Origin of the sequence: Peptoniphilus pacaensis (assembly GCF_900088125.1) — a bacterium.
GTDB classification, from domain to species: domain Bacteria; phylum Bacillota; class Clostridia; order Tissierellales; family Peptoniphilaceae; genus Aedoeadaptatus; species Aedoeadaptatus pacaensis.
This window is the reverse complement of record NZ_FLQT01000003.1, coordinates 1,322,709-1,438,051: the sequence shown is the minus strand read 5'-3', so window position 1 is coordinate 1,438,051 and position 115,343 is coordinate 1,322,709. Positions and strand designations below refer to the sequence as shown.

At 51.3% G+C, this 115,343-nt stretch carries 111 protein-coding genes and 1 other RNA gene (2 of these 112 cut by a window edge); 15 read left to right on the top strand and 97 right to left on the bottom strand.

What is annotated here, in order from left to right; genetic code table 11:
• The 4 genes in view from BN7444_RS06785 to BN7444_RS06770 are tightly spaced (at most 9 nt apart) and all read left to right on the top strand, a layout consistent with a single transcriptional unit that may run on beyond the window.
• Positions 1 to 209 carry the 3' portion of a thiamine-binding protein gene (locus tag BN7444_RS06785; protein ID WP_068457522.1) on the top strand. It extends 88 nt beyond the left edge of the window, so 209 of the gene's 297 nt are visible here — the last part of the coding sequence; the start codon falls outside the window, past its left edge; it ends in the stop codon at positions 207 to 209.
• Positions 184 to 948, top strand: a complete 765-nt coding sequence (locus BN7444_RS06780; protein WP_068457520.1) for an ABC transporter permease — start codon at positions 184 to 186, stop codon at positions 946 to 948. The genes BN7444_RS06785 and BN7444_RS06780 overlap by 26 nt, the downstream gene beginning before the upstream one ends.
• Positions 949 to 957: 9 nt before the next feature.
• Positions 958 to 1,944, top strand: a complete 987-nt coding sequence (locus BN7444_RS06775; RefSeq protein WP_068457518.1) for an ABC transporter substrate-binding protein — start codon at positions 958 to 960, stop codon at positions 1,942 to 1,944.
• Entirely contained in the window at positions 1,925 to 2,677 is a 753-nt protein-coding gene (locus BN7444_RS06770; RefSeq protein WP_068457517.1) for an ABC transporter ATP-binding protein, read from the top strand. Before BN7444_RS06775 ends, BN7444_RS06770 begins: the two co-directional genes overlap by 20 nt.
• A 131-nt stretch (positions 2,678 to 2,808) precedes the next feature.
• Here the strand turns inward: BN7444_RS06770 and BN7444_RS09165 are convergent, their stop codons facing one another.
• From BN7444_RS09165 to BN7444_RS06600, 34 genes are all read right to left on the bottom strand, one after another.
• Complete coding sequence (locus BN7444_RS09165; RefSeq protein WP_245654203.1) at positions 2,809 to 4,236, bottom strand: S-layer homology domain-containing protein; 1,428 nt, start codon at positions 4,234 to 4,236, stop codon at positions 2,809 to 2,811.
• A 480-nt stretch (positions 4,237 to 4,716) separates the two neighbouring features.
• Positions 4,717 to 6,054 (bottom strand): S-layer homology domain-containing protein, encoded by a 1,338-nt coding sequence (locus BN7444_RS06760; RefSeq protein ID WP_068457515.1) that lies wholly within the window; start codon positions 6,052 to 6,054, stop codon positions 4,717 to 4,719.
• Positions 6,055 to 6,138: 84 nt separating this feature from the next.
• Positions 6,139 to 7,083 (bottom strand): S-layer homology domain-containing protein, encoded by a 945-nt coding sequence (locus BN7444_RS06755; RefSeq protein ID WP_068457513.1) that lies wholly within the window; start codon positions 7,081 to 7,083, stop codon positions 6,139 to 6,141.
• Positions 7,084 to 7,085: 2 nt separating this feature from the next.
• A complete protein-coding gene (locus tag BN7444_RS06750; protein WP_068457511.1) occupies positions 7,086 to 8,234 on the bottom strand; it encodes a CapA family protein in 1,149 nt (382 codons plus the stop codon).
• 91 nt (positions 8,235 to 8,325) lie between these two features.
• Positions 8,326 to 8,652: RNase P RNA component class A (gene rnpB / locus BN7444_RS06745), an RNA gene on the bottom strand.
• A 19-nt stretch (positions 8,653 to 8,671) separates the two neighbouring features.
• Positions 8,672 to 9,433, bottom strand: a complete 762-nt coding sequence (locus tag BN7444_RS06740) for a Nif3-like dinuclear metal center hexameric protein (RefSeq protein WP_068457510.1) — start codon at positions 9,431 to 9,433, stop codon at positions 8,672 to 8,674.
• Positions 9,408 to 10,076 carry a class I SAM-dependent methyltransferase gene (locus tag BN7444_RS06735; protein ID WP_068457508.1) on the bottom strand — a complete coding sequence of 223 codons (669 nt, stop codon included), beginning with the start codon at positions 10,074 to 10,076 and terminating at the stop codon, positions 9,408 to 9,410. Before BN7444_RS06735 ends, BN7444_RS06740 begins: the two co-directional genes overlap by 26 nt.
• On the bottom strand, positions 10,073 to 11,188 hold the full coding sequence (rpoD, locus tag BN7444_RS06730) for an RNA polymerase sigma factor RpoD (protein ID WP_068457505.1): 1,116 nt from the start codon (positions 11,186 to 11,188) through the stop codon (positions 10,073 to 10,075). Before rpoD ends, BN7444_RS06735 begins: the two co-directional genes overlap by 4 nt.
• Entirely contained in the window at positions 11,185 to 12,957 is a 1,773-nt protein-coding gene (gene dnaG / locus BN7444_RS06725; protein WP_068457503.1) for a DNA primase, read from the bottom strand. Before dnaG ends, rpoD begins: the two co-directional genes overlap by 4 nt.
• A gap of 15 nt (positions 12,958 to 12,972) precedes the next feature.
• On the bottom strand, positions 12,973 to 13,998 hold the full coding sequence (locus tag BN7444_RS06720; protein ID WP_068457500.1) for a deoxyguanosinetriphosphate triphosphohydrolase: 1,026 nt from the start codon (positions 13,996 to 13,998) through the stop codon (positions 12,973 to 12,975).
• Positions 13,999 to 14,006: 8 nt separating this feature from the next.
• Entirely contained in the window at positions 14,007 to 14,837 is an 831-nt protein-coding gene (locus tag BN7444_RS06715; protein ID WP_068457498.1) for a pyruvate, water dikinase regulatory protein, read from the bottom strand.
• Positions 14,830 to 15,453, bottom strand: coding sequence for a transcriptional regulator CcpN (locus BN7444_RS06710; protein ID WP_068457497.1), 624 nt, complete (start codon positions 15,451 to 15,453; stop codon positions 14,830 to 14,832). The genes BN7444_RS06715 and BN7444_RS06710 overlap by 8 nt, the downstream gene beginning before the upstream one ends.
• A gap of 7 nt (positions 15,454 to 15,460) precedes the next feature.
• Positions 15,461 to 17,554, bottom strand: coding sequence for a glycine--tRNA ligase subunit beta (gene glyS / locus BN7444_RS06705; protein WP_068457494.1), 2,094 nt, complete (start codon positions 17,552 to 17,554; stop codon positions 15,461 to 15,463).
• Positions 17,547 to 18,434, bottom strand: coding sequence for a glycine--tRNA ligase subunit alpha (gene glyQ / locus BN7444_RS06700; RefSeq protein WP_068457492.1), 888 nt, complete (start codon positions 18,432 to 18,434; stop codon positions 17,547 to 17,549). Before glyQ ends, glyS begins: the two co-directional genes overlap by 8 nt.
• Positions 18,435 to 18,447: 13 nt before the next feature.
• Positions 18,448 to 19,158 carry a DNA repair protein RecO gene (recO, locus tag BN7444_RS06695; protein ID WP_135122050.1) on the bottom strand — a complete coding sequence of 237 codons (711 nt, stop codon included), beginning with the start codon at positions 19,156 to 19,158 and terminating at the stop codon, positions 18,448 to 18,450.
• Positions 19,139 to 20,035, bottom strand: coding sequence for a GTPase Era (gene era / locus BN7444_RS06690; protein WP_068457486.1), 897 nt, complete (start codon positions 20,033 to 20,035; stop codon positions 19,139 to 19,141). Before era ends, recO begins: the two co-directional genes overlap by 20 nt.
• Positions 20,028 to 20,444 carry a cytidine deaminase gene (locus tag BN7444_RS06685; protein WP_068457484.1) on the bottom strand — a complete coding sequence of 139 codons (417 nt, stop codon included), beginning with the start codon at positions 20,442 to 20,444 and terminating at the stop codon, positions 20,028 to 20,030. The genes era and BN7444_RS06685 overlap by 8 nt, the downstream gene beginning before the upstream one ends.
• A gap of 1 nt (position 20,445) precedes the next feature.
• Positions 20,446 to 21,150 (bottom strand): diacylglycerol kinase, encoded by a 705-nt coding sequence (locus BN7444_RS06680; protein WP_068457482.1) that lies wholly within the window; start codon positions 21,148 to 21,150, stop codon positions 20,446 to 20,448.
• Entirely contained in the window at positions 21,137 to 21,601 is a 465-nt protein-coding gene (gene ybeY, locus BN7444_RS06675) for an rRNA maturation RNase YbeY (RefSeq protein WP_068457481.1), read from the bottom strand. The genes BN7444_RS06680 and ybeY overlap by 14 nt, the downstream gene beginning before the upstream one ends.
• Positions 21,588 to 22,610, bottom strand: a complete 1,023-nt coding sequence (locus tag BN7444_RS06670) for a PhoH family protein (RefSeq protein WP_068457479.1) — start codon at positions 22,608 to 22,610, stop codon at positions 21,588 to 21,590. Before BN7444_RS06670 ends, ybeY begins: the two co-directional genes overlap by 14 nt.
• An 11-nt stretch (positions 22,611 to 22,621) precedes the next feature.
• A complete protein-coding gene (locus BN7444_RS06665) occupies positions 22,622 to 23,050 on the bottom strand; it encodes a hypothetical protein (RefSeq protein ID WP_068457478.1) in 429 nt (142 codons plus the stop codon).
• Positions 23,047 to 24,039, bottom strand: coding sequence for a flotillin-like protein FloA (gene floA / locus BN7444_RS06660; protein ID WP_068457476.1), 993 nt, complete (start codon positions 24,037 to 24,039; stop codon positions 23,047 to 23,049). The genes BN7444_RS06665 and floA overlap by 4 nt, the downstream gene beginning before the upstream one ends.
• An 85-nt stretch (positions 24,040 to 24,124) precedes the next feature.
• Positions 24,125 to 24,805, bottom strand: coding sequence for an NfeD family protein (locus tag BN7444_RS06655; protein ID WP_167627205.1), 681 nt, complete (start codon positions 24,803 to 24,805; stop codon positions 24,125 to 24,127).
• 82 nt (positions 24,806 to 24,887) lie between these two features.
• Entirely contained in the window at positions 24,888 to 25,331 is a 444-nt protein-coding gene (locus tag BN7444_RS06650) for a GatB/YqeY domain-containing protein (RefSeq protein ID WP_068457471.1), read from the bottom strand.
• 16 nt (positions 25,332 to 25,347) lie between these two features.
• Positions 25,348 to 25,527: a 30S ribosomal protein S21 gene (gene rpsU / locus BN7444_RS06645; protein WP_068367335.1), complete on the bottom strand. Its 180-nt coding sequence runs from the start codon at positions 25,525 to 25,527 to the stop codon at positions 25,348 to 25,350.
• A gap of 110 nt (positions 25,528 to 25,637) precedes the next feature.
• Positions 25,638 to 25,976, bottom strand: a complete 339-nt coding sequence (locus tag BN7444_RS06640) for a histidine triad nucleotide-binding protein (RefSeq protein ID WP_068457470.1) — start codon at positions 25,974 to 25,976, stop codon at positions 25,638 to 25,640.
• Complete coding sequence (mtaB, locus tag BN7444_RS06635; RefSeq protein ID WP_068457464.1) at positions 25,957 to 27,279, bottom strand: tRNA (N(6)-L-threonylcarbamoyladenosine(37)-C(2))-methylthiotransferase MtaB; 1,323 nt, start codon at positions 27,277 to 27,279, stop codon at positions 25,957 to 25,959. The genes BN7444_RS06640 and mtaB overlap by 20 nt, the downstream gene beginning before the upstream one ends.
• Complete coding sequence (locus BN7444_RS06630) at positions 27,266 to 28,000, bottom strand: RsmE family RNA methyltransferase (RefSeq protein ID WP_068457462.1); 735 nt, start codon at positions 27,998 to 28,000, stop codon at positions 27,266 to 27,268. Before BN7444_RS06630 ends, mtaB begins: the two co-directional genes overlap by 14 nt.
• Entirely contained in the window at positions 27,997 to 28,911 is a 915-nt protein-coding gene (gene prmA, locus BN7444_RS06625) for a 50S ribosomal protein L11 methyltransferase (RefSeq protein ID WP_068457460.1), read from the bottom strand. The genes BN7444_RS06630 and prmA overlap by 4 nt, the downstream gene beginning before the upstream one ends.
• Complete coding sequence (gene dnaJ, locus BN7444_RS06620) at positions 28,908 to 30,038, bottom strand: molecular chaperone DnaJ (protein WP_068458485.1); 1,131 nt, start codon at positions 30,036 to 30,038, stop codon at positions 28,908 to 28,910. The genes prmA and dnaJ overlap by 4 nt, the downstream gene beginning before the upstream one ends.
• Before the next feature lie 113 nt (positions 30,039 to 30,151).
• A complete protein-coding gene (gene dnaK / locus BN7444_RS06615) occupies positions 30,152 to 31,981 on the bottom strand; it encodes a molecular chaperone DnaK (RefSeq protein WP_068457458.1) in 1,830 nt (609 codons plus the stop codon).
• Between the two features lie 39 nt (positions 31,982 to 32,020).
• Positions 32,021 to 32,563 (bottom strand): nucleotide exchange factor GrpE, encoded by a 543-nt coding sequence (grpE, locus tag BN7444_RS06610; RefSeq protein ID WP_068457456.1) that lies wholly within the window; start codon positions 32,561 to 32,563, stop codon positions 32,021 to 32,023.
• An 8-nt stretch (positions 32,564 to 32,571) separates the two neighbouring features.
• Positions 32,572 to 33,594 carry a heat-inducible transcriptional repressor HrcA gene (gene hrcA / locus BN7444_RS06605; protein WP_068457454.1) on the bottom strand — a complete coding sequence of 341 codons (1,023 nt, stop codon included), beginning with the start codon at positions 33,592 to 33,594 and terminating at the stop codon, positions 32,572 to 32,574.
• A gap of 452 nt (positions 33,595 to 34,046) precedes the next feature.
• A complete protein-coding gene (locus BN7444_RS06600) occupies positions 34,047 to 34,322 on the bottom strand; it encodes a hypothetical protein (RefSeq protein ID WP_068457451.1) in 276 nt (91 codons plus the stop codon).
• Between the two features lie 244 nt (positions 34,323 to 34,566).
• Here BN7444_RS06600 and BN7444_RS09430 point away from each other — a divergent pair, with 244 nt between their 5' ends.
• Together BN7444_RS09430 and BN7444_RS09425 are read left to right on the top strand one after the other, a co-directional pair.
• On the top strand, positions 34,567 to 34,866 hold the full coding sequence (locus BN7444_RS09430; protein WP_068457449.1) for a recombinase family protein: 300 nt from the start codon (positions 34,567 to 34,569) through the stop codon (positions 34,864 to 34,866).
• Between the two features lie 26 nt (positions 34,867 to 34,892).
• On the top strand, positions 34,893 to 35,201 hold the full coding sequence (locus BN7444_RS09425) for a recombinase zinc beta ribbon domain-containing protein (protein ID WP_068457446.1): 309 nt from the start codon (positions 34,893 to 34,895) through the stop codon (positions 35,199 to 35,201).
• Here the strand turns inward: BN7444_RS09425 and BN7444_RS06585 are convergent.
• The 11 genes from BN7444_RS06585 to lepB form a co-directional block, all read right to left on the bottom strand.
• Positions 35,170 to 36,618, bottom strand: coding sequence for an ABC transporter ATP-binding protein (locus tag BN7444_RS06585; protein ID WP_068457443.1), 1,449 nt, complete (start codon positions 36,616 to 36,618; stop codon positions 35,170 to 35,172). The two genes, BN7444_RS09425 and BN7444_RS06585, sit on opposite strands and share 32 nt — an antisense overlap.
• A complete protein-coding gene (locus tag BN7444_RS06580) occupies positions 36,606 to 37,304 on the bottom strand; it encodes an energy-coupling factor transporter transmembrane component T family protein (RefSeq protein ID WP_068457440.1) in 699 nt (232 codons plus the stop codon). Before BN7444_RS06580 ends, BN7444_RS06585 begins: the two co-directional genes overlap by 13 nt.
• Positions 37,304 to 37,885 carry an MptD family putative ECF transporter S component gene (locus tag BN7444_RS06575; RefSeq protein ID WP_068457437.1) on the bottom strand — a complete coding sequence of 194 codons (582 nt, stop codon included), beginning with the start codon at positions 37,883 to 37,885 and terminating at the stop codon, positions 37,304 to 37,306. The genes BN7444_RS06580 and BN7444_RS06575 overlap by 1 nt, the downstream gene beginning before the upstream one ends.
• A 21-nt stretch (positions 37,886 to 37,906) precedes the next feature.
• Positions 37,907 to 39,637, bottom strand: coding sequence for an ABC transporter ATP-binding protein (locus tag BN7444_RS06570; RefSeq protein ID WP_068457435.1), 1,731 nt, complete (start codon positions 39,635 to 39,637; stop codon positions 37,907 to 37,909).
• A gap of 1 nt (position 39,638) precedes the next feature.
• Positions 39,639 to 41,384 carry an ABC transporter ATP-binding protein gene (locus BN7444_RS06565; RefSeq protein ID WP_068457432.1) on the bottom strand — a complete coding sequence of 582 codons (1,746 nt, stop codon included), beginning with the start codon at positions 41,382 to 41,384 and terminating at the stop codon, positions 39,639 to 39,641.
• Positions 41,385 to 41,458: 74 nt separating this feature from the next.
• Entirely contained in the window at positions 41,459 to 42,097 is a 639-nt protein-coding gene (locus tag BN7444_RS06560; protein WP_068457430.1) for a TetR/AcrR family transcriptional regulator, read from the bottom strand.
• A gap of 374 nt (positions 42,098 to 42,471) precedes the next feature.
• Positions 42,472 to 42,834 (bottom strand): hypothetical protein, encoded by a 363-nt coding sequence (locus BN7444_RS06555; RefSeq protein ID WP_068457421.1) that lies wholly within the window; start codon positions 42,832 to 42,834, stop codon positions 42,472 to 42,474.
• Positions 42,821 to 43,039 (bottom strand): CD1845 family protein, encoded by a 219-nt coding sequence (locus tag BN7444_RS09530; RefSeq protein ID WP_470381991.1) that lies wholly within the window; start codon positions 43,037 to 43,039, stop codon positions 42,821 to 42,823. Before BN7444_RS09530 ends, BN7444_RS06555 begins: the two co-directional genes overlap by 14 nt.
• A gap of 215 nt (positions 43,040 to 43,254) precedes the next feature.
• Positions 43,255 to 44,385: a radical SAM family heme chaperone HemW gene (gene hemW / locus BN7444_RS06550; protein WP_068457418.1), complete on the bottom strand. Its 1,131-nt coding sequence runs from the start codon at positions 44,383 to 44,385 to the stop codon at positions 43,255 to 43,257.
• A gap of 41 nt (positions 44,386 to 44,426) precedes the next feature.
• Positions 44,427 to 46,235: a translation elongation factor 4 gene (gene lepA, locus BN7444_RS06545; protein WP_068457416.1), complete on the bottom strand. Its 1,809-nt coding sequence runs from the start codon at positions 46,233 to 46,235 to the stop codon at positions 44,427 to 44,429.
• A 21-nt stretch (positions 46,236 to 46,256) separates the two neighbouring features.
• On the bottom strand, positions 46,257 to 46,760 hold the full coding sequence (gene lepB, locus BN7444_RS06540) for a signal peptidase I (protein ID WP_068457414.1): 504 nt from the start codon (positions 46,758 to 46,760) through the stop codon (positions 46,257 to 46,259).
• A 204-nt stretch (positions 46,761 to 46,964) separates the two neighbouring features.
• Between lepB and rpsT the strand changes: the two genes are divergently transcribed.
• Positions 46,965 to 47,228, top strand: coding sequence for a 30S ribosomal protein S20 (rpsT, locus tag BN7444_RS06535; RefSeq protein ID WP_068457412.1), 264 nt, complete (start codon positions 46,965 to 46,967; stop codon positions 47,226 to 47,228).
• 50 nt (positions 47,229 to 47,278) lie between these two features.
• On the opposite strand, the gene holA is transcribed toward rpsT, so the two are convergent.
• Both holA and BN7444_RS06525 read right to left on the bottom strand, forming a co-directional pair.
• On the bottom strand, positions 47,279 to 48,259 hold the full coding sequence (holA, locus tag BN7444_RS06530) for a DNA polymerase III subunit delta (RefSeq protein ID WP_082941301.1): 981 nt from the start codon (positions 48,257 to 48,259) through the stop codon (positions 47,279 to 47,281).
• The gene (locus BN7444_RS06525; protein ID WP_082941300.1) at positions 48,178 to 50,553 is read right to left on the bottom strand and encodes a DNA internalization-related competence protein ComEC/Rec2; all 2,376 of its coding nucleotides are present in this window, start codon (positions 50,551 to 50,553) and stop codon (positions 48,178 to 48,180) included. The genes holA and BN7444_RS06525 overlap by 82 nt, the downstream gene beginning before the upstream one ends.
• Positions 50,554 to 50,626: 73 nt before the next feature.
• On the opposite strand from BN7444_RS06525, the gene BN7444_RS06520 reads away from it, so the two are divergent.
• Positions 50,627 to 51,748, top strand: coding sequence for an alanyl-tRNA editing protein (locus BN7444_RS06520; protein ID WP_068457402.1), 1,122 nt, complete (start codon positions 50,627 to 50,629; stop codon positions 51,746 to 51,748).
• Positions 51,749 to 51,781: 33 nt separating this feature from the next.
• On the opposite strand, the gene thrB is transcribed toward BN7444_RS06520, so the two are convergent.
• The gene (gene thrB, locus BN7444_RS06515) at positions 51,782 to 52,648 is read right to left on the bottom strand and encodes a homoserine kinase (RefSeq protein ID WP_068457400.1); all 867 of its coding nucleotides are present in this window, start codon (positions 52,646 to 52,648) and stop codon (positions 51,782 to 51,784) included.
• Positions 52,641 to 54,077 carry a threonine synthase gene (thrC, locus tag BN7444_RS06510; RefSeq protein ID WP_068457392.1) on the bottom strand — a complete coding sequence of 479 codons (1,437 nt, stop codon included), beginning with the start codon at positions 54,075 to 54,077 and terminating at the stop codon, positions 52,641 to 52,643. The genes thrB and thrC overlap by 8 nt, the downstream gene beginning before the upstream one ends.
• 160 nt (positions 54,078 to 54,237) lie before the next feature.
• Between thrC and BN7444_RS09605 the strand changes: the two genes are divergently transcribed.
• Both BN7444_RS09605 and gltA read left to right on the top strand, forming a co-directional pair.
• Positions 54,238 to 55,089: a sulfide/dihydroorotate dehydrogenase-like FAD/NAD-binding protein gene (locus tag BN7444_RS09605; RefSeq protein WP_068457389.1), complete on the top strand. Its 852-nt coding sequence runs from the start codon at positions 54,238 to 54,240 to the stop codon at positions 55,087 to 55,089.
• Positions 55,089 to 56,471 carry an NADPH-dependent glutamate synthase gene (gltA, locus tag BN7444_RS09600; protein ID WP_068457387.1) on the top strand — a complete coding sequence of 461 codons (1,383 nt, stop codon included), beginning with the start codon at positions 55,089 to 55,091 and terminating at the stop codon, positions 56,469 to 56,471. The genes BN7444_RS09605 and gltA overlap by 1 nt, the downstream gene beginning before the upstream one ends.
• Positions 56,472 to 56,558: 87 nt before the next feature.
• On the opposite strand, the gene BN7444_RS06495 is transcribed toward gltA, so the two are convergent.
• Positions 56,559 to 57,698, bottom strand: coding sequence for a hypothetical protein (locus BN7444_RS06495; RefSeq protein ID WP_068457385.1), 1,140 nt, complete (start codon positions 57,696 to 57,698; stop codon positions 56,559 to 56,561).
• A 44-nt stretch (positions 57,699 to 57,742) separates the two neighbouring features.
• Here BN7444_RS06495 and BN7444_RS06490 point away from each other — a divergent pair, with 44 nt between their 5' ends.
• A complete protein-coding gene (locus BN7444_RS06490; RefSeq protein ID WP_068457383.1) occupies positions 57,743 to 58,528 on the top strand; it encodes a zinc dependent phospholipase C family protein in 786 nt (261 codons plus the stop codon).
• 31 nt (positions 58,529 to 58,559) lie between these two features.
• Here BN7444_RS06490 and BN7444_RS06485 read toward each other — a convergent pair whose 3' ends face one another.
• The 13 genes from BN7444_RS06485 to BN7444_RS06425 all read right to left on the bottom strand — a co-directional run bounded on the left by BN7444_RS06485 (position 58,560) and on the right by BN7444_RS06425 (position 74,564).
• A complete protein-coding gene (locus BN7444_RS06485) occupies positions 58,560 to 58,847 on the bottom strand; it encodes a hypothetical protein (RefSeq protein ID WP_068457381.1) in 288 nt (95 codons plus the stop codon).
• Between the two features lie 373 nt (positions 58,848 to 59,220).
• Positions 59,221 to 60,078, bottom strand: coding sequence for an ABC transporter ATP-binding protein (locus BN7444_RS06480; RefSeq protein ID WP_068457379.1), 858 nt, complete (start codon positions 60,076 to 60,078; stop codon positions 59,221 to 59,223).
• A gap of 12 nt (positions 60,079 to 60,090) precedes the next feature.
• Positions 60,091 to 61,188: a hypothetical protein gene (locus tag BN7444_RS06475; RefSeq protein WP_068457377.1), complete on the bottom strand. Its 1,098-nt coding sequence runs from the start codon at positions 61,186 to 61,188 to the stop codon at positions 60,091 to 60,093.
• On the bottom strand, positions 61,185 to 62,408 hold the full coding sequence (locus BN7444_RS06470) for a hypothetical protein (protein ID WP_068457374.1): 1,224 nt from the start codon (positions 62,406 to 62,408) through the stop codon (positions 61,185 to 61,187). The genes BN7444_RS06475 and BN7444_RS06470 overlap by 4 nt, the downstream gene beginning before the upstream one ends.
• Positions 62,409 to 62,482: 74 nt before the next feature.
• Positions 62,483 to 63,121, bottom strand: a complete 639-nt coding sequence (locus BN7444_RS06465) for a hypothetical protein (RefSeq protein ID WP_068457371.1) — start codon at positions 63,119 to 63,121, stop codon at positions 62,483 to 62,485.
• Between the two features lie 108 nt (positions 63,122 to 63,229).
• Positions 63,230 to 63,832 (bottom strand): response regulator transcription factor, encoded by a 603-nt coding sequence (locus tag BN7444_RS06460; protein ID WP_068457369.1) that lies wholly within the window; start codon positions 63,830 to 63,832, stop codon positions 63,230 to 63,232.
• A complete protein-coding gene (locus BN7444_RS09360; protein WP_068457367.1) occupies positions 63,804 to 65,366 on the bottom strand; it encodes a sensor histidine kinase in 1,563 nt (520 codons plus the stop codon). Before BN7444_RS09360 ends, BN7444_RS06460 begins: the two co-directional genes overlap by 29 nt.
• Before the next feature lie 300 nt (positions 65,367 to 65,666).
• A complete protein-coding gene (fusA, locus tag BN7444_RS06450; protein WP_068457364.1) occupies positions 65,667 to 67,724 on the bottom strand; it encodes an elongation factor G in 2,058 nt (685 codons plus the stop codon).
• Between the two features lie 176 nt (positions 67,725 to 67,900).
• Positions 67,901 to 68,878 carry a 1-aminocyclopropane-1-carboxylate deaminase/D-cysteine desulfhydrase gene (locus BN7444_RS06445; protein ID WP_068457361.1) on the bottom strand — a complete coding sequence of 326 codons (978 nt, stop codon included), beginning with the start codon at positions 68,876 to 68,878 and terminating at the stop codon, positions 67,901 to 67,903.
• An 8-nt stretch (positions 68,879 to 68,886) separates the two neighbouring features.
• Positions 68,887 to 69,489, bottom strand: coding sequence for a histidine phosphatase family protein (locus BN7444_RS06440; protein ID WP_068457357.1), 603 nt, complete (start codon positions 69,487 to 69,489; stop codon positions 68,887 to 68,889).
• A gap of 3 nt (positions 69,490 to 69,492) precedes the next feature.
• Positions 69,493 to 72,582, bottom strand: coding sequence for an isoleucine--tRNA ligase (gene ileS / locus BN7444_RS06435; protein ID WP_068457354.1), 3,090 nt, complete (start codon positions 72,580 to 72,582; stop codon positions 69,493 to 69,495).
• Between the two features lie 225 nt (positions 72,583 to 72,807).
• Positions 72,808 to 73,221, bottom strand: coding sequence for an RrF2 family transcriptional regulator (locus BN7444_RS06430; protein WP_068457351.1), 414 nt, complete (start codon positions 73,219 to 73,221; stop codon positions 72,808 to 72,810).
• A 53-nt stretch (positions 73,222 to 73,274) separates the two neighbouring features.
• Positions 73,275 to 74,564 (bottom strand): NAD(P)H-dependent oxidoreductase, encoded by a 1,290-nt coding sequence (locus BN7444_RS06425; RefSeq protein WP_068457349.1) that lies wholly within the window; start codon positions 74,562 to 74,564, stop codon positions 73,275 to 73,277.
• Between the two features lie 144 nt (positions 74,565 to 74,708).
• Here BN7444_RS06425 and BN7444_RS06420 point away from each other — a divergent pair, with 144 nt between their 5' ends.
• Complete coding sequence (locus tag BN7444_RS06420) at positions 74,709 to 77,582, top strand: insulinase family protein (protein WP_068457347.1); 2,874 nt, start codon at positions 74,709 to 74,711, stop codon at positions 77,580 to 77,582.
• 103 nt (positions 77,583 to 77,685) lie between these two features.
• Here BN7444_RS06420 and BN7444_RS06415 read toward each other — a convergent pair whose 3' ends face one another.
• From BN7444_RS06415 to BN7444_RS06295, 25 genes are all read right to left on the bottom strand, one after another.
• Positions 77,686 to 78,738 (bottom strand): methyltransferase domain-containing protein, encoded by a 1,053-nt coding sequence (locus tag BN7444_RS06415; RefSeq protein WP_068457345.1) that lies wholly within the window; start codon positions 78,736 to 78,738, stop codon positions 77,686 to 77,688.
• 11 nt (positions 78,739 to 78,749) lie between these two features.
• Positions 78,750 to 79,571 (bottom strand): MIP/aquaporin family protein, encoded by an 822-nt coding sequence (locus BN7444_RS06410; protein WP_082941299.1) that lies wholly within the window; start codon positions 79,569 to 79,571, stop codon positions 78,750 to 78,752.
• Positions 79,572 to 79,740: 169 nt separating this feature from the next.
• Entirely contained in the window at positions 79,741 to 81,645 is a 1,905-nt protein-coding gene (gene ftsH, locus BN7444_RS06405; RefSeq protein ID WP_068457343.1) for an ATP-dependent zinc metalloprotease FtsH, read from the bottom strand.
• Between the two features lie 53 nt (positions 81,646 to 81,698).
• A complete protein-coding gene (gene hpt, locus BN7444_RS06400) occupies positions 81,699 to 82,262 on the bottom strand; it encodes a hypoxanthine phosphoribosyltransferase (protein ID WP_218016015.1) in 564 nt (187 codons plus the stop codon).
• Complete coding sequence (gene tilS, locus BN7444_RS06395; protein WP_068457342.1) at positions 82,223 to 83,503, bottom strand: tRNA lysidine(34) synthetase TilS; 1,281 nt, start codon at positions 83,501 to 83,503, stop codon at positions 82,223 to 82,225. Before tilS ends, hpt begins: the two co-directional genes overlap by 40 nt.
• 48 nt (positions 83,504 to 83,551) lie before the next feature.
• Positions 83,552 to 83,962 carry a S1 RNA-binding domain-containing protein gene (locus BN7444_RS06390; protein WP_068457339.1) on the bottom strand — a complete coding sequence of 137 codons (411 nt, stop codon included), beginning with the start codon at positions 83,960 to 83,962 and terminating at the stop codon, positions 83,552 to 83,554.
• 3 nt (positions 83,963 to 83,965) lie between these two features.
• Positions 83,966 to 84,295, bottom strand: a complete 330-nt coding sequence (locus BN7444_RS06385; RefSeq protein WP_068457336.1) for an FtsB family cell division protein — start codon at positions 84,293 to 84,295, stop codon at positions 83,966 to 83,968.
• A 45-nt stretch (positions 84,296 to 84,340) separates the two neighbouring features.
• Positions 84,341 to 84,589, bottom strand: a complete 249-nt coding sequence (locus BN7444_RS06380) for a S4 domain-containing protein (protein WP_068457332.1) — start codon at positions 84,587 to 84,589, stop codon at positions 84,341 to 84,343.
• Between the two features lie 40 nt (positions 84,590 to 84,629).
• Positions 84,630 to 84,908, bottom strand: coding sequence for an HU family DNA-binding protein (locus BN7444_RS06375; RefSeq protein ID WP_068457330.1), 279 nt, complete (start codon positions 84,906 to 84,908; stop codon positions 84,630 to 84,632).
• 9 nt (positions 84,909 to 84,917) lie between these two features.
• A complete protein-coding gene (locus tag BN7444_RS06370; protein WP_068457327.1) occupies positions 84,918 to 86,201 on the bottom strand; it encodes a MazG nucleotide pyrophosphohydrolase domain-containing protein in 1,284 nt (427 codons plus the stop codon).
• Positions 86,202 to 86,380: 179 nt separating this feature from the next.
• Entirely contained in the window at positions 86,381 to 87,433 is a 1,053-nt protein-coding gene (locus BN7444_RS06365; RefSeq protein ID WP_068458479.1) for a peptidylprolyl isomerase, read from the bottom strand.
• Positions 87,434 to 87,483: 50 nt separating this feature from the next.
• On the bottom strand, positions 87,484 to 90,972 hold the full coding sequence (gene mfd, locus BN7444_RS06360; RefSeq protein ID WP_068457325.1) for a transcription-repair coupling factor: 3,489 nt from the start codon (positions 90,970 to 90,972) through the stop codon (positions 87,484 to 87,486).
• A 36-nt stretch (positions 90,973 to 91,008) separates the two neighbouring features.
• Complete coding sequence (gene pth, locus BN7444_RS06355; protein WP_068457322.1) at positions 91,009 to 91,569, bottom strand: aminoacyl-tRNA hydrolase; 561 nt, start codon at positions 91,567 to 91,569, stop codon at positions 91,009 to 91,011.
• Between the two features lies 1 nt (position 91,570).
• Positions 91,571 to 92,527 (bottom strand): ribose-phosphate diphosphokinase, encoded by a 957-nt coding sequence (locus tag BN7444_RS06350; protein WP_068457315.1) that lies wholly within the window; start codon positions 92,525 to 92,527, stop codon positions 91,571 to 91,573.
• Position 92,528: 1 nt separating this feature from the next.
• A complete protein-coding gene (glmU, locus tag BN7444_RS06345; RefSeq protein WP_068457312.1) occupies positions 92,529 to 93,902 on the bottom strand; it encodes a bifunctional UDP-N-acetylglucosamine diphosphorylase/glucosamine-1-phosphate N-acetyltransferase GlmU in 1,374 nt (457 codons plus the stop codon).
• A 123-nt stretch (positions 93,903 to 94,025) separates the two neighbouring features.
• The gene (locus tag BN7444_RS06340; RefSeq protein ID WP_068457309.1) at positions 94,026 to 95,105 is read right to left on the bottom strand and encodes a GTPase; all 1,080 of its coding nucleotides are present in this window, start codon (positions 95,103 to 95,105) and stop codon (positions 94,026 to 94,028) included.
• Position 95,106: 1 nt separating this feature from the next.
• Positions 95,107 to 96,522, bottom strand: coding sequence for a [FeFe] hydrogenase H-cluster radical SAM maturase HydG (hydG, locus tag BN7444_RS06335; RefSeq protein ID WP_068457306.1), 1,416 nt, complete (start codon positions 96,520 to 96,522; stop codon positions 95,107 to 95,109).
• A complete protein-coding gene (hydE, locus tag BN7444_RS06330) occupies positions 96,523 to 97,569 on the bottom strand; it encodes a [FeFe] hydrogenase H-cluster radical SAM maturase HydE (RefSeq protein WP_068457303.1) in 1,047 nt (348 codons plus the stop codon). It lies immediately after the preceding gene.
• Entirely contained in the window at positions 97,566 to 97,820 is a 255-nt protein-coding gene (locus BN7444_RS06325; RefSeq protein ID WP_068457301.1) for a TM1266 family iron-only hydrogenase system putative regulator, read from the bottom strand. Before BN7444_RS06325 ends, hydE begins: the two co-directional genes overlap by 4 nt.
• A 215-nt stretch (positions 97,821 to 98,035) precedes the next feature.
• Complete coding sequence (locus tag BN7444_RS06320) at positions 98,036 to 98,458, bottom strand: PPC domain-containing DNA-binding protein (RefSeq protein WP_068457298.1); 423 nt, start codon at positions 98,456 to 98,458, stop codon at positions 98,036 to 98,038.
• A gap of 8 nt (positions 98,459 to 98,466) precedes the next feature.
• A complete protein-coding gene (locus tag BN7444_RS06315; protein ID WP_068457295.1) occupies positions 98,467 to 99,405 on the bottom strand; it encodes an ABC transporter permease in 939 nt (312 codons plus the stop codon).
• Positions 99,398 to 100,510, bottom strand: a complete 1,113-nt coding sequence (locus BN7444_RS06310) for an ABC transporter permease (protein WP_068457292.1) — start codon at positions 100,508 to 100,510, stop codon at positions 99,398 to 99,400. Before BN7444_RS06310 ends, BN7444_RS06315 begins: the two co-directional genes overlap by 8 nt.
• Complete coding sequence (locus tag BN7444_RS06305; RefSeq protein WP_068457290.1) at positions 100,503 to 102,032, bottom strand: ABC transporter ATP-binding protein; 1,530 nt, start codon at positions 102,030 to 102,032, stop codon at positions 100,503 to 100,505. The genes BN7444_RS06310 and BN7444_RS06305 overlap by 8 nt, the downstream gene beginning before the upstream one ends.
• A gap of 103 nt (positions 102,033 to 102,135) precedes the next feature.
• Positions 102,136 to 103,230, bottom strand: coding sequence for a BMP family lipoprotein (locus BN7444_RS06300; RefSeq protein WP_068457287.1), 1,095 nt, complete (start codon positions 103,228 to 103,230; stop codon positions 102,136 to 102,138).
• A gap of 110 nt (positions 103,231 to 103,340) precedes the next feature.
• A complete protein-coding gene (locus BN7444_RS06295) occupies positions 103,341 to 104,369 on the bottom strand; it encodes a hypothetical protein (RefSeq protein WP_068457276.1) in 1,029 nt (342 codons plus the stop codon).
• 126 nt (positions 104,370 to 104,495) lie between these two features.
• On the opposite strand from BN7444_RS06295, the gene BN7444_RS06290 reads away from it, so the two are divergent.
• Complete coding sequence (locus BN7444_RS06290) at positions 104,496 to 104,957, top strand: hypothetical protein (protein WP_068457274.1); 462 nt, start codon at positions 104,496 to 104,498, stop codon at positions 104,955 to 104,957.
• A 69-nt stretch (positions 104,958 to 105,026) separates the two neighbouring features.
• Here the strand turns inward: BN7444_RS06290 and BN7444_RS06285 are convergent, their stop codons facing one another.
• The 9 genes from BN7444_RS06285 to BN7444_RS06245 form a co-directional block, all read right to left on the bottom strand.
• On the bottom strand, positions 105,027 to 106,214 hold the full coding sequence (locus BN7444_RS06285; RefSeq protein ID WP_068457271.1) for an NAD(P)/FAD-dependent oxidoreductase: 1,188 nt from the start codon (positions 106,212 to 106,214) through the stop codon (positions 105,027 to 105,029).
• A 28-nt stretch (positions 106,215 to 106,242) separates the two neighbouring features.
• Entirely contained in the window at positions 106,243 to 107,283 is a 1,041-nt protein-coding gene (locus tag BN7444_RS06280) for an ABC transporter substrate-binding protein (RefSeq protein ID WP_068457269.1), read from the bottom strand.
• A gap of 1 nt (position 107,284) precedes the next feature.
• Positions 107,285 to 108,064 carry an ABC transporter permease gene (locus tag BN7444_RS06275; protein WP_417875587.1) on the bottom strand — a complete coding sequence of 260 codons (780 nt, stop codon included), beginning with the start codon at positions 108,062 to 108,064 and terminating at the stop codon, positions 107,285 to 107,287.
• A complete protein-coding gene (locus BN7444_RS06270; RefSeq protein WP_068457266.1) occupies positions 108,054 to 108,887 on the bottom strand; it encodes an ABC transporter permease in 834 nt (277 codons plus the stop codon). The genes BN7444_RS06275 and BN7444_RS06270 overlap by 11 nt, the downstream gene beginning before the upstream one ends.
• Complete coding sequence (locus tag BN7444_RS06265; protein ID WP_068457264.1) at positions 108,884 to 109,921, bottom strand: ABC transporter ATP-binding protein; 1,038 nt, start codon at positions 109,919 to 109,921, stop codon at positions 108,884 to 108,886. The genes BN7444_RS06270 and BN7444_RS06265 overlap by 4 nt, the downstream gene beginning before the upstream one ends.
• Positions 109,922 to 109,931: 10 nt before the next feature.
• On the bottom strand, positions 109,932 to 110,471 hold the full coding sequence (locus BN7444_RS06260; RefSeq protein WP_068457262.1) for a helix-turn-helix domain-containing protein: 540 nt from the start codon (positions 110,469 to 110,471) through the stop codon (positions 109,932 to 109,934).
• 129 nt (positions 110,472 to 110,600) lie between these two features.
• The gene (locus BN7444_RS06255; RefSeq protein WP_167627204.1) at positions 110,601 to 111,530 is read right to left on the bottom strand and encodes a pseudouridine-5'-phosphate glycosidase; all 930 of its coding nucleotides are present in this window, start codon (positions 111,528 to 111,530) and stop codon (positions 110,601 to 110,603) included.
• On the bottom strand, positions 111,517 to 112,437 hold the full coding sequence (locus tag BN7444_RS06250; RefSeq protein WP_068457261.1) for a carbohydrate kinase family protein: 921 nt from the start codon (positions 112,435 to 112,437) through the stop codon (positions 111,517 to 111,519). Before BN7444_RS06250 ends, BN7444_RS06255 begins: the two co-directional genes overlap by 14 nt.
• A complete protein-coding gene (locus BN7444_RS06245; RefSeq protein ID WP_068457258.1) occupies positions 112,434 to 113,021 on the bottom strand; it encodes a thymidine kinase in 588 nt (195 codons plus the stop codon). The genes BN7444_RS06250 and BN7444_RS06245 overlap by 4 nt, the downstream gene beginning before the upstream one ends.
• 125 nt (positions 113,022 to 113,146) lie before the next feature.
• On the opposite strand from BN7444_RS06245, the gene BN7444_RS06240 reads away from it, so the two are divergent.
• Together BN7444_RS06240 and BN7444_RS06235 are read left to right on the top strand one after the other, a co-directional pair.
• On the top strand, positions 113,147 to 113,869 hold the full coding sequence (locus BN7444_RS06240; RefSeq protein ID WP_068457255.1) for an ABC transporter ATP-binding protein: 723 nt from the start codon (positions 113,147 to 113,149) through the stop codon (positions 113,867 to 113,869).
• Positions 113,856 to 115,343, top strand: partial view of a hypothetical protein gene (locus BN7444_RS06235; protein WP_068457252.1) — the 5' portion only. 111 nt of this gene lie beyond the right edge of the window; 1,488 of the gene's 1,599 nt are visible here — the first part of the coding sequence; the start codon lies at positions 113,856 to 113,858; its stop codon lies beyond the right edge, outside the window. Before BN7444_RS06240 ends, BN7444_RS06235 begins: the two co-directional genes overlap by 14 nt.

Sequence of the window (115,343 nt, the reverse complement as noted above, 5' to 3'; positions counted from 1 at the left end):
TCATCAAAGACAGCGGTTTAAAATATGTGGTCGCCCCCTTCGAAACCACCGTGGAAGGGGACTCCATGGACGAAATTATCGACCTGCTTCGCAAATGTGAAGCCAAGGTTATGGAAGAAGGCGCCAATTCCGTGTACTGCTACGTCAAGTTAAGTCACGGCAAGGAATCTATTTTAACCATCGATGAAAAAATCGGCAAATATCAGTAAACTCTTTCGGGGAAGCATTTTAATCATCGCTCTCCTCGTTCTGTGGCAGCTCTTGAGCACCTCGGGCCTGTTGCCCGGCTACCTGCTCCCCTCGCCGGTGCAGGTCATTAAGGCCTTTGTCCAAGACTTTCCTCTCTTGGTGGACCACTCGAAGGTCACCTTGGCCGAAGCGGCCCTCGGGCTTTTCTTCGGCATCGTCTCGGGCTTTCTCTGCGCCTTTTTAATGGATCGATCGCCCTTTTTCAAGGACGCCCTCTATCCCCTTTTGGTCCTGACGCAAACCGTGCCCACCGTGGCCATTGCGCCGCTCTTGGTTCTATGGATGGGCTACGGCATGACGCCGAAGGTGGTGCTCATCGTCATCGTCACTTTCTTTCCCATGGCGGTCAATCTCTACGAAGGCTTCGCCTCGGCGGATCCCGACGAAATGAAACTTTTGCGGGCCATGGGCGCGGAGAAGCGGGAAATTTTCACCTATGTGAAGCTTCCCAATGCCCTGGACGGCTTTTTCTCCGCCTTGAAAATCTCCGCCTCCTACTCCGTCGTGGGTGCGGTTATCGCCGAATGGCTCGGCGGCTTTCAAGGCCTCGGGGTCTATATGACCCGGGTGAAAAACGCCTACAGCTACGACCGCATGTTTGCCGTCATCTTTTTGATTTCATTTTTAAGCTTAATCCTCATGGGCCTGGTCAATCTCTTTCAACGAAAGGCCATGCCCTGGAAACAATTACATTCTTAGGAGACTGTTATGAAACGATTTTTACCCGTTCTTCTCGCCCTCTTTATGCTGGTCGGCTGCTCCAACGGCGCCGATAAGAAAGAGGACGGAGACAAGCAAAAAGTACGCCTGGTCCTGGACTGGACCCCGAACACGAATCACACGGGCATTTACGTAGCCAAGGAAAAAGGCTTTTTAGACGAAGCCGGCATCGATCTCGAAATCCTTCAACCGCCGGAAGGCGGCGCGGAAGGCCTCGTCGCCAATGGCGGCGGCGAATTGGGCATCTCTTTCCAAGACACCATTGCCGCATCCTGGGCCAAGGAAGATCCCCTTCCCGTCACTGCCGTGGCCGCTTTGGTGCAACACAATACCTCGGGTCTGTTAAGTTTGAAAGACAAGGGCATCGACTCCATGGGCAAGCTCCCCGGCCACACCTACGCCACCTGGAACATGCCCATCGAACAAGCCATGATTAAAACCATGGTGGAAGACGATGGCGGAGATTACTCCAAAGTCAATCTCATCCCCTCTAATGTCACCGACATCGTCGCCGCATTAAAAAGCAATGTGGACGCCGTGTGGGTCTACTACGGATGGGACGGCATTAAGACGAAGGTAGAAGGTCTCGAGACCAACTACATTCCCTTTATCGACTCCCACCCGGAATTCGATTACTACAGCCCCATTTTAATCGCCAACAACGACTTCTTAAAGAATGATCCTGACACGGCGAAAAAAGTCCTGGCCGCCATTTCCAAAGGCTATGAATACGCCGCCGAACATCCGGAAGAAGCCGCCGAAATCTTGTTAAAGGCATCGCCGGAACTGGATAAGAAATTGGTAGACGAAAGCCAAGCTTACCTTTCCAAACAATACATCGCCGATGCGAAACAGTTCGGCGTCATTGACAAGGATCGCTGGAACGCCTTCTACGGCTGGCTCTGGAAAAACAAATTAATCGATCGGGAAATCCCGGCAGATTTCGGTTTCAGCAATGACTACCTCCCTCAATAATCCGGTCTTAGTCGGCGAGGGCATCTGCCGCCGCTTCGGCGAAAAAACCGTACTGGATCACGTGAATCTTTCCATTCCACGGGGCAAGGTCGTGTCCCTTTTGGGCCAAAGCGGCAGCGGCAAGACCACCCTCTTTAATATTCTCGCGGGGCTGGATGTGCCAAATGAAGGCACGGTGCATCTCTTAGGCGAAGACGTCACCGGCGAGCCCGGCCACGTGGCCTATATGCTGCAAAAAGATTTGCTCCTTCACCACTTAAAGATCATCGACAATGTGTCTTTGCCCCTGCGCCTGGCGGGCAAGAGCAAAGAGGAAGCCCGGGCCGCAGCCGACGTCTATTTTAAGGAATTCGGCCTGGAAGGCACCCAGCACAGCTATCCCGGCGCATTGAGCGGCGGTATGGCACAGCGCGCGGCCTTTTTAAGGACCTTTCTCTTTTCAAAGGAGCTGGTGCTTCTGGACGAGCCCTTCTCCCGCTTAGACGCCATTACAAAGGCCTCCATGCAGGATTGGTACCTGGCCATCAAGGACAAATACGAACTCACCACCGTCCTCATTACCCACGACATCGACGAAGCCCTGCGCATGAGCGACGTGATTCACGTGCTGTCTCCGAAAAAGAAGACCATCGCCTACAGCTACAATATACCTGAGGGCGATCGCGAAGCCTTTCAACTGTCGAGAGAGTATTTGGACGCGAAGAAAGCTATTCAAAAAGCCATTATGGCATAGAGAAAAGCATCTGCCGAAAAGCAGATGCTTTTTTCATGGTCAAATGCGGTTTCCAAAAAGATAATTAAAAGAAAAGGGACGCAGCGAAGAGACTGCATCCTTTTTCAAAAGACAAGATTCTATGAGATTTTTTACTTCATAGCGGCCAAAGCATCAAGCATGGCTTGATAATTATTTGCCGCCAATAAGATTTGGGCATAAGCCCAGTGATTTTCACTGACGTCCTTAAAGGAATTGAATTTCGCTCTTATCTTCATTAAATCCTGTTTGCTCATGTTCCGGCCTGCATAGCTATTTAAAATCGTTACAGCTTCAGCTCTCGTAATGGCTCCGTCGGGTTTAAAGGTGCCGTCGGGATAGCCGACAATTCGACCGTTGCCAAAGGCTTGATTGATGGCAGCTTCAAAGGGATGGCCCTTTACATCGGCGAAAGGCGCGATGCGATCTGTCTTTTTGTCGATGCCTGCCAGGGCCCGGGCAAATTCGGCTCGCGTAATGGATTCGTTGGGACGGAAGTTTCCGTTTTGATCCGCCAACATCAAATCATTTTTCACCATGGCGTTAATCGCTTCGTTGTACCAACTGCTGTCCGTGTCCTTAAAATCAGGTTTGGCCTTGTTGCTCGTATCCAGACCCGCCAAAGAAGCGATCATAGACGCCGCTTCGGCGCGACTCATCTTTCCTTCGGAGCGGAAGCTATTATCGCCGTAGCCGAAAATAAATGCCTGATGCTTTACTTTCGGATCCACAGGCGTTCCCGGATTTTCCGCAGCCGTCACTGCAACCATATCCCCGTTTTCAAAATACGTGTCATTTGCAAATTTTACATAGACGATAGGTTTAATATATTTGGCATTTTCGGGTAGCTTCGTGATTTCGATTTCATAGCCGCCGGCTACTTGTTTTACCGTGTAATCATCCCGAGGCACTTCCTGCTTCTTATATTTCGGCGTCGCCGACGTGCTTGTATCCACCCTCGACGAGGGACTGCTTACTGCCTTGGGTTTCCCTTCTTCAAAATCCTTCTGTGTCACATAATTCAGCTTAAAGAAAGCTTCTTCATTCTCGCCGACCTTTCCGGCCCCTGCAAGATTCGACTGAATTTCAATCTTATTGTCCTTTAATGCCACATACTTTTTATTATTGTGGGGGTTGAGCTGATCTCGCTTCCCCAGTACCTTATAATTGACGAGAGCTTTTTTCGTATAATCCCTGAAGAGGCCGGACTTCTTTCCATTAACCTTTTTATAAGGGACGCTTTCAATAAATTTCAATTCCTCTTCCGTAATTTTTTCTTTGCCTAATAAAGTCTTCGCTTTTTCAACGGCGCCCTTGACTTCATCTTTCACGCCCGGCTGAAATTCAATGGAATCGCTGTCAAGAACCTTCTCTTCCACTGTTTGCATGTACCTTTGAAGTTCGGCCTTGGCCTGTCTAACCCTTTCGGCAAATTCCACATTGGTCTTGTCCGCTTTGGAATTTTTCTCTTTCGCTTGCTCGCGTTCAAGGCGACTTATACTTTGGTGCCCGACAAGCGCCGGCTTTTGATTCGCATCCATTGCCCTATTCGTTCCGGAGCCGGAGGCGGCATAGGAGGATCCCGGTAAAAATCCTGCAATTAAGGTAAAGCCTAAAAGGCATGAGACGAAACCGACAGACAATTTTCGCATTCCGTAACGAGGTCGTTGCTCTTTTTGTTTCATATTTTCTCCTTCATTATAAACTCCATGGCCCCTTTGTCCGCATCAAATCTATGTATTTTTCCATAGCAGACCTAATCCAAAGTTGTCATGAGCAAAGTGATCTTCTAATTCGAAATTATATCACGCTGATATTAATTATCAACTGTTGTTTTTATATTTCTTCTCTTTTCCTTTATTTTTGCTTTCTGCTGCCTTTTTATTCTTATGTTCTAGCTCATTTAAATTATTTCTTCCGCGCGGCTTTTTGAGGACTCTTTCAAAATAAAGAAAAAGCCTCTGCAGTCGTTTCCTACGCCTGCAGAGGCTTTTCTCATTTCTTTTTTCTGATTGTCCCGTTTAATTTAATTGATTTTTTAAACTCAACATCATTTGAGTGGCTTCTTCTCTGCTCGCCGTGCCCTTGGGGTCGAAGAGATTGCCGCCCTTGCCGTGCAAGATGCCGCGCTTCGTCAAGCTCGCCACGGCGGGACGGAAGAGGGGATGAATCTTCCCGCTGTCTTTGTAGGGCAGGCGGGCGTTGCCGTCGTCGTACTTCATGGCCACGTAAATAATTTTCGCCATCTCTTCCCGGCTCACCAACTTATCCGGGCGGAAGGTGCCGTCGCCGTAGCCGTCGATAAGGCCCGCTCCCTTGGCCGCGGCAATGGCCTTGGTGTAATAGGCATCGGGAGCCACGTCGTTAAAGCCCGTGACATTACTTTCCATGGGCAAATGCAGGGCCAGACTCATTAAAAGGGTAAATTCCCCGCGGCTCATGTGCTCCCGGCCTTGGAAGCTCGTCAGGCCCCGGTAAATGGCGGTGTTGATTCCCGCCCGCTCGGCCCTCGCCGGCACATGCTTGGCCCAGTCGGAGGTGGAGTAATCCCTCGTGGCGTAATTTAAAATCGCCATGGTGTCGTGGTAGCGAGCGTCTTTTCCCTTGGATCCCATGACCACGGAAATCAGATGGCGGCCTTTTTTCGTGTAAGTCGCCGTGAGGCACTGGCCGGAATAGGATGCCGTGCCCGTTTTAAAGCCGTTGATCCCGTTAAACTTGCGAAACTTTCGATAGAACAGATTGGTGGATCGATAGACCTCGTTTTTATACATGGTCTGATGCTTCGACGTGGTGTTTAATATCTCGGGGTAGTCGTGAATAATGGATCGGGTCAAGAGTGCCTGTGCCCGCGGCGTGACGCGGTTGGGCTTTAGGCCGTTGGCCTCGGTGTATTGGGCGTCGATACCGAGTAATCTCGCCTTTTCGTTCATGCGATCGGCGAAGCGCTCCTCGCTGCCGCCGCCCAGGTATTCCGCCATGGCGATGCCCATTTGATTATTGCTGCGAATTAAAAAGGGCTCGAAGAGATCCCCCAGCCGCTCCACTTCGTCGAAGGGCGTCTTATCCCATGGGGATTTGGTGCGGGCGTTGTCCGAAATGGGAATCACCGTGTCCCAGCTCACCTCGCCGCTCTTAATGGCGTCCAGTATAATATAGGCGGTCATGACCTTGGTCATGGAGGCGGCGGAATAGGCCTTGTCCGAATTTTTTTCATAAAGCACCTGCCCCGTGTCGTAGTCCATGACGATGGCGCCCTGTGCGCTAATGGCCGGCGGTTCTGCGGCAAAGGCCGTCCCCGGCACCATAAGCATGGCGATCATCAGGATCATGGCCACCCATTGATTGAATCGTTTCATTTCAAATCCTTTCCGTAAAAAATGTCTTCGTCTATTTTAACAAATCTCCATGAAAAAATCCCTACGGTCACCGTAGGGACTTGGTTATTTAATACGATTGTCAAAAAGGGCCATGATTTCGAAGGGTTTGTAACCTTCGATGACCTTGCCGTCCACAATCACCACCGGAACTTTGTCGTAGCCCTTGGCTTGAAGTTCCCGCAAGGCTTCGGGATCCTTGGAAACATTTTTTTCTACAAAGGGATTGTTCAGGCTGTCCGTAAACAGGGCCTTGGTCATTTCACAGAATCTGCAACCGTCTTTCGTGTAGATGACCACATCTTTCATCACCTGTGCCGGCGGCGTATAGTCTCCGGCTTTTTTGGAAATAATTGCCATTTCCGAGCGGCGCACGGGACGATCCCCTTGGAAGAAGCCGTCGCTGCCTTCGGCGGCGAGGATTCCTTCTTTTACCAGAGCCGCCACGTAATCGGCGGCGGGAATTTGTACGTCGATTTCGTTAGACACGGTGCCCATTCGATCCAGGTCTTTTACTTTCAGATTGGAGTGATCCTTCATACCGTAAAGGTTTAAGGCTCTGGCATAATAGGCGGCCACTTCTTTGCGGGCAGGGTAGGCCACGTTTTTCGTTTTGAATTGGCCGGCGGCCTGAGCGGCCTTTAATTGCTTTGGCGTAATAATGCCTCGGTCCAGGGCGTAGGCGGCGCTTTCCACCGCCCAATCGGGCACGTCGCAGGCGCGGGCCATGCCGCTGTAGGATAGTTTCGCCTGCGAGAGCACGGCTTCCGTGGGCTGTTTCATGCCTTTGATTAAGACGAAAATCTCCGGCAAGCTCACGTAGCGATCGGGCTTAAAGGTGCCGTCGGGATAACCGCTCAACACTTTTCTATCCGCCATTTCGGAAATATAGCTGTAAGCCCAGTGGTCCGTCCCCACGTCCTTAAAGCGGGCGGCGTAAGCGGCCGGGCTTTGAATGGCCAATGTCAGGGCTGCTAAAGTAATGGCTACCATGGTTCTTTTCTTTTTCATCTTTATTTCTCCTCCTTAAACAATAATACCATATTCGGATCCACGCGCTCTCTATGGGCGCTCAATGTTTCTTCCAATCGTCCCCTCACCTGTTCCACGCGGGGGCAAGGGACCTCACCGCTTAATACGGCCTCTGCAGGCAAGACGTCGAAGTGCAGCCGGTCATTCCAATGCTTGTCCACGTAGAGGGCATCGGGCAGAAAGGCCGTGACGCGGGTGCCCTTTTCATCCTTCGTCAGTTGGGCCCGCACCATTTGTCCCGTTTCCACTCGGGATGTGTTCATATACTCCCGCCGCTGATTGGACACGAAATTGCCCATGGAATAGGCGACGAAGGTGCTCCTGTCGCCGTTCACGATATAGTCTATGGAAAGCGGCACGTGGGGATGGCTCCCGAAAATAATATCCACGCCTTTTTTCGCCAGGTAGGCCGCCTGTTTTGTCTGCTCCGCCGTGGGCTCCTTCACATACTCCACGCCCCAGTGCATATAGCAGACGATGGCATCGACCCCCGCCGCTTTTAACGCCTTGATATCTTCATCCGCCTTTTCTTCGGAATAGATGGCCACGGCTTCGGGCTTCTCACTGTTTTTCATGACCCCGTCGTTTCCGTTGAGGCCGTAGGTATAGGCGAGAAAACTGATCTTCATGCCCTTCACGGTTTTGATCAAGGGCTCCGCCTTATTTTCGCCGGAGCCCACCACATCCATGCCCGCATCGGTGAGGGCGCGGTAGGTGGTCTCCACCCCCGGACCGAAGGTGTCGTAGGCGTGGTTGTTCGCCGTGGAGACTACATCGAAGCCCACGGTTTTTAAATCCCGGGCGATTTCTATAGGCGAGGCAAACAAGGGAAAGGTGGTGTAGCCCTTGGCCCCGTCGGTTAATGTGGTTTCGAGATTGATCATGGCTACATCAGCGGCGTCGATATAGGGCTTCAGATACTGAAAGTCGCCGGTGAAGTCGAAGCCGTCCGCCGTCTTCGCTCCGTTGATCTGCGGCCGGTGCACCATGTAGTCGCCAAAGGCGATAAGATTCACCACTTTCGCAGGCTCCGCCTTTTTCGCCGCAGGCGACCGCCTCTGTTCCGCCACAGGCTCACAGCCGCTTAAGAGCAGAAGGGCCGCAAGCACAAGGGATAAAAATTTCTTCATGGCAATTCCTTTTCTTTAAAGTGATTCAACAACCCTATTGTACCAGTCTTTATGAATTTTTTGTATGAAAAAAGCGGGGTCTCCCCCGCCCATGTCGACTACGTCTGTAAGCCGTGTTCTGTATCGGTTAACTATCTGTCTGGTCTTTCCGTCGCCGGAAAGCTCTAGCGACCTACCTACCGGAGGCGACGAGCAGCCGCCTTTGTTCCTCTTTGGTCTTGCTCCGAATGGGGTTTACATAGCCGCACAGTCGCCTGTGCGCTGGTGAGCTCTTACCTCGCCTTTCCACCCTTACCTTTGCAGGCGGTATCTCTCTGTTGCACTAGCCTTAGGGTCGCCCCTACCGGACGTTATCCGGCATCCTCGCTCTGTGGAGCACGGACTTTCCTCGCATGCGCGCAGTTAACTGACGTACTCGACGAATTATTTTACCACATTTATCCCTTCAGTTCAAAGACAAAGGGCGAATTCATCATGACGTGGGCCCGAGCGCCGGAAATTTCTTCCACCCACTCCGCCATGGCCATTAAGATGGCCTTTTCGCTGTGGAAGTGGCCGATGTCCAAAACCATGAGGCCGATTTCGTAGGCGTGCTGGCCGTCGTGATGCTTCACATCGCCGGTGATGAGCACGTCGGCCCCCCGTAGGGCCGCCTCGTCGATGTAATCGGCGCCGCTTCCGCCCACGAAGGCGATGGTGGAGACCGCGTCTTTTTTCTTTCCGTAACCCCGCACATTTTCGATGCCTTCTTCTTTAAAAATTGCCGAAAGCTCCGACAGGGTTAAATGATTCTCGCCCAAAATGCCCAGCTCGTCTTCTTCCGAAAGGACGCGGACGTTTTCAAGACCCAGCTTGTGGATCCATTGATCGTTCACGCCGCCCTTGGCTTTGTCCATATTGGTGTGGGCGGAGTAGACGGAAATGCCTCTGCGAATTAAATCCACCACCATGGCGCCCTTGGTGGTCTCTTCAGCCACATTAGAAAGGCCGCCGAAGAAAAAGGGATGGTGGGTTAAGATCAATTCCGCCCCCACTTCCGCGGCGAGATCCACCGTCTCGGGGGTGACGTCCATGGCCACCACCACATTGCTTACCTCGCGGTCCATGAGTTTGATCTGCCAACCGCTGGCGTCCCAGGGCTCCTGGGTCTCTTCCGGCGCCCATGTCCGCAATTTATTGACGATTTCTACACAGTTCAATGTACGCCTCCCACTTTTCCACGTCCCTATTTGCCTTGTCGATTAAATCCTTTTTGCCGCTCACTTCCACGGCACGGGCCACGCCCTCGAGCCGCGCCTTTTCTTTTTCCGCCATGGGAAGAAAATCGTCGCAGCCGATAAAATCTTTCCACGATACGGAATCCGTTCCCCCCGGTACAATTTTCATCAGGGGATAAAATTTGCCCCGCTCTTCCACGAGATCCGCTTCCAAAAGGCGAAAGCCCCCGCGGGAAATGTAGTCGAACAAATCTTCCGCTCCCTGCATGGGCTGGACGATGCACCAATCCAGGGCATCCGCCACATCCCTTCCACGAGAGAGGATGTCCGCAATTAACAGGCCACCCATGCCCATAATAATCGCTCCCTGAATTTCGCCGGGGGCCATGGGCGCAAATCCGTCGCCGAGGCGGGTTTCGAAACGGCCCTTAAAGCTCCCTGACAAAAGAGAAGCCGCTTTGTTCAGGCTGGGTAGGGAAATATCCGTGGCGATGACTTTCTCGGCTCTATTTGCCTCTAAAAGGGCGTGGGAGATATAGCCGTGATCGCAGCCTATATCTCCCACGCGTTGAACCTTCGGGGTCATATGAAATACGGCCTGAAGCCGCTTGGACGATTGAATCATTCCAAAAAGTCCTTTAGCTTCTTGCTGCGGCTCGGGTGGCGCAATTTACGCAGGGCCTTCGCTTCGATTTGACGAATCCGCTCCCGGGTGACGTCAAATTCCTTGCCCACTTCTTCCAAAGTGCGCGCCCGGCCGTCATCCAAACCGAAGCGCAATGTAAGCACTTGTTTTTCTCTTTCCGTCAAAGTGGTGAGCACATCGCCCAGCTGTTCCTTTAAGAGGATAAAGGTGGCGGCTTCCTGAGGCGATAAAATATCGTCGTCGGGAATAAAGTCTCCCAAGTGGGAATCTTCTTCCTCGCCGATAGGCGTTTCCAGGCTCACCGGCTCTTGGGCGATCTTTTGAATCTCACGCACTTTGTCCACGGTAATGCCCATTTCCTCGGCGATTTCTTCCGGTTGGGGATCCCGCCCTAAATCCTGCACCAATTGCCTTTGCACCCGCACCAATTTGTTGATGGTTTCCACCATGTGCACGGGAATGCGAATGGTCCGGGCCTGATCGGCGATGGCACGGGTAATGGCTTGGCGAATCCACCAAGTGGCGTAGGTGGAAAATTTAAAGCCCTTCTTGTAATCGAATTTGTCCACGGCCTTCATCAGGCCCAAATTGCCCTCTTGAATTAAATCCAAAAAGCTCATGCCTCGGCCCACGTAGCGCTTGGCGATACTGACGACGAGACGCAGATTCGCTTCGGCCAGCTCCCGCTTGGCCAGCTCGTCTCCTTCTTCCATGCGCTTGGCGATGGCCACTTCTTCGTCGGGCTCCAGAAGGGGAATCTTGCCGATCTCCTTCAGGTACATGCGCACGGGATCGTCGACGCTGCCGCCTTTGATTTCCGGCACTTCCTTTTTCTTCTTCGCCGAAATCTTGGTCTTTTTGTCCTCGTCGTCTCTTAAAATTTCTACGTCAAGGTCTTCAAACTCCGCATAGATGTCGTCCATTTCGTCGCTGGACAAGTCTATATCGTCAAGGGCATCGACGACTTCCTGCGCCGTTAAGCTGCCGTGCTTGACGCCTTTTTTAAATAACTTTTCAATGGCCGGATCTTTTTCCAAAATATGTTCGTCAAATTCGTGGAGGTGATCCTTGTGATCCAAGTTGTTCGTCATCTATGATTCGTCCCCTTTTCTACTTCGTGTAAACGTCGGTTGATCTCATTTAATTCGTATAATTTTTCGGACAAGTTTTCATGCTCGTCCCCTTCAGACGACTTTTCCATATGTTCGATGTCGTGCAATAATTTCTGACTGCGCAGCCTGAGGCCCTCGGAATAAATACGGTCGATAAGCTCGCTGACTATGGCCTCTGCATGTATTAAATCCATACCCTTTGTGAGCCGATAGAAACGCTCTTTCATCTCGGGATAGGCATCAAAAAATTGACCCTTTCGCTCTTTCGCCGGTAGGTCCTCTTTGTAAAGGTCCGAAAGATAGGTAAACATGCGGCCGACATTTTCGTCTGCCACGTATTTCCACTGATCCTTCTTCTCGATAATGGCGAAAAAATCTTTGTCTTCCAACCCGTACTGCAAGAGGCTGAGCCACAGACCTTCCTGGCGATCGGTCTCCGGCTTTTTTTTCACTTCCTTCGGGCGGCTCGCCTGACCGCGGCGAAATTCCGCTTCGAAGGATTCGGGTCTGACGCCGTAGGTCTCGGCAAATTTATTGGCAAAGACGTCGCGCTCCACGGGGCTTTTCACTTTGGACAAAATCCCCGTGACGCCCTTCAGAAATTCCGACAGGGAGGCGGCGTCTTCCAGATGGTAATTCTTTTCCAGATTCTGCACCTGAAACTCCACGGAGGAGAGGCCGCGATTTAATTTTCCCTCAAAGGCGATCTTACCGTAGTCGCGAATGTATTCGTCCGGATCCTTGCCCCCTTCCAAGACGACGATACGGGGGCGAATGTCTTCCGCCAACAACACCTCAATGGCCCGGTCCGTGGCCGCCTGTCCCGCCTTGTCGCCGTCGTAGCAAATAAATACCTGCTTGCCGTAGCGCTTAATGATGCGGGCCTGCTCCCGGGTAAGGGATGTGCCCAAACTCGCCACGGCGTAGCCTATCCCCGCCGCGTGAAGGGAGATTACGTCCATATACCCTTCCACCAGGAGAATGCGCTCCCGGTCCGACACTTTCATCACCCGATTTAATCCGTAAAGCTCCCGGCTCTTTTTATAGAGCAAGGTATCCGACGAATTCAGGTATTTGGGCAAGCTGTCGTCAAGCACGCGGCCGCCGAAGCCCACCACTCGGGATTTTCTGTCGATAATGGGAAAGATCAGACGGTTTCTGAAGCGGTCGTAGTAATGATTGCGCTCTTCGTTGTAAGAGAGGAGATTCGCTTCAAAAAGCTCCTTTTCGTCGTAGCCCTTTGCCTTCATATGGCCCAACAGCTGATCGCCGCCGGCGGGGGCAAAGCCCAAGCCGAAGGCCAGGATCATGTCCTGTCCGATGCCGCGATTTTTTAAGTAGTCCAGGCTGTAGGGATTGCGGCTTAAAATTTCCATGTAGTACAGGGCCGCCTCTCGGTTCATGGCCACCATGCGCTCGCGCTTTTTATCCGCGGCCGTGTCTCTGAAGGAGGGCTTTAAGTCGATGTGAAGATCCTCGGCTAATTTTTCCACGGCCTCGATAAAGCCCAAGCCCTCTTTTTCCATGAGAAATTTAATCACGTCGCCGCCGGCGCCGCAACCGAAGCAATGGTAATAGCCCTTTTCCGGCTGCACAGAAAAAGAAGGGGTCTTTTCCGTATGAAAAGGACAAAGACCCATGTAATTTCTTCCCTTTTTTTCCAGCTTGGTGTAGCGACCGATCCATTCGACAATATCGCTCTCTTCTTTTACCCGCTGAATAATTTCATCGTCGATGATCGAAGCCATATTGTCACCTGCTTTCTACAGACTGTGCCAATCCTTGGGCACAAACAGTTCCTTCCATACATTGATGGCGAAGCGATCGGTCATGCCGGCGATATAGTCGGTGACCATATCGTCGCTCGTCATGTCGTGGGCCTTTGAAAAAGCCACGTGGGCCTCGGGAATGGCCTCGTGATTTTCCATAAAGTAGGCGTAGAGATCTCGAATGAGCCGCTCCACCTTTCCGTCTTCGCTCTTGACCGTGGGATTGAAATACACCCGCTGAAACATAAATTTGCGAAGATCCGACATGGCCTCGTAAATTCCCCGGTCCATGGTAATTTCATTTAAGTCCCCGCTGGCATCGATGAGGCTTTTCACCATGGAGGTAATGCGATCGGAATGAGTCGCCCCCAAGGTGGCCACAATGTCTTTCGGTATGTCTTCCATGGAGAGGACGCCGGCGCGAATGGCATCGTCGATGTCGTGATTCAAATAGGCGATGCGATCGGCAAATTTAATGATCTGTCCCTCCAAGGTGTGGGCGGGATTGACGGCCTGTTCCTTGGAATGATGTAAAATGCCGTCCCGCACTTCCCAGGTTAAGTTCAGCCCCGGCCGATCCCCTTTGGATTCCAACAGATCCACCACCCGCAAGCTGTGGGCGGCGTGATCGAAGCCATTGGGATGCAACTGATCCAGCACCGCTTCTCCGGAGTGGCCGAAGGGCGTATGGCCCAAGTCGTGACCCAGGGCGATGGCTTCCACTAAATCTTCATTTAGCGCCAGACCCCGTGCCATAGTGCGGGCGATCTGCGCCACTTCCAATGTGTGGGTGAGGCGGGTACGGTAGTGGTCCCCCTCCGGTGCCACGAAGACGTGGGTCTTATGCTTCAGGCGGCGAAAGGCCTTGGAGTGGATAATGCGGTCCCTGTCTCGTTGAAAACAGGTGCGCATGGAACAAGGGGCCTCTTCTTTTAAGCGCCCCTTGGACCGCACGGCGTGCGACGCCTTCTCGTGCAGTATGGTCTCTTCGATTTGTTCCCATCGCTCGCGTTGAAGCATAGATCCTCCTAAAACCGGCTCACCATGTAGTCGTTAATAATCTCCGCCGTTTCCTCGATGGCCTTATTGGACACGTCGATAATCGTACAGCCGATGTCTTTCATAATCTGTACGGAATAATCCACTTCTTCTTTAATGCGGTCCACATTGGCATACTTCGCCGAAGAGTTCAGCCCCAAGGCGCGGAGCCGCTCTTCACGAATGGTATAGAGCTTGTCAGAATTGGCCACCAGGCCGAATAGCCGGCGCTTGTCTTTTTGATAGACTTCCTTGGGCACGGGCACTTCCGGCACCAAAGGCACATTGGCCACTTTGTAAAGCTTGTTGGCAAGGTACATGGACAGGGGCGTCTTGGACGTACGGCTGACGCCGACGAGGACGATGTCCGCCTTGACCACACCGCGGGGATCCTTGCCGTCGTCGTATTGTACGGCAAATTCGATGGCTTCGACTTTTTTAAAGTAATTGTCGTCGAGGCGGCGAATGAGTCCCGGTTGACGCATGGGCTCGTAGCCTAAAATCGATTGGATCTCATCCATAGGCGGGCCCATGACATCTACCATATGCAGATTCAGCTCGCACTCTTTCTGCTTCATATAGGCCCGGGTGTCCTTATCCACATTGGTGTAGACCACTAAGGCCCTTTTGTGCTTGGCCGCATCCTCCAGTAGAGGCTTGACCTGCTCCACCGTATTCGTGTAAGGGAAGCGCTTAATGGCGAAATCCTTCGTGTCAAATTGCTTGACCGATGCCTTGGCGATGAGCTCGCCGGTTTCGCCGATGCTGTCGCTAATGACATACACCATAAGTTTCGATTCGTCCCATGTGGAATCACTCATCTTCGTTTCCCCCTAAATCTACTACTAAGCGGTTAATATTGGTTTTGGTCAAACGGCCCACCACTTTCAGCTGCTCGTCGCCCTCCACCACGGGCAGGGCGTCGATCTGGCCGTGATCGATGGCGAGGGCCGCTTCGTAAATGCTGTCCTTCGGGCCCACGGAAATAATATTGGGCATGCGGGTCATAATAAGCGAAATCGGCGTCTTCTCGAGATCCACCTTGCCGATGGCCGAGCGGAGCAAATCTTTTCTCGAGACGCAGCCCACGAGATAGCCGTCGCGGGTGACGAAAATCGTGCCGATGTTTTCGAGAAAAATCGTGCAAATGCCGTCGTAGACGCTGGCCTTTTCATCCAGCACCACGGGAACGCTCATGATTTCTTCCACCACGATGCTCTCTAAAATTTCTCTAAGCCGTAGGTGGGTGGGGTCGCCTTTGTAATAGTAACCGACCTTGGGTCTGGCGTCTAAATAATCGAGCATGGTGAGCACGCTTAAATCGTTTCGAATCGTGCCTCTCGCCACGTCCAAGAGCCCGGCGATGTCGTCGCCGATAATGGGCCCTTCCTCTCGAACGATTTTTATGATCTGCTCTTGGCGCTTACTCAGTTTCACAGGGCACCTACCCTTCGACGATTTGTTTTCCGTTAAACTCCCTTTGTACCAAGGCGTCGATTCGTTGAATCAAGCCTAAGCGATTTTTTCTGAGTGCTTCGTCTTCCGCCATAACCATGACGCGGTCGAAGTATTGGTGAATGGGATCGGTTAAGCTGTTTAACAGATCCAAATACCGCGCGTCGTCGCGCTTTCTGTAGGCATCGTCCAATTCAGGTTCCAGGGCGACGACTTTATCGTAAAGGACTTTTTCTTCTTCCGTTAAGATTTCTTCGTTCACGGCTTCTTCCACCGGATCGTTTTTCGATGCGATATTTTCTACGCGGGTCACCGCTTCCAGGAAGGACTTGCGGTCCCCGTCCACAAAGAAGTTTTGCAGGGCCTGTGCCTTTTCAAAGACGCGCAGGCTGTCTTCCCCTTCGATGTCGTTTAGGCCTTGGATAATGTCGTAGCGAATGCCGTCGTCGTCCAACATGGTGTCGATGCGGCCGCGGAAGAATTTAAGAATTTGCTCCCGCACTTCTTCCCGATCGAAGACCAGGCCCATGGAATCCACAAAGGAGAACAGGGAGGCGTCGATGCAGTCGCTTAAAGATAATTCCCAGCGCTTTTCGTTGATCATGCGCAAGATGCCGATGGCCTTTCTGCGAAGGGCAAAGGGGTCTTGGCTGCCGGTGGGCACTTCGCCGATGGCAAAGAGGCCGCAGATCGTGTCGAATTTATCGGCCAAAGAGACGATGGTGCCGGTGGTGGTTTCGGGCAGATCTGCGCCGCTGGATACGGGCATATATTGTTCCCGAATGGCGTCGGCCACGACATCTTCTTCACCGTCCAGGGCGGCGTAAATGCTGCCCATAATGCCTTCCAGCTCCGTAAATTCCTGAACCATATTGGTCATTAAATCGGCCTTGGACAAATAACATGCCCGCTTCGCCGATTCCACGGTCTTGTCGCCCACGGCTAAAATTTCGCCGATGCGAACGACGAGGTCTCCCAGGCGTTTGGACTTGTCCGCCATGGTGCCCAGCTTTTCCTGAAAGACGATGCCGTCCAATGCGGCGACGTAGTCTTCCAAGGGCCGCTCTCTGTCGTTGTCGAAGAAGAAGCGAGCATCTTCCAGGCGGGCTTCCAATACTTTTTCGTTGCCTTCCGCCACCACGTCGGCGTAGTCTTCGTTGCCGTTGCGAATGGTGATGAAGTAGGGAAGCAACTCTCCTTCCGGGCTGTAGACCGGGGTGTAGCGCAAGTGTTCCCGCATCGGCGTGGTGATGACCACGTCAGGCAGGGAGAGGAATTTTTCCTGAACATTGCCCAAAATCGCCGTGGGGTATTCCACGATAAAGGTCAGTTCTTCTAAAAGATCCTCGTCTTTATGAATTTCGCCGCCATTGGATTTGGCCATGTGGCGAATTTGATAGAGGATGGTTTCCTTGCGCTTGTCCTGATCGAGAATGACGAAATTTTTCTCTAAGGCTTCTTCGTATTCACGCACGTCGTTAATGACGATGTGGCTGCTGCCCAGGAAGCGGTGGCCGCGAGTCACATTGGACAAGGCGATGCCTTCCAGATCGAAGGGCACGACGCGGTCGTTTAACATGGAAAGAACCCAGCGAATGGGACGGGCAAAGCGGATGTTCTTTCCGCCCCAACGCATATTTTTAGGGAAGGGAATGTGGTGAATGGCATCGGGAATAATCTCCGCCAAAATCACTTCTGCCGGTTCGCCCTTTTTATGAATGTGGGCATACATATACTCGTTGCCCTTGAGCTCGCGCACTTCAAGATCTTCTTCCGATACGTTTTGACTGCGCAAAAAGCCTTCCAAGGGTTTGTTAATGGAGCCGTCTTCTTTATAGGCGATTTTTTTCGCCGGCCCCTTGACCCAGTCTTCGATGTCGCCTTGGGCGTCGTCGATGTCGTGAATCATCAGGCTCAAACGCCGCGGCGTGGCGTATGCGGCGATGTGATCGAAGCCTAAGTTCGCTTCGTTCAACGCCGTTTCCACCAAGTCTTTAAATGCATTTAACGCATTGCGAATGTAGGAGGAAGGCAATTCCTCCACGCCCACTTCGATTAAATAAATATTCTCGCGATTACTCATGATCGTCCTCCCCCTTCTTGATCAGCGGGTAGCCCATGGCTTCTCTCTGTTCAATATACTTTTGCGCCGTCAGACGAGCCATGTTCCGTACTCTGGAAATATAGGCCGCCCGTTGGGAAACGGATATGGCGCCTCTTGCGTCCAATAGATTAAAGGTATGGGAGCACTTCAATACGTAATCGTAGCCCGGCAGGACGAGATCTAAATCCAGGACACGGGTCGCTTCCTTTTCGTACATGTCGAAAAGGTGTTTCAGCATGTCGATGTCGGCAATTTCAAAGCTGTACTTCGAATGCTCGTACTCGGCTTTTTTAAAGATGTCGCCGTATTTAATGTGGCCGTTCCAGTCGATGTCGTAAACCGTGTCCACATCTTGCAAATACATGGCGATCCGTTCCAAACCGTAGGTCAGCTCCGCACTTTCCAAGTCGCAGTTAATACCGCCGACTTGTTGGAAGTAAGTAAACTGGGTGATTTCCATGCCGTCGAGCCAAACTTCCCAGCCCAAGCCCCAAGCGCCCAGGGTCGGGGATTCCCAGTTGTCTTCCACGAAGCGGATGTCGTGTTTCAAAGGATCGATGCCCAAAACTTCCAGGCTCTTCAAATAAAGTTCCTGCACGTCTTCGGGAGACGGTTTTAAAATAACTTGCAGTTGATGGTGTTGATAGAGGCGATTGGGGTTGTCGCCGTAACGGCCGTCCGCCGGCCGTCTGGAAGGTTCAACATACACGGTGCGCCAGGGTTCGGGACCCAAGGTGCGCGTAAAGGTATGGGGACTCATGGTTCCGGCACCTTTTTCCGTATCGTAGGGTTCCAAAACCACACAGCCTTGCTCGTTCCAGTATTCTTGTAATTTCTGTATCATTCCTTGAAAATGCATTTCTTCCTCCCCTCTACATCCTCAACTGTAGAGATTGTATGTTGTCCAGTTGTAAATTATCCACGGCGTACACTTTCATCAGTCCATAGATTTTTTCTAATGTACTCGGAAGCACATGGGATAAATTTATCTTATCCAATGGAGTATATAGCAAATGGCGGAAAGTGTAAATATCTTCGTCGTCTAAGGGGGCCCCTCCGTAGGCGCCGTCGGCTTCCACCACGCCGCTGCCTGTGAGAAAAACGTAAGAGCCCTCGTCGGTTTCCGGCATCATGGGCCGGTAGCCCATAAAGCTTAAATACTTGATTAAAAAGCCGAGAAACACCGGCAGGGGCGCCTCTCTCACCGAGAGTTCGTGAAGGGCCTTTCGCGTCAAAGAAAAGATCCGAGCCGTGCCCTCTCCCTCTACGCTGCTCTTGTCGACGATTTCCACCAAAGCCGATGCGTAGACCAGGGCGTCGTAATTTTTTCTCAGCCCCATATTGCCCTGCAAAATCTTCCCGCTGTTTAAATAATAAAAGCTCTTTCCCGCACCGAGGCGGTAGAGGCCGAAGGTGAAGGTCTCGCTTAAAGCCACGGTGGCCGAGCGGCGGGACTTGGCGCCCTTTACCAAGACGGAAAGCTTCCCCGCCCGCTCCGTGTAGAGGCGAATGATTTTATCGCTCTCCCCGTAGGGCATGGATGCGAGAACCACCCCTTGACACTCAATCCGCTTTGTATCCAAAGGCCTTTACCTTCTCGTCTTTTTCCCGCCAGTTTTTGCTGACCTTGACCCAGAGCCGAAGGTTGACCCGCTCCGACAGAAAGGCTTCGATTTCTTTTCGCGCCTCCGTGCCGATGCGCTTCAGCATCTGTCCGTCTTTGCCGATAATAATGCCCTTATGGGAATCCCGCTCCACGTAAATGGTGGCTTGGATTTCCATGATATCCTTGCCTTCCGGCTCTTTCATGGAGTCGATGGACACGGCCAGGCCGTGAGGCACTTCGTCCCTTAGATAGAACAGGCCCTTTTCCCGAATCAGTTCGGCGACGATAAATTTCTCCGGTTGATCGGTGATCATGTCCTCGGGGAAGTATTGGGGGCCTTCCGGCAAGTGGTCAAAGATCACATCCAACAGGTGGTCCACGTTTTCGTCCTTTAAGGCGGAGACGGGGACGATGTCGTCGAAGCGTTCCATAGCGGCAAACTTGGCGATAATGGGCAAGACTTCGTCTCTGGGCGCCATGTCCACTTTGTTAATGACCAGAATCGCCGGAATGTCCTTCCCTTCTTTGTCCATGGCCTCGAGGATCATCTTGTCCTTGGGGCCCAGGTAGTCGCTCATGTCCACCACCATAAGAATCACGTCTACGCCTTCCATGGAAGAGACGCTGGTCTTTAACATATAGTCGCCCAGTTTGTTTTTCGGCGACTGGATCCCCGGCGTGTCCAGAAAAACAATTTGGCCACGATCGTCGGTGTGGATCATGGTGATTTTATTTCTCGTGGTTTGGGCCTTGTTCGAGGTAATGGACAGTTTTTCCTTAAGTATTCTGTTTAAAAGTGTGCTTTTGCCCACATTGGGCCGTCCCACGACGCTGACAAATCCTGATTTATGCATCGACTTCTCCTTTTAGATTTTCCGGCCCGAAACTGTGGGGCAAGAGCTCGTCCAACTTGTGGACGTGATAGTTTTCTTCGTCTTTCGCCACGACGATAGTGGCGTCTTCTCCGAATTCCCGGAGCACTTGGCGGCACACGCCGCAAGGATAGCCCTTGTCTTCTCCCGCCACCACGGCGATGATTTCCACCCGCTTGGCGCCTTCGCTCACGGCTTTAAATACGGCCACCCGCTCGGCGCAGACCGTGGGCGTGTAAGAGGCGTTTTCGATATTGCAGCCGGTATAGATCTTGCCGTCGTCGGCGAGAAGGGCCGCTCCCACGGCGTAGCCGGAGTAGGGCACATAGGCGCCCTGTTGCGCCTCTTTGGCCGCGGCAATTAATTTTTGAATCGTTTCTTTTTCGTTCATCTTATCCCATCCATACAAATATAATGGCGGCGACGGCAATGCCTAGGATCGCCCCCGCCACGGTTTCTATGGGCTTATGTATTTCCCCTTCGATGCGGCTTTCCGCCACTAAAAAGGCCAGGCCGAAGGCGAGAGCGGCGATAAATCCGTTCATGGAGATAAAGGTAATGGAAGCCGCCATGCAGAAAGCAAGGGCCGAGTGGCCGCTGACGGCGCCGCCTTGAAAGTAACTGCCGCCGCTTTCTCTCTTGTAGAGCTTGGCGCCCACGGTCAAGATCAAGACGATAATAATGGCCACAAAGGTCAGGTGGGGCCCGGAGTTTTTAATTCGCACCAGGACCACGTCGGAAAAAGAAATGATTCGGTCGAAGAAAAGCAAATAGCCCGTCACCGCCGCGTTAATGCCCGCGAGAAGCACCGCCCCGGCGCTGATGTCTTTCACCAGCTTCGCCATGGGATGGTATTCCTGAGTGACCATGTCCACGGTGCGCTCGATGGCCGTGTTAAAAAGCTCCGATACGATGACGAAGGTCACCGCAAAGAGCAGGGCAATAAATTCAATGCGGGACAGATTAAACAAAAGGCTGAAGGCGATGACCCCCAATGCCGCCGCATAATGAAATTTCATATTCCGCTCCGAATGAATGGAGCTGACAATGCCCTGTACGGCAAAGTTAAAAGATTTAATAAAATTACCGCGCTTCATATTCTTCCCCTTCAAAAGCCGCCAGAAGCTTTTCTTCCATTTCCCGCATGGCCGCCTTTTCATCCGGCTCCTCGTGATCGTAGCCCACCAAATGAAGCAGGCTGTGCACCGTTAAGTAGGTGAGTTCCCGGCGATAGCCGTGGCCGAAATCCTCGGCCTGTTCCTCCACCTTGCGGGTGTTAATGATCACATCGCCTAAATTTCTGTAGTCACCGTAAGCCTCATCCATGGGAAAGCTCAAAACGTCCGTGGTTTTGTCCACGCCGCGAAAATCCCGGTTCAGTCGACGGATCTCCTCGTCTTCCACGAAGCTGACGGAGACTTCCACCTCGGCTTCCTCTGCGATCTTCGGAACGACGAAAGAGATCAGCTTCTCGATCAAATCCCTGTCCTCGTCGGATAGGGCGATGGTCTCCTGCCGGTCGTCCATGTAAAGGCTAAGTTCTGTCATGGGACTTGTCCTTTTTATCTTTCTTTTCCGACTCCTCGGCCGCCTTCTTTTCCTTTTCCCGATCGAAGCGATCGTAGGCGTCGATGATTCGTTGCACCAAGGGATGGCGCACGATGTCGTTTCTGCCCAGACGAATGATTTCGATGCCCTTGACTCCATCTAAAATTTTCAGCACCGTCTTCAGACCGGACTGCTTACCTCGGGGCAGGTCGATTTGCGTCACGTCCCCGGTAATAATGGCCTTGGAGCCGTAACCCAGGCGGGTCAAGAACATCTTCATCTGCTCGTTGGTGGAGTTTTGCGCCTCATCTAAAATGACATAGGCATTGTCCAAGGTCCGCCCCCGCATGTAGGCCAAGGGTGCCACTTCGATAAGACCTTTTTCCAAATACTTTTGAAAGGCGTCCTGACCCAAGATTTCGAAAAGGGCGTCGTAGAGGGGACGCAGGTAGGGATCCACCTTCATCTGCAAATCCCCGGGCAAAAAGCCCAGGCTCTCCCCGGCCTCCACGGCGGGGCGGGTGAGGATGATGCGGTTCACTTCCTTCTCCTTAAAAGCCTTCACCGCATTGGCCATGGCGATGTAGGTCTTCCCCGTACCGGCGGGGCCGATGCCGAAGACCACGTCGTGGCTCCTGATGGCGTCTAAGTAGCGCTTCTGCCCCAAGGTCTTCGGGCGAATGGGACGGCCCATTTCCGTGTAGACGATGACGTCGTCCAAGAGGGATGTAAAGCTGTCTTCGATGCCCGCCCGAACCAAATCGATGCTGTAGGCCACGTCTTTTTTGTCCACTCGCTTTTGTTTGTGAATGGCCTCGATTAAATTTTGCAGGACGATCCCCGCCTGTCTCACGGGCTCGTCTTCGCCCTTTACCGTCAGTCCGTCGTCTTCCTGACGGATGTGCACGGAAAAGGCCTCCTCGATCATCTTCGTGTGTTCGTCCAAATGGCCGAACAATTCCTTTAACACCTTGGGTTCACTGATGCCGATTACTAATTGATCTTGCAAAAACGTCTCCTTTACTTACGCTTACACTTGGGTTTGCTGAATACTTCACTGTAGATAAACGGCCGGTAAGCCTCGTCGAATGCTTCGATGGCGGCAAAGGGCGAGGGTTTTTCATCTGCCGGCTCCGCCTTCGCCTGCTCCTCGGTACTTGTCATGGCCTTCTCGGCCTCTGTAGCCCTTTGAAGGGCCTCATCGCTCATCTGCCGCTTCTGTTTTAAATGCCGGTCTATTTGCCTCTGAGTTTTCTTTTTCGCCGGCTTTTCCCCGGGCTGTTGAAATTCTTTAATGGCCTGCTGCACCTCAAAGGGCAGGGTCTTGTAATCCGGCTCCCGTTCTTTATGATTCTTTTTTTGATTCGCCTCGGCTCTGCGTCTTTGCTCCATACGGCTTCTGATCAGGCCAAAGGCACCGATAAGGATGAGGGTTAGAAGACCGTTCATTCACGGGCCTCAGTCGATTTATTTTTGTCGCCGCCGGCGATGGCTTCTCGCATGGCCGTGTCGCTCTTTAAATTTTCAAGCTCGTAATAGCCGCCCACGGAAAGCTTGCCGGATTTCAATGCTTCCGCCAAGGCCTTGGGCACTTCCGATTGAGCTTCTACGACGCGGGCATGCATGGCTTCCACTTCCGCACGCATTTCCTGTTCCCTGGCGATGGCCATGGAGCGGCGTTCCGACGCCTTCGCCTCGGCGATGCGCTTGTCCGCTTCCGCCTGATCCGTTTGCAAACGGGCGCCGATGTTTCGGGCCACGTCCACGTCGGCGATGTCGATGGATAGAATTTCGTAGGCCGTGCCCGAATCCAGGCCCTTGTCCAAAACGACGCGGGAAATATTGTCCGGGTTTTCCAACACTTCCTTGTAGGTTCTGGAAGAACCCACGGTGGTGACGATGCCTTCGCCGACGCGGGCGATAATGGTTTCTTCCCCTGCCCCGCCGACGAGGCGATCGATATTGGCCCGCACGGTCACCTTGGCGATGACCAAGACTTCGATGCCATCCTGTGCCACGGCGGAAATTTTCGGCGTCTCGATGACTTTCGGATTGACGCTGACCTGCACCGCTTCCAAAACGTCGCGGCCCGCCAGATCGATGGCGGCGGCTTCTTCAAAATTTAGCTGAATATCGGCACGTTGTGCGGCGATTAATGCGTCCACCACGGCGTCCACATTGCCTCCGGCCAGATAGTGGCCTTCCACGGATGCGATGTTTAATCCCATGCCGGCTTTTGTGGCCTTAATCATGGGATTGACGATACGGCGCGGCTTCACGCGGCGCAGGCGCATGCCGATCAAATCGGTCATTCGTACTTTCACGCCGGAGAAAAACGCCGTGACCCAAAGGCCGATGGGGACCATGGTCAAAATAACAAAGAGAAAGACGACCACCACAATGGCGAGCAGTGTGCCTAATATGGATCCGATGCTCATTGGATTACCTCCCGAGAAATGATTTGTTAGAAATGGGTTTTATCATTGCGTTAAATTTCGATTTTAAAAAAGTGCGAGCGAAAATTTATTCGTCCACGGCCCTGACGCTGACGCTGCGGCCGCGAATGGCCACGACTTCGATTTTTCGGTGACCTTCGATTAAAGGGCCGGCGGAGTGTACGGTGATTTCCTCGCCGTTAAATTCGCCGATGCCTTCGGGGCGAAGCTGGGTTCTGGAATAGCCCACATCCCCCACCTTCAGAGCCAAAGGCTTTTTTGTAAAGGCCGGACTTTCGCCCATGAGCTTCCGGACCACGGGCAGGCCTTCGCCCTTCTCCCACAGGCCCCGCGCCATGACCAGGACGACGACGGCGGAAAGAGCAAAAGTAAGTACGGCTTGAATCCCGTCGTCCATGGCCAGAGCCAGGGAGAGGAAAAACAAGACGATGCCGCTGATGCCTGCGATGCCGAAGCCCGGCACGATGGCCTCGATAAGCAAAAGGACGCCGCCGACCAAGCACAAAAGCAAGGTGATGACGGAGGCTCCGCCGACGAAAATTCCCGTGAGGAAATAAATAAGAAGGGCCGCGGTGCCGAAGATCCAGCTTTTGGAAAACTCTTTCGAAAAGAGGGCGTAGGTAAAGCTCGCCAAACCGATTATAACCAGCGCCGAGCGCAGCCACGGCAAGATATCGGCCGCAGCCCCCGCGCCGTATGACGGCGTCGTCGCAAAAAGAGTGCCTAAACTCGCCAAGAAAGCCTTCATGCCCATACACCTCCTAATACAATTATACCCGAGGAAATTGGCATGTAATCGAAAATAACCCGGAGACGCTCTCCGGGTTACTTTAATTTAAAATGCGATTGACGATGGCGTTAACCGCTTTGCCGTCGGCGCGTCCTTGCACTTTCGGCATAATGTTTTTCATGAGAAGACCCATTTGTTTTTTCTCCGTGATGTTGTTTTCTTCCATCACTTGGCGAATCAACTTTTCCAGTTCTTCTTCCGATAATTGTTCGGGCATGTATTTCATGAGAACGTCGATTTCCGCCTTTGTGCTTTCGACCAAGTCGTCGCGGCCGGCTTTTTCGAACTCTTCGATGCTGCCTCGGCGTTCCTTGATTTCTTTGGCGAGTACCGTGAGCACGCCGTCGTCGTCTAGCTCGACGCGTTCGTCCACTTCTTTTTGTTTAATGGCGGCGCGTACCATGGTGATCGTATCTTTCGTTCTCTTATCCTTCGTCTTCATTGCAGTTTTTAAATCCTGCATCAAGGTTTCTTTTAAAGACAAATTAACACCTTCTCAATTAGTATTTACGTTTTTTTCTACGTGCTTCCTCAGATTTTTTCTTACGCTTTACACTGGGTTTTTCGTAGTGTTCGCGCTTACGAACTTCTTTCAAAACACCACTGGAAGCACATTGTCTTTTAAATCTTTTTAAGGCAGATTCTAAAGACTCGTTTTCTCCAACGCGGATTTCCGACATGATTTCCCCTCCCCTCTTTTTGAAAAGAGTGAATAGCCTTTTCGACTAAATTCTTAACTATTATACACGTTTCGGGAGGCGAATTCAACAAAACTAAGGTTTTTCAAAGATCAACCCGGTGGCCACTGCAAACTGCGGCCGCCCAAGACGTGGAAGTGCATGTGTTTCACCGATTGGCCGCCGTCTTCGCCGATATTGTTCACGACGCGGTAGCCGTCTTTCAGGCCTTGCTCCTTGGCCAGGTCGCGAATTTTTTCGAAGACATAACCGATTAATTCGCCGTCTTCATCGTCCATGGTGTCCAGTGAGTCGATGTGTTTTTTCGGAATCACCAAAAAGTGAACCGGGGCTTGGGGATCGATGTCTTTAAAGACATAGATCTTGTCATCTTCGTACAAACATTGGGAAGGAATTTCGCCTTCGATGATCTTACAAAACAGACAATCCATTCGCATGCTCCTTTCTGATTCGGCCGGTGATCTCACCGCCGCTTTCTCCCTCAATTGTAACATATTGCAGGGTGTTTCTCAGATCTTCTTTTCCCTCCACGGCCAGGTAAATGTAGTTGGGCGTGTAGCCGTAGTTCTTGCCGTCTTTCTTCTCTTCGAAAAGCACGGGATAGGTCTTGCCGATTCTCTCCTTCACGAAATCCGAGGCCATTCGATCCCCCAAGGCGATCATGCGGGCGGCCCGCTCTTTTTTTACGGGACCGGGAATTTGATCCGTCCTCTTCGAGGCAGGCGTGTTTTTCCTCATGCTGTAGGGAAAGACGTGGAGCCGTGAAAAGCCCATTTCCTCGACGAAGTCCAGGCTCTCCCCAAAATCATCTTCCCCTTCTCCGGGAAAGCCCACGATGACGTCGGTGGTCAGCCCCACATCGGGAAAGACGCGCCGAATGCGCTGCACCGTGTCACGATACTCCTCGGGGCTGTAGTTGCGGTTCATCTCCCGCAAGGTTTTTTCACCGCCGCTTTGCAAAGACAAATGGAAATGGGGCATAAAGCTTTTCAGCTTCGCCACCCGATCTAAAAAATCGTCGGTAATGGTCATGGGCTCGATGGAGGAGAGGCGAATCCGCTCGATTCCTTCCACTCGGTCCATGGCTTCGATGAGATCGATGAGAGACACATCCTCCGCCAAATCTTTTCCGTAGCTGCCCACGTGAATCCCCGTCAAGACGATTTCCTTAAAGCCGCTTTCGGCGAGGCGCTTCGCCTCCTCCGTAGCATCGGCCATGTCCCGGGAGCGGATAAAGCCCCGGGCGTAGGGAATGATGCAGTAGGAGCAGTATTGATTGCAGCCGTCCTGCACCTTCATGTAGGCCCGGGTGTGGTCTTCGATTTCCTTGATCTTTAAATGCTCGAAGTCCTCGCCCTGCTCGTGGGCCCTGACGTGGACGATTTGCTCCGCCCCCTGAAAGAGCGCGTCGATATAGCCGGGAAGGGCGGCGCGATCTTTCGTACCTAAGACCAAATCCACGCCTTCAATTTTTGCCACTTCCTCCGCGGACACCTGGGCGTAGCAGCCCAGTACCACTACTTTGCAATGAGGATTCTCCCGCTTGTGCCGACGAATAATCTGACGACTCTTCCTATCGCTCTCGTTGGTCACCGTGCAGGTGTTGATGATGGCGAGATCCACGTCCATGGAATCGTCGTGGACATAGCCTTCCTTTTCGAGCATTTCCTCGACGGCTTCCGTTTCGTATTGATTGACTTTGCAGCCCAATGTATAGGTTTTAAATCGCCCCATGAACGCCCCTTTCTATTTTTCGCTTCATCACATAAGATGCCACGACGCCTGCCGTCTCCGTTCGTAATATCCGCTCGCCCATGGTAACGAAGGCGGCCTTCGCCTCTTCTAAAAGTGCGACTTCCCTTTCGGAAAAGCCGCCTTCCGGGCCGATGATCAGATAGATTCTCTTGGCACAAGACAGATCCGCATCTTCGATTTCCACGGCGGCCTCCCCTTCGTAACAGACGACGAGAAGGTCGTCGGCATCCGCTCCCTCGATGAGTTCGTCCACGGTAAGAAGCTCGCCGATATCCGGCACGCGGCGCCGATTGGATTGCTTCGCCGCCTCTTGGGCGATTTTTTCGAAGCGGGCCTTTTTCCCCTCGTACTTCTTCGAAAGATTGGAGACGGAGCGGTCCATCTGGAGGGGAATGAAACCGTCGATGCCGCATTCCGTGGCGTGCTTCAACACGGTCTCCGTCTTTTGATTCTTCCCCACGCCTTGAGCCAAAATCAGCTGCGCCTTTTCCTCTTCCCGCGCCAGGGCTTCTTCCACCCGCACAAAGGCTCGGTTGCCGACGATCTCAAGCATGCCGCGGTAAAGGCTTTCGTTCCAGGCGATTTGGATTTCGTCGCCCTCCTTTGCCCTGAGCACCCGGAGCAGGTGGTCGCTGTCTTCGGCTTTTAATGCCGCGCGCTTGCCTACGACGGGCCTGTCATCTACAAAAAAATGCCTCATGACGAACGCCTCGCCGCAATGGCCGACCAGTCGCCGTCGGTTTCGCTTTCGAGAATAACAAAGCCTTCCTTCGCCAAGGCGGCTTTTACATCCTCCAGTTTTTCTTTTAATATCCCCGATGCGATGTATATGCCCCCGGGCTTCACGTGAGAATACACATCACTTGCCATGCCGATGATCACTTCGGCGAAGATATTGCTCACCACCACGTCGGCCTCTTCCTTCACCACCTGGAAAAGATCGCCGAGGCGCACGTCGATCTTATCCTCCATTTGATTTTTCACCGCGTTGTTCTTTGTGGCTTCGATGCACTGGGGATCCAAATCCCCGGCGATGACTCTTGCCGCCCCCGATGCCACGGCCACCAGGGACAAGATGCCGCTGCCGCAGCCGATGTCGATGACCGAATCTCCGGGCTTCACGTACCGGCGAAGGTAGCGGGAGCAGAGAAAGCTGGTGGCGTGATTGCCGCTGCCGAAGGCCATGCCGGGATCCAGTTGCAGAATTTTTTCGCCCTCGCGGGCATCGTAATCTTCCCAGCTCGGCACGATGGAAAGTCCCTCGTCGATGGCGATGGGATGGAAGTAGCGCTTCCAGTCGTTGGCCCAATCCTGATCGGCCACGGCTTCCGTTTCCGCCGAAAAGCCCCGATCGCGGGCCGCCTTTAACAATTCGTCCATTTCATCTAATTGGGAGGCATCGAAATAAGCCTTTAATTCAAATACATCCGACGGAGCCTGAAGCAGGTCCTCGTCGATGCAGTCCCAAATAAAGGCGCCTTCTTTTAAATTGTCGATGGCTTCCGGAGAAATCACTTCGTAGCTGTCCACGCCCATGGACTGAAAGAGGGTCTCTCCCTCATCTTGCCGCGCCCGTTCCCCGGTTAGTTTCAGCATGTGGTATTGTGTCATTCAAAAAAGTCCTTTAGTTTTTGTAAAAATCCCTTTTCCTGCTCGGTCTTTTTGTTTCCTACTTCGCTGCGCAACTGTTCCAAAAGTTCCCGCTCGCCCTCGGATACTTTCGTCGGGACGAGAATTTTCACCATAAAGATCAAATCCCCGGCGCCCTTTCGACGTAGGAAGGGTACCCCTTCCCCTTTGATGCGGAAGTCTTCGCCGCTTTGCGTGCCGGCGGGAATGTCGTAATCGACGATTTCCTTCAGGGTGGGAACCTTAATGGTGCCGCCTAAGACGGCGTCTTCGTAGCGAATGGGAATCTCTACGTATAAATTATTGCCGCGGCGGGTGAAGATCTCGTCTTCTTCCACATGGAGATAGACGTACACCGTGCCCGCTTGGCCGCCGTTGTCACCGGCGTGGCCTTCCCCTGCCATGGTCATGACGCTTTGATCGTCGACGCCGGCGGGAATGCGCAAGTGAAGGGTTCTGTTTACCGTCTCCTTGCCGCTGCCCTTGCAGTGCTTGCAGGGCTCTTCGATGACGGTTCCCGTGCCGCCGCAGGTATCACAGGGCACCACGCGCATAAAGCGGCCGAAAGCCGACGAGGTGGATTGACGCACCTGACCGCTACCGCCGCAGGTTTCGCAGGTGTGGACCTTGCTCTCGTCCTCGGCGCCGGTGCCGTGGCAGTGGGAGCAGTTTTCCGTGCGACGGATCTGAATGTCTTTTTCCGTGCCGAACACCGCTTCTTTAAAGGTTAAATTGATATCGTAGCGAATGTGGGCGCCGTCTCTGGGCGCCTTGGCTTGATTGCCGCCGGAAAAATTCGCGCCGAAACCGCCGCCGAACATGTCGAAGAGGTCGCCGAAAATATCGCCGAAGCCGCCGCTGAATCCCCCGCCGCCGGAGGCGTAGTCGTTCTTAATGCCTTCTTCGCCGTAGACGTCGTAGGTGCGGCGCTTCGTTTCGTCGCTTAAGACTTCGTAGGCCAGATTTACTTCCTTAAATTTATGCTCCGCCTCGTCGTCCCCCGGGTGCAGGTCCGGATGGTACTGCTTCGCTTTTTTCCTGTATGCTTTTTTTATCTCCGCCGCCGTGGCGGTACGCTCTATCTCTAAAATCTCGTAAAAATCTCTCATGGACACCATCTCTTTCTCTTTGCTCAAATAGTGTTATCATACCCTATCCGCGGCGACTTTAAAAGATTTAAAAACAAAAAAAGAGCACCGAAGTGCCCTTTTTGCCCAATTGATTACTTGTCGTCTTCATCGTCGACCACTTCGTAGTCGGCATCGACTACATCGTCGTCAGCTTTCGCTTCGTCGCCTTGTGCATCTGCTTGCGCTTGGGCTTGTTTATAAAGTTCTTCCGATACGGATTGGAAAGCCGTTTGAAGGGCTTCGGTCTTGGCCTTAATGGCGTCGATATCGTCCGTATCTTTAACACTCTTCAAGTCTTCGATGGCATCTTCCACCTTTTTCTTGTCGGCGTCGGAGATCTTGCCGTCGACTTCTTTCAGTGCGTTTTCCGAAGCGTAGATGACGGAATCCGCATTGTTTTTAATTTCGATGGCTTCTTTTTTCTTCTTGTCTTCTTCGGCGTGAACTTCGGCTTCGCGAACTTTTTCCTTGATTTCATCTTCCGTCAGGTTGGAGGAAGAGGTAATGGTAATGTGTTGTTCCTTGCCGGTGCCTAAGTCCTTGGCGCTGACGTTGACGATGCCGTTGGCGTCGATGTCGAAGGTGACTTCGATTTGAGGTACGCCGCGGCGTGCCGGTGCGATGCCGTCTAATTGGAAGCGACCCAAGGTCACATTATCTTGTGCCATTTGACGTTCCCCTTGAAGGACGTGAATGTCGACGCTGGTTTGATTGTCGGCGGCCGTCGTAAAGATTTGGCTCTTCTTCGTGGGGATGGTGGTGTTGCGTTCGATTAAGCGAGTGGTGACGCTGCCCATGGTTTCGATCCCTAAGGAAAGGGGCGTAACGTCTAAGAGGAGTAAGTCCTTAACATCGCCGCTCAATACGCCGGCTTGAATGGCGGCACCTAAGGCGACACATTCGTCCGGGTTAATGTCTTTTTGGGGATCCTTGCCGATGAGGTTCTTAACCAAGTTTTGTACGGCGGGGATACGGGTGGAGCCGCCTACCAACAAGACTTTGTCGATATCCGATGCGGAAAGGTTGGCGTCTTTCAACGCCTCCTTAACGGGGTCTTCGGTTTTCTTTACGAGATCGGCGGTTAATTCGTCGAATTTCGCACGAGAAAGGTCCATGTTCAGGTGCAAGGGGCCTTCAGCCGTGGCGGTAATAAAGGGCAGGTTGATGTTGGTGCTCATGGTGGAAGAAAGTTCTTTCTTCGCCTTTTCTGCCGCTTCTTTCAAACGTTGCAAGCTCATGCGGTCGGCCTTTAAGTCGACGCCGTTTTCTTTCTTGAAGCTTTCGGCGATCCAGTCGATGACCTTTTCGTCAAAGTCGTCGCCGCCTAATTTATTGTTGCCGCGCGTGGATTGTACTTCGAAGACGCCGTCGGACAGTTCCAAAATGGACACGTCGAAGGTGCCGCCGCCTAAGTCGTAGATCATAACCATGCTGGAATCCGTGTCCTTGTCTTCGCCGTAAGCGAGAGCAGCTGCCGTCGGTTCGTTGACGATACGCTTAACGTCCAAGCCTGCAATACGTCCGGCGTCTTTCGTCGCTTGACGTTGGGCGTCGGTAAAGTATGCGGGAACGGTGATAACCGCTTCGGTAATGGTTTCGCCTAAATAGCTTTCGGCGTCGGATTTTAATTTTTGTAAAATCATAGCCGAGATTTCTTGGGGCGAGTAATCTTTTCCGTCGATGGTAACTTTGTGATCGCTGCCCATTTCTCTCTTGATGGACGATACGGTTCTGTCCGGGTTGGTGATGGCTTGACGCTTTGCCGTTTCACCGACGAGGCGTTCGCCGTCTTTGGTGAATGCCACGATGGACGGTGTCGTCCGGTTGCCTTCAATGTTGGGAATAATCGTCGATTGTCCGCCTTCCATTACGGCGACGGCGGAGTTCGTTGTACCTAAGTCAATACCAATAATTTTTGCCATGTTGTTTCCTCCTAAAATGTACGTTTTATTAAATCTATATTATTTTGAGACCTTGACCATGCTCGGTCGAATAACGCGATCTTTCAGCTTGTAGCCCTTTTGCAGGACGTCGATGACCACGCCGGATTCCACGCCTTCTTTTTCTTCGGTTAAGACGGCGTGATGTAAATTGGGATCGAAAGGCGCGTTCAACGCCTCGATTTCTACGATGTCGTTTTTCGCCAGCTCTCCTCGGAACTGATCGGCGATCATCTTCATGCCTTCGTAAAACTTTTCGTCCTTCACTTCGTCAATTGCCAGGGCGCGCTCGAAATTGTCCAGTACGGGCAAAATGTCCAGGGCCAATTTTTCCATGCCCAAGAGATGCATCTGCTGCTTTTCTTCGCCGCTGCGTCTGCGGAAGTTACTGTAGTCCGCCTGCAGACGCAGGTAGCGATCTTCCAGTTCCGCCAAGCGCTCATCCGCTTCCGTCACTACGTCCTCGGCACTTTGTGCTTCATCGGTCTCAACGGTTTGTTCCATTTCTTCATTTTCTTCCCGAGGATCCATGTCCTTGGGGTCTTCATTATTTTTTACTACCACTTCTCACCTCAACGTTCTTTCCCAAGTCTTTTCGACAGTGCGTCGGAAAATGCCATTAGGGAATTTGCCGACTTTCTATAATTCATCCGCACCGGTCCGATCAATGCGATTCCGCCTCGATCGGTGCCGTTTATCGGATAGATCCGACTGATTAAGCTGTTGTCCTGCATGCTCTTTTCTTCGTTTTCCTTGCCGATTCGAAACCGTATGGCTTCGTCCGTGGCCATGGGATGAAAGAGCCGCAAAAGATTCGCCTTGTCCCGCACGTAATCCATCATGGATTTCATGCGGCCCGGGTCTTGAAATTCCTCGTAGCGAAACAGATGTCCGACGCCGCTGATGACCACATCCACCTCTTCCACTGCGTGTATGACGCCGGAGAGGATCTCCGTGATTTGAAGGATGAAGCTTTCGTAGCGAAGCAGTTCGCCGGAGAGGACGAACTTCACGCCGTCGATGGCATCGAAGGGCGTGCCTACGAAGGCATCGGACAGGACGCCTGAAACATAGCTCAGCTCCTCTTCGTTCACGCCGAAACCCAGGTCGATCATGCGCTTGACGACGACACCGCGGTCGCCGACGATGAGTAGCATGACCATGTGGTCGTTTACGGGAATGAGATCCAGGTACTGAAGCCTGCGGTCGCTTTTCCTCGGCATCATCATCAGCGCCAGGTTCTCCGTGTAATCGGCCAAGGCCTCCACGGCGGTGGAATAAAAATCCCGCGTGCCGTAAAGCTCCATGGGCATGGCGTCTTCGAAATAGTTCACGAGAGAATTCGGATAGTCGATCTCGGGAATCAATTCGTCAACATAAAATCGATAAGCGCCTTCGGACGGAACGCGCCCGGCGGAAGTATGGGGCTTTTCCAAAAAACCCAAAGCTTCCAAATCGCTCATCTCGTTCCGTATCGTCGCCGATGACACGGCAAGGGACGGTGATTTCGAAATGGTGCGACTGCCGACGGGCACGGGAGAGGCGATGTAGGACTCGATGATCAGATTTAAAATGTCTATTTTTCTCTTGTCCAACAGAAACCTCCCTTCCGCATTAGCACTTTCTCTTGTCGAGTGCTAATCGCTTATGGTTTAAGTATACCACGCTTTTAGCACTTGTCAAGCGTGATTGCTAAAAATAAAAAGATTCCCCTTTTGAAGGCTCGATTCAGGCATTCGTAAAATAATCTGAAGCTTTGAAGTTCGCTGGATCGAGACTTTTTAATTGCCGGCGGCACGTTTAACTGATTTCAAAACAAAATGACCACACCGGGATATTCTTTTACCCTGATGTGGTCATTTTTGTTCTCTCCCATAGGAAGACGCTACGCACCATGCTTCCATGTTTCATGGATGCTTCTTTCAAACAAAAGTCTTTTTGCCTTTAATTATTTGGAAGCATCTCTAATCCCATTCGCTTCCCTATCACCTCGCGAGCCACTATAAAACGACGGCTCTGCGTCCTTTCTTCTCGTCACAGCATCGCCTTAAGCGACGCCAATCCAACCGTATCCCTGAACGGCCATATCGACAAAATGATTCATGAGCAGGGACACTTTGGAATCAAAGGCTGCTTTATCATAGCTTTCGGGAAGATCATTATTCAAAGATAACAAAAACGAATTCGCCTCATCGATGGTGCCGTCAATGTGCCCTATCAGCTGATCGATATCCTTTGCGGGAAACTCCGTTCCAACGGAGACCTTCCAGTACGTCCAAGATGAGATGGTCAGACGCAGGGAGCTCGGAGCCCTTGCCAACAAGAGCCTGAACTCCTGCTGCTTCACCGGAAAAATCAAGTGCCCATATTGCGGCTTCAGCTACATGCACAATCGGCGCACAAAGAACGGACACTGTCAGGAATATTGGAACTGCGGAAGCAAGAAGAAAAAGAAGGTCGGCTAAGGCTGCCCGGTCGGCAGCACAATCAGCAAGAAGACATTAGAAAAGGCCTGCTGCGAAGTCCTCGGCCTTGAGGAGCTTGACTAGGAAGCCTTTCTCGACAAGGTGGATCACATCGAGGTACCGGAAAAATACACGCTGGACTTCTTCCTGAAGGACGGAAACCTCGTCGTCAATCCCAAACAGGCAAAAATCGTCAAACGCATCTATGCGATGTACTTGCAAGGAAAAACCTACCACCTCATTGCAAAGGCTCTGACCGAAGACGGTATCCCGTCGCCTGCAGGAAAACCTCGCTGGAACCCAAGCAACATCAAATCCATCCTTACCAACGAAAAATACAAAGGCGATGCGCTCCTGAAAAGTCCTTTACTACAAACTTTCTTTCCAAAGAGCACCAGATAAACGAAGGCGAAATTCCGCAGTACTACGTGTCCGGAAACCACGAAGCCATCATTGAACCGGAGGTGTGGGATCTCGTACAACGGGAGATGGAACGGCGCAAAAACGAAAAAGGAAGACACAGTGGCGCGAGACTTTTCTCCGGCAATATCTACTGCGGAAAATTCGGAACAAGGCTCGGTTCAAAAGTCTGGCATTCCAACGACAAATACAAGCAGGTCATTTGGCAATGCAACAAGCACTGCAAGAAAAACTCTCCCTGCAAAAACGGCGTGCATCTTACCGATGAGCAGCTAAAAGCCGCCGTTATTTCATCATCTGCTCAAAATAAGAAATGAGCTTATGATATTCTGCCGTCTGTAAATCAAGTTTCTCATATCCATCTTGTTTGATCAGAAGGACCGTCCGGCAGACTTTCAGTAATAGTTCGATGTCATGCGTAATAATCATTGTCGGGCGACCTTTGGCGAGTTCAAAGATAAGCTCGGCGATTTTATCCATGTGCATGTAATCCAAACCGCTGGTCGGCTCATCCAAAATAAGAATTTGCTTTTCACTCAAAAAAGCATTGGCGAGAGCCAGCCTTTGCTTTTGCCCGCCGGATAAGTTTTGCGGATGCTCGCTGCGTTTATTCCAAAGATCAATATGCTTAATGATCCAAGAGACCTCTCTCAAATAAGCATCGCTTATTTTTTTGCCGCTCGCGAGCGCCTCGTTTTCTACGGTATCAAAAAACAACTGGTAGTCTACATCCTGCATCATGTAGTAGGCATTTTTCAGTCGTTCTCGCTGAGTTTTTCCCCATGAAATATTTTGCTTCTTGCCGGCAAGTCCGCAGAGAACACGACCTAAACTGCTTTTTCCGATACCATTTGTGCCGACAATCCCCATGATTTCATCGGAATGTAAGTCAAAGGATAAATTCGAGATGAGTTCTTTTTTGCCTACAGAAACATGAACATCCTTCGCAGAAAAAACACGCTCACCTGTCTTTGTCGTGTTGTGCGGAACAAGTGCGGAAAAGTCGATTGTCCGAAGTCCGAAGTCTTTGCAATCGGAAGTCTTAAGTTCTCCGGCATCAAACTCTTTGATAAAAGTTCCGTCTTTCATGACATAAAGCTTATCGTAGAGTTCTTTCAAAAAATACAGTCGGTGTTCGGCAATGACAATGGTTTTACCTGACGCTTTAAGCAATTTCAGGATGTTTTGCAAATCGCGGATCCCTTCATGATCAAGTGATGCCGAAGGTTCATCAAAGAAAATAATCTTTGTGTCATAAACTAAGGTAGAGGCAATAGCTACCCGCTGTTTTTCTCCGCCGGAAAGTTCATTCAAATTTTTATCCATGAGATGAGCAATGCTCATGTACTCAAAAGCTTTCTTCACCCGTTTTCTCAGTTCCGCCTGCGGCATACCGAGGTTCTCTCCGACAAGGGCGACCTCATCTTCTGCCTTGCGGGTAAAGAATTGATCCGATGGATTTTGAAATACATTGCCGATGACCTTAGCCAAGGTACCCTTCTTAAAATCATGCAGGTTTTGACCCAATAATGTGACTTTACCATCCAGTGTTCCCTCATACTGTTCTGGTATAAGACCGTTTAGCACTCTGGTGAGCGTGGTCTTTCCACAGCCGGAATTACCGGTGAGCACGATGAGTTCTCCTTCGGTAATCATAAAATGAATATCATGCAAAGATGCCTTCTCTGCGCCTTGATAATTGAAGCGCTCAATATTGACTTTCATGATGTCCATAGTGCAACTCCCAAAAGCGCCACGCCGGCAAACAGGCTGATGCCATCTGCGAATTTAAAGCGCATATCATAGTAACTGGTTTTTTCTCCTTCATACTCGATACCTTTGGCAATAATTGAAGAGACGAGCGTTTCGCTGACATGCAGACATTTATAGACCAAAGGAACAAAGTACAGCTCAAAAGTACGGACGGGATGCAAAAGGGAAGCATGAAAGCCACGGATTTTCATACCGTTTCGAATCTCATGCAAGCGCAGGCCAATTTCATCCATAAAACGCAAAGCTGCAATCATGGCTACACTAACGGTGTTGGGCATATGAAGCTTGCGAAAACAGGCTAAGATTTTCGATGGGCTGGTAAGAATCAATACAATGCCAATATTAAAGATCGGTATGAAACGGGCAATGAGTGCAAAAAGTCCTATAAAAATGCCTGTGACATATCCCAAATCAGCGAAGGCCAAAAGATACATCATGCCATAGGAAACAGAAAAAACAATAATCTGTCTAAGAAAGAGACCTGTCGAGGCATTTAAATCAATCAACAACGTCAGAACAAGCACAGCCCAATAGACCGTTTGATTGCCAAAAAAGACCTGGAAGGACACCAGAATCGTAAGCGCGAAGAGCGTAAACGGATGCAGCTGTCCTTCCTCCTTTTTCTTTAGAGCTGATTTCTTTATCATCAGCTAAGTCTGCTTTGTTTACTATTCTTTTCAAAAAACTTGTTATTAATGAAAAGCCCGAAGCGGCCGGCGATAAGCTCCAAAACAATGTTTACCAAAACACAAATCACTATTACATTTCCGGTATAGCTGGCCACCATCATTTGCGCTTGCTCTAAACTCATGCTGCTGACAAAGCGTGCAATGTTTTCGGCACCCAACAACACAACAAATAGAATCGGATGCATGGCGTAAATAAACATTGATGCGCTGAAAGCCATGGCAATACGGTTTTTATTGCTGTAATCACCTACAATCAGTTCAGCTATGATACCGGCAACAACGCAAATCGGTGTTGCAATCCAATAGCCCATTACAATGTATAAGAGACCGATAATCAGCCAAAAGAGAAACGATGCACCTCGCTTTTGCACCTTGCGTGCCATGATGACATAAACCGGCGCGACAAAGAAAGCGCCAAATCCTGCGGATACATAAAGTGAAACCACGCCTAATAGTCCCGTCAGCATACCGATGCCCATAGCCAGAACAAAGCCAATGACTCCAAGCACTGCAATTTGTACCACATTTTTAAGTTTCATAAAATCCTCCTTAAATACTTTTTATATCTTCCAAGACTCAGCCGTTTTCCGAGCCTGAAGGAACCTGGAATAAATACCGTCTTTGGCGGCAAGTTCGTTATGTGTGCCACTCGCCACTACTTTGCCTTCATCAATCACTAAAATTTGATCGGCGTTTTCAACTGTTTTCAAGCGATGAGCAATCATAATGATGGTTTTATCTTTCATTAAGCTGTTCATAGCCTGCTGAAGCTTATCTTCGTTTTCCGGATCGACATTGGCTGTTGCTTCATCGAATATGATGATGGGCGCATCTTTGAGAATGGCTCTTGCAATAGAGATACGCTGTTTTTCACCACCGGAAAGAGATGCACCGCCTTCTCCGATTACCGTTTTATAACCTTCCGGCAGACTCATGATAAAATCATGGCAAGCTGCTTTTTGAGCAGCTTGAACGACTTCTTCGTGCGTGGCATTCATGTTTCCAAATTTGATATTGTTTTCAATGGTGTCTTGGAACAAATAGACGCTTTGGAACACCATAGAGATCTGATCCATCAAAGAGGTCAACGTATAGTCCCGAATATCATGTCCTCCAATTTTGATGCTTCCTGCATTGACATCCCAGAAACGGGCAATTAAATTACAAACCGTTGTTTTCCCGGATCCAGAAGGGCCTACGATGGCCGTGGTTGTTTTTGCAGGAACGGTAAAGCTTACATCACGCAAAATTTCTTTGCTTCCATACGAAAAGTCAATATTTGCTACCTCTATGGAGACTTTTTCCGGACGGATGTCTTCACCATGAATATCCATAACCGGCATCTGTTTTAGGTTTTCTACCTGATCAATAGAACTGGATACCACACGCAAAACAGCCATAGATGAACCGGCGGAATCAATCTGGGCAAAAATCATAAAGGAAATGATAACGGACATCAGAGCATTTTCCGGAAGCATAGTTCCTTGCACGTAAAGGTAAATAGCTACAACGATAATCAAAATGCTAAAGAGCTTTAGCACAAAATCCTGGGCCATATTGTAAGGCGTAAACATTTTTTCAATAGCAAGGTTGGTCTTCTTGTTACGACGAATTGCCGCATGAACCTTTTTATCACCCTTCCCTGTCAGATTAAAGGATTTTATAATGGACATTCCCTTAATCTGTTCAAGGACGGCTTCCACCAGTTCTGCTTGCGCTTCTTGACGTTTCGGTGCAAGATGTGCCGTCTTTTTCTCCATCGCCGAGGTAATCCACAAATAAATCAGTGTACCGACAATAACGATGAGACCGATACGCCAATCCCAGATCAAGGTTATTAAAGTAAACACAAAAGCATTGAGAAAGCCTCCCATAATATTGATCAGCACAACCGGAGCTGTGTTTTCTACATCACCGAGAACCGTAGTAAGCGTTCCTACAATATTACCGGTGTTTGCTTCATCAAAATAGCCCATAGGCACGGTCTTCATTTTGTTTGCGACCGCAAGTCTCTGCCGAGCCACCATGAAGTAGCCGGCATGCGTTTGCTCGAGCTGAGCAAAGTAGTTGGTAAGAGCACGTCCGAAGATGCTGATAAGGAGAAAAAGGAGTGCCAAAAGAGCAGGGTTTATGCCGATATCTTTTCCCAGCATCCCTAAGATGACGAAGTAAACAGCACCAATTTGAAACATATAGAAAATGGCAAAAAGAAAGGAAACGGCGATGGACTTTCTAATATTGCCCTGTTCCTCTCCGGCAAAATGTCCTATTTTTTTCAGTGCGTTCAACATGTTATTTACCTCCTTTCGTGCCTACATGAGCAAGCCACATACTTTGATAGAGCTTTGACTTTTCAAGCAGCTCTTGATGTGTGCCATGATTTTCGATTTTTCCTTCTTCTATGACGAAGATTTGATCGGCTCCCGTGATGGTGGAAAGTCTATGAGCGATTGCGATAACGGTCTTCCCCGCAACAAGTTGTCCCAGTGCTTGCTGCATCAGCACTTCATTCTCGGGATCAATGTATGCTGTTGCTTCGTCCAAAATGACAATCGGGGCATCTTTAAGCATGGCGCGCGCAATAGAAATCCGCTGACGCTCACCTCCGGAAAGATGAGTGCCTCCATCTCCTGCAATCGTGTCATAACCGTTTTCCAGATTCTCAATAAAGTCATGACAGCCCGAGAGCTTCGCAATGTGCTCCACGTCTTCATCCGTAGCACTCAAGCAACCCATGCGAATGTTGTTGCGAATGCTTTCGTTAAAGAGAAAATTATCCTGAGATACAAAGGAAACGCTGTTATAGAGTTGTTCTAAGGGAACCTTTTTCGCATTGATGCCACCGATAGCGATGCTTCCTTTTTCCACATCCCAATAGCCGGCTATCAGTTTTGCTAAGGTCGATTTGCCGCCGCCGGATGGACCTACAAATGCATTAAAGCTCCCGTCTTTTATGCTTAAAGAAACATCATGAATAATTTCTTTGGCATCTTCACCGGGTTCATAGGAAAAAGAAACATGATCGAGAACAATGTCGTGTTTGTTGAACGATATGGGGTGTTTTTCATGCTGCTGCTCTTCGGCAGCTAAGAGCGCATCAATCTGACCTACAACCGTTCCCACCCGAGCCAAACTATCCACAAAATTCATGGCAGCCATCAAAAGGCCCGAAAGGGAGAAAGAGAGGATCACCGTCGTCAAAAATGTGCCTCCGTCCAAACTTCCACTTTGATAAAAAAGATATCCTACCGGCAAAACAGCAAGCAGCGTTGTAGGAAGTATCGATTTAGACAGCGACATTAAGAATTGAACGCTTTTCATCCAGTCGTAGTAGTATTGGGCATTTGCGAGAATTTTCTCGGAAAACTTGTGATAGCTGCTCTCTCCTTGATTGAAAGCTTTAATAACTTCAATGCCTCCGGCATATTCCGCTATAGCGGCATTCATCTGAGCGCTAACCTGGACCGAGCCGGCATATTGCTTGCCGTAGGTTTTCATAATTATACTCATAAAAAACATTCCGATCGGGATGGATGCCAAAGATAACAGTGCCATGCGCCAGTCCAGTGCAATGAGATAAATCAAAATACAGAGCGGCCCCACCATATTTGCCGTCATTTCCGGAAAAAGATGAGCAACCGGACGCTCCAAACTTTCCACCTGATCTACAATGAGCTGCTTCCATTCACCGCCGGGTGTCGCTATTACTTTCCCCAACGAGAGTTTTGGAAGCTTGTGCAGCATTTTTTCGCGCAGTTCCTGTAAAAGTTCAAAAGTGGCTTTATGGGAAACGGAAAGCGACAGTGAATATAGAACGGATTTCACGGCATAGCCTAAAAGTCCAACAACGCAGGCTTTCATATAAGCACTGAAGTCTGTCATACCATTGAATAAGTTTGTCAGAACCTGTCCCGCAGCCACGTAGGGAACGATACCACCTAAAACTCCAAGTACCGCAAGACTCACAGAGAGTTTTAGTCCGGCGTGCTGACTGGCAGCCAGTTCCCACAGACGCTTTATGGGACTTTGTTTTTTCATGTTTTTACCTCCTCACGATCACATATAAAGCAAATTAGATAACTAAGTCATCTCTTGGATAAAAAAATATAGAGCTATGGGCTGCGGTACTTTTCCCAACCCGCATTGAAAAAATTAGACATCGTCTTTGTCATACTGAGAAGCTGTTCTTTATCGGATGCGTGTACAACGAGTTCAGAGATGGCGTTGAAAAATGCATGATTGATGATATGGACACTTTGCTTGGTCATAATGGAATCCGCATTTTCTTTCCCATGGATCATCTCTAAAATCGACCAGTCATTACGATCCTCAATTACGATGAGTTTATCTAAGAAATGCTCATACTTTGTGCCATAGGATTTAAAAATAAGAAGCTCAAAGATATCTTTATGTTCATAGAAAAACTCAACACTTTTAAGCGTCCCTTCTTGTTTGAGTTCAAGAACTTTTAAGATTTTTTCTTTGGGCACAGGAAACTCCGTGCCGTAGGTGGAAAAACTTTCTTTTTCGTAGTAGTTATAAATTTCATTGATCTTATCTGCTAAAGGCTCTACCAACTTTGCAAACAAATCTTCCTTATCTGTAAAATGCTTATAGAAAGCTCCTGTTGTCACGCCAGCTGATTTACAAATTCTTCTTATATTTGCTTTTTCATAGCCTTCCTCCAAGAAGGCATCCAGACCACTCTTTAGTATGTTGGCATGAGTTTCTTCAAAATTACCTGTAGTCATAGATCCTCCCATCAAAAATAGTTCTTGTTTAGATAACTAAGTTATCTAAACATTACACCCAACTGTTGCTATCTGTCAAGAGAAATATTTTTACGTCAATAATTATGATCAGAAGAAGGCCTGGTTTTATATGATCGTGATGCTATTTGCCCTATCGAATTGTTTTCATACCCCCATACCTATTTTTCGTACTCCTGAGTATGAGTTTCGTACCCTAAGCGACTGTGCCGTTAAAATGTATCAAATATGTTGTTATGTTCTCATGAAATAATATCAATGCGTACAGACACTAGATCTTAAATCTATTTAGGTGGATTGTTAGTACTAAAAACTGGGATTTATTAGACTGTTCTAACAATCACACGAACACAAAATTACTGTTGCTTAGCTTTCTTTCTATTTATCAATTCTGCGAAAACAGAAATAATGTTCATTACAAAAATGGTACCTATCCAAATAATCCACAGATTGTTTGTTGCTCCACCGCCAGCATCTAATCCACTTGTTTGGAACAAACACCCAATAGCAAAGCCGAGTGGATATGAAATCGCAGAGATAAGAGGTACTATTTTAACTTTAGTGAAACAGAGGACTATCAACTCTACAGCGATAAGTAAGCCTAGTACAAGTGGCAATTGTTTCATTCCGTGTATTCCGAATACGGCATACCTAACAACAGTAAATGATAAGATTAGAATAAGTAACGAGACCACACTAATCTTGTTAAATTTTTTCATACTCATTATCTCCACAAATTCTAATTTGTTTTATTCTTTCATTCATTCCCTCAATTGCTCTAATAGCAACTGCTGCTAATAGTTGCAATCCATACGGACTAACCAAGAAACCAATAATTAACGCCTGTATACATGTTGTTGTATCTCTTTGAACAAAACCTGCTGTTGCACCTATGATACAAAAAAGCATCAAAATATAAAGTATTGTTGTTCCAATGCCGTGTACAAATTTTATAAAGGCTGTTTGTCACTGATAAAAATATAGATACAGGAAAAAGTATAATTTTCAAAACTATTCTCAAGTTTTTCTCCGTTACCCTGATGTAAAGTGCTTGTTGCCTTCCCTTTCAAAGCATCGTTTCATTCACATAAAACGCTCCGTCTATTTTCTTCCTCCCTTTTTAAAAAGGGAACTCATTTTTATAAGCGAAAGAAATCTACTTCCACTCGATTGGCCAGGTCCCTTCCCTTGTTCGTTAAAGCCACGCGGCCGTTTGTTATGGCGAGGAGGCCGTCGTTCACATTTTTTTTGATGGCTTCTTTATGCATGTCCATAAACCGCTGCCCCGAGGGCAAGATGGCATCGAAAGGGATGCCATCGTTGAGCCGAAGGCCCAGCATGGTGTATTCGTTGTCTTGATCCATGGGCGAAAGCACTTCTTCCTCCTCAATAGGCGCACGGCCTTCGCGTAGGGTCTCTTTATAGGATGAAAGATTTTGCTCATTTCTGTAGCGTCTGCCGCATAAGTGGCCGCTGGCGGCGGGGCCCAGGCCCAGGTACTCGCCTAAGTGCCAGTAATTTAAATTATGAGCGCATGGGTGGCCGCCCTTTTCGAAATTGGAAATTTCATACTGCCTATAGCTCATGGCGGCTAGGCCCCCCTCGTAAGCGTGGACGTGGATGCGGTCAGCTTCCTCTCGTTCCTCCACGCTCTTTCCGTAGCGGCGATCAAAGGCCGTGCCCGGCTCCACGATTAAGCTGTAGAGGCTCACGTGCTCGGGATTCAACTTTTCGATCATGGCGAGGCTCGCCTCCACATCTTCCATGCTCTCTTCCGGCACCGATGAAATAAAATCCAGATTGATATTTTTCGCCCCGCCTTCCCGCAAATGGTAGAAGGCGTCCTCGGCGGTCTTTACGTCGTGAATGCGGCCCATAATATTTAACAGCTTGTCCGATGCGCTTTGCACCCCCATGCTAAAGCGATTGAAGCCGGCGTCGATTAAGGCGGCCACGTCGAGATGAAGGACGCTTTCTGGATTGCCCTCCATGGTGATTTCCTTTGCCTCGCCAAAATAAGGACGCAGTTTTTCCATGATGCGCAGGAGGCGATCCGTGCCCAAGAGCGAGGGGGTTCCGCCGCCGAAAAAGACCGTGGTCACATCTCGTGTGGCCAATATGTCTTTGTACAGATCGATTTCTTTAAGGAGACTTTCCACATAGTCGTCGAAATCCCCGTCGTCTTTCTTCGCCAGGGAATAAAAATCGCAGTAGTCGCACTTTTTTTCGCAAAAGGGCACGTGGATGTAAATGCCCATGGGCTTTTTCATAGAACCTCCGAAAAAAACGGACCCCTTCAGGTCCGTCTTCCTTATTTGTCTTCGTCGTATTTGAGTACGGCAAGGAATGCTTCTTGGGGCACTTCCACATTGCCGATGGAGCGCATGCGCTTCTTTCCTTCCTTTTGTTTTTCCAAGAGTTTCCGCTTCCGGGAAATGTCGCCGCCGTAGCACTTGGCCAAGACGTCTTTCCTGACGGCGCGAATAGTTTCTCTGGCAATGATCTTCGAGCCGATGGCCGCTTGAATGGGCACGGCAAATTGATGGCGGGGAATGACGCCGGTGAGGCGCTCGCAAATCTTTCTGCCCCGCTCATAGGCCTTTTCCTTATGCACGATAAGAGAGAAGGCGTCCACCAGTTCCCCGTTGATGAGGATGTCCATCTTCACCAGATCCCCGGGCTCGTAGCCGATGAGCTCGTAGTCGTAGGACGCGTAGCCTCGTGTCTTGCTCTTTAAGGCGTCGAAGAAATCGTAGATGACTTCGTTTAAGGGAAGCTCGTAGGTAATCATGACCCGCGTCTCTTCCAAATAGTCCATACTGATGTAGCGACCCCGGCGCTCTTGGCACAGCTCCATAATGGTGCCCACGTAATCGGTGGGGGACATGATTTCCGCCCGCACGAAGGGCTCTTCCATCATTTCGATGGAAGTGGGATCGGGAAGGTTCGACGGGTTTTGAATCTCTTCCATCCCTCCGTCCACGGTGTGCACCCGGTAGATAACCGAGGGCGCCGTGGTGATAATGTCCAGATCGAATTCCCGCTCCAGCCGCTCTTGAATGATCTCCATGTGTAAGAGACCCAAAAAGCCGCAGCGGAAGCCGAAGCCCAGGGCCACGGAGGTTTCCGCGTCGAATACCAGGGCCGCATCGTTGACCTGCAGCTTTTCCAGCGCGTCCCGCACGTCGGTGTAGGATTCCCCTTCGGCGGGATAGATGCCGGAGTAGACCATGGGCACGACTTTTTTGTAGCCGGGCAGGGCTTCCTTCGGCGGATTCTTCGGATCGAAAATGGTGTCGCCGACTCGGGCCTCTTTGACGTTTTTAATGCTGGCCGTCAAATAGCCGACGTCGCCGGCGCTTAATTCTTTCAGGGGAATGTTTCCGTTGGCATTGACGCCCACTTCCACCACTTCAAATTCCTTGCCTGTGGCCCACATTTTAATTTTGTCTCCGGCCTTCACCGTGCCGTCGAAAATGCGAATGTAGCAGACCACGCCGCGATAGCTGTCGTAGATGGAGTCGAAGATCAGCGCCTTTAAGGGGCTCTTCGCGTCGCCGGAAGGTGCCGGCACCTGATCGATAATGGCATCCAAGACGTCGTCGATGCCCACGCCGTTTTTCGCGCTGATTAAGGGAGCGTCCTCCGTGTCCAGGCCGATAATGTCTTCGATTTCTTTTTTGACTTCGTCCACTCGCGCCGAAGGCAGGTCGATTTTGTTGATGACCGGCACCAGCTCCAGATCCTGATCCAGAGCCAGGTACACATTGGCCAGGGTCTGCGCCTCCACGCCCTGGGTGCAGTCCACCACCAAAAGCGCCCCTTCACAGGCCGCCAGAGAGCGGGAGACCTCGTAGTTAAAGTCCACGTGGCCGGGAGTGTCGATAAGATTTAAAATATACTCCTCGCCGTCTCGTTCGTGTACGAGGCGCACGGCCTTGAGCTTAATGGTAATGCCCCGCTCTTTTTCCAGCGCCATGGAGTCCAATACCTGAGAATCCATTTCCCGCTCCGTGAGCATGCCCGTCTTTTCTATGAGCCGGTCGGCCAATGTACTTTTGCCGTGATCGATATGGGCGATAATGGAGAAATTGCGAATATTTTTTTGACGATCGGTCATAGTGCCTCCTTTATACGTCCATTAGTGAGAAAATACCGTAAATTTCGAAAATGGATAGTAACGCAGCGCCGCCCGGGAGCGAATGTGTTTCTTTTCCACGGGACCGAAATAGCGGCTGTCGATGGACATGCCCTCTTGGCGATTGTCTCCCATGACGAAAAATTCGCCGTCCTTAATGTCCCAGGTGTTTCCATCGTAGGTGCCCGTGGCGACTCCCGGATGGGTGTAATTTTCCTTCAGCGCCACGCCGTTGACGTGGACCTTGCCGTCGGAAATTTCGATGTGGTCCCCGGGCAGGCCGATGACGCGCTTGACGTATTCCTTTCCCGATTCGTCCGGCGCATCGATGATCACGATATCGCCCCGCTTGGGATCGGAAAAGTAATTGGGGAAGACGAGACAAATCATCCGTTCCCGCTCGTGCAATGTGGGTTCCATACTTTGGCCGATGACCATGGTGGTGTTAAAGATGAAATGGCGGATGACTACGGCCAATACCACCGCCATAATTATTATTTTAATCATTTCAACCGCCGTGGAAGACGATGTTCCTTTTCCCTTCAAAATGTTCCCCTTTCTTGAATCTGACTATTCATTTTACCACAAACAAAATTTTTCTACATCTTTTATGAACTTCCTTCCTCCCTTTCTTGCAAAAGTAGAGACCATGTGGTAAAATTCTACAAGTTAAGGTATCCGAAGGGATAAAATCACAGTCGGAGGTGAATCATGGCAAATATTAAATCCGCTATTAAGCGTATCGGCACAACCAAGAAAGAAACGTTGCGCAATAAATCCGTTAAAACCGGCATCAAGACTTCCGTTCGCAAGTTCGAAGAAGCGCTCGATAAAGGTGACATCGACGAAGCGAGAGCTCTCCTCCGCACTGTCGATAAGAAACTTAAAAAAGCGGCATCGAAGAATGTTATTCATAAAAATGCGGCCGATCGTCGCATGAGCCGTTTAACCCAAAAATTAAATCGCGCCAACTAAAACAAAAACTGAAAACAGCTGTTTTCAGTTTTTTTCATGCCCTTATTTAATTAGTCACGGAGCATCCCGAGAAGCAAAGTCTCCAGCACGTCGCGGTCCGCGACGGAGCTGCTCTTCATGCGAAGCTCTTCGTCTAAAATCAATCGGTAATGCCGCCTCAGCTGCTCTTTTGTATAAGCGCCGCTCTGTGCGGCTATTTTTTTGCCCTCGTAGGGCTTCACGCCCATGAAGCGAAAGATATCCGCATCGCTTCTGCCCGTCTCCCTCATGGTCTTGTAATACATAAGATTGCCCGTCTGCCGCGCGATCATGTATAAAATGCGTCCGGCGGGCTCTTCCTTGGCTTCAAATTCGTCTAAGAGCTTTAAAATCGTCGCCCCGTCTTTTCGCCCGATGGCGGCGAGAAGATCGAAGATGGTGTCCGCGGAAAAGGGATCCAAAAAGGCGTCCACCGCCTCCGTGGTTACTTCCCCTTCCGACACGCTGGCGATTTGATCTAAAGTGTTCACGAGGCCCTGAAGATCTCCTTCAAACTGCCTGTCGCCGTAGCCGGAAAGGCGAATGAAATGCTCCAGCACATCGGGTCGTATGCGGCGATTCTGCTTCGCCAAATAGCCGGCGAGAAAATTTCGCAGCACCCGCCCCGTGAGCCGCTCCATGGAAATGACCCGATGGGCCTTGTCGAAGCGCTTGTAAAGTTTCTGGGTCTTTTTTATGCTCGTCTCCGTCTCCATTAGAAGGAGCACGGTGGTGTCGGGTATGTGAAAGACCTCCTCTAAAAAGCGATCCAGATCGGGGTCGGTGCATAAGAGCCCGGCGTCTTTTACGACGACGATGCGCTTTTCCGACATAAAGGGCAGAGTGTTGGCCTTGGCCAAAATCTCCCCCACGTCCCCCGATGCCACGTCGTAATTTAAATCCCGAGTGGCGGGATCCAGGTATCTGTTTTCTATTTGCTTTCTCTTCTCGCCCATACCGAATTTTTCCGGTCCGTGAAGAAGATAGGCTCCTTTATAATCCACTGATTCCATAAATCGTCTCTTTCCTTAAAATAATTTGCGCCTAATTTCGTCATATAAACCAAGCCTAACAGGTTGGCGGCAAAAAAGATACATTGCCCCGCAGTCAGGCGCCACGGTTTGTAAACGGAGACCCGCACCTTCCCCTTTTTAAAGTTCATGGTAAGGGCGCCGTCTTTCGTCTGCACATAGGGGATGTGACGGACTTTTAAGCGGTCCAACACCTCTCTGTGAGGGTGACCATAGGAATTATTCTCCCCCGCCGATATAAGGGCCAGGCGAGGCCCTGTGGCGTCGAGAAATTCCTCCGAGCTCGACGTCTTGGACCCGTGGTGGCCGAGTTTGATGATTTCCTCTTTATGCTTGAGATCCGTCAGAAGCATTTTTTCCTGTTCGCTCGGCAAGTCGCCGAGAAAAAGCATGTGACAACCGCCGGAGGCCAGCTCCATGACCATGGACAGGGCGTTTTCTTCCTCCCCATAGGGCGGAAAGACCTGCATCTCCCAGCCCTTCATGGCGAACTTGCCTTGGATCTGGCGAATCCGCCCGGCCTTTTCTTCGATTTCGTCGTGCATAGCCCGGTCTTCGTCGCTTCCCGGCGCCGGCGCGAAGATAGCTTTGATCTTAAAGCTCTTCGCCAAAGTGCTAACGCCGCCGCAATGGTCCGCGTCGTAGTGGGAAAGAAAAATCCCGTCCAAGCTATTCACGCCCTTGGTCCGCAAAAAGGGCACCACGTATCGGGCCGTGGGATCGGCGCCGAAGCGGCTGCCGCCCGTGTCGATGAGCCCGCGAAAATCCTTCGCCTCCACATAGGCGCAGTCCCCCTGCCCCACATAGAGCTGGGTCACGGACAGATCGGGCGCGGTCATGCGGCCCCAGGCGAGAATCACGAGGCCCACGAGGGCCGCCTGCAGCAAAAGCAAACGCCCCGCCTTTAGACGAAGGCGGCCGTAGGGAAAGTAGAGGGCGAAGTGAAGCACCAGGTAATAGGCGCAGGCCTCCGCCACGTTAAATGTGGGCAGCACCCAATTCAACGGCGCCATGGCCATGTGCCGCATGAGAAAGAGAAAGGGAACGAAGATCCAATGGGTGACGATGGCCGCCCCCGCCGCCACCGGCCCAAAAACAACAGACAGCAGGCTGACGGCGACGCCGCCGTAGAGGATGGCCGCCGCCAAAGGCAGAAGCAGCACATTGGCGAAGAGGCCCATGATCGAAATGCGGCCCGCGGTATATAAAAGCAGGGGCGCAATGGCCAGGGTGACGCCCATGGACACGCCCAGTGCCTTTGCCGCAGGTTCTCTCGTCGAGCCGAAATAGGGCAGCTTGGGATAGATATTTAAAATGCCGTAGACGGAAAAAAAGCTGAACAGAAAGCCCAGGCGGTAGATGTAAAAGGGATTGATGGCGAGAAAGACCGCGGCGCTGAAGCCCAAGGCGTAATTGGGATCCACGGGATGGGCCATTCGCTTGCCCGCGTCGGTAAAGAGAAGGGACAGCCACACCCGCATGCCGCCGACGGGAAAGCCCGTGAGAAAAAGATAGAGGAGCAGAATCCAGTGAAGGAAAATCTTCCGGAGATCATATGGCAGGGGCAGCTTCTTTAAGCCCGCCGACAAAATAGCGAGAATGAGCCCGATATGTAGGCCGGAGATGGACAGAATGTGAATCACATTCAGGCTGCGAAAATCCTCCAGGCCTTCCCAGTCGGCGTCGTTGCCGAAGAGCATGGCAGACAAGAGCTTCGCCTCTTTCGGCGGAAAGTATTTCTCGGTAACTTTTCTTCCGAAATTCCGAAAGCTTCCCCGCAGCCCATACATTTTTTCTGTGAAGGTGTGGCCTTTCGGAAGTACTTCCTCTTTCGTCGGGCGCAAGGTTCTGTCGATGCCGTGAGATAGGCTGTAGTGAAGGCCGTCGAAGCCGCCGGGATTTCTCGGCCGCTCCGGCTTCATGCTGCGCCCCCGCACCGTCATCATCGTGCCCAAGCTCGGATTCGCCTCGGAAAAGACCCGCACCTTCTTAAAAGGGCTCACGTGCAATTCGTAATAATTTTCTTTCGAGGCCGACACCACGCCTCGGGCGGAAATCCGCTCGCCGGAAACATCCGCCCCTTGCAGGGACGATGCGGCGAAGATAAAGACGAGGAGGATCGCCAAGGGATAGAGGGCGTCGGTCTTCTTTCTCCACAGAAACAAGGCGAAGGACGTGAGGATGAAAACCGGGGCAGCAAAAGAAAGGGGCAGCCGCTCCGCCAGGAAGCAGCCCCCGCCCATACAAAGGCATAAGAGAAACCAAACTTGTCTCATAACCACCCGCCCTCATAAATCCGGAATATGATAAAATAGGGTAAGACTCGATCAAAAGTTAAAGGAGGCGTCTATGGCCCGCTATGAAAGGGAACCCTATCGTAAATCCATGAAAATAACCGTTCCCGAAACCGTAAAAAGTAAAGGCTACCACTATTTTTTATTAGAAGACAGCATCGTTGCCCCGCCTGCGGAAGGCTACTACACCGGCGATAAAATCTTTATCGACGGCAAAGAAGCGGAATACTCCGTGGAAGACGGCCGCATCCAATGCAAAATGGCCGCCGTTGAAAGCGGAAAAGAGGTGGAACTTTCCATCGACTGGTCTCACCGTCTGCAGGGCATGCAAAATAATATTGCCCGCATTCTCTTTACCTGCGCCCTAGAGTCCCTTCTCCACACGAAAATCCTCTCGGGCTCCACGGAAGAGAGCTGCTATCTCGTCGTCGATGCCGCTGACATCGGCTTCGTGTCCCTTGAAAAAATAGAAAACTACGTTAATCATCTTATCGAATCCAATCTGCCGATTCAAGAAGAAAAGGACGAGGTCACCATTCCTTCCATGGACAAGGTTCACAGCGTGGGGCCCCTTCTGAAAAGCACCGGCGAGGTGGCCCTCTTTGCCGTTCAAAAAATCGAAAAGGTCGAAGAGGGACTGAAGCTCACCTTCGTCTGCGGCAAGGAAGCCTTGGAGGATTACAGAAACCACCGCTACCTGACAAAGAATCTGTCCATGTATTTAAAAGAAAATACCACTCAGGGCATTTGGCAGGCGGTGAAAAAGCTTCAGGGCAAAATCGACGAGCAAAAGAAAAAAATCGACGCTCTGGAAGAAGCCATGGGCAAGGAAGATGTGGAAGAATTTATGGCCAAGCGCCGCACCGTGGAAGGCGTGGGCTACATTTACACCACCCTTGAAAATATTAATTTCAAAAACTTCAAGCACATGTCCGCCGCCATTCAGAAAAAGGCGAAGACCGTGCAGATCTACGGCATCCCCAACGGCAACGAAGCCCAGATCCACGTCATTCGAAGTGCCGATGTGTCCGTGGATTTAAAAGACATTATGGACCGCGTGGCCGGCGAAAAAGAAGGCACGGGAAATATGTATCACGTCCAGGTCAATGTGCCCCGGGCGCAAATGGAACAGATCATGGAAGCCTTTTTAATCGCCATTCAAAAGAGTTTAGCATAAAGAGAAAGCCCTCGGAAATTCCGAGGGCTGTTTTTACGCATCTTTTTCTAAAATTTCCACGCCGGTGGTGGTGATGTGGAGGATCCGAATGTCCCAGGTGGCATCCAGGGGCTCGGAGATTTTTTCCCAGGTCTTTTTGATGGCGTCGAGATCGGCGGATTTTTCCGTGACGAACAAGAGGGTGGGCCCGGCGCCGCTAATGAGCACGCGGCCTTCGTGGCGCTCTTCCAAAGTCTTCATCACATCGTAGCCGGCAATGAGTTTGCTTCGGTAGGGCTCGTGGATCTTGTCTTCCAAGCCGAAGAACAGAGCTTCCGTGTCGGCGTTTTCCAGGCCGTGAATCAAAAAGCCCATGTGGCCGATATTGGACACCGTATCGGCATAGCTCAGGGACTTGGGCAGTGCCGCCCGAGCCTTGGCCGTGGACAGATCGAAGTCCGGGAAGGCGGCGATGGTGGCGAAGTTGTCGATATTATTGATCTTGCGATACACCACGCCGTCGCCTGCGGGCAAGCTGATGACGCAGCCCCCTAAGAGGGCCGGCGCCACATTGTCCGGATGGCCTTCGAAATCCGAGGCCATTTTTAAAATCTCCCCTTGGTCGAAGGGCTCGCCCAGCAGGAGATTCGCCCCCACCATGCCGCCGACGATGCAGGTGGCACTGCTGCCCAGGCCCCGAGCGATGGGGATGTCCGCATCCACACGATAAAAGAAACCATCCATGGAGGCGCCGGCCTTATCGAAGACCACCTTCGCCGCCTCGTAAATCATGCTGTGGCAGTCGCAATCCCCGCCCTCCATGGAAAAGGTAAAGGTGTTGTATAAATCCAGAGCCAAGCCGATGACATCGAAGCCCGGACCCATATTCGCCGTCGTCGCCGGCACGCGCAGTTTAATCATGAAAACCCTCCTTCACGACTTCTTTCATCTCATCCACTGTAATGCTTTCGGTAAAGCGCTCGGGCAAATCGAAGACCTCCGTCAAGGGCTTCGGCACCTCGACGCCGTAGGCTTCTTGAATCTTTTTCAGGAGATCCTCGTCCCCTTCTCCCTGAATACCCAGAGCGTCGGCCACCGTCTCGGGAAATTTATAGGGGCTCGCCGTGGCCATGACCAAGACGTGATTGGCGGAGCCGTGCTTCTTCGCGCCGTCATAGGCCACCGCCGTGTGGGGATCCATTAAATAGCCGAAGCGGTCGAGGACTTCCTTGATCCGCGCCTCCCCTTCCGCATCCGTGGACCAATAGCCCACGAGCTTGGAGCGGTTGATGGCGTCCATGGGAATGTCGAAGCGGCCCGTGGCGTTCAAGTCTTCCATTTTCTCCCGCACCTTGTAATCCCGCTTCAAGACCAAGTGCAGATAGCGCTCGATATTGCTCGCCACGAGAATGTCCATGGAAGGCGACGTGGTCTTATAAAAATCACGGTTCTTGTCGTAAACGCCGGTGGAAATAAAATCCGTGAGCACGTGATTTTTATTTGATGCGCAAATGAAACGGCCCACGGGAAGGCCCATTTCCCTGGCGTACATGGCGGCTAAAATATTTCCGAAATTGCCCGTGGGCACGCAGATGTCAATGGCATCGCCCATGGCGATGGTGTTTCTGCGCACCAATTCCAGGTAGGAATACAAGTAGTACACCACCTGAGGCACCAGGCGACCGATGTTGATGGAGTTGGCCGAGGAAAATTCGATGCCCGAACGGCGCGACGCTTCTCTCAACGCCTCGTCTCTGAAAATTTCCTTCACCGTGCGCTGGGCGTCGTCGAAATTCCCCTCGATGCCGTAGACGAAAACATTATTACCCCTTTGCGTGGACATCTGGCGGCGCTGAATGGTGCTGACGCCGTGGGCGGGATAAAAGACAAAGATGTCCGTGTTCTCTACGTCCTGAAAGCCCGCCAAGGCGGCCTTGCCCGTGTCGCCGCTGGTGGCCGTTAAGATCCGAACCTTTCTCCCCTCCGCCGATGCGGCCATAAGGTAAGGGAGCATCTGCAGGGCGAAGTCCTTAAAGGCCGCCGTGGGGCCGTGGAACAGCTCCGCCACGGTCATGCCGTCGAGATCGTAATAGCCCACGGGCTCCGTGCCGGAGAAGGAACCGTAGGCCTTCTTCGCCCAATCCGAAAGGGCCTCTTTGGAAAAGTCGTCGAAAAATAAATGGAGCACTTCCGCCGCCAATTCCACATAGCTGCAGTCCGCATACTCATTTAAATCCATGGTGGGAATGTGCTCGGGCACAAACAAACCGCCGTCGTCGGCGGGACCTTTAAAGATCGCCTCTTTCGCCGAAAAAGCTCGGGATTTGTCCCGAGAAGAAAAAAATCGCATCGTCGTCTCCTTCGTGTTCTTTATTTCGTTAATGTATCACAGTTTACGCTATTTTCGCCTCCCGTACAAGGGCTTGCAAAATATGATACAAATTTCACCTTCGTGGTATTTCACGTCTGTATCCATTATAATGGATAGACAGAGATATAGGGGGGATAGTATGTTTACCATTTTAGAAAAGAAAAATTTGGCGCCTCGCGTCTTCTTGCTGCGCATTCACGCGCCTCGCGTGGCCATGGCCGCTCAACCGGGACAGTTCGTCATCGTCATCGCCGACGAACACGCCGAGCGCGTGCCTTTGACCATCGCAAACTTCGATCGCGAGGAAGGTTGGGTGGATTTGGTGGTTCAGGCCTCCGGTCCGTCCACGACGAAACTTTCCGAAAAGGAACAGGGCGATGAATTAAAAGACTTCGTCGGACCCTTAGGCGTTCCGTCGGAATTCACCGAGCTCTCAGACGAAGAGCTGAAAAAACAACGTTACTTATTTGTCGGCGGCGGCATCGGTGCCGCGCCGGTCTATCCACAGGTCCGCTATCTGTCCGAACGAGGCGTCCACTGCGACGTGATCATCGGCTTTAAAAACAAAGAAGCCGTCATCTACGAAGAGGAGTTTAAGGCATTGGACTGCGATCTCTACGTCACCACCGACGACGGCTCCTACGGCTTTAACGGTATGGTCACGGCAAAGATCGAAGACCTCATCGAAAACGAAGGCAAGAGCTACGACACCTGTGTCGCCATCGGGCCCATGATTATGATGAAGTTCGTCTGCCTCACCACGAAGAAATACGATCTGCACACCATCGTCTCTCTGAATCCGATTATGGTCGACGGCACCGGCATGTGCGGCGCCTGCCGCGTCAGCATCGACGGCGAAACGAAATTTGCCTGCGTCCACGGACCGGAATTCGACGGCCACAAGGTGGACTTCGACCTGGCTATGAAACGTCAAAAACAATACATGAACGTGGAAAAAGTGAAAGGTCAACAAGTCTGGAGGAATGCATAATGGATCGCTTTACAAGAGTCCCCGTACGGGAACAGGACCCGAATCAACGGAACAAAAACTTCGAAGAAGTCTGTTACGGCTACAATCACGAAGAGGCCGTGGAAGAGGCGAAGCGTTGCCTGAACTGTAAAGTGCCTCAATGCGTGAAGGGATGCCCCGTCTCCGTGGACATCCCCGCCTTCGTCCACGAAATCGCCGAAGACAATCCCAAGGCAGCCGCCATGGAACTTTCCAAGCACACGGCCCTGCCCGCCGTTTGCGGCCGCGTATGCCCTCAGGAAAGCCAATGCGAAAAATACTGCGTCCTGGGCAAAAAGGGCGATTCCGTGAGCATCGGCAAATTGGAACGCTACGCTGCCGACTACGCACGGGAAAATCATATTCAAACCATTGAAGCCGAAGCACCGAACGGTCACAAGGTCGCCGTCGTCGGCGCCGGCCCTTCCGGCATTACCGTGGCAGGCGAGCTGGTGAAAAAAGGTTACGACGTCACCGTCTTCGAATCCCTGCAACAACCGGGCGGCGTCCTGGTCTACGGCATTCCTCAATTCCGTCTGCCCGATTCCGTCGTGGCAAGCGAAGTTGAAAAACTGAAGGACCTGGGCGTTAAATTCGAAACCAATACCATCGTCGGTCGCACCATGTCCTTAGACGGCATTCGCAACGAAGGCTACGAGGCCATCTTCTTAGGCACCGGCGCCGGCCTTCCCCGCTTTATGAATATTCCCGGGGAAAACTACAACGGCGTCTTCAGCGCCAACGAATTTTTGACCCGGACCAATCTCATGCACGCCTACGAAGCGGGCTACGACACGCCCATTATCGCCGGACGCAAAACCGCCGTCATCGGCGGCGGCAATGTGGCCATGGATGCTGCCCGCGTGGCCAAGCGTTTAGGCGCCGATGTGACCATCGTCTATCGCCGCACGGAAAAAGAATTGCCCGCACGGGCCGAGGAAGTGCACCACGCCAAGGAAGAAGGCATCCATTTCCACTTCCTCACCTCCCCCGTGGAAATTCACGCCGACGACGACGGCTGGGTCACGAGCATGACCCTTCGCCCCATGGAACTGGGCGAACCCGACGAGTCGGGCCGTCGCCGTCCCGTGCCCAAGGAAGGCGAAGACTTCGACGTGGAAGTGGACACGGTGATTATGGCCCTTGGTACCAATCCCAACCCCTTGATTACCGCCACCAATCCCGACATCGAAACCAATAAGAAGCAAGGCATCGTCATTACCGACGAGGGCCAAAGCTCCGTGGAAGACGTCTTTGCCGGCGGCGACGCCGTCACCGGTGCCGCCACGGTCATCCTGGCCATGGGCGCGGGCAAACAAGCCGCCAAAGGCATCGACGAATACATTAAAAACAAAAACAAATAAAGCCGATTTTCAGGCAACAAAAAAACAGCCCTCGGAGGCTGTTTTTTTGTGCGGGCATATTCGCCGCCCGCTTTTACTAAATTTCCCTTACTCGTGATCGTGGCCGCAACAGTGATCGTGATCGTGGTCGTGATCATGACCGCAGCAATGATCGTGGTGGTGATCGTGATTGTGACCACAGCCGCAGTCGTCTTCATCCTCTTCGTAGCGGGCGGCGAGCTCGTGAATTTTTTTGTGAATGGCATCGTCGTGGAGAATGGTGTCCAGATTAATTAAAATCTCCATGGCGAAATCTACATTGCCGTCCTCTTCCGCCTTTTGTGCCAGACGCTTTAAAATTTCCACGCGGTCGGGATCCAAGGTGCCTTGAATGTGACGCTCCTTCAGGTAATTTAAAAATTCGTCCTTCTCCGCCGGCTCCGCATCGGGAAAGCGGCCGCCGATCATCATGAGATTGCCTTCGGCTTCGTCGTTGTCGCCGTCGTAATCCTTTGCGATGATACTCATGGAGAGGGCCAGGGCGGGTTTGTTTTCCTTAAAGAGGAAGTAGCCTTCGTTGGAAAAGCATTGGGAGAAATCCGATGCCAGATAGGCCGCTTCAAAGGCTTTTTGATTGTACTCCTTCGCCTTTTCCATATCCCCTTCCTGGCGGGAAACCTTCGATAAGGTCAGATAGTTGGCCGTGGACATGGGATTCACGGACAGGGCCTTTTCCAAATACTTGCGAGCGTCGTCGTATTCTTTTAACTCCGCCGCCACGCCGCCGCGAAGGGTGAGCCACATGTCCACCTCGGGACCTAGAATGGGTCGACGATCGCCGTCCCGTTCCACGCGGCAGATGACCTCTTCCACCATGGATTGGAAAGAGAAAAATTTCTCATCACTTTCCAGGGCTTCCAGTGCCGTCTTTAAAAAATCCACTTCCTCCGCCATGCGGTCGATGAAGGTCTTTGCCCCTTCCATATCTTCGTCCAGGGTTTTTGCAAAAACCGCATCTAATAGGGTATAAAACTTATCGATGCCGGCACCGTCTTGCTTCAGGCTTCGGTAGTCCCCTGCATCGCCGCGGTGCTCGTCCATTAATTTTTGTCCGTATTCCAAAAGCTTTTGGGCCAGTTCCCCTTCCCCTGCCAGGGAAAGCTTTTGTACTTCGTCGTAGATGGCGTTTAAATCCTCTACGTAATCGCCTGTAAGGCTGTTTATAAAGTCGTTGTATTCTTGTTCCATTGGTACCTCCACTAATAGTATATCAGAGCTCGAAAGGAGTTGTTATGGCCAGTCTCGTCACTCATTATTTTTTTGCACGACGTCTCTTGCCCACCTTGTCGGAAAAGGCACGAGAAATTATCGCCGCCTATCCCGACCACTACGCCTTAGGCGCCCAGGGCCCGGATATGTTCTTTTACTATCTTACATCAAAAAAGCACAAGGTAGGCGGACAAATCCACGCCAAGCCTTTAGCGAATTTCCTGGAAAGAAATCGGGAATGGATCGAAAAGGGACCGACCCTCTCCCCCACATGGGCCTACTTCTTCGGCTTCTTAACCCATTTTTCACTGGATGCCACGGTGCATCCCTATATCGATTCGGTGGAAGAGAAAATTTCCATCGGCCACGTGGCCTTGGAGCGGGATTTCGACCGGGTGATTTTAGAAGAAGAGGGCTACGATCCTCGGGCCTTTCTCTGCAGAGAGCTCTTGCCCTCTCCAGCCGTCGTGGCGGCAGGCATCTCCCCTCTCTATGAATCCTACGGCATCAATACGCACGACGTGCACCGAGCCGTGGCGTCTTTTCGCATAGGCCAGCAATTTTTTCACGTGGATGATTTAAAGACCTACGCCCGGAAGCACAAAGTCCTGAAGGCATTAGGCGCAGACGATGCCTTCGGCGGCATGCTTTTAAATCCTAAGGGCTATTACGATTCCATATACATCACCAATCCCGTGATGAAGGAGCTTATGACCCTCGCCTATCCCGTGGCTCGCACGGCCGTGACTGCCTTTACAAAAGGTGGCGACTATCCCCCGTTTTTCCAACTGGATTTCAACGGACGCTAAAGAAAAAAAGGCCTCATCTTTCGATGAGGTCTTATCTTATTTTTCGCAGAATCAAAAAGCAAACGAGGACGCCGAGGAGCAAATGCCCCGCCACCAGGCCCCACTCTTTCTTTTTCACGAGCTCGACAAGCTCCATGAACCAATAGACGGCGTAAAGGCCAAGGCTGATAAAAATCGCCGCCATGGAAATGCGACTGCCCCAAACAAAAAGAGGATCGGGATAGGCGCTCTTCGTAAGGATTACCGCGATGAATCCCCCGAGGCCCACCAGGGCAAAGGCGAGGGCCGCCTTTTTTATGGTGGATTTAAACTTGTTCATGGCTGAACGCCCCTTTAATATGGTCGATAAAATCATAGGCCGACGCTACCAATAAGATGGAGCAAAGGAGCCGGAGCCAAAGCTTATCCGTATCGTCTAGAATACTTGAAAAAATAGCAAAGCGACTGACGTCGTAAAATAAGAGTAAATATCGTTTCATAAACTGATTTTACACCGACGGAAAAAATATGTAAAGGCACCCTTTCGGAGTAACCCCATAAAGTTGGACTTAATCGAGTAAGCATTTCGCTTACTCGATTTTGTTTTACATAACATTCGTTCTATGCGGATTTCATTGTTTTCCGACCAACCCCGGTTTTTAAGACTTTTTGGATCAGTTCAACCGCGGGCGCTTTTTTCATGGATGCTGTGCCTAAATAACTTCGTTGCGATGAAGAATGTAGTAGTCTTCAAGGTTCGCTCGGACGGGACGGGCACCTTCGAAGGCATCGCCTGTGTAGCGAATTTTTAAACGCTCCCCTTCGTAACGCATCCGAATAATTTGAACCTTTTTTTCATAAGCCGCCAATTCCGAAAATGGAATCCTCGACTCAAACACACGACCCTCCATTTTCTCGATCAACTTATCCGACGTGGTCTTGGCCCTGATTTTTCCGTCGTTTAGAATGATAATGCTTTTTGTAATGGCTTCAATGTCGGAAATAATATGGGTTGAAAAGAGAATGATCTTGTCTTTGGACATGTTGGACAAAATGTTTGAAAATCGAATGCGTTCGCCGGGATCCAAGCCGGCCGTCGGTTCATCTAAAATCAGAATTTTCGGATCGTTGAGTAAGGCTTGGGCGATGCCGACCCGCCGCTTCATTCCACCGGAAAAAGTCGATACTTTTTTGTCCTTTACATCCTCAAGATTTACAAAAGCGAGAACCCGGGGGATTTTTTCCTTCAGTTCCCTTTTACTTAATCCCTTTAATGCGCCCATATAGGTTAGAAACTCACCGGCCGTAAAGCCGGGAAAAACCGCAAATTCCTGGGGCATATAACCTAAAAGGCCACGATACTTCTCCTTCAACTGAGAAATTTCCTCTCCCTCGTAGAGGATACGGCCACTCGTCGGCGTATCTACGCCGACCAATAGCCTCATTAAAGTAGACTTCCCGGCGCCGTTATCCCCTAAAAGCCCATAAATTCCGGCCTCCAGTTCCAAGTCCACATCCGAAAGAGCTTCTTTCTTTCCAAATTTTTTGCTTACGCTTTCAATTTTTAACATAATCAGCGCTCCTTATGCTTTACCAAACGACTTCCTTTTTCCCAGCCACATCCCTATCCATAAGAGCGCCCCGTAAATCATGGGAATGATCAGCGAAAGCAAATAGCAACTTTCTAGCCCCGGAGAAGATACGCGGGTACGAAGACCTTCGATGTTGATTAAAGACAAAGGCGAAAGGAATAGGAATTTCCCGGCAGAGGGAGAAGTCCACAGAGATTGAAGCAAAAAATGAATGGACACATAGGCCAGAACGAGGGAAAAGGAGACCTTCACGTCTTTGATTCGATCGCCTAAAAAAAGAAAAAGAAAGACAAGACAAAAGGTCAGCGCGAGGCCGTTTAAAAATTTATAGATAAAATACTGAAGGTAGGTTATCTGAATGGGAAAGAGAAAAAATTCTCTTGAATTTTGAATGAAAAGATCTCGGCCGTCGCTTCCGTAAACGAACAAAACCAATAGAGTAAACAGAGCCACGCCGCCCACATAGGTGAGGACGCCAATTTCCAAACCGTTGATTAGCCGAGCCTGAAAGAGTTTTTTCTTTCCGTAAAGGGTGGCTTCCACCATGTCCTTCGTTTTGAATCGCTCGTCTTCTTTCATTACGGGAACGAGGAGAAAAAGCAAGGCCATGGCGACGGCGTAAAAAATCTTATCGAAGTTACGGAGGAGAACTTTCCAACCTTCACAATAGCCGATGAGTAGCCGGTCCATTGGCTTCACTCCTTGAGCTTGGCCTGCCTTTTTTATCAGATTCATTCGATACTCGAAAAAGCCTTGTGACGGCTGCCTGTTTCCTTGAAGCAGAGCATCATTTATACTCTCCACCGGCAAAAACTCATTAATGGAAATGTTCTCTTTGACCAAATTTTCTTGAGGCAAGTCGTACTTTGCGATTAAATCCTCCACTTTTTTATCGTCGTACCACGTCTTCTCCATCAGGTAGCGGTATTCCGTACCGTCAGAAATTTCCACGTGCAAGCTCTCTTGAAGATACCTCATCTGTTCCGCCTTGATAAGGCAGATCGACGAAAGCAACAAAAACAGACAGAGGACCGGAAGGTAGGGGAAGGGAAGCATTCTTTTTCTATTGACTTCCAGTAAAAACTTCATTTGCCCTCTCCTCCTTTTAAGTAATAGCGGTTCATTATCGGCATGGCCAAAATTCGGCTACTCGCAATGTAAATCAAAGACAGAAAGCAGGCCATCGCCGTAAAGGGATAGACGTGGTTTTGAAGGACAAAAAGCTTGGACGCGGAAAAATTGCCTTGTACAAAATTTTGCGGCGTAAAGTAGGCCAGAGTGTTCGCCCAGGGCTGCGGCGAATCCGCCCACTTCTCAAGCCAAACAAAGGCGAGCACCAAGACGAGCAGGGAGACTTTCGACTTGCGAAAGACCAGGGAGAATAAGAGAATGATATTGACCACCACGAGAACGGCGGCAAAACCGGATAAGGCTTCCAGAAAATACCCTTGCCAAGTGGTGAGGTTGAAAATCGCCGGTCCGGCATAAAATTCGATGGAGGCATTGGCTCCGTGAAGGGAATAAATCATTCCGTGGTAGAGAAGCAAAAAAAACAAATAAGCGAGGTACGCGAGTCCTGCAAATAATTCTGCCGCCCTTACCTTGGCTAAGTAGAGGGAAAGGCGCCCATTCTTCGCGTGCACATCCATTTCAGTAAATCCCTGCGCTTCGTCGGCCGACGTTAAGGAAGACAGGGCGAGGGCCAAGTAGATTAAAAAAATATTAAAAGTCATGTGCAGGGCATCGCCCATGTAACGCCAGCCTTCGTTGTAAGCGTAGTAAAGGGGCGTTTTCACTTCTCCGGCTTGGCGAAGAATGCTTTCAACCTCCGACCGGTCGTAGGACCGATACGAGGTGTGAGTCCATGAACCAATGGCCTTTAAGCGATCTTGGTAAAATTTTTCAATCCCTTGGTCGCTTATATGAATTGAAAAGTCTTGGATTTCAATCTCTTTCGGAAAATTCAAACTTTGCGCGAGCCACTGGAAGGGATAAATCAGCTTCAAGCCCAACTCTTTTTCTTCCGATCGTGCGCCTTCCACAAAGTCTTTTTCTTTGCTTTCGTTGTAAAGGGTCCGGGCCTTTTTCATTTGCTCTTCGGTTAAAAGACCGTCGTATTTAATCCCTTCTTCTTTCATCAATTTCCAATAGGAAAGGCCGGAGCCAAACTTTCCTCCCTCTAAGACCATGTCCAGGGATTGGCTATAGGGAAGAATCTTGGCCACACAAATCAACAAAAACAGGCACGCAATCAGGGCATTGTTCTTGGTCGCTATTTTTTTAAATTCCAGTTTTACGACAGCAAACATCGACTTCTCCCCCTTTTTACTAACACTGGCCGTCCTGTTTCTGCTCTTCAAAAGAATTTTTTCGTTTTTTGCCCTTATTGAACCGCCTTTTTCAAGTCGTAGTAAGACCCGGCAAAGACCACCTTCCATTCCTTCTCGCCATGAGGCTTGGCCAGGAGAAGTTCGTCATAGGACCCGTCCAGCCGCCTGGCTTCATAGACAAAGAGTTCGTCATTCTTAAGACCTTGAATCGGTCCTTTTCGCGCTTCCGCAGGGATGGTGCCAATCATTTCATCAATTCGGTAATCCACCGTTGGCCCAAAGACCAACTCTGCGTCATTATCGTTCTCGTGTCCCTCTTCCCTCGGGGGATAGGTGTCCGGTTTTGATTTAATATAATTCGACACAGATTGATCCAACTCAGCAAATAATTCCGGGCCCCTTTCATCTCCCCTCGGCCCGAGGACGATGTCGCCGCCTCTGGTCACCGAGCCGGTCATACCCTTTTCGAGCCAATCCTTTCTGTTCTTCGCCCGTTGCTTGGCAATCTTTTTGTCCGCAGCAATGTCTTGCGGGCTTCTATCATCGGAACCGTCCTGAGTTTTCCCTTGGCTATTTTCACTTTTCCTTTGATCCTGCACCATGGAATAAGTGGATTCTTTTTTTAGATACAGCGCCGAAGCCAGAACGACCAAAACCAACAAAATTCCCAAAATTGTTTTTTTCTTGTTCATTATCTTCCATCTCCTTTTCTATTGATTATAGGCAATTTACACCTCGGTCACAGTTAACTTTTGTCCGAACTTTTCACAAAAAAGGAAGAAGGCTTGTGGCGCTTCTTCCTAAAAGGGATCGATATAGCCGATTTCTCTGGCTTTTTGTACCATTTCTTGGTAATTTTTTACGTCTAACTTGCCGTAAATGCGATTTAATAAAACGGCCAGGGAAGAGGTGGACATATAGGCTTCTTTTGCGACTTCTTTTCGTGATTTTCCCGAGGCATAGAGGCGGAGAATTTTTAATTCGTTTTCCGTGAGCTTTTCCTGAAGATGTTTCTTAGAGGAAAAATACCTTTTGTTCTCCAAGCAAACCCCTCGTATCTTCGCTAAAAGACTTTGGGTCGACTCTTCTTTCGAAATAAAACCCATACAGCCCATCTCCTCGGCCTTTTCCCGGTAAAAATCAAGATTATAGCCCGATAAAATTAACACTTTCGCACCGTAATCCTGCATCAACGCTTCGCTTAACTCCAGACCGTTTTCTCCCTTCGCCATACCGTCCAGATTAATGTCTATAAGAAGAAGATCGTAGGTCTCTTCTTGTAATTTGTCGTTTATGTCTTTCATTTTCTCCGGAATGTCCACCCGAATTTCCCCGCAGGATTCTAAATCCATCTTCAAGCATTGGGCCAGCATTTTATGATCTTCGATTAACATAATCTTCATAGATCCGCTCCTTTTTAATCGGTACATTCACATAGAAGGCCAGGTACTTTTCCTCTTCTTCTCGGCCCTCTTCTACCCGAAATACTCCGTCCAGCCGTTTGGTTTCGAAATCCAATAATTTCAAGCCGGTGCTCCGGCCCGCACCTTCCTCCAAGTAATCGCCGTAATTTATCATAGACAGATGAATCTCCTTTTGTTTTTCCTCCAAATGAATTTCGGCGTAATCGCCCTTTCCGTGCTTGAAAAGATTGCTCACCAATTCGTAAAGGGCTTTATACAGAAAGCTGTCGTAGGGGCCGGGCACTGAAAATTCCTCGGAACAAGTGAAGTCGATTAGTATGCCCCGATTTTGGTACCTGTCTTCCAAATCCTTAATAAGTCCATAGTAATTATTATTTAAGCTTACTTTAGGACTTAAGATCGGGTCATAGGCATTCAATTCTTGGCGGATTTTTTTAATGTTGTTCGAGAGAATTTCCAGAATTTGATCCCTCTCGGAAAAAGACGGAGCCTTTTGAACCAGCTTCTGTACGAGAATAATGTCCTGCAAAATCATATCGTGGAGAAAACGAGTGTTCTTCTCGGAATAGAGGCGCGCATACTTATCCAACAGGAGATTTTCCTTTCCCCTGTTCAAAAGACTGCCTATCTCTTCCCGGCTCAGGTCGCGGTAATTGAAGTAATTGGAGACCATGACGAAAAACGCGCTCAAGAAAAGGGAGAGGAAGAAGACTTCGGTAAAATCCCTTGGAAAACCGTTGACGATAAAAAGAATGAGAAAAAGCACAGAGCAAAACTTCGCCCACTCTTTAAAAGACGGGACAAAGGCCTTGAGGAATAAACGGCACGCTTTTGTAAGCAAATAGATTAAGATGGCGGCTAAGACGGCCATCATATAAAATTCCTCGTAATTCTCAAAATAATTCCATAGAGAAGAGAGATAGAAACTTCCCCATAAATACAAGACCAGGAAGACCGCAGTCGACACCATAATCCGGTAACTATAAAGGCCCCGCCCCTGTATTTCTTTCTTTTTGACGAGGAAAAAGAGAAGGGGAAACAAGCAAAAGATAAAGTAGATCCCCATGTATAAAAAGTTGACCTCCAGAGAAGAAAAGGTCGAGAGAAGAAAGATCGCTAAAAAAGCGAGGAGGGTCAAAAGACGAAAAGCACCGAAGCGAAAATGTCCTTCTAGGACGATATCCATATAGGAAAAGATCAACTGAAGGACAAAAAAATAGCGCAGAAGAATGTCATTGTGAAGATATGCTACGATGAAATCTTCCGAGATAAAATAAAGGGGAATCAAAAGCAGAGTAGTACAAACCCGGTAGACGTAATTTTTTTCTCTCTCCTCAAGCAGAATAAAGAAAGAGATAAAATTCGTGAGCGTAAAAAGACCGGTTAAAACGACGATATGAAAACTGCCGCCACCTTTTTTTACGGCGACTAAATAAAACCAGTAAAGGGCCAGCTGGGTCAGGCTATGGGCCCATAACGAGATCGGTTTTTTATAAGACAAAAATCGGTTCACGGCTTCCTCCTCACGTCCATTAGTCTCTATTTTAATCATACTGAATTGAAAAGGAAATTTCACCTAACTTTTGTCCAAATGTCATTGCCGCCGCTTTATTCGAAACACTTTTACGACCGAGCCATCGCCTCCATCTGTTGATGTTTGATGATGAATCTAAAATTGAAATGGATTCTCTGCCTTTCGGCAAAGGATTTGCTCTTACTCAACGCAAAAACACGCCACAAACTAAAGTGACCCCCAAAGATGGATTTCTTTGTCCAACTTTTAGGGGTCAGTGCATCAGATGCCTTTTAGATATTATTCTTTTTTCGCCTTTTCGATAATTTCTTCAGCCAGTTGTGCCGGTACTTCTTCGTAGCGAACAAATTCCATAGTGAAGGAACCGCGTCCTTGGGTCATGGCCCGAAGGTCGATGGCGTATTCGTACATTTCCGCTTGCGGTGCTTCGGCCATAATCAATTGACCGCCGCCGGGTTGTTGGTCCATCCCGAGGATTCTGCCGCGGCGTTTGTTCATGTCGCCCATGACATCGCCCATGTATTCGTCGGGCACTGCCACTTCAACGGCCATAATGGGCTCTAAGAGCACGGGATTGGCTTCGGCGATCCCCTTCTTAAAGGCGATGGATGCCGCCATTTTAAAGCTGACTTCGTTGGAGTCCACGTCGTGGTAGCTGCCGTCGTAAAGCACGGCCTTGACGCCTGTGACGGGGAAGCCGGCGAGGACGCCTTTTTCCATGGATTCTTCCAAGCCCTTTTCGACAGCCGGGAAGTAGTTTCTCGGCACGCTGCCGCCGAAGACTTCTTCGTCAAAGACAAAGCCTTCGTCGGTGGGTTCGAAGCGAATCCAAACGTCGCCGTATTGGCCGGCGCCGCCGGATTGTTTCTTGTGCTTGCCTTGAACCGATGCGGTACCGCGAATGGTTTCTCTATAGGGCACGATAAAGGGCACTTTCTTTACTTCGACGCCGAAGGTGTTCTTTAATTTTTCGAGAATAACGTCCAGGTGAACATTGCCTTGGCCGCCGATGGTCATTTGTTTCGTTTCGACATTGCGGTCCAGGACGATGCCCGGGTCTTCGTCTTGAAGTTTGCGAAGGGAGGTGGTAAGTTTTTCTTCGTCGTTTTTCGATGCCGCTTCGATGGCATAGAAGTAAACGGGTTGCGGCATTTTTACGCGCTTGTAGACGACCTTGTGGGCCTTGTCGCAAAGGGTGTCGCCGGTTTTTGTCACGGTCAGTTTCGCCACGGCGCCGATGTCCCCGGCGTGGATCACGTCCACGGGGAGTTGTTCCTTGCCGCGAATGACGAAGAGGCCGGTGTTCTTTTCTTCCACATCTTGGGAGCTGTTAAAGAGGGCCGTGTCCTTGGTCATGGTGCCGCTCAATACTTTAAAGATAGAAATTTTTCCCACGTAGGGGTCGGTAATGGTCTTAAATACCACGGCGGAGAAGGGATCGCTGTCGGAAATAGCGCGTTCTTCTCCCGATTCGTAACGGAAGCCTGTGTGCGCCCGTTCGTCGTCCGGTGCGGGCATGTAGTTGACGATGGTGTTTAAGAGAATATCGATGCCGATGCCTTTTTCCGCACTGCCGACAAGCAAGGGGACGGCGTCGCCGTTTAAGAGGGCGGCGGTGACACCGCGGAGCAATTCGTCGCGGGTAAATTTTTCGCCGCTGAAGTATTTGTCCATGAGGACTTCGTCGCTTTCGGCGACGACTTCGGCGATTTCTTCATACATACGCTCCGTGGCCTTCACTTGGTCGTGATTCAGTTCCACTTCTTCCGGAGCGGCGTTTTTATATTCAAAACCTTTTTGGAAAATAACGTCGGTAACGCCGACGAAGTTTTCTCCTTCGCCGATGGGAACGGAGAAGGGAATAACTTTCTTGCCGAAGAGGCTTTCGATTTGTTCCATGAGTTCGCGGAAATTGACGTTTTCCCCGTCGATCTTGTTCACGAAAATAATTCGCGGCAGGCCGATTTCTTCCGTGTATTTCCACATTCTTTCCGAACCGACTTGCACGCCGGCGGTGGCGTCGATAATCATCAGCGCCGCTTCCGCTGCGCGAAGTGCGCCCATGGCTTCACTGATAAAGTCCATGTAACCGGGCGTGTCGATTATATTTAATTTCATCTTTCGCCATTCGATAGGAATAATGCTGGTACCGATGGATGTACCCCGTTCTTTTTCTTCCTTGGAAAAGTCCGAGAGGGTATTTTTTTGATCCACGTGGCCAATTTGTTTTGTGGCACCGGATTGGTACAGGAGCGCTTCTGTTAGGTTGGTCTTGCCCGATCCACTGTGCCCGACCAGGGCCAAGTTACGGACTTCCCTCGTGTTGTATGCTTTCATTAAATTATTCCTCCTATCGTGAATTTCCTCGCGGAAACGTTTTTATGCCTAAATTATATCATAGCCCGATGTAATTTTCATTCCTCCCCTAGCTTTCCCTAGATTTTTGTCTCGTCAAAAGGCCTCCTCGCATTTTAGCCCATAAAAAAAACGAGCCGAAGCTCGTTCTTTCCTTGTTATTTTCGAAGCAGCTCTTCCATTTGCCGACGGGTCCAGCCGAAGGCGCCGCCGGAGTGGATAAAGAGAATATTTTCTTTGCCTTCCCAGCGTCCGTTTAGGATTTCGGAAATGGTGCCGTACATGGCCTTGCCCGTGTACACCGGATCCAGGATGATTCCCGTTTGAGAAACGAAGTCCCAAATAAATTCCAGCTCTTCGGGACGGCTCAGAGCGTAGCCCCTGCCTTCGTAGCCTCCGATGACGGTGACGGCATCGGCGGGCACGGAGGTCCCCTTTAATTCGTTCATTTCGGCGATAATCGGCGGGAGCAGTTCCTTTTCGACGACTTCCTTCGGCGAGGAAATGGAAATGCCGACGATCTCCTTGCCCGCCTCGTGAATGGCGTTTCCGTAGACCAGGCCTGCCAACATGCCGGCACTGCCGGTGACGCAGATGACGGCATCGAAGTTGATGCCCATGTCTTTTTCTTCTTCGAGGATTTCTTCGAAGCATTCCACATAGCCAAAGCTTCCCAGGCCGTTGCTGCCGCCCATGGGAATGATGTCCACGGACTTGCCTTCTTTTTCCAGCTCCTCTTTCCACGATGCCATGATGGCGTCGCGATGATTGTCGTAATCTTCTTGGGAGACGAAGCGAATGTCCGCCCCTGCCAGGCGATCCAAAAAGAGATTGCCCTCTTCGGGATAATCTTCGCTGCCCGTTAAAAGCAAGTGGCACTTAAAGCCCAGTCGGGCGCAGGCCATGGCCGTGGCCCGGGCGTGATTGCTTTGCACGGCGCCGGTGGTAATAATGTCCGTGGCGCCGTCGTCCAATGCCTTTTCAAGCAAGTATTCCAGCTTTCGAATTTTATTGCCCGTCACCGACAGGCCCGTTAAATCGTCTCGTTTAATATAGAGATTCACGGGCAGATCCGCATCCATGAGTTGTACCGGTTCGATGCGAGTCGGCGTATTGGCTAAAGATAATTTTTTCATTGAACACCTCAATAGGAATATCCATCTTTTTTATCAGCTCGACGAAGCACCTGCCATGCGCCATTTTCGTAGGCGCAGATCCCGAGACCCAAGCTTTCGGCAATGGGTCCGGTCCAAAAATCGCGTACCGCCACGCCTTCCATGACGTGATAGAGAGCCCGTATGCTGACGCCGTGTCCGACGATGAGGACGTGCTCGTCTTCCGTCTTTTCCAAGCGCCGCAAAAAAGCGTCCAGCTTTCGGTAAAGGTCGTGAAAGTCCATGAGGCCCTCCCGGTGATACTTCTCCGGCGTCTTTAAATAAAGGCGGGAGATGGGATCTTTTAAAATGTCTTGAAAGAGCATCCCCTCCCAAGGCCCCAAGGGCAACTCGCGAAGTGCTTCTACTTCTATTATGGGCACAGATCGCGATTTTAGCAAGCCCTCCGCTGTCTTTCGGGCCCGCTTTAAATCCGAGGTGTAGCAGCGGTCGAAGGGCACGGAGGCCAACTGCTCTCTCATGGCGTCGATGGCCTCGTAACCTTCCGGGGTGATGGGCGAATCCATTTGCCCCTGAATGCGGTCCTCGCGGTTCCACTCCGTTTCCGCGTGGCGCAGAATATAGAGCTTCATGCCTTAGATGCGTTCGAGAACAAAGGCGATGGCGCCGTCGTTTAAGTCGGTCTTTTCCACATCCAGAGGTTTCTTTTCCATGGATTCCGCCAAGGTTTCTTCCATGATTAAATCTTTCGATGCTTCCAGCGCCGCTTCCACGTCGCCCTCGGCATCGTAGGTGATGCGAATATGATCGGTAACGTCGTAGTCGTTGGACTTGCGTTGATTTTGTACTTTCGAAATAAATTCACGGACGTAGCCTTCGGCGATTAATTCGTCGGTGAGTTCCGTATCCAAAATGGCGAAGAGATTATCTTCCATGCTGACGTCGAAGCCTTCCTTGGAGGAAATATCCACGAGGACGTCGTTCAGGTTCACTTCCGTGTCTTCCCCGTTTAGGTTCATGGTGACGCTGCCCTTCTTCAGCTCGTCGTAAAGAGCCTTGGCGTCGCTTGCGGCCAAGTTCTTTTGGAAGTCCTTGATCTTAGGACCGAATTTTCTGCCCACTTCTTGGAAATTGGGCTTTAAGCTGTAGGTCATGTACTTGCTCAAATCGTCGGAGAAGACCACATTCTTCACGTTCAGCTCTTCTTCAATTAAATCGGACAAGTCGCCGATAATGGGCTTCAAATTCCCGTCCACCAAGACTTCGCTCAAGGGTTGACGCACCTTGATCTTGGCATTTTCCCGTCCGGCGCGGCCCAAGGTGACCAATTGACGGACGATGGCCATTTTTTCTTCCAGCTTTTCGTCGATGGCGGATTCGTCGGCGGTGGGATAATCCGTTAGGTGGACACTTTCGCCGCCGTCGAGAGTTTGGTAAAATTCCTCTGCGATAAAGGGCGCAAAGGGTGCGATTAATTTTGCCACGCCGAGCAGGATGTCGTAGGTGGTCTTAAAGACCGCATCCCGAGAGGGGCTGTCTTCTTCGTCCCAGAAGCGGCGTCTGTTCCTGCGAATATACCAGTTGGAGAAATCTTCCGCCACGAAATCCTGAATGTCACGAACGACTTTTGTCACTTCGTGAATTTCCATGTTTTCCACCACGGATTTCACCAGGCTGTTGTATTTGGAAATCATCCAGCGGTCGATTTCGTCGTAGGTGACATCCGTGATTTCTCTGGGATCCACGTCGTTAATATTGGCGTAGAGGGTGAAGAAATTATGGGTGTTTCGTAAGGTGCGGAAGAATTTGCCGTTGACTTCTCTCAGGCCGTCTTCGTCGAATTTCGTCGGGCTCCACGGCGGAGAGACGTACATTAAATACCAGCGCACCGCATCGGCACCGTACTTTTCAAAGAGTTCCGTCGGCGACACGGTGTTACCGCGGGACTTACTCATCTTCTTCCCCTCTTTGTCCAGAATCAGGTCGTTGACCAGGACGCTCTTGTAGGGCGCCTTGCCGGTCATAAAGGTGGAAATGGCCAGGAGGGAGTAGAACCACCCCCGAGTTTGGTCGATGCCTTCGCAGATGAAATCGGCGGGGAAAAGCTTGTCGAATGCTTCTTTGTTTTCAAAGGGATAGTGCCATTGGGCGAAGGGCATGGATCCCGAGTCGAACCAACAGTCGATGACGTCGGTTTCTCTTACCATGGTTCCGCCGCATTCGCATCTAAGATGCACGTCGTCTACATAGGGGCGGTGAAGCTCCACGGTTTCGTCGATGTCTTCGATGGCTTCTTCCACCAATTGCTTAATGCTTCCGATGCTCCGCGTCTTGCCGCAATCCGGGCAGCGCCACACGGGGAAGGGGGTGCCCCAGTATCTGGAACGGGAGATGGCCCAGTCGTTTAAGTTTTCCAGCCAGTTGCCGAAGCGCTTTTCGCCGACGAAGGAGGGGAACCAATCCACGCCGTCGTTGTTTTTCACCAGTTGTTCTTTAAACTTCGTCACCTCGATGTACCAGGAGGGGTGAGCGTAGTAGATCAAGGGCGTCTTGCAGCGCCAGCAGTGGGGATAGTTGTGGACGATGGTCTCCTTGCTGAAGACCTTGTCCTGCATCTTCAAATAGTCGATGATTTCTTCGTTGACGCTGTGAACGAACTTGCCCTTCCATTGGGTTTCGGTGAAGTTGCCGTCGTCGTCTACAGGTTTTACGAAGGCTAAGCCGTTTCTGCGGCCCGTTTGATAGTCGTCTTCCCCGAAGGCCGGCGCCGTGTGGACGATGCCCGTCCCGTCTTCCGTAGTGACGTAGTCGGCGAGGACGACGACAAAGGCCTTGCCGTCCACGTGAACTTGATCCAGGATCTGTTCGTAGGCGCGGCCGTCGAGCTCTTTGCCCTTGACGACATCCAGCACTTCGTATTCGTCTTTTAATACCTTGTCCAGGAGATTTTTCGCCAGGTAATAGACATTGCCGTCGGCGTATTTGACCTTGGCGTAATCCACTTCGGGGTGCACGGCCAAAGCCACATTGGAAGGCACGGTCCAGGGCGTGGTGGTCCATGCCAGGTAGTAGGCGTCTTCGTCTTTCGCCTTAAATTTCATGGTAATGGTGGGCGTCTTGTCTTCCTGATAGCCTTGGGCCACTTCGTGGGATGCGAGGCCCGTGCCGCAGCGGGGGCAGTAAGGCAAAATCTTATGGCCTTCGTAGATCAGGCCTTCGTTAAACATTTTGTCCAGAATGTACCAGACGCTCTCGATATAGGAATTGTTCAGGGTAATGTAGGGATCGTCCATATCCACGAGATAACCCATGCGGGCGGTCATTTGTCGCCACAAACTTTCGTATTCGAAAACCGATTCGCGGCATTTCTTGTTGAACTTTTCGATGCCGTATTTTTCGATGTCTTGTTTGTTGTGAAGGTTCAGCTTCTTTTCCACTTCGATTTCTACGGGCAGGCCGTGGGTATCCCAGCCGGCTTTCCGATTGACTCGGTAGCCCTGCATGGTCTTATAGCGGCAGGTCAGGTCCTTTAAGGTCCGCGCCATGACGTGGTGAATGCCGGGCTTGCCGTTGGCCGTCGGCGGTCCTTCATAGAAAATGAAATCTTCCTTGCCTTCGCGGGTCTCTACGGAGCGCTTCAACAGATCCATGTCTTGCCAAAAATCGACGATGCGCTTTTCACGCACGTCGGCTATGTCTTGGGACAATGTCTCAAACTTTGCCATATCTTTCTCCTTTTACAAAATATCTATAAAAAAAGTCCCCTCGTCTGATGACGAAGGGACGCTTTTATACGCGGTACCACCCTACTTATAGGATTCTATCACTCGTAGCCTTAACGCGGCGAACGACCATCAGGTTCTACGGAAGGTGATGCGACTTTCACTGTATTGGCACCTCTCAGCTCACGTGCCTCTCTGTGAATAGGGAATGAAAATCTTCGGCTTCCATTAATCGATATAATCTGTAATTTTCATGTTCTCCAGTTGATTGATGACGTCATTTTGCAAACCGTGAATGCTTTGGTGGAATTTACACCCGGCAATTTGTTTTGTGTTAAAGCGGTTGCAATAAGGGTCATTTGAGTGTAAACAACGATTCAACTCGATGGGACCGTCGATGGCCAGAATAATATCGTACAGCGATATGGATTCTGCCGGACGGTTAAGAATGTAGCCGCCCTTTGCACCACGACGGGATTTCGTCAACCCGCCTAAGTTCAGCTTGCGAAGAATACGCAATGTAAACCTGGAAGGGATGCCCATGGTCTCGGCAATAATCGGTGCTCCGACGACCTGCCCTTCGTGAGCCGCCAGGTGGGCGATAATACGAAAGGCATAATCAATTTCCTGTGTCAGCTTCAATGCCTCACATCCTCCCTCAAATTTATCTAGATAAGGTATTCTAACATATTTATTTATTCGGGTAAAGTGTAAAACCTACAATGTTCCTGCATAAATAATTTTACCAGCAGAGACCCTTCGTCCAATGCCACGTCTTCCAAACGAAGCATCTGACCCTTCTTCACCGGGCGACGAAGTTTCGCCTCGCCGACGAGTAGGCCGATGGGAAGGAGATTTTCGTCGTAAGTGCGATCCGCCTCCACCAATGTGCCGTAGGCGGTGTCGGATCCGATGCCTTGAACGGGATCCCCCGCCTCCATATCTTTCTTCGCCACGGCGACGGTGTGGGCTACATAGCCCTTCTCCGGGGCGATGGTGGCTTCATTATACAAAACGGCTTTTGCAATTGTCAAAGGGGTTTCGATATTCGTCAGGTGATAAGGCCGGTACAAAATGTAATTGGGTCCGTCGCCCATGGAAAGATAGGGCATTTCCCTTTGAATCACCGGCTCGTCGCATTCCACGGAGACGAAGACGCCGGGGGCGATGCCGTGAACGAAATTCACCGTGCCCCTGCGGTTCATCTCCCCACCCATGTCCTTGGTCAAAAGCTTTTTGTTAAGCTCCTTGATGTCGGCGTGTATGCCCACGCAGCCGCCTTCGTCGGGCAAAAGGCCCGTGGCATTGGCCACGGAATTGAGCTCGATCATGGTATTGGTAGCGTCGACGAAAGAAGTGAGCATGCGGGGGCTGACGCCCTTCTTCTCCGCCTCGTCCTTTAAGGCCTCGGGCGTCGCTTCCACATTCATGGGATTGTTCTTTCCCTTGCCGGCGGCGACGACGCGGAAGCCTAAAAATTCGGCGAAATTGTAAAGCTCCATAATGGCGCCGGGCTCGTCCCCCGCCGTGCCCGTGTAGCATAGGCCTTTCTCCTCTGCTTTCTTTAAGAAATAGGGCCCGAGGAGCACGTCGCATTCCACATTAAAGCTGATGATGTGCTTGCCCGCGTTCAATCCGTTTTCGTTTAACTGAGCGCCTGCCTCCGTATTGCCGGTGCAGTCGCAAATAGCATCCACATCCTCCAGCTCCCATGCCAGTGCGTTGTTCGTAGTGAGAACCATCTTGCCTTCTTTGAGCAGCCCTCGCGCCGCCTCTTCTTCCGAGGTAAATCCGTAGGCATCCTCTTTTAAGCCCACGTCCTTCGCCTTGTCCAAAAGGGCTTCTTCGCCTCTGGACGACCAAAGAATGACATCTATATTTTTAATACTTTTTAATTGTGCAACTAATCCCGATCCCATAAGGCCGGCGCCGACGACGGCGATGCGTATGGGGCCGTGGATAGACAAATCTTTTTGCAATTTCATATTTGTCCTCCAATCATTCTTTAGAATTATAGCATACATTTTCCGTGTCGGTGAAAGCCCCGGCCCTCTAGGGGCGAATCTTAACGCTTTTTTTGATTTTCATGGACGCCAAAGGGTATGAATGAGTAGGATAGGAGTGAATTTATGAACAAAAACTATACATTAATCGAAAAGCGAAGCATCGACGAATTACACGGCGAGGTTTCTCTTTTAAAACATAATCGAACGGGGGCGCAGATCCTCCTAATCGACAATAAAAACCACAACAAGACCTTCGCCATCGGCTTTAAGACGCCGCCGGAAGATTCCACCGGCGTCGCCCACATTGTGGAGCACTCCACCTTGTCGGGCTCGCGGAAGTACAAGACGAAGGAGCCTTTCATGGATATGGTGGCATCCAGCGTGCAAACTTTTTTAAACGCCATGACTTATCCCGACAAGACTCTCTACCCCATCAGCTCCAGGAACGACAAGGACTTCTGCCAGCTGATGGACGTCTATCTCGACTCGGTCTTTTACCCGGCCATGGTGGAAAATCCCAAGATTTTTTATCAGGAAGGCTGGCATCCGGAGATTCAAGACGACCGCCTCGTGGCAAACGGCGTGGTCTTTAACGAAATGAAGGGGGTCTATTCCGATCCCAACAATCGCATCAGCGACATGATTCGGGAAAGGCTTCACCCCTCAGGCACCTATTCCCACGATTCCGGCGGCAATCCGAAAAACATTCCCGATTTAACTTACGACGCCTTTTTGGCTTTCCACGATCGCTACTACCACCCCTCCAACAGCTACATCCTTCTCGCCGGAGATTTGGATTTCGACGAGCGCCTGAGTTATTTAGACAAAGAATATTTAAGCCGCTTCGACTACGCGGATCCTGCCTCTGACATCGTGGGCCATCCCTTTTTCGATACGCCCAAGGAATTTCACGACAGCTACGATTTAAGCGAAGAGGAAGATCCCGCCGGGAAGAATTACTTCGCCTTCTCCCTTTGCGCCAAGGAAAATCCCACGCCGGAGGATCTTTTGCTACGCAGTTTCTTTCAAGAGCTTTTCGTCGAATCGGAAAACGGCCTCTTGAAAAAGCCCCTACAGGATGCAGGCATCGGCGAAGACGTGTATTCGGAGCTTTCCGTATCCAATACCTGGGACTTCACCTTGGTGGCCTACCGCGCCGACGGGGCTCGCTACGAGGATTTTAAATCCATCGTCAACGATACCTTAAACCGCTTGGCCGATGAGGGCATGGACGAGGCTCTTTTGGAAGCGACCCTGGAAAAATTTGAATTCACCGTTCGCCGCGGCGGCGGCAGCCACGCCGATCTCATCTCCTACATCGGCGCCTTAAACACCTGGCTCTACGGCCAAAGCCCCTTGGACGGCTTGGAAGTGCTGCCTCTATTAAATAAAATGCGTGAGAAGATCGGCACGGATTACTATCAGGAAAAGATCCGGGAATTCTTCTTAGAGCCGACCCATCGCCTCTTTATGAATGTGGCGCCGGAGAAAGGCAAGCAAAAGAGAGAAGACGAGGCCCTGGCCGCTAAACAAAAGGCGGATCTCGCCGCATTGTCCCTTGAGGAGAAAAAAGAAATCGAAGCCCTGGTCCAAGAGCTGCGGGATTATCAAATGGCGCCGGATTCCGCCGAGGCTAAGGCCACGATCCCCAAGCTGGATCTCGAGGACCTGGCCGACGGCATCACGGACATCCCCCGCGACGTCGCAGAAAAAGACGGCGTTACTTTGACGAAAAACCCTCTGAACACCAACGGCATCGTCTATACCAATTTGGCCTTCCACATGGGCCATTTGACGGAAGAGGAATTGGCCTACGCCTCCTTGTTAGGGGAAGTATTGACCAAAGTCGCTACGAAAAATTACGACGAGGCAGCTCTGGAAACGGAAATCTTCCTCTCCGGCGGCGGCTTTACCTTCGACACCCCGGTGGAAGAGACGAAAGCGGGCTATGCCCCCTACTTCTTTATCGCCACCGGCGCCCTGCCCCGGCAGATCGATCGGGGCTACGCCGTGCTGGATGAAATCCTTCACGACAGCCGCCTGGCTGACGTAAACAGGCTTAAGACGATTCTGGAAGGGCTCAAGGCGGACATCGCCAACACCCTCTTGCAGTCGGGCCACAGTATCGTCTCCAATCGCGTGCGCACCCACTTCAGCGAAGGCGCTTATGTAGACGATATCATGAACGGCCTCGCCTTCTTCGACTTCGTCTGCGATCTCGTCGACGAAAAGAATTACGCGGCCGTGGGCGAAAAGCTTGGAGCCGTGGCAAAGAAATTATTCGCCAAAGATCGACTCACATTAAATCTCATCGCGGAAGAAGAGGATTTGGACGAGGCGGAAGATGCCCTTTCTCCCCTGATTCAATCCTTTGGCCTCATCGGTGCCGAAGATTATTCCCCGGCCTTTACGCCCGAAAAGGTAAAAGAGGCCTTCACCTTAAATTCTCAGGTCAATTACATCGCCAAGGGCGGCAGCTTTAAAGACCTGGGCAAAAGCTACACCGGCGACATGGCGGTGCTGGCCAATGTGATCAGCAATCTCTATCTGCACCGGGAAATTCGCGCCAAAGGCGGCGCCTACGGTGCCGGCATTCGCATCGCCAAAAGCGGCAATGTGGCCACCTACTCCTATCGGGATCCCCACGTAAAGGAAACCATCGCCGCCTACGACGGCATCGGCGATTTTCTTCGCTCCCTGGAGCTGTCTCATCGGGACCTGGCGGATATGATCATCGGCGTCATGAACGTCTTCGATCCCCACATGGCGCCCCCCTCTTACGGCCTCATGGACTTTAAGCGCTTCTTAAACGGCACGAGCAGAGCCGAGATCGAATCGTTGCGCGAAGAGGCTCTAAAGACCACTGTAGCGGATTTAAAGGGCTACGGCGACATGATGGACGCCCTTATGGGCGAAGATCAACTGGTGGCCATGGGATCCGAGGCCGCCTTAAAAGAAACGGCCGCCTTCGACCGCTACGAAAGCTTAAACCGATAATTCGATGAATATCAAAGCCCCGACCTCCAAGAGAGATGGCGGGGCTTTTTCACGCCCGAATATCTGCGCAAAAAAAGAAGCCCCCAAGAGCTTCTTTTCGTCATTAACAGCAGCAGCCGCCTGCGCTTTCCGAATCCACGGAAGGCGAGGTGGAGCAGCCTTCGAAGGGGCCAAAGTGTCGGGAGCGATCGCCGATGACTTCGAAGTATTTGCCGAAGCGGGTTTGCTGAATCATGGCACAGGTGTTGCCGCAAACCGACGCGGGCAGATCCTTTTCGAAGTGGTGGTGATCGTCTAAGTCAAAGGCAAATTCGTTGCCGATGATGCCGCCTTTGTAAATAATAAATTGGCCGTATTGCTCGCAAATGTCTTCCAGGAAGTCAGGCAACTTCATGGCCCGAATGGTGCGGGAGGTAAAGCCGATATTGCCGGTTAATTTTTCAATTTCCGGATTGTCCACGGCCGCTTTTGAAGAAGACATGTAGCGGAAATCTTCCCAGCCTACCTTGCGCATGAGCCGGCGGAAATCTTCCACATACATGGCCCCTCCGATGCATTCGCCGCGAAGGACGGGGTGATCTTCCAATTCCTTCGGCATGCGGCGATCGGCGAAAATGTCCGAGAAGTAGAGCTCGCCGCCTTTTTTCAGCACGCGGAAAATTTCGCTGAATACCGCTTCCTTGTAGGGGGACAGATTGATGACGCAGTTGGAAATAACCACATCGACGCTTTCGTCTTCGATGCCGGCGGATTGTAAGTCTTCGATATAGCCTTTGACGAAGGTGACATTCGATTCCTTGTAGCCGAATTTTTTCGCCATTTCGTCTTGATGGGCTTTGGCGATGGCCAATTGATCGTCGTTCATGTCCAGGCCGATGACCTTGCCCTTTTCGCCCACGAGCTTGGAAACCATATACACATCAAGGCCCGTGCCGCAGCCCAAGTCCAAGACGGTGCAACCTTCCAGAGCCGGAGGAATGGGGGAGCCGCAGCCGTAGAAACGGGTAATGATTTCGTCGGGAATTTGTTCTCTGATCACTTGCAAGTGTTCCGGCATATTGTCCAGGGCGCAGGAGCAAATATTGGTTTCCATTTGGCCTTCTTTTTCACCGGTGACTTCCGAATAATATTTTTTGACTTCTTCGCGAATATCCATGTTACTCTCCTTTAGCAGCAGCAATTATTATTTGATTTCGATTGTTGTAAGGGTTCGATGACTTTCGTAAAGACCAAAGCCGCCAGGGCGCTTCCCACACAGGGACCCAGGGTGTAGACCAAAAGAACCTGCGGTGAAAAGGCTACGGCTTTAAAGCCGACCAGGTAGCCGACGATGCGGGGGCCCAAGTCACGGGCGGGATTTAAGCCCGCATTGGTCATGGGGCCGATGGTGCCGATAAGGCAAGAGATAGTGAGCCCGATAAACAGGGGGAAAAGATCGTCGCTGGGGCGGCCCAGATTGCAGCCTTCGGTCATGGAGAAAATAATAATGACCAGAATAAAGACGCCGAGACCTTCCGCAAAAGCGGCGACGCCCGGTGTGATCACGCCTTTCGCCGTGTTGGGGAAGACTTCGCACCAGATGCTCGAGGGGCCGCTGGCCACGCTCATGGTCAAATTGTCAGCGACGAGAGCCGCTTGCACGCTGTCTTTAAAGAAAATCCACAGGGCCAAGCCGGCTAAGAGGGCGCCGATCATTTGGCCGCAAAGGTACACGGGGAAATTTTTCCACGCGCAACGGCCGCTGAGGCACATGGCCAAGGTCACCGCCGGATTAAAGTGGGCGGCGGATAAATTTCTCGTGGCATAGATGCCGATGGCGATGGCGAGCCCCCAAATCATACCTACCTGGAAGGGGCCGGTGTGGGCGCCGTACAAAGTCGCCGTGGCCACGGCACCGATGCCGAAAAAGCACATAAGAAAAGTGCCGATGACCTCGCCCATAATCGAGTGCATCCACACTTTAGGCTCCGATTTAACTACGTCGTTCATATTTCCTCCTTCTGGATAATATATTCAATGTCAGTTTATCCTTTGGAGTAAATGCCTGTCAATGAACATAGATATCTATTCGATTTTACTATAGAGAATGTTTTTTACCTCCGTTTTTCTATAGCCGTCTTCATTAAAAAAGCACCGAGCCCGTGCTCAGTGCTTTCCTTTACTTATCTTCTTTTAAGGCTTCGCTGGCTTCTTCGGACAGATCGTCCTTTTCGATGTGCTCCCCGGTTCCCAGGGGATCTTCGGAAAGGCTCTCGCCGTTAAAGATAGCTTCGAATTCCTTGCCGCTAATGGTCTCTCTGTCCAAGAGGGCGTCGGAGACGCGGAGCAGAGTGTCCATGTTTTCTTTCAAAAGGGTCTTTGCCCTGTTGTAAGCTTCTCCCACAAAGCGGCGCATTTCTTCGTCGATTTCCGCCGCCACTTCTTCGGAATAATCCTTGGTATGACTCATGTCGCGAGCGACGAAGACCGAATCGGAATCGCTGCCGTAGGTCAGGGTGCCGATCTTTTCGCTCATGCCATAGGTGGTGACCATTTCACGGGCGAGCTTCGTGGCCCGCTCGATGTCGTTGGATGCGCCGGTGGAGATATCGCCTAAAACCAAATCTTCCGCTACGCGGCCCCCTAAGAGGCTCACCAACTCATTCTGCATCTCCGTCTTCGTGGTAAAGTGCATAATGTCGTCGTCGGGCAAAAAGGCCGTAAAGCCGCCGGCTCGACCGCGGGGAATGATGGTGATCATGTGCACCGAATCAAATCCCGGCAAGAGGCGGGAGACCACGGCATGTCCCGCTTCGTGAACCGCCGTAAGCTTGCGCTCTTTTTCTTTAATGACGGCGCTGGTCTTTTCGGGACCTGCCACCACTTTAATGCTGGCTTCGTTGACGATGTCCATGGGGATCTTTCGTAAATTGGCGCGAGCCGCCAAAAGGGCCGACTCGTTCATTAAATTTTCCAGATCCGCCGGGGTAAAGCCCGCGGTGCGCTTGGCCACCACGGACATATCCACGTCATCGGCCATGGGCTTTTTCTTGCCGTGAAGTTCCAAAATTTCTTTTCGCGCCCGCACGTCGGGAAGGCCCACGTAAATTTGTCGGTCGAACCGACCCGGGCGTAGGAGCGCCGGGTCCAAAATGTCGGCACGGTTGGTAGCCGCCATGACGATGACCCCTTCATTGGTGCCGAAGCCGTCCATTTCCACGAGCAGTTGATTTAAGGTTTGTTCCCGCTCGTCGTGGCCGCCGCCGAGGCCAGCGCCCCGTCTGCGTCCCACGGCGTCGATTTCGTCGATGAAGATAATGCAGGGGGCGTTGTTTTTTGCCGTTTCAAAAAGATCCCGCACTCGGCTGGCGCCGACGCCCACGTACATTTCCACGAAATCCGAACCGCTCATAATGTAAAAGGGCACCTTCGCCTCGCCTGCCACGGATTTGGAAAGATAGGTCTTCCCCGTTCCCGGCGGCCCCACCAGAAGCACCCCTTTGGGTATGCGGGCGCCCATGGAGACGAATTTGTTCGGGCTCTTTAAAAAGTCGACAATTTCGGAAAGTTCTTCCTTTTCTTCTTTCAGGCCCGCCACGTCTTTAAATGTGATTTTATTTTCTTCGTCTTCCATGACCCGGGCCTTGCTCTTGCCGAAATTCATCATGCGGCCGCCGGCTCCTTGCTGGGATCGCATAAAGCTGAAGAACAGATAGCCCATAAAGATCATGACCACGAAAGTGGGCAGATAACTGGTCAAAGAAGGGGCTTGATTATTTGCAGGCGTAGAGGACAGGGCGATATCGCCGCGCTCCACCGGCTCTCTTAAATACTGTTCATAAAAAGAATCACCGATAATGGGCGGGATGTCCGTCCGAACTACGTCTTTATTTTTTTTCGTTACCAGAGCTTCCGAACCTTTTAGGTCGATGGATTTTATTTGATCCTTTCGAATCATTTCCACAAGCTTCGTGTAGCTGATCTCCTCCGTGGCCCGTTGGGACGGATTCATAAAGTATATGCCGAAAATCAGCATGCCGAGAAGCACTAGATAAAAGGCGACGCCGCTCCATCTTCTATTCAATATACATAACCTCCTCTTCTGTCGTGTTCTTCAGTATACCATATTTTTACGTCTTATTTCTCGTAAACCTCCGGCTTTAATACGCCGACATAGGGCAGGTTTCTGTATTTTTCCGCAAAGTCGATGCCGTAGCCCACGACGAATTTATCCTCTACTTCGTAGCCCACGTAATCCACATTCACCGCCCGTTCCCGACGGGAGGGCTTGGTAAGGAGGGTGGCGATGGCCACGTCCTTTACCCCGCGGCTTTCCATGACCTTCGTCAAATAGCTTAAGGTGAGGCCCGTGTCCACAATGTCTTCCACGATGAGGACCGACTTTCCTTCCACGGTGGTGGAAAGGTCTTTTAAGATCCGCACCTCGCCGCTGGATGTGGTGGACGTGCCGTAACTGGAAACGTCCATAAAGTCGATTTCCATAGGCAGGTCGATGGCCTGAATCAAATCCGCCATAAAGGCGAAGGCGCCCTTTAAAATGCCGATGACGATAAGATTTGTTCCGCGAAAATCCTCGGTGACGGCGCGGCCGATCCGTTCAACGGCTTCTTGTATCTCTTCTTTGGAAATTAAAACTTCCGCTACATCTCTTTCGATGGAATCCACGCGAGTTTCTGCCATGATTTTTCCTCCTGCCTATAGGCTTTTCTCAAACCGACGATCCAAATCACTTCGTCGCCTTCCGCGACGACGGGCCAGCTGTCTCGCAGCTTGCGATTGATTTTTGCGTCGATAAAAACATCTTTTAATTTTTTGCGGCCGACCTTTAATCGGATCACATCCCCGGGCCTGCGAGTGCGAATGATCACGCGGGAAGGATCCTTCACGTAGATAAAATCCTCGCCCTCGCCCAGGTAAAAGCGGTGGCCCATAAATTCCGCCTCGCCGTCGATTAAGCTTACATCATCAATAGACTCCGTCCCTGCAGGGGGCGGGGAAAAAATAATTTTGTCGTAGCTCCGCGCCACCCGCAGGCCGGGAAGGTCCAGGCCCTTGCCCGTCTGTGCCTCGTTTAATTCGTCGATGGACAAGATATGTTCGTAGCCGATATTTTTTACATGGCCCTTGATGCTTTCGACGGCCATGCGAAAGACCCGCCGGCGCAGGGCGTCGGGTGCGGAAAAAATTTCCTCGTCGATGCTCACGCCCAAAGGCGATTCCCGGACCAGGGCCCGGTAAAGCTTCTCGGCCTCTCGTGACAAGTAGCCCTCGTCTTCTTCCGCCATGGTCCGAAAATTTGCCATGGCCCGACGAAAGCCGGGATTAATGGCCTCGGCTTCGGGGACCATCTTGAGTCGCACCCGGTTTCTGGAATAGTTCGGCTCTAGATTCGTCTCGTCCACCACATAGGGAATGTGGTCTTCCTCCAGTGCCGCCACGATCTCCTCTTTCGTGAGAGAGAGCAGGGGCCGAAACAGATCCCCTTCCAGCACTTTCATGCCCTCCATGCCCCGAAGGCCGGTGCCGCGGATCAGCCGCAGGAGCATGGTCTCCACCTGATCGTCCAAGTGATGGGCCAGGGCGATGAGCCCGCCGGGCGCTTTGTTGCGTCTGAAGAAGTCGTAGCGCAAGATCCGACCCGCTTCTTCCGTGCCCAATTTGTTTTCCCGGGCATAGGCGATTACGTCGGCTCTTTCCGCGACCAGGGGCACGCCCCACTCCCTGCAAACGGCCTCGACGAAGGCCTGATCTCTGTCCGCCGTCTCCCTGAGTCCGTGATGCAAATGGGCGGCCCTTAAATCAAAGGGCACCTTCTCCTTATAGGCCTTCAGCAAATAGAGCAGATACATGGAATCCGGCCCGCCGGATAGAGCCACGAGGACGTGGCTGTCCCTATGGATGATGTCGTCGAATGGAACCATCGCAAAGGCCTCCGTTCAAAAAAAGAGCGTCGCTCGGCGACGCTTGCTTTATCTTCTCTTCGTCTTACCTTGTCTCACATTGCGACGCTGTTTCGCGCTCTCAATCTTTTCATTGCTGACTTTCATGAATTTGCTCAACATGTCGTCGAAGCTGGACGCATCGGATTTATGGACTTCTCTGTTTAATTGAACCGCCTGAGGCGTGGGCTTTTTCTGTTCCGTCTTGGGCTGGGCCTGCTTCATGCTTAAGGCGATTTTTCCGCCGTCATCCATGGTGATCACCTTGACCTTGACCTTTTGCCCCGTGGTTAAATGATCGGACACTTCCTTCACGTATTCATCGGATATTTCCGAAATATGTACCAGGCCGTTGTGATCTTCGTCCAATTGAACGAAGGCACCGAATTTCACGATGCCCGTGACGACGCCGTCTAAAATAGCTCCTACTTCGATTGCCATAAATTACCTTGAATCCTCCTCGTTGGTTTCGCCCGCCCGTTCCTTCTCTTTGTCCACGTAAATAACTTCTCTCGGCTTGACCATGCCTAAATCTTCCCGGGCCACCTTTTCCGCAAACTCCATGCTGTCGCTGTTGCGAATGGCGGCGCCCGTGGCTTTTATTTCCTTGGAACGGGCTTCGATTTTCTTTCTGTTTTCATGCATCAATGCTTCTTTTTGGCGAGTCTCTTTCCACGTTCTGAAAATGATGGCAACGCAAAGGACGGCCACGGCGATTATCGCCCAACGGGCCGTTTGAACGGGTACTCTGTGAATTTTTCTTCCCTTTGCCATACACTCACCTCGATAATACTAGTATCGCACGTTTCGCCTATCTTTTCAATCATCGAGAAGGATTTCGTACAGATCTTCGGCGCCTTTTTTCTGCACATTGTCCTTAATGTCCAGAACACGCACCTTTTGGCTGCGGTTGCCGAATTGCACGGTGACCACATCGCCGACGACTACCTCGTCTCCGGCCTTGGCGGTCTTTCCGTTAATGCTCACCCGGCCGCCGTCGCAGGCTTCCTTGGCCACGGTGCGCCTTTTAATGATTCTTGCGTTTTTCAAATACTTGTCGATGCGCATAAATTCCCCTTTAAAAAAAGGGCTCTTGCGAGCCCTCGAATTACTTGTTAACGGATTCTTTTAAAGCCTTACCTGCGCGGAAGACCGGAGCCTTCGATGCGGGGATCTTAATAACTTCTTCAGGATTTCTCGGGTTTCTGCCTTCGCGGGCCTTGCGGTCGCGGACTTCGAAGGTACCGAAGCCGACTAATTGGACTTTTTCGTCTTTAGCTAAGCTTTCTTCGATGGTGCTTAAGAATGCGTTTAATGCGTTTTCAGCATCTTTCTTGGATAAATTGCTTTTTTCAGCGATATTGGAAATAAGTTCAGATTTGTTCATAATGTCCTCCTAAAGATTTTCGTGTTCGCTTCTTTCCTTCTCGGAAAGAAGGTCGGTGAATCGAGCCATCGTCGTCGCAAGCAAGCTTTCCGCATCGATTCCGCAGTTTTCCGCGTCGGTCAATACGTCGATAAGTCCTTGCGCAATGCGACGTGAATCTTCGTCCATGTCTGCCGTCGCCTCGGAGATAAGAAGATCACTCTCTGTGAGGCGGATCGTCTTTTGTCCCCGCATGAGGGCCGGCAAACCGTCGTAGTGACGAAGTTTTTGCGATAGCCTTTGGCTGCCGCGTTCCGCTGATTTGATGCCCTCCCAATCACTGACGCCGTTTTGAAAGACGTGGGGATGGCGCCGAATCATTTTATCTACCAACACCCGGACGAGACTCGCCAAGGTAAAGGTTCCTTCTTGCGCCGCCAATTCGGCGTGAAAGATAACTTGAAAAAGGACGTCGCCCAGTTCTTCTTCCATGGCGAAATCATCCTTGCAGTCGATGGCGTAGGCCGCCTCGTAAGCTTCTTCGATTAAGTGGGCTTTCATACTTTCATGGGTTTGTTTCCCGTCCCAAGGGCAACCCTCGGGGCCGCGAAGCCGTCGAATCAGTCTTACTATATCCCTTACGTCCCCATGCTCCTCTGTCTTCGGAACGAACAGGCTGGTTTCGTAGCCGTAGTCGTCGAAGCGATCCAACAGATAGACGGGCCGCTTCTCGAAAAAAGCCTTCTCCTCGTGTCCCGCATGGGACAGAACGAACACCTCGTGCTCGTCGCCGTAAAGCTCGGACAGGGCCAGTTTTAATTCCCGCACGATCCGCTGATTGTACACTTGGGTCACGATGGTGTCCACGTGCATATCCAGATCCAGATCGGAAAAATCGTCTCCGTTGATGATCTTCATGCCGTCGATAGGATCTCGCTTCACTGAAGCCAGAACCGGTTCGATAAAGCTCAAGCCGTCGACGATTTCGATGGCGGGATCTTTTTCCAGCAAGTAGATCACGGTTTTTTCCGCGATGAGGGGATGACCGGGTACGAAGTAAGTAATGTCCTCGTCCCGGGACCGTTCCATTAAGTCCTCGCAAATGGCGCGGTAAATGGAATCGAAGTCGTCCTCGGATTCGTACAGATAATCATAAGATTGGTAAGGAATGTGGTGGGAGTGAAAATACGCGACTGCGTCGTGTGCTTCCGTCCTGAGAAATTTTTTCGATTCGTCGTGAATGGCCTCCAGTGCTTTCACCGTCAGGTCTTTTTCATTGGTCGGACCGAGACCGACAATTCGTAACTTTCCCATGACGTCCCCCTTTTACCCTAGTTATTGTACTATTCGCGGCGGCCTTTGTCTAGTTAAAAAAGCAATTTTCAGCCGAATTTAGCCGTTTATCGCCGAATCCCCCTGCCGTTTCCTGAAAAAACATGCTGACATGAAAAAACAGCCTATATTGCATAGGCTGTTTTATCGTCGTAAGGGACTTATTTCTTTTCTTCCTTCTTGTTTGCCGCGTTTTGTTCTTGAGCATTCTTTGCTTGTGCGTTGGCTTTATCCTTGCCTTCGTCTTTGGACTTGGTGACCTTGATGGGTTCCACGGGAATATCCTTCGCCGTGTTTACCAGGCGTTTGACCTTGGCGCTCTTTTCCAGCTTGTCGTTGTATTCCTTAAACTTTTCGCGAATCACCGCTTCTTTTACGGCGTCCTTGGCGCTGTTGAAGTCGTCGGAGATTTTTTCCAGCTTAATGATGTGGTAGCCGAATTGGGTCTTCACGGGATCGGAGATTTCGCCGGGTTTCATGGAGAAGACTTTTTCGTCGAATTCCTTCACCATTTGGCCCGGGGTAAATTGACCTAAGGAGCCGCCGTTTTCAGCGGAGCCGGTGTCCAAGCTCTTTTCCTTGGCCAGCTTCGCAAAGTCGGCGCCGCCGTCCAATTCCTTCTTAATGGCTTCGGCTTCTTCTTTGGTCTTGACCAGGATGTGGCTGGCTTCCGCCGTTTTAAATTCGTCCTTGTGCTCGTCGTAGTACTTCTTCAGTTCTTCTTCCTTCGGTTCCATTTCCTTCATCATTTTTTCTTGGTACTGTTGCATGAGAAGGTTGGTCTTCGTGTATTCCTTCATCTTTTCTTCGGTCAGGTTGTTTTCCTTCAGGGCTGCTTGTAATTTTTCTTCGCCGCCGTACATCTTGACCATCTTATCGAATTCGGCATCCACGTCTTTGTCGGAAATCTTAATGCCCTTGCTTTCGGCATCTTGCTTATAGATTTCAAAGCGAACCAAATTGTCCAATGTGTTTTGACGCATCATTTCGCCCATGGTTTGCTTGCCGTCTTGGGTCTTTTGGGTCAAGAAGTCTTCACCGTATTGAGCCATGGCTTGTTGGGCCTGCATCTTGTATTCCCGTTCGTAATCTTCGATGGAAATATCCTTGCCGTTTACCGTGGCTGCTACATCTTTTTTGCCGCAACCGGTTAAGAGAACCGATGCTGCCAAGCAGACGACGCCGATTTTTTTCATAGTATGCTTAATAGTCATAATGTTCCTTTCTTTCTTCACAATACTTTCTGTTCATTATAACAAAGAAACTATTCCTTGCGTGTGTTTAATTTGTGTACTTTCATAAGATCCAGGACTTTTTCAACTTCATCCAGTGCATTTTTTTCCGCTGTGAGCCGAATGCTGTATTCCCCCGCCATGGAAAAGACCAATCGCTTGCCGAAGACGCTGGTCAGTTCGTTTAAGAGGGACAGATCCAATTCGTAGCCTTTGACGAAATAGAAGGTGTAGTCGTCGCCCTTTTGCTGAATGGTTTCCACTTGCAGGGTGGAGGCCATGTGGCGAATCTTGGACAGGTGGATGAGCTGCAGTACCGCCTTTGGCGGATCGCCGAAGCGGTCGATGAGCTCGTCGATGACGTCCCTCTCGTCCTCGTCGTCGGTGATGACGGCGATCTTCCGATACATTTCCATACGCTGAGTCTCGTCTTTAATATAGCTTTTGGGAATGTAGGAGTCGATGAGCACGTCCAGGGACGTATCCGCTTCCTCCACATCCTCCTCGCCCTTGGCGCGGCGCACGGCCTGCTTCAAGAACTTAATATAGAGATCGTAGCCGATGGCGTTCATGTGGCCGTGTTGGCTTTCGCCTAAAATATTTCCCGAGCCGCGAATTTCCAAATCCCGCATGGCGATTTTGTAGCCGCTGCCGAATTCCGTAAATTCGCGAATGGCGGCGAGACGTTTCTCCGCCACCTCGGAAATACTCGCATCCCGCTTGTAGGTAAAGTAGGCGTAGGCGATGCGATTGCTCCTGCCGATGCGTCCCCGCAGCTGGTAGAGCTGAGACAGGCCGAGGCGGTTCGCCTCCCACACGATCATGGTATTGGCATTGGACACGTCCATCCCCGTTTCGATAATGGTGGAGCAGAGAAGCACGTCGATGTCTCTGTTATAAAACTGAAGCATGGTGTTTTCCAGCTCCCGCTCGCCCATTTGGCCGTTGGCCATGGCGAAGCGCGCCTCGGGCACCAGCTCCTGCAGATCGCTCAACATTTTTTCCATGGTCCGCACCCGATTGTAGACGAAGTAAACCTGTCCGCCTCTCTCCAGCTCCTTTAAAATGGCTTCGCGAATCATCATGGGGTTGTACTCTACCACATAGGTCTGTACCGGGAAGCGCTCCCCGGGGGGCTCGTCGATGACAGACATATCCCGAATGCCCGCCAAAGACATTTGCAGGGTCCTGGGGATCGGCGTCGCCGTCAGGGTCAATGTGTCCACATTTTCTTTTAAGAGCTTCAGCCGCTCCTTGTGCCGCACGCCGAAGCGCTGCTCTTCGTCGATGATCAAAAGGCCCAGGTCTTTAAACTTCACGTCTTTGGACAAGAGGCGATGGGTGCCCACGACGATGTCCACGGAACCGATGCGCAGCCCTTCCAGATCCTTCTCCTGCTCTTTTTTCGAGCGGAAGCGGGACAATAGGGCCAGGTCCACGGGAAAGTGGGCGAAGCGCTCACGCATGGTGTTGTAGTGTTGCTGAGCGAGGATGGTGGTGGGCACGAGGAAGACCACCTGCTTCCCGTCGAGGACCGTCTTAAAGGCCGCTCTCAAGGCCACCTCCGTCTTGCCGTAGCCCACGTCGGCGCAGAGGAGCCGGTCCATGGGTTTGGCCTCTTCCATATCCTTCTTAATCTCTTCCGCCGCCTCTAGCTGCCCTTCCGTTTCGTCGTACTGAAAGGCGTCTTCGAAATCTTTCTGCCAGGGCTGATCTTCCGTAAAGGCGTAGCCCGTCACGTCTTCCCGCTTGGCGTAGAGGCGAATTAAATCTTCCGCCATCTCTTCCACGCTGCGCTTGGCCTTGGCCTTGGTGTTTTTCCAGGTCTGGGTGTTCAGGCGGTTCACCTTCACCGGTCCGTCGTCGGTAGCGATGTAGCGGTGAATCAGCGCCATTTGATCCATGGGCAGAAAGAGCTTGTCCCCGCCCTGATAGAGCAGGGTAATGTAGTCCCGCTGAATACCCTGGACCTCCAGATTCGTCGTGCCCATAAATTTTCCGATGCCGTGCATTTCGTGAACCACGTAATCGCCGACGGAAAGACTCGCCAAATCGATGACGTCTTTTTTCTTGCGGCGCCGCTTCTTTTTCTTCGTCTCGCCGAAGATTTCCGTGGCGTTTAACAGGACGAAACGGGCTTCTTCCATTTCGAAGCCGCCGTGCACGTGGCCCGAATCGTATTGTATCTGAGCGGGCATTAAGTTTTCGCTAAGAAGCACGGGGTCGAAGCCCATGTCCCGCAGGGTATCTTTCAGACGCAGGGTCTTTTCTTCGCTGCCGCCTAAGAGAACGACGGAGTAGTCCCTGTCCAGGTAGCGGCGTATCTCTTCTTTAAAAAAGCGCAGCCGTCCGCCGAAACTGGTGACGGTCTTGATATTGAAATTGGCGATGCGCTTCACCGGCATGTCGTTGCTTGCCCGCACGATGTAGCTGGAAAGGATCAGATCCCGTGATTTTAAACCCTCGGCGATGGCATCGTAATCCACCTGAATGGACAAATGGGCCTTTAGAAGCTCCCCGGCCTCGGCGAGATCGCTCAATGTGTCCGCCAAGGAGAGCTCCTGCTTCTGCGCCACTTCCCTCATTCGCCGCGGCTCGTCTAAAAAGACGATGGGCGGCTCCGTAAAGTAGTCGATAATCGACGCCCGGGCCTCGTCGGGAATGTAGGGCAAGAGAAGGTCCGTGTGGGACAGGAAGGACCCGTCCCTTAATCTTTCCACCAGGGGCAGAAATTTTTCCTCCGCCCGCTCTTTGGACACGCGGCTTAAATTTTTTGTCTTCTTTAAATCTTTTTCCAGGGCCGCGGCGATCATTTCCCGCAAGTCCTCGTCGAAGATCACGTCGTGAACGGGGAAAATATCCGCCCCATCCACATCTTCCACGGAACGCTGGGTGTAGGGATCGAAGCGGCGAATGGAGTCCACTTCCACGTCGAAGAGTTCCACACGGTAGGGATAGGTGTCCGGCGTGTAGATGTCGATAATGCCGCCGCGTATGGAAAATTGGCCCATGCCTTCGACGAAATCCACGCGCCGATAGCCCGAGGCCAGCAGCTTTTGGATCAAAGCGTCGGTTTCCACCACATCCCCTAATTTCAGAGAAAAGGATGCGGCTTTTAAGTAAGAGGGCTCGAGAAAAATGCCGCCTAAGGCTTCCGGCGTGGTCACCACAAATTTCGCCTCGCCCTTAAGCATGGCGTTCATGGCTCTGAGGCGGGCGCTTAAAAGCTCGTTGCTCCCCGCGTCCCGCTGAAAGAAGAAAAGCTCCCGGGGCTGCAGCAGACAGACGCCGTCTTCCGCGTAGTAAGACAAGTCTTCCGCCAATTTCTTCGCCCGAGCCATATCGTAAGTGACCAGAAGAACGGGCCGCTTTTGATCTCGGTAAATGGTCTCCACGGCAGGGGCAATGGCGGGCTCCGCCAAACCGTAACAGCCGATGGGCATTTCCTTGTCCCCGATGCCTTCCAAGATTTGCCGAAAGGCCGGGTCTTTTAAAAAAAGCTCATTGTAAATACGCGTCATCTTGCCTCCTAAAAAGCAGCTCCCGCGAGCTGCTTTCTACTTTCCGTTATAGGTATTCATGGCCTCGTCCAGCCCGCTTTTTAAAAAGAGCAGGGCGGCGTCCTTCGCCTTTTCAATGGTCTCGTCCATGGTTTTTACTTCCTCATCCGTAAAGGTGCTGAGGACGAAACTGGCCAAGTCCATGTGGGGATTTTTCTTTCCCACGGCGATTTTCAAGCGGGGAAATTGATCGGACTGCAGCTGATAAATAATGGACTTCAATCCGTTATGGGTGCCGGCGCTTCCCGATTTTCTGAGGCGGATAGTGCCGAAGGCGATATCGATGTCGTCGACTAAAACCAGCACCTCTTCCGGCTCGATTTTAAAATAATCCATACATGCCCGCACCGATTGGCCGGACTCGTTCATATAAGTGGTGGGCTTTAAAAGACGCACCTTCTTTCCAAAGGCGCGTCCCTCCCCGTAAAGTCCCTTGAATTTAATGGTGCTCACGGGAATATTTAAAGCATCGGCAATGGCATCCACGGCCATAAAGCCCACATTGTGCCGGGTGTTTTTGTAACGATCTCCCGGATTGCCTAAACCGACGATAAGCATATTACACTTCTTCGAAAATTTTGCTGATGGAACGGTCGGTATTGACCCGGCGAATGGCACTGGCGAGAATGGGCGCCACGGAAACCACGTCGATTTTGTCGATGTGTTTTTCCTCGGGCAGGTCGATGGTGTCGGTAATGACGAAGCGTTCCATAATGGAATTGTCGATGCGCTCAATGGCGGGGCCGGAAAGGACGCCGTGAGTGGCGCAGCCGAAGATCCGCTTAGCGCCGTGGTTTCTTAAGGCTTCGGCGGCCTTGCAGACCGTGCCCGCCGTGTCGATAATGTCGTCGACGAGAATGCAGTCTTTGCCTTCGATGGAGCCGATGACGTTCATGACCACATTTTCATTGGCCTTGGGCCGTCTCTTTTCGATAATGGCAATGGGCGCGCCGTTTAATTCTTCGGCGAATTTCCGCGTGCGGGTCACGCCACCCAAGTCCGGGCTCACGGCCACAATATTGTCCGTGTCGATGTGGTTTTTAAAGTATTTCGCCAGATAGGGCACGGCGGTTAAGTGGTCGACGGGAATGTCGAAGTAGCCTTGAATTTGTCCGGCGTGCAAGTCCATGCAGATGACGCGGTCGGCGCCGCTGACGGTGATTAAATTGGCGACGAGCTTTGCCGTAATCGGCTCTCTCGCGCGCACTTTTCTGTCTTGGCGGGCGTAGCCGTAATAGGGAACGACGGCGTTAATGCGTCCCGCAGAGGCCCGTTTCAAGGCGTCGATTAAAATCAACAGCTCCATTAAATGATCGTTGACGGGGCCGGAGGTCGGTTGAATAACAAAGACATCTCTTCCGCGAACCGAATCCATAATGTCGATAGCAATCTCTCCGTCGGAAAAATGTTTGACCTCGCAGGCGCTTTCGTCGATGCCTAATTCATCGCAGATTTTATCCACCAAGGCGCGATTGGAGTTTCCCGAAATAATGACGACTTCACCATTGTGTTTCATACTAGCTGTCCTTTCTCCGGTTCCAACCGGCAATCATCTTCTGTTCACTTCTTTCTACTGCCAAGTTTTCATCGTCCACATTTTTTGAAATGGTGCTGCCGGCGGCGATAAAGGCGCCTTCGCCGATGGTGATCGGCGCCACCAGATTCACATTGGATCCGATAAAGGCGTTATCGCCTACGGTGGTGCGGAATTTCTTTCTGCCGTTGTAATTACAGAAAATCACGCCGCAGCTGATATTGACGTTCTCTCCCACGTCGCCGTCGCCGATGTAAGCCAAATGTCCCGCCTTCGATCCCTTGCCGATGTGGGAATTTTTGACTTCGACGAAATTGCCGATGTGTACATTTTCTTCCAAGACGCTGTTGGGGCGCAGATGGGCGAAGGGGCCCATGGTCACGCCGCGGCCCACTTGTGATTGTTCGATCACCGAAGACTCGATGGTGACCTCGTCTGCCACGGTGCTGTCGACGATTCTGGACTCTCCTCGAATCACACAGCCCTCGCCGACGGTGGTCTTGCCTTCCAGGTGAACGTTCGGGCCTAAAATCGTGTCTCTGCCGATTTCCACGTCGAAATCGATTAAGGTGGCATCTTGGTCCGTAAAGGTCACGCCGTTGTCCATATGGTATCGGTTAATGCGGCGGCGCATAATCTTTTCGCAGGCGGCCAATTGCACTCGGGAGTTGATCCCCAGCATTTCCTCTTCATCGCACATGGTGAAGCCGCCGATTTTCTTGCCCTTGTCGTTGAGCATTTGAATCACGTCGGTTAAGTAAAGTTCGCTCTGCTTGTTGTTCGCGCTTAAATTGCCGATATTTTCTTTTAATGCCCGGCCCTTAAAGGCGAAGATTCCCGTGTTAACTTCCGTAATGGCCTTTTCCTTGTCCGTGGCGTCTTTTTCTTCCACGATGCCGGCGATGGTGGAGTCCTGTCCCCGAATGATGCGGCCGTAGCCGAAGGGATCGCTGACCACGGCGGTTAAGACGCAGGCGTCGAAATCGTGGCTTTGTGCATAGTCCATAAACTTGGCGATGGTCTTTTCCTTGAACAGGGGCGTGTCCCCGGTCAAAATATAGACCATGTCTTCGTCGGAAAATTCACCTATGGCACATGCCACGGCATAGCCCGTGCCGTAGGGAATGCCCTCTCCTACTTTCTGCTCGATAAACTTCAGCGGCGCATCTTTAAAATACTCGATGACGTCGTCTTTTTTATGCCCGACGATGACGACATTTTTGTCCATCGCATTGGCCGTGCAGTTGTCCACCACATAACTCAATATGGCTTTGCCCGCAACTTTATGCAGCACCTTGGGCATGTCGGATTTCATCCGCGTGCCTTCCCCTGCTGCTAAAATAATTGATACATTCACGCTTACACCTCACTCGTAACGTTCTCCAATCTATTATAACGAACGCGGCAATTTCTCTCAACATTTCTTAGCATAAAGAAGCGGCGAGCGCCGCGCTCACCGCCGGTTTTTTATTCGAACTTTTTACAAATCGATTTTATCCAATATGCCCTTGGCCTCGGCGATGACCAGGCCGTAATTGGTGACGGGGACGTTTTTCTCCTTGGCTTTCCCCACCCGTGCCTGCACCACCGGCCGCTGAAACATGCAGCTGCCGCACATAATGATCAGATCGTAATCGCCGATATTTTCGGGAAAGCTCAGCCCGCGGGTAAAGTCCACGGTGATCCCGTCTCCTAATTTTTTTCGCAGCATGACGGGAATTTTCACCCGGCCGATATCTTCCTCCTTAGGCGCGTGGGTACAAGCTTCCGCCATAAGAATCTTCGCATCCCCCGGCAGATGGCGCAGGGTCTTCGCCCCCTCCATCATGGCGTCCATGTCTCCCTTGGCCCGGGCGAACAAAATGGAGAAGGAGGTTATCTTCGATGCCGCCGGTTTCTTTTCGTAGACTTCCGAAAAGACCTGGGAGTCGGTGACGATCCAATCCGGCGCCTTCGCCAATTTCGCGAGAGCCGTGTCCATGGTGTTTAAATCGCAAATCGTCGCCGTAAGACCCTTGTCGATGACCTCTCTTAATGCCTGAACTTGAGGCAGGATCAGCCGTCCCTTCGGCGCCGACGCGTCTTGTGGCATGACGAGGAGCAGATGGCCGCCCTCTGCGGCCATGCCGTCGAAAAGGCCCGGGGCCTTCCTTTTTTCCTTTAACAAGTCGGCGAGGGCTTTTAAAATCTCATCCCGCTCGGGAAATGGGCGGGACAGTTTCAAGACGGGAATGTTTTTCTTCGCCACCGGCTCCGCAATGGCATCTTCCACCTCGCCGATAAAAATGGCGCCGTCGATTTCATCCACCACTTTCACCGTGCGGGCCATGCGGGCATCTCCCAACTCCGTCTCATCGGCCGTGCCCGCCGTGTCGATAAAGGTCACCGGGCCCAGGCCGTCCACTTCCATGTTCTTATATACCGGGTCCGTGGTGGTACCCGCCTTGGGCGACACCATGGAAGCTTCCTGCTCCGTGAGCAGGTTCATTAAGGTGCTTTTGCCGCTATTAGTCTTTCCGAAAATGGCGATGTGCAGGCGCAATCCTTTTTGCGTATCCATATTAAAACCTGAAGTCCCGCTCGCCGCCTTGAATACGCTTCACGTATTCCGCTGCCTTTTCTCTTAAATCGTCGCGCTCCACGTCCTTTAAAAAGTCGACGATTTTTTCTTCCCCTAATTTGCGTGTGGAGTCGGCGGCGTAGTCGGAGAGGTATTCCTGCAGAGTCATAATGGCGTTAGGCTGACAGAATTTGGCGATTTGGAAGCTCTTCACTTCTTCCATAAAGGTTTCCCCGGTGCGCCCCGCCCGATAGCAGGCCGTGCAGAAGCTGGGCAGATAACCCAGATCCAGCAGCCAGTGAATGACCTCATCTAAGCTGCGGCAGTCGTCGGTGTCGAATTGAGCGGAGTTGTCCTCTTCCTTCGACTCGTCGTAGCCGCCTACGGAAGTCTTGGAGCCGCCGCTGATTTGAGAGACGCCGAGTTCCAATGCTGTTTTCCGCATTTCCTGGCTTTCCCGGGTGGATATAATCATCCCCGTGTAAGGAACGGCGACGCGGATCAGGGCGATAATGTCTTCGAAAATCTCGTCGGGCACGCCGTTTTCAAATTCTCCCGGGTCGATGTCGTCGGCGGGACGAATCCGCGGCATGGAAATGGTGTGGGGCCCCACGCCCATGTAGGCCTCCAGGTGTTCCGCGTGCATGAGCTGCCCTACAAAGTCGTAGGGATAATTGTTCAGGCCATACAAGACGCCTAAGCCCACGTCGTCGATGCCCCCTTCCATGGCCCGGTCCATGGCTTCCGTATGGTAGGCCCAATTGGATTTCGGTCCCGTGGGGTGCAGGGCTTCGTAATTTTTCTTGTGATAGGTTTCCTGGAAGAGTATATAAGTGCCGATCTCCGCTTCCTTCAGCTTCCGGTAATTTTCTACGGTGGTGGCGGCGATGTTTACATTGACCCGGCGAATGGCGCCGTTTTTATGCTTAATGGAATAGATGGTCTTAATGCTGTCCAAGACGTATTCGATGGGATTGTTCACCGGATCTTCCCCGAGCTCCAGAGCCAATCGCTTGTGCCCCAAATCCTGCAGGGCGATGACTTCGTTCTTTATCTGTTCCTGAGTCAGCTTCACCCGGTCGATGTGCTTGTTCTTGTAGTGATAGGGGCAATAGACGCAGCCGTTGACGCAGTAATTGGACAAATACAGAGGCGCGAAGAGCACGATGCGATTGCCGTAATACTTTTTCTTGATCTCCCGCGCCAATTGGCGGAAGGATTCGCGAATATCCTCCAGCTCCGTCATTAAAAGAACCGCCGCTTCCCGGTGGTCCAGGCCCTTCATCTTGCGGCCCTTTTCCAAAATCGCTTCCTGCATGGCGCGATTGGTGCGATTGGCCTTCGCCTCTTCCAAGGTGGCCATAATTTCGTCGTGATTTATAAAATCCTCCGCCTTAGCGGACATTTTGTCGTACATTTATATCTCCCTTCCCGTAAAATCCCCTCGACTCATAACAATTTCATAACCCAGTTCGGCGATCTGCGCCTTTAAATCCCGCAAGTTTTCCGCCGCTTCCAAGGCGAAGGCCGCCTTGTTGTCGTAAAGGGCGTAGCTTTCACGCACCCTCGGCGGCGACAGATTGGGCATAAACACATTGGCGCCGGCCAATATGCCGCGGTTCCGTCCGTCGGCGGCCAAAGTCTGCATGGCCGTGGTGGACGGAATGTTTGCCGTGGGAAAAAGCAGTCGCAAAATGGCGATGCACATGGCCGTGAGCTCCACGCTGCCGTTTTCGAAATCGCGAAAAGGCGTGGCGTGATGGCGCACATAGGGGCCGATGCCGATCATGGCCGGCTGCAATTTTTGGAGGAACATAAAATCCTCCACCAAATTTTCCGTGCTCTGGTAAGGGCTGCCCACCATAAAGCCGCTCCCCACCTGATAGCCCAAGGCCTTTAATTCGTAGAGGCAGGCCAGGCGCCTGTCCCGATCCATTTCCTTCGGGTGAAGCTTTTTGTAATGCTTCGGGTCGTAGGTTTCGTGGCGCAGCAAAAAGCGATCGGCTCCCGCCTCTTTCAGTCGCGCGTAGCTTTGGCGGCTTCGCTCGCCTACGGACAGAGTAATGGCACAGCCCGGCTGAATCTTTTTGATTCGCTCCAGCCAATCCGCCAGCCGCTCGTCGGTAAAATAAGCGTCCTCGCCCCCTTGCAGGACGAAGGTTTGAAAGCCCGCCTCAGCGCCCACGGTGACGGCCGCCTCCATTTCTTCCGTCGTTAAACGGTAGCGAGCCACTTCGTCGTTATCCCGACGAATGCCGCAGTAGTAGCAATTGTTATGACAGTAGTTTGTAAATTCGATTAAGCCGCGGACGTAAATCTTCTTGTGAAAGTGGCGCTCGGTAATGGCTCTCGCCTTTTCAAACACCGCCTCCTCCACCGTCTCGCGGTTTTCGAGCAGATAGCGCAGGTCCTCTCGTTCCAGACCCCTGCCTTCGTCGATCTTTTTAAAAATCGTCTCGATCATAGATCGCCGGCAAGAGTGGTGCGTACAGTGACGTCGCCGAGCATGCCGAGTTTGCCTGAAAGGGCATTGATTTTATCCTGCTCGCCGTCGACGACGATGCTGATCAAAGACAGCCCGCGCTTCGGGTAGGGTATGCCTAATCGTCCCACAATAATGTCCCGGTCCTCGTGTAAAAGCTCGTTAATGCTCTTAATCGTATCACCGGATCCGGTTTCGACGATAATGGCGATGATTCCCAATTTTTCGTTCATAGACACCTCCAACCTCTTCCTCAAGGGCGGACCTCTCGGAAAAGGAAATTCTTTGTATCGTACCGCTATATTTTAGCACAGCTCGGATTCATAACCGCAAGGGTCACGAAAAAAAGTTAATTTTTTCACCGGCTCCCTTTTTTTCTTCGATTTTGTTTTAAAAAGCCCGCCCGACAAAAAAAGAGCCGGAGAATTCCGACTCTTTCGAATGCTGATTAAAAAATCATTTGATTGATGCCAATGGCTTCGTTGGCTTTTCGGTCGATGATTCCACTCAAGGGGCGAATGAAAATTTCAGCCGTCACCGAAATCACCGCCCGGTTCAAATGGCCGCCCAACACCGTGCCGTCCGTGCGGCCCAGATTAATGTGGGCGTGGAGATAGGCCTCCCCATCTTTGCGGGAAAGATTGCCCACGAGCGTGGTGATCTCCATGGGCTCCTTCAGAGGCCGCGTCTTGTACTCCTTGTCGTTTAAATCCAAAATACCGATGACGGCATCGTCGGTGGCGCCAAGGCCATAGACCGTGGCCGCCTGAATCTTTTCTTTTTCCGCCAGGGCGAGAAGACTTTCGCAGATCTCTTCCCCGGGATCCAAGCGCAGGGCGATGGTTCCGTCTTCAAAAACCTTGTAATCCATTTGATCACCTACTTGTTCCGCTTATAGGGAATACCGTTGGCGCTGGGGCCGCGGGCTTCGCCGACAAAGACGATCATGGCGAACATGGTGATGATATAGGGCAGCATATTCAATAAGTCCGGGGCCACCGTTAAGGAAGTGGATCCCATGTAAATAACCAGCCCTTCCGCCGCTCCGAAGAGGAGGCATGCCAAGAGAGTGGTGTGGGGCTTCCATCCGCCGAAAATAACCGCCGCCAATGCGATAAAGCCTTGGCCGGAGATTAAGGTTTCGCGGAAGTTGGCCACCACGGCGAGAGACAAGCTGGCGCCGCCGAGTCCGGCTAAAAAGCCCGAGGTCAGGACGCCGATGTATTTGATCTTGTACACGTCCACGCCCAAGGTTTCCGCGGCGTGGGGATGCTCGCCCACGGAGCGAATGCGCAGGCCCAGCTTCGTCTTGTAGAGAATAAAGAAGACCAGAGCCACCAAGGCGAAGGCGATGTAGACCGTAATGTATTGGCCGAAAATAATATCCAAGGCGCTTCCCGGCTTAAAGACGTGGTTCAGCACCCGAGGCATTTTATTTTTTAAAGGGATAGGCTTGGTCATGGCCGCGCCGTCGAAAAACATACGGGCGAGAAAAATCGCAAGGCCCGGGCCCAATAAGTTGATGGCCGTCCCGCTGACCACGTGATCGGCGCCGAAGTGAATGGTGGCGATGCCGTGTAAGAGGGCGATGGCCATGCCGCCGAGGCCGGCTGAAAGAAAGGCGATCCAGGGATTGCCAATATAGTAGCCCACCGTGGCGCCGACGACGGCACCGATGGTCATCATGCCTTCGAGACCGATATTGACGACGCCGGTGTTTTCACTGACGACGCCGCCCATGGCCGTGTAGATCAAGGGAGCCGCATAAAGGAGCGTAATGCCTAAAATCCCGGCAAAACTCATAAGCAAATTATCCAATTTGTTCTCCTCCTTTTTCTTTCTTCGATGTGAAGCGCGTGCGTAGCCAATCCATAAATTGAGGCATGGCGATAAACAGGACGATAATGCCGATGACGATGTTAATGACTTCCGACGGGGTCTTTAAGGCGGAGTTCAACTTGCCGCCGCCGTAGCTCAAGGCCGCAAACAAAATCCCCGAGGGAATGCAGGCGATGGGGTGGTTCGCCGCGATCAAGGACACGGCGATACCGTTAAAGCCGTAGCCCTGTTGAGCCGCCAAGAGGCCGATATTTTGCGACACGCCCAAGACCTGTACCGCCCCGGCAAGGCCCGCCAGGCCGCCGGAGATGGCCATGGAGATCATGGTGCTGCGCTTAATGTCGATGCCGCCGTATTCCGCGGCAAAGCGGTTAAAGCCCACGGCCTTTAATTGGTAGCCCAAGGTGGTTTTCTTTAAGATAAACCAAACCAGAACCGCCACGATAATCGCGATGAAAATCCCCCAGTGAATGGGCGGATTTAAAATCCCCTTCAAAAATTCATTGCTCTTTAACACGGCGCGGCCCGCTTCGGAGCGCTTCCACTCGTTTAAAATGCGAATGCTCGCCGAGGGTTGAATATTAAAAGAATAATTGCTGTCGGGCTTTCTTAAAAAAGCCTTGGTCAGCATGTAGTTGCTTAAATAAAATGCCACCCAGTTCAACATAATGGACGAGATGACTTCGTTCACGCCCCGTTTCGCCTTAAACAGGCCCACGAGACCGCCCCACAGGCCGCCGAAGACGATGCCTGCAAGTAAAGCCACGATGCCGTGAAGGATCGGCGGCAAGTTCACGACCACGCCGACGATGACGGCGGCGAGACTGCCGATAATGAACTGGCCTTCCGCGCCGATGTTAAAGATCCCCGTTTGAAAGGCGAAGGCCACGGCGATCCCCGTTAAAATAATAGGCACGGCTTCCACAATGGTCCAGGAAACGAATTTCGGCTTGCCGAATGCACCCAGGACCATGACCTTGTAGGCTTCCAAGGGATTGACGCCGACGAGGGCGAAAATCACGGCACCTACCACCAGGCCCAAGAGGACGGACATGCAGGTGTAATAAAGCATTTTTTTATTCATGATCCACACCTCCCGCCATATAGTAGCCCAGTTCCTTTTGGCCCGCTTCTCCTTCTTTAAAGGTCTTTGTAATGGCGCCTTCGTAAATAATGCCGATGCGGTCCGACAAACTCATGACCTCATCCAATTCAAAGCTGACTAAAAGCACCGCGCGACCCTTGTCCCGTTGTTGCACCAAAAATTGGTGAATGTTTTCGATGGCGCCGACGTCCAAGCCCCGCGTGGGCTGTGCGGCGATTAAAACGTCGGGATCGTCGTCGATTTCCCGAGCGAGAATGACTTTTTGTTGATTGCCGCCGGAAAGATCCCCCGCCAAATAGCAACTCTTTCTCGGCCGAATGTCGAAGGATTCCATTAATTTGTCGGCGTGGGCCGTAATGGCCCCGTCTTGCAAAATCCCCTTGGAGGAATAGGGCGCCTCGTCGTAACTGTTGAGCACCATATTTTCCGCCACGGTAAATTCCTGCACCAGACCGCGCTTGTTCCGGTCTTCGGGAATATTGTTCATGCCCGCATCGCGAATGGCCTTGGGCGTGGCATTGGTGACGTCTTTGCCTTCGATAATCACCTTGCCCTCCTCGATTTTTCTGAGGCCCGTAATGGCTTCCAAAAATTCGCTCTGCCCGTTGCCGTCTACGCCGGCGACGCCAAAGATCTCCCCTTTTCTGACTTCCAGGTTCAATCCTTTAACGACTTCCACGCCGCGAACGTCTTTCACGTGGAGGTTTTCGATGTGCAGAGCCACCTCCCCGGCTTCCACGGGCTTTTTACTCACATTAAATTGAATGGCACGTCCTACCATCATTTCGGCGAGATCCGCCTCCGTGGTCTTCGCCACGTCCACGGTGTCGATGCGCTTGCCGCGGCGAATAATGGTGCATTTTTCAGCCAAGGCTTTAATTTCCTTGAGCTTGTGCGTAATAATGATGATGCTCTTGCCTTCGGCGGCAAGGGCCTTAATAATGGCGATGAGCTCGTCAATTTCCTGAGGCGTCAACACCGCCGTAGGCTCGTCGAAAATCAAAATTTCCGCGTCGCGATAGAGGGCTTTTAAAATTTCCACCCGTTGCTGCATGCCTACGGAAATGTCCTCGATCTTTGCGTCGGGATCGATCTTTAAGCCGTAGCGATTGGAAAGGTCCACCACCTTTTCCCGAGCGGCCTTTTTGTCCAAGACCACGCCGTTGGTGGGCTCTTCGCCTAAAATAATATTCTCCACCACGGTAAAAGGTTGAAAGAGCATAAAGTGTTGATGCACCATGCCCAAACCTTTTCCTATGGCGTCTTTCGGCCCCTGAAAATCCACGACCTCGCCGTGAATCTTAACTTCGCCGAAAGTCGGTTTATATAAGCCGTACAAAACATTCATCAGCGTACTCTTGCCGGCGCCGTTTTCGCCGAGCAAGGCGTGGATTTCGCCTTTTTCCACGACCAAATCGATGCCGTCATTGGCTTTAAAATCGCCGAATAATTTCGTAATCCCGCGCATCTCAACGGCCGGCGCGAGTTTATTGTCAACCATCTCCTACCCCCTTCATCATATGGATTTATTATACACTAAAGGAGATATCTTTTGGAAGGCATAAAAAAAAGAGGGACTCTGCCCTCTTTTTTCGCGATCAAATTTATTTTGCTTCGAAACTTTTGTACTCTTCTGCGGAAGCCGGAACCTTGATTTCGCCCTTGGTGATCTTTTCTTTAATGGCTTTAACCTTTTCGAGGATTTCCGGTTTCACGTTCTTGTCGCTGGACGGTGCGATATCGACGGTGTCGCCGTCTTTCAAACCGTAGCTGAGGTTTTGTCCGCCGGGGAATTCTTCGCCCTTGGACAGGCCTTCAAGCACCTTGTAAACGGCGCTGTCGGCACGTTTCATAGCGGATGTGAGTACGTTGTCGGGAGCGATATCGTTTTGGTCGCGGTCGACACCGATAGCCCATTTATCTTGGTCTTTCGCCGCTTCGATGACACCGTCACCTGCGCCGCCGGATGCGTGGAAGACCACGTCGCAGCCTTGTTGATACATATTGGTTGCAATGCTCTTGCCCTTAGCTGCGTCGGAGAAGTTACCGACGTATTGGCTAACCACTTCGATCTTTTCGCCTTTTTCTTTGGCTGCTTGATCCACACCGGCCTTGTAGCCGTATTCAAAGACTTGAATAACCGTGGATTCTTGGCCGCCGACGAAGCCGACTTTGTTGGTTTCGGTGGTCAGACCGGCAATATAGCCGACGAGGAAGGAAGGTTCTTCCGCTTTAAATTGAATACCACACAGGTTGTCCGGACCGTTTTCATAAGCGTAGTCGACGATTAAGAATTGAACGTCGGGATTGGCTTCGGCCGCTTCGAGCATGGCATCGCCTAAGTTGAAACCGGCGGCGACGATGACGTCGTTGCCTGCTTCAAGCAAGGTTTCGATATTCGGCGCATAGTCGTTGGCTTCTTTGGATTCTTGGTAAGAAACTTCGAATCCGAAGTCGTCGTGGACCTTTTGCAGACCTTCCCAAACGCCTTGGTTAAAGGATTGGTCGTTGATACCGCCTTCATCGGTTACGAAACCGATTTTTAACTTTTCGCCGTCTTTCTTGTCGCCTGCATCAGCTGCAGCGTTGTTATTGGCAGCTTTGTTGTTATTAGCTGCATTGTCGGATGCGCCGCCACATGCCGTAAGCACGAAAATGGACAGCATCATCACTGCTAACAGTAGCGATCTTTTTTTCATAATATCCCCCTTAATTTGATCTGACTTTATTATAGTATGACCCATTGGAAATTTCAATACGAGAAGGTTTTCAAACAAAACAGCACGCCCGAAGACGCGCTGCAAAAATCTTATAAATAAAATCCTCTGGGGACGGCGAAAAAGTAAGTCGCCAAGACGAAGACCACAATGGCCATGCCCAAAGCCTGTTTAAAGTCCACGGCCTTTAATTTCAGCCGACTTCTGGTCATGAGCTTATAAAGCAGATAGCCGACGAAGGCAACGACAGGCATGCCGATAAAGATGCCGGCATTGCTCGGCGCCTTTAAGCGGGCCACGGGAATAGCGAAGGCAAAGAGCACCATGGCGACGTACACCACGGGCAAAAGCTTGCCCTTGTCCAAAAGCAAGAGCGCCAGGCCGCAAACCACGGCAATCACGGAGGCCGCTATAGCCACGGTCTTTGCCATACTCGTGCGGCTCATGACCTTCCCGTCGATGAGCTCCAAGGTGTTCATATAGACGCCGGATTGGGTCTTGGTGGAAGTTTCGGGACGCAAGCCCTTGTCTTCGATGCCCAAGGCGTCGGAGAATTTCTCCATCTTCACATTGGTCAAAAAGACGCCGATGTCCGCCATGGTTTTTCCCGTGTAGGCAGTCACCGTCGCGGGATCGGTGACGATGGTAAAGGCATAATCCTCCACGTCTTCACTTAAGGGGATGCGCATTTCCGATGTGGCTTGGAAGGTGATCTTCTCCTTGCCCAACAAATTTTTCATCTGCAAATTGTCGTAGACCGCGCCATTGATCTTGTCGTATTCGCCCTTGAGCTTCACCTTGCTCTTGGAGCCGTTGGCCCCCTTGGGCAAATAAACATTTCGAACGGGCACGCCTAAGACGCGCACACTGCTACCTTTTCCCTGATAGTGGAATTTCACATCGTAGCGATACAAGGTCTTCGGCCCCTTTTCAATGCGCCGCGTCACTTGCAAGCTGTCGATGGCGGTGGGATCGTCAAAGATCAAACCGTCGAAGGCCGCGTTCTTTGCCTCATCCGGCGAGAGCACAACCTTGTCCGTCATCAGGGGCGAAAACGTCAGTAGAAAGCACAGTAATAAAAAAACAACAAATATAATTCCGTTTTTCAATTGTTTCTGCATAGTCATCCCCCTTTATGCGACCTATTTTTTCTTATCATACCACATACTTTACCATTTATCACCGATAAATTGAAAAACCGTTTCGCCTCCCAATGCCCCTGTGCTATACTTGTAGCGGAGGTTAACATGATTCTGAACAAAACCAAATTCTTAAATATACTGAAAGCCATCGACTACCTAGCCCTGCTCACCATGATCATCCTGGCCTTTATCCATCCCTTCTTTCCCCTCTACGACGAGTCGGGAAAGCTCATGGAAAATTCGGCCCTCATGCGAATCGCCGTGGTCATCGCCGTCCTCTTTGTCGGCATACCCACATTCAGCAAAGAAATCACCGCCATTCGAAAAAACAAAAAGCCCTACGACATCAAAAAGAAAAACAACACCGTCTTCTTGCCCAAAGTGAATTTGTTTTTGGCCGTGCTCTTCGCCGTGGCCACCGTGGTCTTCGTGCCCCTGGCCGTCACGCACTACGCCGATAAGGGCACCCAATGGCAGGCATTCTACGCCGTCTTCTACGTCTTCGTTTATATAGGCGTCGGCACCCGCCTGCAATTAAAACCGGCGATAACGGCGATAAAGAAATAATGGAAATAAAAAAGCCCGGCACGTGCCGAGCTCTACTACTCCGGTCCCCGAAAGGGGATCTTTTTTTTTCTATCGCTTTTGAAATTCGTAGCGGACGTCCAATGCCTCGTCGATAGGTGCGCCTTCTTCCACCAATTTGCGGTAGGTGTTCATGGCTTTCGTGTCGCCGTAGAGGACGACGCCGATGAGCTTGCCGTCTTTGGCGTAGAGGCGGTGGTGTACGGGGCCGTCGTCGTAAAAGTAGACGTCGCCTTCGCCGATTTTTCCGGCGGAGAAGACTTGGATGGTGCCCAAGTCCAATTTCGTGTAGACTTTGGGATCTTCGTAGCTCACATGGCCGCCTGCCATATTGGCGCCGGCCGCTTTGCCCATGGCTCGGGCGGCGGGCCAAATGCCCATGACGCGGCCTTCCACTTCCGCCACGTCGCCTGCTGCCCACACGTTCTTTTTATTGGTCTTTAAGCTTCTGTCCACGACGACGCCTCGGTTCACTTCGAGGCCCGTGTCCTTAAACAATGCCGTATTAGGCCGCACGCCAATGGATACGAGAACCATATCCAGATCCACCACGGTGCCGTCGTCGAATTCGATGCCCGTCAAGTGATCGTCGCCGACGAAGCCTTTGGTGCTTCGGCCGGTGTAGACCATAAAGCCGTGGTCTTTCATTTCTTCGTTCAGGCCCATGCCCAGCTCCCGGTCCAGTTGCTTGGAGAGCAGGTATTCTTCCATGTCCACAATGGCCACGAGATTGCCCCGCTTCTTAAGGCTTCTCGCCGCTTCCAGGCCTAAGAGGCCGCCGCCGATGACGCCGATGCTCTTTTCGCCTTCCATGGCGTTTAAATGGCTTTCGATTTCTTTCAGATCGGCCCAGCTTCTCAGGGTAAAGACGCCTTTTAGATCTCTGTTTTTAAAGGGAGGCAGATTGGCGTGGCTTCCGTTGGCGAGTAGGATTTTTTCGCCTTGAAAGCTGTCGCCTTTTTCCGTGGTGACGGTCATGGCGTCGAAATCCACCGCCGATACCTCTGCGTCGAAGTCGGTGTCGATGTTTAATTTTTCCGCCCAATCTTCTTTGTCCAAATAGGGTACGTGCGGATTTTCTTCGCTTAAGCATGCGGTGAGCTCGATGCGAAAGTAGGGCCGCTCTTTTTCGTTACCCAAAAGAAGGATGCTGCCTTCTTTATCTTTTTTGCGGATTTCTTTTGCCGCCGTGACGCCGGCGACGCCGCTTCCCAGTATGAGGTAGTCGTATTTTTTCAATGGAACCACCCTCCTATATTTTTCTTACTTACCTTGCAGTGACTTCCGTCCATATTCTATCATATACCTCCACAAAATCGTGGAGATCGCCGTAAACTTCCAAGGGCGGGAGTTTGTCGATGTCGGGATAGGCTACCGGGTCTTCTCTGAGTTCTTTGGGCAAGAGGGTGATGGCTTCGGGGACGGGCGAGGCGTATCCCACATTGTGTTCCGCATTTTTCGCCGCGATATCGGGGCGGGACATGAAGTTAATAAATGCCATGGCGCCCTTGGGATTTTTCGCATTCTTGGGCACGGCAAAGGAGTCGTACCAAATATTGGTGCCCTCTTTGGGAATGACGTAGTCCAGGGCTTTGTTTTCCTGCCGCATAAGGGCGGCGTCGCCGGAATACATGACGGAGAGGGCGGCGTCGCCTTGGGCCATGACGTCGCGGCCTTCGTCGGCCAGGTAGGCGTAGACCAAGGGCTTTTGGGCGATGAGGGCGTCTTTCGCCTCTTCCAATTCTTTCATGGAGCGGCTGTTCATGGAGTAGCCCAAATACTTCAATGCCACGGCGATGGAATCCCGTTGGGAATTGTACATGATGATTTCGTTTTTGTATTTCTTATCCCACAGGGCGCCCCAAGAGTCGATGGGCTCTTTGACGTAATCGGTGTTCACCACGATGCCCAATGTGCCCCAGAAATAGGGCAGGCTGTATTTGTTCCCGGGATCGTAATCCATGTCCAGAATCCGCTTGTCCAGCTTTTTCATATTGGGAATTTGATCGTAGTCCAGAGGCATGAGCATGTCTTCGCGGATCATGCGCTCCACCATGTATTCCGAGGGCACAATGACGTCGTAGGGATCGTTGGATTTTTTCAGCTTCACGTAAAGGTCTTCGTTGGAAGCGAAGGTGTCGTACATGACGCGGATCCCCGTCTCTTCTTCGAATTGGCGGACGGTGTCCATGTCTATATAGTCGCCCCAGTTGTAGACGTGAATGGTTTCTTTCTTGCTTTGGCTTTTGCCGCAAGCCGTGAGTAGGCTCAGGGCCAGGATGCAGATGAGGAATGTGTATCTTCTCATGCTACACCTCGAAATCCACCAGGTCGATGTCCCGCTTGTTCAATATGAGCAAAAGGACGAGGACGGCGGCAAAGAGCAGGGTGGACAGGGCGTTCATGGAGGGATTGATCCCGGTCTTTGCCATGGCGTATAGGGCGATGGACAGATTGCTCACGCCCTGACCCGTGGTGAAGAAGGAGATGATGAAGTCGTCGATGGACAGTGTGAAGGCCATGAGGGCGCCGGTGGCGATGCCCGGTTTAATTTGGGGCACCACCACATAGCGCAGCACTTCGTGGCTCTTGGCTCCCAAGTCGTAGGCCGCTTCCACGGTGTTTTTGTCCAATTGATCCAATTTCGGCAGCACGGAGAGGATCACGTAGGGCAGGCAGAAGACGATGTGGGACAGAATCATGGTGAGCATGCCTTGTTCCATGGCCAAGAAGCCGAAGAGGCTCATAAGGGCCACGGCGGTGACGATGTCCGGGTTCAGCACTGGCAGATAGTTGATGTTTAATATGGCGGCTTGACTGCGCTTGGAAAAGGCGCGTATGCCGATGGCGGAGATGGTACCCACCACGGTGGAGATCACCGTCGCCACCGCCGCCACGAGGATGGTGGTGTAAAAGCTTTTTAGAATAATGGGGTCGGAGAATAAATCCGTGTACCAGTGGGTGGTAAAGCCCGCCCACACGCCTCGGAGTTTCGTGTCGTTAAAGCTGAAGACGATGAGCACCACAATGGGCAGATACAAAAACAAAAGCATGAGCCCGAGATAGGCGTTTCTGATTTTATTTCCCACGGCGTCCTCCTTTCGACTCCTTGTCGCCGATTTGTCTGAAGACAAACAGCATAATCAATAAAATAGCGATTAGTACCACGGCAATGGCCGAGCCGAAGGGCCAGTTGCCCGTCAGCCGGAATTGTTGCTCGATAATATTGCCCACGAGGTAGTATTTGTTTCCCCCGAGCAAGGAAGAAATGACGAAGGTGGACAGGGCGGGAATAAAGCACATGAGTATGCCGCTGTAAATCCCCGGCAGGGAGAGGGGCAAGGTGACTTTTAAAAAGGCCGTGGCGGGATTCGCTCCCAAATCCTGGGCCGCTTCCAAATAAGAGCGGTCCGTCTTTTGTAAAATGGTGTAAATGGGCAGCACCATAAAGGGCAGGAAGTTGTAGATCATGCCCATGAGAATGGCGCCTTGATTGTACATCATGTCGAAGGGCCCCAGACCGATGAGGTGAAAGACTTTGTTTAAGACACCGTTTCGCCCGAGAAGGGTGATCCAGGCATAGGTCCTCAAGAGAAAGTTCATCCACATGGGAATGACGAAGAGGAGGATCAACATGGAGCTCGTCTTGGGCTTGGTTCTGGATATGGCATAGGCCGCCGGGTAGCCCACCAAGAGGCAGGCCGCCGTGGACAGGATGGCGAGGGCGACGGAGCGCCACAGAATCCTCAGGTACAGGGGCTGAAAGAAGCGGGCAAACTGCTCCGTGGAGAAGCGGTAGTCCCCCATGCTCATGGTGCTCACGCCGTTAAAGCTCATGAAGAGAACGAGGACCAGGGGCAGGACGATAAATAAGATGGCCCAGACGATGTAAGCCGATGCGTATCTTCTCATGACTCGTCCCCCATGACGTGGAAGTTATTGGGCTCGATATAAATTCCCACCACCTCGTCGGGCTCCCGCGCCACGGTGGATTGCACCATCCACTTCTCTCCTTCCACTTCCAAAATCATTTCGTAGTGGACGCCTTTAAAGACCGTGGAGATGACCTTGCCTTGAAGGAGATCGTCTCTCCCCGGCTTCAGCTCCACATCTTCCGGGCGAATGACGATTTGCACCGGGGCATTTTTTTCAAAGCCCTTGTCCACACATTGAAATTCTCTGCCGTAGAAGGAAATCAATTTGTCCTCGACGAAGCGGCCGCGAATAATATTGCTTTCGCCGATAAAATTGGCGACGAAGGCGTTTTGCGGCTCGTTGTAAATATCCGTGGGTGTGCCGATCTGTTGCACGGCGCCGTCTTTCATAACCACCACCGTGTCGCTCATGCTCAAAGCTTCTTCCTGATCGTGGGTGACATAGATAAAGGTAATGCCCACCTGTTCCTGAATCCGCTTCAGCTCGAACTGCATTTGCTTTCTCAGCTTTAAGTCCAGGGCGCCTAAGGGCTCGTCTAAGAGCAGAATCTTCGGATCGTTGACCAGGGCCCGGGCGATGGCAATGCGCTGCTGCTGCCCGCCGGAAAGGGACTGGATGTTTCGCTTCGCCGTGTGGGGCAAGTTTACCAGCTCCAACATTTCCTGCACGTGGCGGTCGATGGTGGCTTTCGGCAATTTCTTCAGCTTCAAGCCGAAGGCCACATTGTCGTAGACGTTTAAATGGGGAAACAGGGCGTACTTTTGAAACACCGTGTTTACCGGCCGCTCGTAATGCTTCATTCGAAACATATCTTTTCCGTTAAATAAAAGCTCCCCTTCGTCGGCGGTTTCAAATCCGGCGATAATGCGCAAGAGAGTGGTCTTTCCGCAGCCGCTTGGGCCTAAGAGTGTTAAAAACTCTCCGTCTTCCACATCGATGTCGATGCCTTCCAAGACTTGCGTGTCGTCGAAGGCTTTTTTGATTCCTTTAATTTCAATTAATCCGCTCACCTGTCACCTCCTAAAAATTCGGCGGGTTGCTAACCCACAGTACCGTTGCCTCGTCCCGGGATAAGTTCCTGAAAAAACAGGGCGCATCGCCGGAGGCGTAGATCGTATCCTTCGCCTCCACGGAATAGACGTTGTCGCCGCGACAGAAATCCAATCGTCCGGAAAGAATGTAGGCGAAAAACTCCCCTTCGAAGGGGCTGAGCACCTTGGAGGAGCCCATGGGCGCAATGCGCCACAGGGTAGGCTCCATGGTATTCTTCTGGGCATTGGGCACGATGTAGTCCACGCCGTAGCCTCCCTCTTCGTCTTCGAAGGAGAAGGCGTCTTCTTCCGAAAAGACGATCTGCCCCTCTTCTCCGTCTTTAAAAAAGTCGTTGGGGGAGACGCCTAAGGCTTCTAAAATATCTAAAAATGTCGCCACGGAAGGGCTGGTCAAGTCTCGCTCCACTTGGGAAATAAATCCCTTGGTAAGCTCACTGCGTTGGGCCAACTCTTCCTGGGTCAGTTGCTGCACCTGCCTCAGGCGACGAATCTTTTGTCCTATGCTCATAATCACCACTAAACTTTAAGATTAATTTACTAAACAACAACCGTATTATAAACGCTCTGTCTCCGGGGGTCAATAGATCCGGGGAAATAAAAAAAGCCCGCAGACTTTCTGCGAGCCGAAAAAGTATTTTTACTTGTTTTCGCTATAGGCTTTGGCGATGGCCGCACCCAGTTTCGTGTTGTTGTAAACCAGGGCGATGTTCGCTTCCAAGCTGCTGCCGCCGGTGACTTCCAGCACCCGTTGCAGCAAAAAGGGCGTGGATGCCTTGCCGAAGATGCCTTCTTTTTCCGCATCGACCAATGCCTTTTCGATGGCGGCGTTAATGGTATCTTCGTCCATGGCGTCGGCTTCGGGAATGGGATTGGCCACGACGATGCCGCCGTCGATGCCTAAATTCCATTTCGTCTTCATAAGCTTGGCGATGTCCGCGGGATCGTCGTAGCGGTAGTCCAGCTTGTGGCCGCTTCTGCGGGTAAAGAAGGCGGGCATCTCTTCCGTTTCGTAACCGATGACCGGCACGCCGAAGGTTTCCAAATATTCCAAGGTGAGGCCGATGTCCAAAATGGATTTGCAGCCGGCGCAGACCACGGCGATATCCGTGCCCGCGATTTCCTGCAGGTCCCTAGAGATGTCCATGGTGGTTTGAGCGCCGCGGTGCACGCCGCCGATGCCGCCGGTGACGAGAATGGGAATGCCTGCGAGGCGTGCCGTCAAGACGGAGGTGGCCACGGTGGTGGCGCCGTTTAATCCTTGGGCGACGATGTGGGCGTAGTCCCGGGTGGAGCTCTTTACGATGTCGTCGGAGGTGGCCATAAATTCGATCTCATCTTCCGTGAGACCTACCTTAATGCGGCCGCCGATAATGGCCGTGGTGGCGGGCGTGACGCCGGCGTCTCTTAAAATGGCTTCGCAGTGCTTGGCCATTTCCACGTTTTTCGGATAGGGCATGCCGTGGGAGATGATGGTGGATTCCAAGGCGACTACCGGCTCGTTGTTGTCCAGTGCCTTTTGTGCTTCCGGGGCGATGTCCATGTACTGTTTCAAATTAGTTTCTTTCATAATGAATCTCCTGTTTCTCTTTTTCCCAATCCTTCTCATTAAAGAAAGGAAGTTCACTTTGATCGCTTTTCAGCACCATCCGCGATGCGGCCATGGCGCCGACAACGGCATGGTCAATCTTTTTACCTTTGGCCATCTCAGCCGTCAACATGGCGCAAAAGGCATCCCCGGCGCCGGTGGCTCCCCGAATGGTCATGGGGGTGGATGTAAAGTGGGTCATGTCACCGTCTTTAAAGAGATAGGCGCCGTCGGCACCTGCCGTAATCACCACATAGTCCACGCCCGCGTCCCTTAGGGCCGCGCCCTGAGTGGCGACATCGTCGCTTCCCCGGCCGCTTAACACCTGCGCTTCCAGAATGTTACATTTTAGCACATGGATCCGATTTAAGAAAGGGGTAAATTTTTTTACCTTTACGGCGCTGACCCCGTCCACCACGGCTCGAATGTCCCATGAAAAAATTTCCGCCAAGGTATCTTCCCGCAAATTGGCATCCACCACGACGAAATCCGCCCCTTCCGCTAAGGCGCGGCGATCTTTTATCCGCTCGGGAGTCATCTCTTCCATCACCGCCATGTCGTTTACCGCGGCGTGCATTTCCCCCTCCTGATCCAAAAGAACCAAATAGCTTCCCGTGGAGGCGCCCTCGAAGGTAAAGGCGTAGTCGAAGGATAATTTTTCAGGCGCACGAGCCAGGATCATGGCCCGCTTATCGTCGTCGCCGAATGCCGTCACCAGATCCGTTTGAATGCCCAGGCGGGCGATAGTGGCGGCGATGTTTCTGCCTACGCCGCCGGGGCTCAGCTCCACGGCCCCGGGATTGGAGTCGTGAAGATCCAAATGCTCGTAGGGCCTTCCGCTAATGTCCACATTGCAGCCGCCGAAGACGACCACGTGTTTCTCTTTCATTCCTTCCCCCTTTCGCCGCGATTTTTTATCCGCTTAAAACAGGCGCGGCAAAGCGGCTCGTAGCTTTCCGTGGCGCCGATGACCACCCGGCCCCCTTCTCCCGAGGTGCGGTGGCTGACCCAGGCGTCGCTGCCGCAGTGGGCGCAGACGGCGTGGTGCTTTTCCACGTAATCGGCCACGGCCATAATTTCCTTCACGATTTCGAAGGGATGGGCCTCGTAATCCATGTCCAGCCCCGCGCAGACCACGGTCTTTCCCTCGTCAAGTAATGTGTCGAAGGCCGCCAAGATCCTATCCGTCTCGCCGCCTAAAAACTGCACTTCGTCGATGGCCACCACGTCGGCCTTGTGCTCGGCCGCCGCCTCCAGCACCCCGTCGATATCTTCCACCACCACGGCCTCCAGCGACGTGTTGTCGTGGCTCGTAATGGCGGAGTGAATGAAGCGGGTGTCCAGCGTGGGCTTTAACACCAGCGTGTTGTAGCCGGCGATGCGAAATCGCTTTACTTCCCGTTCCAAACTCGATGTCTTTCCGGAAAACATGCTTCCCGTATGTAAAATTAATCGTCCCCTGTACTGATGCATTTCTTCCTCCTCGAAAGAAATTATAACACAATTCCCCCTGCACCTTCCCACGCAATTTTTCTTGCATTGTATCTTTCTCTACTATATTCTAATTAAGGATTACCATCACTTTCAAAGGAGGACCTATGCTTCAAATCGAGCATTTAATAAAATTTTACGGCAAGAAACAAATTCTTCACGACCTGAGCTTTGAATTGGAACCCGGGGACATTTGCGCCTTTATCGGATCCAACGGCGCCGGAAAAACCACCACCATTAAATCCGCCCTGGGGTTGATTCCCTTCGACGGCGGAAGGATTTTAATCGGCGGCCACGACATCGAAAAGGAGCCCTTGGAGGCGAAAAAACTTTACAGCTATGTGCCGGACAATCCGGAGCTTTATAAATTTATGCGGGGCATCGAATACTTAAATTTCATCGCCGATCTCTTTGAGCTGAATTACGAAACCCGCAGAGACCGCATCGAGTACTACGCCGATCTCTTCGCTATTCGCGACCGCCTGGGCGAGAGCATCGACAATTACAGCCACGGCATGCAGCAAAAGCTGGCCCTTATCGCCGCCTTGATTCACGATCCCAAGCTCATCGTATTAGACGAGCCTTTCGTGGGCCTGGATCCCATGGCGACGAAATCCATTCGGGAAACCTTTAAGACCATGGCGGCGGAAAAAGGCACCACGATTCTCTTCTCGACCCACGTCTTGGAAGTGGCTGAAAAGCTGTGCAACAAGGTGGCCATTATTCGCGAAGGCCATTTGGTCTTTTTCGGCCCCACGGAAGAGGTGCTTCAAAAGGGCAGCTTGGAAGATCTGTTCATGGAAAGGATGCAAAGCCATGAACAAGCTTAGGCTTTTAAACCGGCTGGAAAGAAAGCGCACCTTTAATCAATTTACCCAAGGAAAAAAGAAAAAGGCCTTCGGCATTTTTATCTATCTCCTCTCCCTTTGGGGCTACTTTTGGCTCGGCGGGCTTTTGCCCATCTTCGCCTCCATGGCGATTCTGGATTCAAAAGGTGAGGCCGGCGCCTTTTCCGTAGCGGATGTATTAAACGATGGGGGGATTCTTTCCTCCATGGACGTCATGGCTCTCGTGTTTTTCCTCGCCAGCGCCATTATCGCCTTTATTCAAATTCGAAACACCTACTTCAACGACTTCGACCAATCCACCTTGTGGAGCATGCCCGTGGATACGCGGCTCATCCTCATTTCAAAAACCACCGGCCCCGCCGTATTCAGCCTGCCCCTGATCTTGGCCTTTACCCTGCCTTCGGTGATTCTCACTAAGGTAGCCACGGGTTCTTTTTTCAAGGCCCTTCTCGTCCTTCTAGTGTTTTTCTGCGCCAATCAATTGGGCGAATGCCTGGGCTGCTTTTTGCGCATGGCCTTGGCAAAAGGCAACAGCCGACTTCAGCTGTCAAAAGGCGTCAAGACTTTCTTCGGCTTTGTCCTCTTCGTCGTATTTATGGTGGGCTTTTACACGGAGCTGGCACGGGACTTTAAAGACCTTATCGTCTTCATGGACTTTTACAATCGCCTGCCCGCGGCGGCACGGCCCGTATCCTTTGCCCTGAATCATCATCTGTGGATTATCCCCGTCTTTATTCTTTTGACAGGGCTCATATACTACGCCTTTCTTAACTACATGGCGAAGAATTTCTTTGCCATCGGCGAAAGCTTGGCGCCTCGCGGCACGGTGAAGGCCGTAAAGGACGACGACTACAAGGTGCGGAAAAAATACGCCGCTCTCATCCGCAAAGAACGGCGCCTCTTTTTCTCCAACAGCGCCGTGGCCTTTAACAGCTTTTTCGGCACGATATTGCCGGTGATTCTCGCGGCCATTCTCTTCGTGCCCGCGGTAAAGGAAATGTTTCTGGGCTTTTTAGAAAACCAAGCCTTCGTCTCCCCCGACGCCGCCCTGTTTTTAATTCTCACGGGCCTCGCCGGCATGATGAATCTCGGTGGCTTTAGCTTTTCTCTGGAGGGTGTCAGTGCTTACAACACCTACACCCTGCCCCTGAAAGGCCATCAGATTTTTCTAGGAAAGCTTTTTATGGCCGCAAGCCTCATCGTTCCGGCTTATCTCATCGCTTGGCTACTCCTCGTCGTCAATCTGAGGCCGGCGCCTGTCTACCTGCCCTTTTATCTCATAGGGCCCTTGGCCTATGCCCTCTTGATCAACGGCATCTCCCTGTTTTTCGACTGGAAGTTTGCCAATTACAACTGGACCAATCCTCAAGAGCTGGCGAAAAATTCGAAACAATCCTTCTTCTCGGGCTTGGGCAGCCTCCTGGTCAGCTGTGCCGTGATTTTAATCGGCGTCGGC

Coding starts and splice junctions, on each gene's coding strand:
- BN7444_RS06780 (WP_068457520.1), top strand. CDS start 184: ATGAAAAAATCGGCAAATATCAGTAAACTCTTTCGGGGAAGCATTTTA.
- BN7444_RS06775 (WP_068457518.1), top strand. CDS start 958: ATGAAACGATTTTTACCCGTTCTTCTCGCCCTCTTTATGCTGGTCGGC.
- BN7444_RS06770 (WP_068457517.1), top strand. CDS start 1,925: ATGACTACCTCCCTCAATAATCCGGTCTTAGTCGGCGAGGGCATCTGC.
- BN7444_RS09165 (WP_245654203.1), bottom strand. CDS start 4,236: ATGGATGCGAATCAAAAGCCGGCGCTTGTCGGGCACCAAAGTATAAGT.
- BN7444_RS06760 (WP_068457515.1), bottom strand. CDS start 6,054: ATGAAACGATTCAATCAATGGGTGGCCATGATCCTGATGATCGCCATG.
- BN7444_RS06755 (WP_068457513.1), bottom strand. CDS start 7,083: ATGAAAAAGAAAAGAACCATGGTAGCCATTACTTTAGCAGCCCTGACA.
- BN7444_RS06750 (WP_068457511.1), bottom strand. CDS start 8,234: ATGAAGAAATTTTTATCCCTTGTGCTTGCGGCCCTTCTGCTCTTAAGC.
- BN7444_RS06735 (WP_068457508.1), bottom strand. CDS start 10,076: ATGATTCAATCGTCCAAGCGGCTTCAGGCCGTATTTCATATGACCCCG.
- rpoD (WP_068457505.1), bottom strand. CDS start 11,188: ATGACGAACAACTTGGATCACAAGGATCACCTCCACGAATTTGACGAA.
- dnaG (WP_068457503.1), bottom strand. CDS start 12,957: ATGGCTTCGATCATCGACGATGAAATTATTCAGCGGGTAAAAGAAGAG.
- BN7444_RS06720 (WP_068457500.1), bottom strand. CDS start 13,998: ATGCTTCAACGCGAGCGATGGGAACAAATCGAAGAGACCATACTGCAC.
- BN7444_RS06715 (WP_068457498.1), bottom strand. CDS start 14,837: ATGAGTGATTCCACATGGGACGAATCGAAACTTATGGTGTATGTCATT.
- glyS (WP_068457494.1), bottom strand. CDS start 17,554: ATGAGTAATCGCGAGAATATTTATTTAATCGAAGTGGGCGTGGAGGAA.
- glyQ (WP_068457492.1), bottom strand. CDS start 18,434: ATGCATTTTCAAGGAATGATACAGAAATTACAAGAATACTGGAACGAG.
- era (WP_068457486.1), bottom strand. CDS start 20,035: ATGCATAAATCAGGATTTGTCAGCGTCGTGGGACGGCCCAATGTGGGC.
- BN7444_RS06685 (WP_068457484.1), bottom strand. CDS start 20,444: ATGAACGAAAAAGAAACGATTCAAAAATTAATTGCCGCGGCCAAAGAG.
- BN7444_RS06680 (WP_068457482.1), bottom strand. CDS start 21,150: ATGAAGCGCGGTAATTTTATTAAATCTTTTAACTTTGCCGTACAGGGC.
- ybeY (WP_068457481.1), bottom strand. CDS start 21,601: ATGACAGAACTTAGCCTTTACATGGACGACCGGCAGGAGACCATCGCC.
- BN7444_RS06665 (WP_068457478.1), bottom strand. CDS start 23,050: ATGAACGGTCTTCTAACCCTCATCCTTATCGGTGCCTTTGGCCTGATC.
- floA (WP_068457476.1), bottom strand. CDS start 24,039: ATGAGCATCGGATCCATATTAGGCACACTGCTCGCCATTGTGGTGGTC.
- BN7444_RS06655 (WP_167627205.1), bottom strand. CDS start 24,805: ATGAAGGCTTTCTTGGCGAGTTTAGGCACTCTTTTTGCGACGACGCCG.
- rpsU (WP_068367335.1), bottom strand. CDS start 25,527: ATGTCGGAAATCCGCGTTGGAGAAAACGAGTCTTTAGAATCTGCCTTA.
- BN7444_RS06640 (WP_068457470.1), bottom strand. CDS start 25,976: ATGGATTGTCTGTTTTGTAAGATCATCGAAGGCGAAATTCCTTCCCAA.
- mtaB (WP_068457464.1), bottom strand. CDS start 27,279: ATGGGGCGATTTAAAACCTATACATTGGGCTGCAAAGTCAATCAATAC.
- BN7444_RS06630 (WP_068457462.1), bottom strand. CDS start 28,000: ATGAGGCATTTTTTTGTAGATGACAGGCCCGTCGTAGGCAAGCGCGCG.
- prmA (WP_068457460.1), bottom strand. CDS start 28,911: ATGACACAATACCACATGCTGAAACTAACCGGGGAACGGGCGCGGCAA.
- dnaJ (WP_068458485.1), bottom strand. CDS start 30,038: ATGAGAGATTTTTACGAGATTTTAGAGATAGAGCGTACCGCCACGGCG.
- dnaK (WP_068457458.1), bottom strand. CDS start 31,981: ATGGCAAAAATTATTGGTATTGACTTAGGTACAACGAACTCCGCCGTC.
- BN7444_RS06585 (WP_068457443.1), bottom strand. CDS start 36,618: ATGGACATCATGAAAGTCAATATTGAGCGCTTCAATTATCAAGGCGCA.
- BN7444_RS06580 (WP_068457440.1), bottom strand. CDS start 37,304: ATGATAAAGAAATCAGCTCTAAAGAAAAAGGAGGAAGGACAGCTGCAT.
- BN7444_RS06575 (WP_068457437.1), bottom strand. CDS start 37,885: ATGAAACTTAAAAATGTGGTACAAATTGCAGTGCTTGGAGTCATTGGC.
- BN7444_RS06570 (WP_068457435.1), bottom strand. CDS start 39,637: ATGTTGAACGCACTGAAAAAAATAGGACATTTTGCCGGAGAGGAACAG.
- BN7444_RS06565 (WP_068457432.1), bottom strand. CDS start 41,384: ATGAAAAAACAAAGTCCCATAAAGCGTCTGTGGGAACTGGCTGCCAGT.
- BN7444_RS06560 (WP_068457430.1), bottom strand. CDS start 42,097: ATGACTACAGGTAATTTTGAAGAAACTCATGCCAACATACTAAAGAGT.
- BN7444_RS06555 (WP_068457421.1), bottom strand. CDS start 42,834: ATGAAAAAATTTAACAAGATTAGTGTGGTCTCGTTACTTATTCTAATC.
- hemW (WP_068457418.1), bottom strand. CDS start 44,385: ATGAAAAAGCCCATGGGCATTTACATCCACGTGCCCTTTTGCGAAAAA.
- lepA (WP_068457416.1), bottom strand. CDS start 46,235: ATGACCGATCGTCAAAAAAATATTCGCAATTTCTCCATTATCGCCCAT.
- lepB (WP_068457414.1), bottom strand. CDS start 46,760: ATGATTAAAATAATAATTATGGCGGTGGTATTGGCCGTAGTCATCCGC.
- rpsT (WP_068457412.1), top strand. CDS start 46,965: ATGGCAAATATTAAATCCGCTATTAAGCGTATCGGCACAACCAAGAAA.
- holA (WP_082941301.1), bottom strand. CDS start 48,259: ATGGAATCAGTGGATTATAAAGGAGCCTATCTTCTTCACGGACCGGAA.
- BN7444_RS06525 (WP_082941300.1), bottom strand. CDS start 50,553: ATGAGACAAGTTTGGTTTCTCTTATGCCTTTGTATGGGCGGGGGCTGC.
- BN7444_RS06520 (WP_068457402.1), top strand. CDS start 50,627: ATGGCCCGCTATGAAAGGGAACCCTATCGTAAATCCATGAAAATAACC.
- thrB (WP_068457400.1), bottom strand. CDS start 52,648: ATGATTAAACTGCGCGTGCCGGCGACGACGGCGAATATGGGTCCGGGC.
- thrC (WP_068457392.1), bottom strand. CDS start 54,077: ATGCGATTTTTTTCTTCTCGGGACAAATCCCGAGCTTTTTCGGCGAAA.
- BN7444_RS09605 (WP_068457389.1), top strand. CDS start 54,238: ATGTTTACCATTTTAGAAAAGAAAAATTTGGCGCCTCGCGTCTTCTTG.
- gltA (WP_068457387.1), top strand. CDS start 55,089: ATGGATCGCTTTACAAGAGTCCCCGTACGGGAACAGGACCCGAATCAA.
- BN7444_RS06495 (WP_068457385.1), bottom strand. CDS start 57,698: ATGGAACAAGAATACAACGACTTTATAAACAGCCTTACAGGCGATTAC.
- BN7444_RS06490 (WP_068457383.1), top strand. CDS start 57,743: ATGGCCAGTCTCGTCACTCATTATTTTTTTGCACGACGTCTCTTGCCC.
- BN7444_RS06485 (WP_068457381.1), bottom strand. CDS start 58,847: ATGAACAAGTTTAAATCCACCATAAAAAAGGCGGCCCTCGCCTTTGCC.
- BN7444_RS06480 (WP_068457379.1), bottom strand. CDS start 60,078: ATGTTAAAAATTGAAAGCGTAAGCAAAAAATTTGGAAAGAAAGAAGCT.
- BN7444_RS06475 (WP_068457377.1), bottom strand. CDS start 61,188: ATGAAGTTTTTACTGGAAGTCAATAGAAAAAGAATGCTTCCCTTCCCC.
- BN7444_RS06470 (WP_068457374.1), bottom strand. CDS start 62,408: ATGTTTGCTGTCGTAAAACTGGAATTTAAAAAAATAGCGACCAAGAAC.
- BN7444_RS06465 (WP_068457371.1), bottom strand. CDS start 63,121: ATGAACAAGAAAAAAACAATTTTGGGAATTTTGTTGGTTTTGGTCGTT.
- BN7444_RS06460 (WP_068457369.1), bottom strand. CDS start 63,832: ATGAAGATTATGTTAATCGAAGATCATAAAATGCTGGCCCAATGCTTG.
- fusA (WP_068457364.1), bottom strand. CDS start 67,724: ATGAAAGCATACAACACGAGGGAAGTCCGTAACTTGGCCCTGGTCGGG.
- BN7444_RS06445 (WP_068457361.1), bottom strand. CDS start 68,878: ATGAAAAAATTATCTTTAGCCAATACGCCGACTCGCATCGAACCGGTA.
- BN7444_RS06440 (WP_068457357.1), bottom strand. CDS start 69,489: ATGAAGCTCTATATTCTGCGCCACGCGGAAACGGAGTGGAACCGCGAG.
- ileS (WP_068457354.1), bottom strand. CDS start 72,582: ATGGCAAAGTTTGAGACATTGTCCCAAGACATAGCCGACGTGCGTGAA.
- BN7444_RS06425 (WP_068457349.1), bottom strand. CDS start 74,564: ATGAAATTGCAAAAAGATTTGTCTATCCACGGCCCCATACGCATCGCC.
- BN7444_RS06420 (WP_068457347.1), top strand. CDS start 74,709: ATGAACAAAAACTATACATTAATCGAAAAGCGAAGCATCGACGAATTA.
- BN7444_RS06415 (WP_068457345.1), bottom strand. CDS start 78,738: ATGGATATTCGCGAAGAAGTCAAAAAATATTATTCGGAAGTCACCGGT.
- BN7444_RS06410 (WP_082941299.1), bottom strand. CDS start 79,571: ATGAACGACGTAGTTAAATCGGAGCCTAAAGTGTGGATGCACTCGATT.
- hpt (WP_218016015.1), bottom strand. CDS start 82,262: ATGGCAGAAACTCGCGTGGATTCCATCGAAAGAGATGTAGCGGAAGTT.
- tilS (WP_068457342.1), bottom strand. CDS start 83,503: ATGGTTCCATTCGACGACATCATCCATAGGGACAGCCACGTCCTCGTG.
- BN7444_RS06390 (WP_068457339.1), bottom strand. CDS start 83,962: ATGGCAATCGAAGTAGGAGCTATTTTAGACGGCGTCGTCACGGGCATC.
- BN7444_RS06385 (WP_068457336.1), bottom strand. CDS start 84,295: ATGGCAAAGGGAAGAAAAATTCACAGAGTACCCGTTCAAACGGCCCGT.
- BN7444_RS06380 (WP_068457332.1), bottom strand. CDS start 84,589: ATGCGCATCGACAAGTATTTGAAAAACGCAAGAATCATTAAAAGGCGC.
- BN7444_RS06375 (WP_068457330.1), bottom strand. CDS start 84,908: ATGAACAAATCTGAACTTATTTCCAATATCGCTGAAAAAAGCAATTTA.
- BN7444_RS06370 (WP_068457327.1), bottom strand. CDS start 86,201: ATGGGAAAGTTACGAATTGTCGGTCTCGGTCCGACCAATGAAAAAGAC.
- BN7444_RS06365 (WP_068458479.1), bottom strand. CDS start 87,433: ATGACTATTAAGCATACTATGAAAAAAATCGGCGTCGTCTGCTTGGCA.
- mfd (WP_068457325.1), bottom strand. CDS start 90,972: ATGACGCGTATTTACAATGAGCTTTTTTTAAAAGACCCGGCCTTTCGG.
- pth (WP_068457322.1), bottom strand. CDS start 91,569: ATGCTTATCGTCGGTTTAGGCAATCCGGGAGATCGTTACAAAAACACC.
- BN7444_RS06350 (WP_068457315.1), bottom strand. CDS start 92,527: ATGAAACACAATGGTGAAGTCGTCATTATTTCGGGAAACTCCAATCGC.
- BN7444_RS06340 (WP_068457309.1), bottom strand. CDS start 95,105: ATGGATACGCAAAAAGGATTGCGCCTGCACATCGCCATTTTCGGAAAG.
- hydG (WP_068457306.1), bottom strand. CDS start 96,522: ATGTACGACAAAATGTCCGCTAAGGCGGAGGATTTTATAAATCACGAC.
- hydE (WP_068457303.1), bottom strand. CDS start 97,569: ATGATCGAGACGATTTTTAAAAAGATCGACGAAGGCAGGGGTCTGGAA.
- BN7444_RS06325 (WP_068457301.1), bottom strand. CDS start 97,820: ATGAACGAAAAATTGGGAATCATCGCCATTATCGTCGAAACCGGATCC.
- BN7444_RS06320 (WP_068457298.1), bottom strand. CDS start 98,458: ATGGATTACAAGGTTTTTGAAGACGGAACCATCGCCCTGCGCTTGGAT.
- BN7444_RS06310 (WP_068457292.1), bottom strand. CDS start 100,510: ATGAATAAAAAAATGCTTTATTACACCTGCATGTCCGTCCTCTTGGGC.
- BN7444_RS06305 (WP_068457290.1), bottom strand. CDS start 102,032: ATGGTTGACAATAAACTCGCGCCGGCCGTTGAGATGCGCGGGATTACG.
- BN7444_RS06300 (WP_068457287.1), bottom strand. CDS start 103,230: ATGAAAAAAAGATCGCTACTGTTAGCAGTGATGATGCTGTCCATTTTC.
- BN7444_RS06295 (WP_068457276.1), bottom strand. CDS start 104,369: ATGCAGAAACAATTGAAAAACGGAATTATATTTGTTGTTTTTTTATTA.
- BN7444_RS06290 (WP_068457274.1), top strand. CDS start 104,496: ATGATTCTGAACAAAACCAAATTCTTAAATATACTGAAAGCCATCGAC.
- BN7444_RS06280 (WP_068457269.1), bottom strand. CDS start 107,283: ATGAGAAGATACACATTCCTCATCTGCATCCTGGCCCTGAGCCTACTC.
- BN7444_RS06270 (WP_068457266.1), bottom strand. CDS start 108,887: ATGAGAAGATACGCATCGGCTTACATCGTCTGGGCCATCTTATTTATC.
- BN7444_RS06260 (WP_068457262.1), bottom strand. CDS start 110,471: ATGAGCATAGGACAAAAGATTCGTCGCCTGAGGCAGGTGCAGCAACTG.
- BN7444_RS06255 (WP_167627204.1), bottom strand. CDS start 111,530: ATGAAAGAAACTAATTTGAAACAGTACATGGACATCGCCCCGGAAGCA.
- BN7444_RS06250 (WP_068457261.1), bottom strand. CDS start 112,437: ATGAAAGAGAAACACGTGGTCGTCTTCGGCGGCTGCAATGTGGACATT.
- BN7444_RS06245 (WP_068457258.1), bottom strand. CDS start 113,021: ATGCATCAGTACAGGGGACGATTAATTTTACATACGGGAAGCATGTTT.
- BN7444_RS06240 (WP_068457255.1), top strand. CDS start 113,147: ATGCTTCAAATCGAGCATTTAATAAAATTTTACGGCAAGAAACAAATT.